Consider the following 115343-nt stretch of genomic DNA (forward strand, 5'->3'; position numbering starts at 1 on the left):
GAAGGCGGAGGCCGAGAAGGAGAAGGCCGAAGCGAAGGCGGAAGCCGAGAAGGAGAAGGCGGAGGCCAAGGCCGAGCGGGACGCGGAGAAGGCGGAGGCCGAGAAGGAGAAGGCCGAAGCGAAGGCCGAGGCCGAGAAGGAGAAGGCGGAGGCCAAGGCCGAGCGGGACGCGGAGAAGGCCGAAGCCAAGGCCGAGCAGGAGGCCGCCAAGGAAGAGGCCGCCAAGGAGAAGGCGGAGGCCAAGGCCGAGGCGGATCGGGAGAAGGCCGAAGCCGAGGCCGAGCAGGCCGCCGCCAAGGAAGAGGCCGAGAAGGAGAAGGCGGAGGCCAAGGCCGAGCAGGAGAAGGAGAAGGCCGAGGCCAAGCAGGCGGCCGCCGAGCAGCAGGCCTTCGTCGTCGCGCAGAACCAGAAGGCGCAGGACGAGGCGAAGAAGGAGCGGGAACGGGCCGCGGCCCAGGCCGAGGCCGACCGCGCCGAGGCGAAGGCCGAGCAGGAGGCCGCCAAGGAAGAGGCGGCCAAGGAGAAGGCGGAGGCGAAGGCCGAGCAGGACGCCGAGAAGGCTGAGGCCAAGCGCGAGCAGGAGGCCGCCAAGGCGGAGGCCGAGAAGGAGAAGGCGGAGGCCACGGCCGAGCAGGAGGCCGCGCAGGCGGAGGCCAAGCGGGAACAGGCCGCCGCCAAGGCGGAGGCCGACGCCGAGAAGGAAGCCGCCAAGCAGGAACAGGCCGACGCGCAGTCCAGGGCGGAGACCGAGCGCGAGGAGGCCCGCCGCGAGGCACTGCAGGAGAAGCAGCAGGCCCGGCTGGACGCCCAGAACGCCAAGGCCGACGCACAGGCCGACTACGAGGAGCAGAAGGCCGAGGCCCGCGCCGAGCGCGAAGCCGCCCTCCAGGACGCCGACCGCCAGGAGGCCGCGGCGCGGCAGGAGTACGAGCAGGAGAAGGCCGAGGCCCAGGAGCAGCGGGACCAGGCCCGCGAGGACGCCGAACAGGAACGGGCCGAGGCCCGCCGGGAGTACGAGCGGGAGATCGCCTCCGGGACGGACCGGGACGAGGCCCGTCAGGAGTACGACCGGCGGATCGAGGAGATCGACGCCGCCGAACGGGAGGCCGTCGAACGGGCGGACGCCGCCGAGGCCGACGCCAGGAGCGAGTACGACCGGGCGAAGGCCGACGCCCAGGCCGAACGCCAGGAGGCGCGCACCGAGGCCGAGCAGGCGCGCAAGGACGCCAAGGCCGACTACGACCGCCGGATGGCCGACATCCAGGCCGAGTACGACCGGATCGGCGCCGGCGGGAAGGACATCGACGAGCTGATCCGCGAGCGGATCGCCGACCTCCCCGAGCCCCCCGACCTCTCCGCCTACAACCCGGGTGGCTCCTCCGGCTCCGCGTACTCCTCCGCGTTCAGCGACAACCTCTACAACCAGGACGACCTCGCCTCGGCGCTGGGACGCCCGCAGGGCGGCGACGCCATGGCGGGCGCCTCCGCCGACAGCACCGGCACGGGAGCGGGCTCGCCGGGGATGTACCCGCCGATGATGCGGGGCGCCGGCGGCGAGGCCGGTGGCGGCTCCGGCGAACGCACCAGGAACGTCATCGAACCCGGCGTCGGCAGGCCCGGCCGGACGGCCGCCACCACGGCGGCCGTCGACGACGAGGAGCACCGCGTGGTCCCCAGGACCACGCAGACCAGCAGCAGCACCCCCTTCATGCCCCCGATGGGACCCATGGGCGGGGCGGGGGAGGGCAGGCCGCAGACGGAGAGCGGGGACAGGGAACGCACCACGTGGCTGGCCGAGGACGAGGACGTCTGGGGCACCGACGAGGGCGGCGCGCCGCAGGCCCTGGGGCGCTGAGGGAATGGGGACCGGGATGAATCAGCCGATGGAGGACCGGGTGGCGCAGGCCATGGCCCATCTCAAGGCGGCGGAGGAGGCCGCGGCCTCGGCACGCGCCGAGCTGGACGCCGCCTCGGTCACCGCGCGGTCCGCGGACCGGTCGGTGCGGGTCTCCGTCGGCGCCAAGGGGGAACTGACCGGGCTGGAGTTCCTCGACGGCAAGTACCGGACCATGGCCGCCGCCCAGCTGTCCGCGGCGGTGCTGGAGGCCGCGAACAGGGCGCGGGCCGAGATGGCCCGCCGGGTCGTGGAGACGCTCGACCCGCTCACCCGGATGACCGCGCGGGGCGCCGCACCGGACCGGATGGGCGTCGACTGGGAGTCGATCTTCGGAACGCTGCTCAGCGAGACCTCCGTGGCGCGGGGACAGACGGCCATGAGCCGGCTCCGGGACGAGATCGTCGAGGACGACGAGGAGCCCGCGGCCCCGCCGAGGGCGGCCCGCGGCACGGACGACGGACGAACGGAACGGCACGAGCGGCGGGAGGGCGCGTAACCATGGCCGGCAACTACTCCGCCGATATCCAGGCGATCCTGCAGGGTTCCCGGCACCTCGCCGACGCCGTCCGTTACGGCGACGAGATGCTGCCCCGGTTCGAGACCGGCAACGCCGCGTACGCGGGCTGGTGGGGCGAGGAGGGCGGCGACGACGACTTCGCCAACTCGGTCGGCCCCCAGGTCCGCCAGGAACAGGAGCAGGTGGCGGCCACCGTCACGGCCATCACCAGCGGGTTCATGGCGCTGGTCGACGCGGTCGCCGCGGAGGCCGACCATGTGCAGCGGCCGCAGAACCAGGCGCTGGAGGACATCGAGGCGCACGGCTCGGAGAGCGGGACCAGGCGCTGAATGGCCATCATGTTCCCGCCGGGCCTGCGGGAGTTCATCGAGGTCTGGGTGGGCGCGAACGTCGCCACCGGCAACGAGGACCTGGGCTTCGCCAGCCGTAACCCCTACAAGCGGCTGGCGGACGACGTCAGGGACCTGTCCGACGCGATGAAGGGCGCGATCTCCACGGCCGGGAACTCGCTCCCGCCGCGGATCGCGAACGAGTTCGTCGCCGCGATGAAGCTCTTCGTCGACGACAACGGCCAGAACCATCTGCAGAAGTTCTCCGACGAACTGCGGGACATCGGCGCCCAGCAGGTGGACCGCTCGATGAAGCTGTCCGAGGCGAAGTACCAGATCCTCCTCGAGTTCATCCTGATGAACATCGAACTGGCCCTGATCGCCGCGCTGGCAGTCTTCACCGGCGGTACGTCGCTCACCGAGATCGCCATCCAGAAGGCGCGCACCGCGCTCACCATCCTGCTCCTCCTCCAGCGGCTGGGACGGGCCATCCCCACACCGCTGTCGGTGCTGCTGGAGGCGATCCAGGAGGCGTTCGTCTCGTTCGCCGCCCAGCTGATCTCCATGACCGCGCCGGACGACCCGGACCGCCGGCGCAAGCAGTTCGACTGGAAGGACATCGGCCAGTCCGCGGTCGCCGGTGCGTTCGCGGGGCTCTTCGGGGGCATCTTCGGCGAGTTCGGCGGGAAGTTCATCAACAAGTACTTCAAGAACAACACGTTCTGGAAGGAAGCCTCCGAGCTCCCGTTCAGCTTCCTCAACGAGGGGCAGGCGGAGACCTTCGCCGAGGCCTTCACCGGCCTCATCTTCCTGGGCACCTTCACCCTCAACCCCGGCACGTTCCTCAGCGCGGGCCTCAGCGGCCTGGTCTTCGAAGCGGCCTCCACCGGGGCGGAGTTCGGCGGAAAGTTCCTCTACAAGAACTACTTCCAGAACATCGACTTCGGCTCCGACGGCGTCAACGACCCGCCGGGCGGCGGCAACCGGTACGGGAACGGAAGCACCGGCCGGTACGAGCACGAGAACCGGCACGACACCACGTACGACGCCGGAAGCACGTACCAGGACCTCTACGACGACACCCACAGCGACCCGTACACGAACAGCAGCACGTACCGGAACACCTACCACGACACGTACGGTGACGACTCCCGCTCCTACGCTGGTGACACCAGCGACAGCGCGTCGGTCTTCAGCGACGTCAGCGACGTCTCGTCCGACACCGACACCGACACCGACACCGACACCGACACCGACACCGACACCGACACCGTCTTCTCCACCCTCAACCCGTCGGTGACCAGGACGCCGGGGACCGACTGGACCGCCGACACGGACCACACCCTGCCGGTCAACAGGCCCGCCACCGTCGGCTCCTCCGTCCCGGAACCGCTCCCGACCCGGACCGGCGGCAGCGACCTCACACCGGACCGGACCGGACGACAGCGGTCGACGGACGACGACGACACGACCCGGTCCACCTCCGACGGGCAACAGCAACAGCACCAGCCGCAGCCGAACACACAGGCGCCCCTCGCGACCCCCACCACGCCCACCCCGTCGACCACCACGCCCCCTGGCCACGCCTCGCCGAACGCCACCCCGCAGCCACGGTCCCAGACCGCCGCACCCGGCGACCCGACGGTCACCGCCGAGCCGTCGACCTCGGACACGGTCGTCCCGGACGACGTCCGCACCCCCTCGCCCGAGGCGTCCGAGCAGGCCGGCCCGTCCTCCACGGTGCCGAAGGCCGAGACCCGGACCTCGTCCGACGCCCCGGAGCCCTACCGGCCCGTACGGACCGAGTCCGAGGAGCTGCCGACCGCCACCGGCTCCACGGCGGAGCCCACCCGGACCCAGCCCGTCACCGTCGACGAGACACCGCTCAGCTCCCGGGCGCCGGACGGGATCCCCACCGGGGAGTCCTCCGCGCCCGGTTCCCCGGACTCGATCGACATGATCATGGACTGGGAGGAGGAGCAGGACGCGTCCGAGTACGAGTCGGAGCCGGACCCGGACCCGGCCACCGAGGAGCTGTACGACCGGCTGCTGACGGACGTGTTCGGCCCCGGCATCGCGGCGCACCCCGTCCACCCCGCCCTCCGCGACGCCCTGACGCACCTCGACCAGCTCCGGCAGGCCGATCCCGCACTGCGGAACGCCCCGCTCGACCTGGACGGCCTGACCCGCAAGGTGCTGCTCCTGGACACCGCCCATCCGGTGACCGACGCGCAGCGCAGCGAGCTGTTCCGGGTCGCTATGGACCCGGCGGTGGAGTCGGCGGACAGCCTGGCCGCCCTGGCCGCCTTCCACCTGGAACTCCGCGGCGTACTGTCCCCCAGCCACAGCCTGACCGACGCCGGCGGCGTGTGGGGCCGCAACTGGACGAACGCCACGATCCCCGACCTCGACCTCACCGAGGTGGGGAAGGTGGTCCGGCAGCCCGACGGCACCCTGGGCCGCGGAGCTGTGGAGCCCGCGCCCTGGCACCGGCCCGGTGAGCCGAAGCCGTACGTCGTCATGGCGGAGGGCGACCACCGGCGGATCGTCGTACGCGGCTACGACGGCGCCCCGCGCCAGGTGCCCCTCGACGTGTTCGCCGAACTGCTGGCCCGCGACCCCCGGCTCGCCGGGCTGTCCCCGGACACCCCCGTGGTGCTGCTCGTCCCCGGCGCCGGTGCCCGCGGCCTGGAGCTGCCGCGCCAGGCGGCGGACCGGACCGGCCGGGACGTCTGGTCGGCCAACGGCACCGTGAGGGTCTCCCCGCAGCGCGACCCGTCGCAGCCGCACGTCGTCTCCCTGCTGTTCGGGGACGGGCTGCCGCGCGCCGACTGGATCCGCAGCACCCCCGGCCAGGTGCTCGACCCGGCTGAGCGCGAGAACGCGCCGGAGTGGGAGCGCGAGATGCTGTCGCACAGCGTCGTCGGCGACGGGGGCACGACCATCGGCAGAGGCGTGTTCGAGGACTCCGAGGCCCCGCGCCGGATCGCGGTGCTGAAGCTCGCGACGGAGTCGTCGGAGCTGTGGCACTACGACCCGGTCACCAAGGACGCGGTCAAGGACGACGAGCCGGTCCCGTTCGCCGGCAAGCCGGTGTACGTCTTCAGCGCCCACGCCCGCCCGGGCGCGACCCGGGTGCCGACCACGGCGGACCCGAGGCGCCACACCCACCAGCGGGAGACCGGCCGGATGCTCAGGCGGCGTCCGAGCCTGGCGCAGCTCCCCAAGGACCACGCCGTGCTGATGGAGGCGTGCTCGAGCGCCAGGCCCCCGGGTGTGGTCCGCACCCGCAGGGGCGTCGACGACACCTTCGTCCCCGACCCGCTGGCGGTCGTCAGCGAGAGCCAGCACGTCGCCAACGAGACCGGCCGCACGGCGTACGGCGGCACCCACATGGTCAGCTTCGCGACGCTGCCGGACGGGAAGTTCGTCCACCGCCTCTACACGGACTCGCGGGGGCGGCGCGGCAAGTGGGTGGAGCACCGGCCGGAACCCACCGGTGACCTGCTCGACGACCGCGCCCGCGCGGCGGGCCTGCACACGGACCCAGGGCGGCCGGTCACGGACGCCACCCGCGAGCGGACGCTGCGGCTGGTCCGCGCGCTGCGGCTGGCCTTCGGCGCGGCGATCGAGGACGACAGCCGGTACGGCGATCTCCTCGCCGGGATCGGCGCGCTGGAGACCATGCGGGCGGCCGACCCCGCGCTGGGTGATTCCGGCCCGTTCAGCATGGACCTGTTCGAGCGCGCGGCCCACGCCCGCCGGCCGGGCGGCACCGGCCCCGACGCCTACCGGGACCTGCTCACCGACGCCGCCGACGCCGTACGCCGCGGGCCGGACACCGTGCTGTCCGACTTCGTCGCCCTGCCCCACGTCACCGCCGTCGCACAGCGGCTGGGCGGCCTGACGGACCAGGACCTGGACACCGAGGCCGCCCGCGTCCTGCGACTGGACGACGGCCCGGCGGCCGTCGGGGAGCCCGAGCGGGCCCGGCTGTTCTGGGCGACGGTCAAGGCCCTGGAGTGGGAGAGCCGGACCCCCGATCCGGACGCCCTCACCGGCAGGGTCCTGCACCTGGAACAGCCGGACCCCTCCCGGCGGCCCGACCTGCTCCACCTGGTCGCCCGGGCTGCGGCCGTCGGCGTCGACATCGACAACCCGACCGAACTGGGCGCGTTCCACCTGGAGACGCTCGGCGCCCTCGCGTCCGCCACCCAGCTCCGCGACGCCGACGGCGCACCGGTCGGCCGCCACTGGGCGCAGGCTCCGCCGCACGCGACCATGGTGACCGACCGTGTCGTCGTCGCCGCTCCGAAGCCGGGCGGCGGCTACCGGCCCGTCGGCCAGGAACGACCGCCGTGGAGCGCGCAGGGCGGCCCCTCGGCCTACACGGTGTGGGCCGGAGGAGGCGGGGACCACCTGCTCATGCACCTTCCCGGGGGCTTCCGCGGCCGGGTGCCGTACGAGGAGGTCGCCGAGCTGCTGGCACGGGATCCGGTACTGAACACCCGCCCGGCGGACGGTACGGACATCGTCCTGGCGGTCTCGAAGGCGGCCCCGCCCACCGGACCGGGCACCGCCCCGGAAACCGACCCGCGCGCCGTCGTCAGCGCCGGGACCGGCCGCGCCGTATGGGCCTCGCGGGGCAGTGTGGGTCTGGCCGCCACCGGGCCGTCCCGGCCGTACGTTCCCACCCTGCTCCCCGGGGCACCGGGCCGCCCGGCCGCCGCCGACTGGGCGGCCGTCCGGCCCGGCGACCTCACCGCGCCCGGCACCGGCGTCACCGGAGTGGACGACGTCACCTTCGCGGACCGCCACGGGATCGATGCCCCGTCCGAGCCGCCCGCCGCCCTCGCCGGCCTTCTCGATCCCGGACCGGTCGGGGGACTCGACACGCCGTTGCCGAGCCTGGACGGCCTGCCGGCCGGCTTCGACACCCCGTTGCCGGGCCGCCAGGACGACGACCTGGACGGGGACCGGGCGCAGGAGCCGGCCCCGGAGGAAGCCGGGTACCGGGAACTGCTGGCGGACATCTACGGCCCCGACGTCATGTCGAGCCCCCTGTACCCGGACATCCGCGACGGGCTCGCACGCCTCGACCGGCTCCGCCGGAACGACACCCTGCCGGCCTTCGGCCCGCTCGACCTGGACGCCGTGGTCCGCCGGGTGCTGCTCCTGGACCCCACCGATCCGGTGAGCAACGCGCAGCGCAGCCGGCTGCTGGGGCTGGCCACGGCACAGGAGGCGGAGCCGGCGGGCAGTCTGGCCGCCCTCGCCGCGCTCCACCTCCGGCGCCAGGGCGTGCTGTCGCCCACCCACGCCCTGACCACCGGACCCGACGGACGCCCCCGTGGCCGCGACTGGACCCGGGGCAGGGACGGGCTCGACGACCTGGACCTCACCCGTACGGGAAGGACCGGGCCCCGGGCCGACGGCATCCTGTCCCGCGACGGGGTGGGGCCCGCGCCCTGGCACCGGCCCGGCGGCCCGGACCCCTACGTCGTGCGGGCGGACGGCGACCGCGACCAGGTCGTCGTCCGCGGCCACGACGGCGCCCCGCGCGCGGTTCCCCTCGACGTGTTCGCCGAACTCCTCGCGCTAGACGACGAGTTGAACGGACTCCCGGCGGACGTGCCGGTGCTGCTGCTCGTCTCCGACGCCGGCGGGGGCGGCCTGGAGCTGCCGCGACGTGCGGCGGACCGGACCGGCAGGGACGTCTGGGCGGCCAACGGGGTCGTGGACGTCGCCGAAAATCCGGACGGAAGCGCCTCCCACCCGTACGTCGTACCCCTGCGGAGTGCCCGGGGCAGCGACCGCACCGACTGGATCCGCAGCTCACCCGGCCTGCTGCCCGACCCCGCGGAGGCCGCCCGCGCCCCCTTCTGGGAGCAGGACCTGCGGTCCCACACCATCGTCACCGACCAGGGACCGATCGGCAGGGCCGTGTTCGAGGACGGTGACCGCGCGCGACTGCTGCCGGGGATCCGGCACTCGGCGACGGCGACCGAGCTCCACCACGTCAACCGGCAGGACGGGACCTGGGTCAAGGACGACGAGCCGGTCCCGTTCGCCGGCAAGCCGGTGTACGTCTTCGCCGGGCACGGCTCGCCCGGCGAGACGGCGCTGCCGACCCGGTCGAACCCCCGCCACCGGAAACGGGACCGGGCGGTGGGCGGAATGCTCAGGCGCCGTCCGAGCCTGGCGCGGCTCCCCAAGGACCACGCCGTCGTGATGCAGGAGTGCTTCGCCGCGACACCGCCGGGCGTCACCCGCAGGCGCAAGCTGGTCACGGACACCTTCGTCCCCGACCCGCTGGCCGACGTCAGCCAGAGCCAGCACGTGGCCAACGAGACCGGCCGCACCGTCTACGGCGCCACCCAGGAGGTCGGCTTCAAGTTCGGGGCCGACGGCCGGGTCTCCCACTACATGACCACGGATTCGCGGGGGCGGCACGGGAAGTGGGTGGAGCACCGGCCGGAACCCGACGACGCCGAGCTCGACGACCGCGCCCGCGCGGCCGGTCTGCACACCGACCCGACGGGACCTGCGTCGGAGGAGGTCCGCGAGCGGACGCTGCGGCTGGTGCGCGCACTGCGGCAGACGTTCGGGGTGGCGATCGAGGACGACGGCCGCTACGGCGAACTCCTCGCCGGGATCGGCGCGCTGGAGTCCCTGCGTGCCGCCGACCCGGTGCTGCGCGGCACCGTGCCGTTCAGTCTGGACCTGTTCGCGCGCGCCGCCAGTGAGATCCGCGCGACGGAACACGGCGACCCGGACGGCGCGTTGGGACCCGACGCCTACCGGGACCTGCTGGCCAGGGCCGCCGACGCCGTGCGCCGGGACCCCGGCGCCGTGCTCACCGACCTCGTGACCCTGCCGCACGTGATCACCGTGGCGGAAGGGCTGGACGGTCTCACGGACGAGGAAGTGAACGAAGAGGCAGCCGCGCTCCTGGGGCTGGACCCGGACCGGGTGGTCATCGGAGCGCCCGAGCGGGCCCGGTTCTTCTGGGCGACCGTGAAGACCCTGGAGTGGGAGAGCAGGACCCCCGACCCGGGCGCCCTCACCGGCAGGGTGCTGCACCTGGACCGGCCCGACCCCTCCCGGCTGCCCGACCTCCTGGATTTGGTGGCGCGCGCGGCGGCCGTCGGCGTCGACGTGGACGACCCGGTCGCGCTGGGCGCGTTCCACCTGGAGTCCCTGGGCGCCCTCGCGCCGGACACCCTGCTGTTCGACGACTCGGGCGCCCCGGCCGGCCGGAGCTGGGCGCCGGGCCCGCCGGGTGCGACGGTGGACGTCAACACCGCCCTCGTCATGGCGGCGACACCGGACGGCGGCCACCGCCCGCTGCGCCGGGCGAGGACGCCGTGGACCACCGACACCACCGGGCCCGCCCCGTTCCTGGTGCGGGGCGGGGCGGGGCCGGACCACCTCACCATGGAGCTGCCAGGCGGATTCCGCGCCGAGGTCCCCTACGAGGAGATCGCCGAACTGCTCGCGGTGGACCCGGCGCTGAACGACTTCCCGCGCACGGCCGACATCGTCCTCGCCTCCACGACCGCGACGGACCCGCGGGCCACCGACCGGCGAGCCCTCGTCGGCGCCGGCACCGCCCGCGCCGTGTGGACCTCACCGGGATCCGTGGGTCTGCTCGCCCAGAGCGACCCGTCGAAGCCGCACGTCCTCTCCCTGCTGCCCATGGCGGACGGCCGGCGTCAGCAGGCCGACGACTGGTCGGCCGCCCGGCCGGCCTCCGCGTCCCCGGCCGACAACCACCTGTCACCCACCACGGCCACGGCCGGGAACGAAGCAGTCACTCCTTCCGGCCCGCCTCCGGGGCCGGACCCGACGACGGCCCTCGTCACGCCGACCACCGAGCCGGCCCCGACGTCTCCGAACGCCCCGCGCCTCGACCCGGCCATGGCGCCCCCGCCGAGGCGCCGCACCCCGGCCCGGTTCGAGGACGGCCGGCGGATGCCCGCGTACGTCGACGACCTCCCGTCGCTGCTGCCGTCCACCCTGACCGCCGCCGAGATCGAACAACTCCTGGCTAATCCGGGCACGTTCGGCCAGAGCACGGTCGTCCTGCGCGGCCTGGAAGAGGCCCTGGACACCGTCGGCCGCGAACTGGGGCGCAGGCCGGACGCCCGGCCCGCGGACGGCGCACAGCTGCTGGACGACGTCCGGCGGACGCTCCGGGACAAGCCGAAGACGCTGGCGGACGGCGAGGGACGCCCGTTCCCCTACGTCACCGCGGACGGGAAGGCGCGCGTCCTGTGGGTCAGGGCGCGTCACCACGGCAACTGGACCCCGTTCGACGACGGCATCGGCGACTCGACGAAGATCGACAGCATGCACCGGGCGGCCGCGACCTTCGGGCTGACCAAGAACATGCAGGCCAACTCCCAGTACGGCCTCGGCGGCCCGATCGGCCCGGCGGGCACCGCGGCGTTCGGCGGCTTCGGCCGTCTCGCCCTGCGGTTCGGCTTCATCAACAAGGTCGGCTACACGCTGACCGACCAGCGCATGAACCAGATGGAGACCCGGACGCTGGACAAGTCGCGGGCGTTCCTGGACGACATCCACTACGAGTTCCGCGTCACCGATCCCGCCGGACGGGTCGTCACCGGCATCGACCCCGAGCCCGGCACCGCCCCCGATCCGGAGACCGGCCCGGCCGTGCCCGCCCGGTTCAGCTTCGGCGTCCGCAAGGGCCTCCTGGTCCGCCTGCCCGACAGCGTGACGAAGATCCCCAAGCCGGGCCGGATCCCCCGGTCGATCACCCTGGACCGCAACTCCCAGTACCGCTTCGTCCGTATCGAGGGGTTCGGCCCCGTCGCGGCTATCCGCGACTGGGCGGCCCGGCAGATCGGAGCCCTCCCCGGCAGCTCCGCCTACACCGAGCTGGACGTCTTCTTCTCCGGCGACAGCTTCCAGCGGCACGGCGGCACGATGGCGCGCGGCCGCATCACCACCCCGCCGCTGTTCGCCGACGACAAGAAGAAGTCACCGCTGGGCGTCTTCGTCGTGGAGGAGATGATCCCGCGGACGGCGATCCTCGTAGGCGAGACCGACCAGGCCGAGATGCGGGACGTCAACACCTCGACGGTCCGCAGCGAACGGAGCCGGGCCGACGGCAGGAGCCTGCTGCTGCAGGCCGTCGCCGGACCCGCCTTCAACTTCTTCGACCCCGGCACGGCCCCCTTCGACCTGCGGCTCCAGTTCGGGCCGACCGCCCAGTACTCGTACGCGAAGACATGGTCGGTCGGACTCGGCGCGGCCGGCACCCTCAAGTCGGCCGGACAGGTGAAGGGCCCCAGGACCGCGCTCTACCTGGTCGTGAAGTCGGTGCGGGTGCGGCGGGCCGGCGACAACGCGCCGCCGACGCGCTTCCTCACCTGGAGCCTGGACCGGATGACCAGCTCCGAGGCGCGGCGGCTGGCCGGATGGGACGACGGGACCGGACTCGCCCTGCGCAACGGCGCCGCACCGCCGTTCGTGCCGGCCTATCTGACCGTGGACCGTCCGCGCACCCTGGGCATGCACCGGGTGAAGGAGTTCACCTTCGACGACGGCCTGCGCACCCGGGTCACCCCGGACGCGGCGGACGGCGTCGGCCGCACCCTGCTGGACGCGTTCGCCGACGGCGTGGTCGACGCCGTCTCGAACCTGAACCAGGACCTGGTGGTGCCCCTCGACCAGCTGCTGCCGCCGAACCTGCCGAAGGGCTGGCGCACCCGCTTCAACGACCTGCTCAAGCGCGAACCCGACCAGGTGCTCAGGGCGGCCCGGAGCCTGCCCGTGCCGCCCCGGTGGACCGATCCCGTCAAGTACCGGATCGCGCTCCAGAACACCCTGCAGATCCTCGGTGTGCTGTCCCAGCAGAGCGTCACCGCGAACCTGGAGGCGCTCACCACGGTCGGCCTGCCGGTCAGGCTCAGGAACCCCGACTCCGTCGGGACGACCTACTACACCCTCCTCGTGCACGGGACGCTGACCGGGCGCCGCTACGAGGGCAAGGACGTCGACGAGGGCATGCGCTTCAGTGCCCAGGGCATCGACCGGATCGACGGCCAGACGAGCGTGAAACGAGGCGTGGACCTGGGCTTCGAGGGCACGTTCTCGGGCCGCGACAACGACCGCGACGAGGCGGGCCTGCCCCGGAACACGCTCGGGCTGACCCTGGGCGCACGCCAGGGCTGGCAGTGGGAGTCGGAGACCGGCTTCGGCTCGACGGTCACCAACGAGCCGATGTCGGTGACCAACAAGCCCACCCACCTGTACCGCTACGACCTCGCCCTCACCGCGAGCCTGAGCGGCTACTGGCGGCCCCGCGGTCTGATCCGCGGTCTCGGCCTCGGGCTGCCGGGACTGCTGGTGCTGGACGAACCGGTCAACGTGCTCTTCGGCCGGACACCGCGGGGCCACCTGCGGGGCGGCGGCCCGATGACCGGACAGGTGCTCATCGGTGTCCCCGTACAGCACACGCCCGACGCGGACCCGCACGCGGACGGGGCGCTCAACCCGTACCTGTCCGACGAGCCCGCACCCACGTCCATGACCACCGGGCGGGCCCTCGCCCTGGCGAAGGGCGACCTCGTCCTGCCCGCGGGCACCGGCGCGCAGCAGCCCGCCGGACGGCTCGCCGACCGCGGGACACCGCAGTTCAAGGAGTTCCGGCAGCACCCGTTCGTCATCGTGAACGTGGTGCTGTCACCCACGCTGACCGCGGAGGTGGACCGGGTCCTGCGGACGGCGTCGGGCAGCGCCTGGCAGCTGGTGAAGGAGGGCGCCCCCACCCGGGACGCCATCGTCCGCACCTTCACCCCCCAGCACCTGACGTCGAGCTTCGACCAGAGTTCGGGACCGCTGGGCCTGGTGGGCAGCGGCCTGCTGGGCAAGGGGCCGTACGGCGAGCTGTGGGGAACCTTCCGGTACACCACGACGGTCGGGAACCTGCGCGCCCTCACCCCGTCGATGTCCATGGACACCGAGATGACGCTCGGCGGCACCCGCCAGGCGGCCGGCAAGACCAGCAACAGCACCAGCTTCGTCTTCGGCGGCCAGCTGGTCTACTCCGTCGCCCGGAATCCGGGGACCGGACTCATGGGCGCGTACGGAATCGTCGCCAACCCCGTTTCGAGGACCGGCACGTACAGTCTCAGCGTCGTACGCACCGTCGTCGCGGACATGAACCGCAAGGGCTTCACCCACCAGGTGCTCGTGGCCGGCGACGTGCAGCACTGGTTCGCGCTGTTCGCCGGCCGGCTGGGCACCGGCCGTATCGGAACGGCCGCGGCGGGCAGCGCCCTCGTGCCGGCTTCCCTCGCCGGAGCCGCGGGGACCGCACTGAACAGCCCGGGCGGTCTGCTGGGGCACCTGCCGGAGAAGAGCGCCCACCGGATGGGGCTGATCGACGACGGCCTGGGCGACGTCCCCCGCTACACGAGCCAGGTCTGGACGCCGCAGCCCTGGATGCGCGGCACCGCCTTCGGCACGTACGCCGTGAACGCGCTGGACCCCACGGACGTGCTGCTCGCGTTCGACAAGCGGATCGGGAAGCTGGGACTCGACGACGAGAGCCGGGAGCGGATCCGGCAGCTGGTGACGGCCCGTGCCACCCGGGCGCTCAAGGGGGAGATGACGACCACCGGCCCGTCGACCCTGGTCAAAGCCGGCGGCTGGGGCTGGGACAGCATCCGGATCGGCAGCCGGCGGGTGCGGGCACGCGTCGAACTGATCCCCGGGACGCCCGTGTTCGACGGACTCGACCACAGCGCCGAACTGGAGGAGAACCGGCGGGCGATCGAGACCGCCCAGCAGAACTCCGAGTTCTCGGCCGGCGCGGACCTGGGCTTCCTGACCAGCCAGATGGTGTACACCGGCAACACCCAGGTCCCGGCCGCCGGACCCACGTACACCGAGGGCGGCTCCAACCGGAAGACGGTCGCGTCGAGCCACACGGTCACCACCGTCACCATCTACCGGGCGGCGTCCACCGAACCGCACGCGGAGGTCGTCACCCCGTACCGGATGCGCATCACCCTGGAGGCCGACGACACCCCCCACACCGGCGCACCGGCCGACCCGGACCTGGAGGAGGCGGGGTCCACGGCCCTCGACCGCTTCCGGGGCCGGCTGAGCATCGTCGAGGAGGACGACGTCGGCGAACTGCGCGAACACGTGCCGCTCAGTCTGATGGAGCCGGCGCCGTCACCGGCGGGGGCGGACGGGACCGGCGCCTCCGGGGCCGGCCGGCGGCTGCCCGCGCCCGACCCGGCGGCCGACCCCGCCCTCGCCGGTCCGCCCCGCCCGGTGCCGCTCTCCGGGGTGGAGGAGAAACTGACGGTCCGGGACGGGGACGGCGTCACGCGGTCGTTCACCTTCCCCGAGAACGGCATGCACCCGCGCGGGATCATCGGCATCGAGAACATCCGCATGGCCGGCGACCTCCTCCTCACGAAGGCGTACGACGCCGGCTTCTCCCTCCGGGCCCTGGAGAGCGAGGAGGGCCCCGACGACGACGCCCTCACCGACCTCCTGCGCAGGACCAGGAACACCGGGCTGACCCGCCTGGGCACCGGCTCGGCGCAGGCACTGGAGGACGGCACCAGTTCCACGGCGGTCACGGCGTTCTTCCCGCGTACCACCGAACCCGCCGGCTACCAGGTGGCGGGGCTGACCGAGCAGTCCCTCGTGGGCACCGACACCGGACAGCTGTCACTGCGCTCGGCCCCCGACTTCAGCCGCGCGCTGCTGCTGACGGTCGCCGACGGCAAGAAACTGGAGGTGCTCAGACGGTACGGGGACAACGCCGGCACGTCGTCGTCCGTCGAGCACAGCCAGTCCTCGAGCGTCGGCGGCGGCTTCCTGTACGACTCTCCCGACAAGGCGGGCCTCAACCAGATCGGCGCCTCCGGTCCCGGCCCCAACGACCTCGACGGTGACGTCATGCCGGTCGGGGACGACCACCTCACCTCCCGCAACCTCAAGCCCAAGACGGGCCGGTCCTTCTTGTTCGCCGTCCCGGCCACCTGGATCGGCGTCGGCGACGTGCACCGCAGCATCGTGGACTCCAGGCTCGCCAACCGGATCCGGGGCGGGACCTTCGCCAAGGCCCGGTCGGGTCCGCAGGCGATGGAGTCCGAGGCGTACGTCGTCACCTGGATCCGCGAGGACGTCGCCCGCGAACTGCGGATCATCACCGACACCAACTTCCCCGAGCGCGTCTCGAAGGCGTGGGACGCGGTCGAGAAGGCGAGCAAGGCGTGGGTCGACGCGGACAAGGCCTACTGGAAGAAGCGGCGCGCCTCCGGCGGGCTGCGCGCGGACCTCGACGCCGCACAGGCCTCCCTCGACAAGGCCGCCGGGATCGCCCGCGCGGCAGCCCGCCCGGTCGACCTCGCCCGGACGGGCGCCGAGGACGCGGACAGGGCCCTGACCCAGGCCGAGGCCGACGCACGCCGGGACCACGGCATCGCGGACGCGAACGTGGCCGCCGCGCGGTCCGAGGCCGACGCCTTCACCGCCGACGAGTACGCCCAGCCCGAGCACGACGGCTGGGCGGAGTTCCTGCGGGACGAGCAGGACGCCGCTCTGGCCCGCCTGGCCGACGCGGAGGAGGCCGCCGGAAAACTGCGGAAGGCGGCCGACCTGCGGCTGGAGACCGCGCGCACCGAGAAGGCGCTGGCCGACGGGCGGCTCGAGGCGGCCCTGCTGTCCGCGAAGGCGCCCGGCCGCGCCCTCGACGAGGCCACCGCCCGCCGGGACACGGCACGCGACGCCTTCGACACCCGGCGCGCCGAGCTGGACGCGCTCAAGGACACGGCGGAGAAGGCCGCGGCGGAGTACCACCGGGTGCGGGCCGGGACGGACCAGCTCACCCGCTGGCACCGGCTCGCTGCCACCGAGGAGGGCCGGAAGGAACTGGACGGACTCGCCGAGCCGCCCGCGGTGACCTACCAGGCCCCGCCCAAGAAGCCCGTGGCCAAGGCCCCGGCCCCGCCCCGCTACACCAGGACCGGCGAGACACCGGACACCGTCCTCACATCACCCACGGGCGAGACGTACACGCTCCACGACGTGCCGGAGGACGGCGACGCCTTCTTCCGCGCGCTCGCCGAGGGCCTCGAACGCGCCGCTCCGGGGCTGCCGACCGCGCAGGGCATCGACCTCACCGACCCGCGGGCGATGTCCGGGATGCGCCGGAGGATGGCCTCCTGGCTCACCGACCACGCCGACGAGGACCTGCTGGCCGTCGTAGCCCCCGACCACACCGACACCTTCAGCGCGGAGGAGATCGCCGCGGCGGGCCTGGACCTCGGAACGGACACTCCCGCACGCCGTGAGTTCGACGGCCTCGGCGGTCTGATTCCGCACGTCGCCGATCTGTCCCCCGAGGTACGGGCCGAACTGGCGATCACCCAGCTCCTCCGCCGGGGCGACGCCCCGTCCGAGGCCGGCTGGAACCACGCCGCGTCCGACCTGCTCCCGCTGCTCGCCGCACGCACCTTCGGCGTGACCGTCACGGTGGTCCGGAGCGACGGCGGCTTCCAGGACTTCCCTCCCGGCGCCCCGGCGGCGACCGGCGCCCTCACCGGCACCCCGGCACCGCCCGGCGCCCACGTGGTGCTGAGCCTCGACGACCGCCACTACCAACTGGCCCTGCCGGTCAACCCGGTCCCGAAGCCCTTGGCGCCGAAGCCGGACCCGAAGCCCCCGGTCCCGAAGCCAAAGTCAGACCCGAAACCGGAATCGGACCCGTCTCAAAAGGACGGCAAGAAGGGCTCCGAGTCGGAGAGCCACAGCGGTCGGGCGAGGGGCCGCCGGGTCCCCGTGCCCGGCACGGGCGAGTGCCTCCTGTACTCCTTCATGGCCGGCGACCCCGTGCACATCCGCAGCCGTCTGGGCGGCCTCGCCGCCACCGACCGCGCCGCGTACGACCTGCTCGGGGACCCAGACGCCGTACGCACCGAACTGCGTCACCAGACCGCGGCCCGCGCCAGGACCGGCAAGGCCCCGACCGGCCCCTCACAGGCCGCGCTCCGGGCCATGCGGTCCTACCTGGAGGACTACGTGACCCGCAGCGCGGGGCGGCTGCATCCGCAGATCACCGGCCAGTACCGGCAGACGGTCGCCGACGCGTTCGCCGCCCGCGTCCGGGGGATGAACCGTGCCGGGATGCTCGCCCTCCTGGACCACCACGGCGTCCGGCGCGTCCCGGTCGCCGAGGCCCTCGACCCCGCCGACCTGCTGCGCCGGTACGTCGACGCGATGATGGCGTCGACGCCCGCAGACCCGGCCGTCTCCCCGGGGGACGCCCGCGCCGTCCTGGAGGCGGACGCCGAGAACCTGAGCCCGCGCCAGATGTTCGAGCACCTCCGGCGGCACGACCTGCTGCCGGGCCCCGACGACCTCGACGACACCGCGCTGGCCCGTCTGCTCGGCACCGCCTACATGCAGAGCGCCGCCCCGCTGGACGAAGCGGAACTGCTCGGGCTGATGGACGCCGTCGTCAACTGGGAGCACCGCTGGGGCACTCCGGAGGGAGAGGTCTTCCTGCCCCTCCTCGCCCACGCGTTCGACCTGCGGGTCGACGTGGTGCGGTCGTTCCCGGACGGCGTCCGGCGGGTCAGCGGCGCGGGACCCGACAACGCGACGCGGCAGACGGAGGTCTACTACAACGGCACCAACCACTACGACGGCAGCGACGCCGCGGCCCGCGACCGGTTCGGCGACCCGGTCCTCCCGAAGCGGGTCAAGGACGAGGAACGCGACCAGGACGGCGACGTACGGCTGAACCCGCTGTGGGTGCCGCTGGACGAGGTCGACCCGGACCTGCTGATCACCGGCAACCGGGACGCCGTATGGCTGTACACGGTCACCGATGACGGGCGGGTGATCCTGGGGACGGAGGACCTGAGCGGGATCGTCGCACCGGAGCAGTTCGACGCGCTGCTCGCGGGGATGCGGGAGAAGGACCCCGGTCTGACGGCGGAGGCGCTGCGGAAGTCCCTCGACGGGCTGGGCCACACCGGCATCGCCGCCGGTTTCGTCGACGGCGGCGGGGAGACGGCCGGACGGACGCTGCCGGGCCGCAGCCGGGTGTCCGGCGAGTTCCGCTGGAGCGCGAAGCTGCGTTCCTGGGTGGTGAACGACAAGTCGGGCCGCTACATGAGCGAGTCGGTCCGGCCGGGTCTGGACGCCGCGGAGGCCGCCGACTGGCTGGCCAACGTGGCCGCCCTGTTCAGCGACCGGCTGGGCGTCGTCGTACGCACCGACCAGGTGAAGACCGCCGCGGCCGTCCCCGCACCGCCCCCGCCGAAGGACCCGGCGGAGCCCGCACCCCCGCCTCCGCCGTCCGCGCCCACCGCCCCTCCGGCCGCCCGCGCCGTCCCGGCACCCTCGGCCGCACCGGCCGCGCCGTCCGGCGACGACACCGCCACACTGGACGTCGCGCGCCGGGTCGGTGCCGTACTGCACGGCCTCGGCCACCCCGTGGTGCTGGCCGGAGCCGCCCGCGGCCGGGTGCAGCTCGGGACGCCCCGGCCTCTTGGCGCCGTGGAGTTCCAGCTGCCCGCGGCCACCCTGCCCGCCGCCGACGGCCTGCGCGCGGCGCTGGAGCGGGAGCTGCCCGGAGCGCCGGTGCGGATCCGGCCCGGCACGGGCGACGGCCGGGTGCTCGACCTGTCGGTGAACGGCGTCGACATCACGCTCACGGCGGTGGACCGGCCGGCCCCCGGCACGGTCACGGTCGACGGTCTCACCGTGCCGGCCCCCGCGGAGTCCCTGGCCGACGCCGCCCTCGCCCTGGCCACCGGAACCGACCCGGAGCTGCGCGGACGCGACCTCCTCGACCTGCTGTGGGCGCTGCACCGCACCCCCGCCGACGGCCCCCGCACGGTCACGCCGGTCCTCGCGCGCGGCGACGCCTACCGCGCCGCGCGGCCTGCCGGAGCCGCCCCCTCCCTCGCCGTACGGCTCAGCGAACTGCTCGACTCCGCCGCCCTGGACCCCGACGCCCTCGCCCGCCACGAACAGACCTGGCGCTCCCTCGGCGTCACCGACGCCGACCTGCCCGCGCTGCGCGCCGAACTGACCGCGCTCGCCGACGGGCTGCGGGTCCGTCCGGAGGTGACAGCGGACCCGGTCCGGGCGCTCGCCGCGAGGTTGCCCGGCCTGTCCACCGCCGACCGTGACGCGGCGCTGGCGTCGCTGTCGCCCGCGGACCGCGAACGGCTGGCCGCCGATCCCGCGCTCGTGGACGCCCTGAGCGCCGGGCTCATCCCGTCCGGGTCCACCCCGGCCGGATCCACCCCGTCCGGGTCCACCCCGGCCAGGCTCACCCCGGCCGAGTTCGCCTCTGTCGCGGCGCGCCTCATGACGCAGGTGCCCGACGGGGTCGAGCAGCCCGTCTCCGCCGGCGACCGGGCCCGTGCCCAGGTCGCCCGGATGCTGCAGGACCCCGCCGTCGCCGCGCGGCTGCTCAAGGGCGGCTCACGGGTCCTGGTGGTGCCCAGGGGCGAGGCACTGACCTCCCTGGACGCCTTCCGCTTCCTGCGGGGCGCCGTCACCGGCGACGGCCGCCCCTGGGACGACGTCCGCGGCGTCGGCACGCGCACCGCGGCCGTCACCGAGGAGAACCTGCTCGGTGAGCGCACCACCGTCGGCACCGGCAAGTCCGCCTATCCCGACGGCTACTCGACCACCCTGCACGAATTCGCCCACACCATCCACCTGCACGCGCTGGACCCCGTCGACCGGCAACGCATCACCAACGCCTTCCGCACCACCACCCGGGCCGGCGAGGCGGGCAACTGGCCCGACGGCCCCCTCTACGGCTACGACGCCGACGGCCGCCGCAGCGCCCCCAACTACAGCAGCAGCAACGAGCTCGAGTTCTTCGCTCAGCTCAGCAACGTCTACCTCATGGCCAACGGCGGTAACGACCCCTACACCGGGCTGCCCCGCAACAACGCCGGCCCGGAGTGGGTGCGCACCCGTCAGCCCGCCCTGTACCCCCTGCTGCGCCGTCTGTACGGCGAGGGTCCCCGGCCCCGGCCCCGCCATCCGCGCAGCGTCGAACCGGCCCGTCCCCGCGGGTCGCGTCCCGCGGACGTCAACCCCGTCGAGGCCACCGACACCGAGAACGAGGCGCTGGCCCGCGCCCGCGCGCTGTGGGACGTCGCCGAGGGGAACCCGGGTGACGGCAGTGACTCCTCCGTGGCCGTCCGCGCCCTGTGGGACGGCACCACCGGCACGCACACGCCGCAGCCGCACACCCCCGCGCCGCTGCCGCTCCCGTTGCCGTTGCCGCTGCCCTCCCCGGAGCCGGCGGCGCGGTCCGCCGCCGCACCGCCGCCCACCGACAGCGCGGCCCGGCAACGCCTCCAGGAACTGTGGGCACTCGTCGACGCCACCTTCGGCTCCCAGCCGCTCTCGCAGGAACTGCGCAACGGACTGTTCAACTCGCTGCGCGTGATCGAAGCGGCGCGCACCCGGCACCCGCGCCTCGGCCGCGGCCCGCTGGACCTGGCCGGCATCACCCGGACGCTGTTGCACCTGGCGCCGGACGCGCCGGTGGACGCGGCCCTGCACTACGACGCCCTCACCCTCGCGAGCAGCGCCCACCGCCGGGGCCGTGCCGGCAGCCTGGACGCCATCGCCGCCTACGGGCTGACCCGGCAGGGCTACCCGCAGCAGACCGCGCTCGGCGGGGACGACGGCGCACCGTACGGCAGGAACTGGGCCGGACGTCCCGGCATCCGCCTGCACATGGACGTGGTCGCCGACCCCCAGGGCGTTAGCCCCTCGCCCTGGGGGCCCGACGCCTACGCGGTGGTGGCCGAACGGGACGCCGGGGGGAGGGTGCTGGCGGACGGGAAACCGGTGTCGGACGAGGAGTTCGCCGAACTGGTGCTGCACGACCCGGGGCGGCGGCCGGACGTGCCCGTGGTGGTCCTGATCGCGGAGGAGGACGGCCGCAACGAGGTCCTCGCACGGGCGATCGCCGACCGCACCCGCGCCCGCGCCTGGTTCACCTACGGCGACCTGCGCCTCGAAACGGCCCCGACCGGCCGCCGGGTGCCCTTCCTGACCGCGCCGACCCCCGGGAGCGATCCGGCCGGCACCTGGGTCCCCGCCGACCCGGACCTGGTCCCGGACGACCCGGAGGCCACCGTCAGGGCCTCGAACGGCACCCTCTTCCCCGACTCCGACATCCACTCGTACCCGCTGGTCACGGTCGACGGGCAGGCACTGACCGGGCGGGCGTTCCTCGACGCGCACGACATGGCGCTGCGGGAGGAGGCCCTGCGGGTGGTGTCCGCCATCCAGCACTACGTCAACGTCATGGAAGGGCTGCCCGGTGTGTACGCCGGCCGGCAGAGCGGCCTGCTGCCCCTGCCGCGGGGCCTGGCCGGCTCCTACATCGCCGTCGGCCACGGCGACAGCGGACGCACCACCCTGCCCCGCCGCAGCACCCGCGCCAACCAGGCGGTCCACCCGCGGCAGTTGGGCCGTGTACTGGCGCGGCGCAGGAGCATGCGGACACTGCCTCCCGAGGCACCGGTGTGGCTGCTGCTCTGCGAGCTGTCCATGACGCGCGCCGACCAGGACCTGCTCGCCCACCCCTCCTCCGCCCAGTACGTCGCCAACGAGACCCGCCGCACCGTCTTCACCGTGGACCGGCAGATCTCGCCGAGCGAGGCCGAGGGCGGCCTGCCGCCGCACCTGGTCGTGTACGACGACCCCGACAACCCCGTGGGCCACGTCGAGGAGTTCCGTCCCGAGCCCGGGACCGCCGCCCTCGACGCGCTCGCCGACCTGGGCGGACTCCCCGGCGATCTGCCGGGGCGCACCGACCGCGCCCTGCACTGGGTGCGGGCCCTGCGCCAGACCCACGGTGTGCACATCGACTCCGACCCGGACCGCGAGGCGGAGTTCCACGAGCTGATCGAGGGCTTCGGCGCCCTCGAAAGGCTGCGGATCGAGGCGGCGGGCAACACCGACCCCGGCCTGCTCACCTGGGGCGGGCTCCGGCACATGGTCGGCCAGTACGCCGCCGGGCAGGGCTGGGACCGGTCGTTGACCGCCGGCTCCCTGGCACACCTGCTGCACGCCGCACGCACCGGCCGGCTGCGGCCCTCCGACGCCGCAGGCCCCACCGCCGCCGCCGCGCCACCGGTCTCCACCGTCATCCTGGCCCCGGCGGACGGGGTGGCGCGGCAGACGGGCCCGGGAGCGCTGCCGGACACCGGCCCCGGCCCCGACGACGAGGCCGGGGGCGTGGCGGTGCGGGACGACGACGGACCCGCCCCGGCGTCTCCTGCGTTCCCGTCCCGGGCCCGGGTCGCCTTCGAGTACCGCCACCGGGACGTCACCGACCCGGACCAGCGCCGGCAACTCGCCGACCTGGCCCAGCAGGTCGTACTGTCCGGCCTGCGGGACCTCAGGGCAGGTCTCCGGCTCCCCACGATCACGGTCACCGGCTACAGCAACGGCCCGCGCTTCGTCCTGTCCGGTGACGCCGTCGAGCATGCCACGACGGTCGGCCGGCAGCGGGCGGAGGCCGTGCGCGACCTCCTCCTCGACGAGATCCGGCGTCAGCTGGAGCTCAATGAGCAGGCCGTGCGCGACGTCGCGGAGATACGCGGCGGCACGGTCCGGGCCGAGGACTTCACGGTCACCGCGGAGAGCGGCGGCCGGGACATCGGCACCGTCGGACCGGTCGACGGCGCCACCGGGCGGGCGGCACGACGGCAGGCGGTCGTCACGGTCGACCGCTCCCCCCTGTCGGAGGCCGTCGCCCGGCTGGCGGAACTGAGCCCGGACGACTTCGGCCGACCGGACTACTTCACCGGCCCGGACCGGCTGGCCAGGAACCTCCTGCACCTCGACGACAACCCCGGGGACGACCCCGACTCCGACGACTCGGACAGCGACTCGGACAGTGACACGGACGGCGAGTCCCCGGACCCCGCTCCCGCCCCGGTGCGCTTCGACGCCGACGACCTGTCGCACCGCGTACGCAGGCTGTACGAGCTGACGGCCCAGGCGGTGGCCGCCGGCCGGGCGACCAGCCCGGCGTCGCTGACCGCGTACCACCTCGGACGGCAGGGCCTGCTGTCCGACGCCACCCGCCTGACCGCACCCGACGGCACCCCACTGGGCCGGAACTGGACGGGCCGGCACGCCCGGGACCTGGACGTCTCCTCGTACGACTTGGTGGACGGCGACGACCGGAGCCCCCGGCCGTCGCCGTGGGCACGCCGGCCCGGTGCCCCCCTCCCGTACGTGATCGGGACGAAGGACGGCGACCACACCAAGGTCGGGCTGGCCCTGCCGGACGGCAGCAAGCGGTGGCGGCTGTCGCCGGAGGAGTTCGCCGAACTTCTGGCGCAGGACGAGCAACTGGCGGCCCGTGAGGACACCTCCGAAGCGGTGCTCGTCTCGCCGAACGCCGGCGCCATGGGACTGGACCTGCCGCGCAGGGCCGCCGCCCGCACCCGCAGGACGCTGTGGTCGCACAGCGGCGAGGTCGCCCTGAAGCCGCACCCCGACATCGGCCGGCACCGCGTCGAGGTGACCGACGACCGGTTCCTCGGCGACGAGTCGGTGGATGAGCCGATGGGCGAGCCGCTGGGCGAATGGATCGCCAGTGCCCCCGACGACCTGGGGCCGGAGGAGGGACGGCCGGAACCCGGGGAAGGCGTCCTGCGCACGATCGACGGGAAGACCCTCCGGGACGCGGACGTCAAGTCGGTCACCCTCGTCGACGAGGGCCGGCCCGTCGGCCGCGCGGTGGTGAACGGCTCGGACCTGATCCGGCGCGAGCCGTGGCTCCAGCAGTTGACCCGGTCGACGGAGTGGTTCGTCTACGACCCGGTCACCGGGCAGCCGACCGGGAATCCCCGGCCGGTGCCGTGGAAGGGGCGCAAGCCCTACTTCTTCCTCGTCCACGGCCTGCCGGGGCAGACCCTCATGGTCGAGAAGATGTTCCAGAACGACGTTGCGGTCCGGGGCACGGAAACCGGCGGCTACCTCCGGCGGCGCCCCAGCGTGTCCCGGCTGGACCGGGACACCCCCCTCGTACTCCTGTCCTGCTGGGGGAGCGGGCCGGAGGGGCACACCGCCGCCGCGCTTAAGCGGAGCCGCCCGTTCGTCCCTGATCCGCTCGCCGTCTCGTCGGCGGCCCAGGACGTCTCCAACGTGACGCGGCGCGACGTCTACGCCCCGGACCGGGAGCATCTGAGCCGTTACGCGAAGGGAAAGCTGTACGACCAGGGCATCGGCACCACCCCGGCGAACGACCCGGTGGACATGGTGAAGCTGCGCCCCGAACCGACCTCCGGCGAACTCGACGTCCTGGCCGCGCAGGCCGGCCTGGAGACGTCCCCGGACCTCACCCCGGTCATGGCCCGGGACACGGCACTGCGACTGGTCCGCGCCCTGCGGATGACGTTCGGCGTCGACGTGGAGGAGGACAAGGACGACCCGGCCGGCACCTACCGCCGGCTGCTGCGCGGCATCGGCGCCCTGGAGGTCATGCGCCGAGGGGACGGGGACCTGCGGGAGTACGGGGAGCTGACGCTCGACCTGCTCGACCGGGTCACCCGCGCGCACCACGGCCTGAAGACCGCCCCCGGCAGCCGGCCCGCGCCGCCGAACCCCGACGACGTACGGACGATGCTGGAGGCGGCGTCGGCGCGCCTGTCCACCGACCCGGATTCCGCGCTGCACGACTTCGTGGCCCTGCCCTCCGTGGACCGGGCCCGCGAACTCGTCGGCCGTCACGATCCGGACCGGTGGACCCGCCAGGTGCTGGGACTGCGCACACCGGCGCCCGTCACCGCGACCGACCGGCAGAACGCGCTGTGGGCCACGGTCCAGGCCGTGGAGAGCGTGGAGAACCACCCCGACCCCGACGCCCTGACGGCCAAGGCGCTCCACCTGCCCACCGGCGAGGACCCGCGGGACGAGTCCCTGCGCACGGACCTCCTCCGGACGGCCGCCACGGCGGCGGCCCTCGGCCGCGACGCCTACGACCCCACGGCGCTCGCCGCGTACGACCTCGAACGCCATGGCGCGCTGGACGAACGCACCCTCGTCACCTCCGTGAACGGCACCGTTGCCGGCCGCAGTTGGACGGGGAAACCCGCCCCGAGCCGCGTGTGGGCGGACCGCTACGTGATCTCACCCGACGGCGGCCTGAACAACAGCCGCGGCGCTCTGGCCCCCTGGCACCGCAGGGGCGCCGGAAAGAACGACCACCCCGGTGCGTACGTACTGGACATGACCGGCACCACCCCGGGACAGGTCGACATGCCCTGGCCGGACGGCACCACCCGCCCGGTGCCGTACGACGAGATCGCCGAACTGCTCTCCCACGACCCCGTCCTGGCGCGACTGGACCGGGACGTCACGGTCGTCCCCGTCGGGACGGAGCCGGGCGACACCGCCCTGGCCGAGGCGATCGCCGCCCGGACGGGGGCCGCCCGGACGGTGTGGCTGCCGACGCGGCCCCTCCGGCTCCTCGACCGGCGGCCGGCGGTGAACGAGAGCCTCCTCGTGCTGACCTCCCCCCAGGACGCCCCGCCAACCCACTGGTCACAGACCCACCCACCCGCACCCGAGCCCGCGGCCCAGCCCCCCGACACCGCCGTCCCCGACGTCATCACGGCCGGTGACGACACCCCGCTCCCGTCGCCGCCGTCCGAAGAGGCCCTGCGCCGGTGGATCGCCGGCCAGGCGGGCGCGGACGACCTGCCCGACGACCCGCCGGGATTCACCGGCGCCGAGACCGTCACCCTGGACGCACTGAGGGACGCGGGCGTCGAGGTGACCCCCGGCCTGGAAGTCGAGGCACAGCTCGGCGGAGGCGTACGCGGCAGCGGCCTGCCCCCGCTCGACCAGGTGCGGCTGCTGCTGGCCCGCCCCGGCCCGTGGCCGGACGCCCTCGACGCCGTCGCGGCCACGGCCGCGCGCCGGATCTGGCGCTCGGCGTTCACGGCCTTCGAGACCGCGAGCCCGGACCCGAACGCCGTCCGTGCGTGGGACACGGCCCTCGGGCTGCTCCTGCCGGGCGATGCGGACTCCGTGCTCGCGGACTGGCGGTACGCGGCGGAGGCGTACCGCGACGCGGTGCGCCGGCTCGCCGACCTGCTGTCGGCCGAAGGGACGGCCCCCCGGACGGCCGAGCGCCTCGCCGCCCGGTTCCGGGAGATCCTGGGACTGCCGCCCCTCGGGACAGGTGATCCGGATGCCCAGTAGGCGAAGCAGGAGGACGGATGACAGCCGACGAGCCGAGTGACTGGAGCGGGACAGCGATGATGCCCACGCCCCCCGACGACATCGTCGAGGCCGCACGGCTCGCGCCGACCACTGGATCAGCGTGATCGACCCCGGCTGGGACGGCGAGGGCGTGCCGCTCCACAGGGTCGTGGTCGGCCACTGGTGCACGGGGGCGACCGGCGAGATCGAGAGTGGGAGGACAACGAGGCGTACCCTCCCTCCCCGGAATCGCTCGGCTGGCCCGAGCCCACCGACGACTTCGACGCCGCTCTCCAGCTCGCCGTCACCGGTTACGGACCGCCCGAGGACGGCCTGCGCGCCCTGGCCACCGCCGAGGTGGCGGTGCTGGCCCTGCCGGCCCCCGGCCACGCGCTCTACGTCAACCCGGCCCGCCCCGCGGGCAGCGTGCTGGAGCCCGATCAGCTCGGGGAGACGATCGCGGGCGGAACACGACCGGACGCCCCCCCGGACCCCCTAGCATCACCGGGTGACGGCCCGCAGGGCTCGGGGACTTCCGCGAAGGAGCGTGTTCGTGCAGCGCACCGGCCTGTACTACCCGTACGTCCACTTCCGTGATCCGGCGTGGATCAAAGCCGCCGCGCTGTACTTACCGGGGGTGGCCCGCGTGGTGCCCGAAGGCTTCCACGTATCGGACCCGGACCACGTCCGTGTCCTGCGGGACGACCTCGACTTCATCCAGAACATCGACCCCGCCGACGCCGTCGAGGCGGCGTCACGGCACCTGCTGCGACTCGTGGACGAGCGCGGTGAGGAGGTGCGGAGCCGCTTCGGTGTCCACGGCACCGGCGGACCGGACGCCATGGACGTGGTGAATGCCGAGCCCTCGCCGCCCGGCACACCGGCACCCGTGGGCAACAGAGAGCGCTTCTTCTCGCCCAGGGGGAGGCCGTTGGCGGGCCTGTACCCGGGGGAGATGTCGCCGGAACTTAGGGACACCCTGTTCGGTACCGGACTGGCGGTGCGGCGGGTGCGCAACGCGGTCAGCCATGACGCGCACCACGCGTGGGTGGGGATGGACCCGGCACTTGCCTGGGTCTACAAGTGCGCGCTGACCGCCGAACTCGCGGGCCGCACCGCCTTCCTCCCCGTCACCGACCAGGAGGCCGCCCACACGGCCATCGACCCCTGGGACGCCGAGCGGATGGCGGCGGTCCTCCTGGGCGGTGCCCCGGCCCCGGTCGGAACCGGCGACCTGGCAGGGCGGGTCGGGGTGCTGTCGGTGCGGTGCGTGCTCCCCGCACGACTTGCCGGGGTGCCCGCCGAGAAGATCGTGGAACTCCGCAAGAAGTACGAGCCGGAGTTCTTCGCCTACATGGACGCCATCGCCCGGACGACGGCGGACCTGCGCGAGGAACTGGCCGGCATCCGCAGCCGGCAGGCACTGGACCTTTACGTGCGGCAGGCGGTGCACAAGGACTTCGAAGTCGAGTTGGTGAAGCTGCGCGAGGCCATGAAGGGCGTCGGCCTCCAGACGATCACCACCTCCGTCAGCACCACGTTCGACACACCCACTTCGGCGGCCCTGGCGAGCGGGCTGTTCGGCACGGTCGGCGGCACGGTGGCGGGTAGCGCGGCGGGCATCGTGGCCGGCGTCGGCGCGACAGCCGTGGGCATCCTGGGCGGAGCCCGGAGGCAGCGCGACGCAGCACTCGCAGCCTCTCCGGTCAGCTTCCTCCTGCGCATCGAACGCGGACTGAAACCCACCACCGCGGTCAGCCGGATCGGACGAGCCCTGCGACGGAGCGCCGGCGCGAGCGTGTGACCCCTTAACTCTGCCGAGAAGGGTGAGCATTCGGCGGGCTAATGTAACTCACGCACTCAGATGAGCGGAGTGTGAATAGGGACCGGGATGCAGTAGCGGCAGATGCGGTCGATTACTGTGCTCGCGGCAACGAGCTGAGCGGCGCAGCCGGTTCGGTATCGCGCTGCGTCAGACCTTGACCACGCGGACGCCAGGGCCGCATGCTCTGCGGTTCCGACCCTCTGAGACCCGGTCGGTTGGCCAGGCCTGGTTCATGACCATGTGAGAGTCGCCGCATTCCATGCGCGTGTGGCGGCGTCGCCGTTGAGGACCGGATCCGCGAATACGGTGACCTGTCGGACGACGTCGGTGAAGCGTTCGGGGTAGCTGGTTGCGGCGGGGCCTTGTCGGCGGCGCCAGGCGGTGTAGGAGGTCTGGCGGCGTTCGCCGAGGTCGGTGATGGTGGTGCTGAGGGCTTTCAGGGTGATGCCGCGGTGTGTGGCGGTGGCGGTCAGTGCTGCGGTGAGTTCCTGGCCGTCCAGATCGTTCAGGGTCATCAAGCGGTAGAGATCGCCGTAGTCGCGGTCGCGGGTGTTGAGGTCGCCGAGTGAGACGGCGGTGGAGAGTTTCTCGGCGATGACAGTGGTCAGTGGATAGCCGAAGATCTGAAAGCTTGCCTCCTCGAGCTGTTGTGGGTAGTCGATGAGCCGGGGGCCGGGCGTGACGGGGTCGCCGAAGCTGACGTCCAATTGGAGCTTGAGCAGGGCCCGGGCGATGGAGGCAGCCATCGACAGGCGTAGACCGTGGTACTCGTCCTCCTCACGAATAGGGACGGTCTTGAGTGTCGTGGGATCGAACACGACGCCGTCGTCGCTCTCGGTGGCGGCGATGGCCGCGATTCTGTGGATGATCTCTGTTTCTGTGCCTGGGAAAGATCGACCGAGGATGTCGATGTCCCGGGTCATTCGACGTGCGCCGAACTGGGCGAGCAGCAGGCCACCTTTGAGGACGAAGTGCTCCCGGCCCAGGGGTGATGAGGCCAGGCGGTAGAGGAACCGTTCGAGGACGTACTCGACCATGACCTCGTCCGTGGACCGGCTGTTGCGGCGCGCCAGGTTGCGCAGGTCGTTGTAGACGCGGCCGGCGGTGGTGTCGCGGGTGGGGTTGGCCATCAGGCGAGCACCGCCTCCACGGCGGGGCGGACGACGGAGAGGGCGTCCAGCTCGCGTGCGATGTGCTGGAGTTCGCCAACCCCACCGCGTCCGCTTCGGCGCAGGTAGCGGCCGAGCGCGGACAGGGCGAGGGTCTCGCCGAGGCGGCTGCGGTGGCGCATCGCGTCGACGACGCTGCGGGCCGCGTTGTACATGGGGATGGTCTCTCCCGGAGCTGCTTCGAACCGTTCGATACCGAGCTCGAAGGTCCTAGCGGCGTACTGCGCCACCACGGTCGGCGGGTAAGAAATCGTCGGGCGGCGTGAACCGCGCGGCACGGCGATGTGTACTGCTGCGGGGATGTCGTCGATCAGTTCATGCAGGGCCAGGGCGGATTCACCGCACACGACGGCGCGAGGGGCCCGTGCGCACACGGCCAGCAAATCCGCGTGCGCCGTTTCCGGGGCGTCTGCCCGCCGGTACACCCCGCGGGACAGTTCGTCTATATCCCCCTCCGTGACCAAGTGCGCCAGATCGCGAGGGGAGAGCAGGGCTCGTCGCGCCTGCGCCGTCGTGAATGTGGGGGAGAGGCCGGCCAGCCGCTGCTCCAAGCGCGGGTTTCCCGCATCGTTCATGTATCGAATGATACCCCTTGGGCGAGGATGGGGGATCGATTTAATGCATCAGCTGGTGGGTGAGCGGCGCATTCGGCGTTGATCACGTGCCGCGGACCCGCAGTTCAACAGCCTCTTCCAGGGGGATACCCCTGGGACTTTCACGTCTGTCCCGGGGAGGTTCCAGAGACTTCCCGCCGCGTAGGCAGGGAGGGCCCTGACAGCGCTGAAAGATACGAACGCGCTGGTCAGGGCGCATCCGCCTAGCACTCGATGATGTTCACCGCGAGCCCGCCCCGCGCCGTCTCCTTGTACTTGACCGACATGTCCGCGCCGGTCTCCTTCATCGTCTTGATGACCTTGTCCAGGGACACCTTGTGGGAGCCGTCGCCGCGCATCGCCATCCGGGCCGCCGTGACCGCCTTCACCGCGGCCATGCCGTTGCGCTCGATGCACGGGATCTGGACCAGGCCGCCGACCGGGTCGCAGGTCAGGCCGAGGTTGTGCTCCATGCCGATCTCGGCCGCGTTCTCCACCTGCTCCGGGCTGCCGCCCAGCACCTCCGCGAGGGCGCCCGCCGCCATCGAGCAGGCGGAGCCGACCTCGCCCTGGCAGCCGACCTCGGCGCCGGAGATGGAGGCGTTCTCCTTGAACAGCATGCCGATCGCGCCGGCCGCCAGCAGGAAGCGGACCACGCCCTCCTCGTCGGCGCCGGGCACGAAGTTCACGTAGTAGTGCAGGACCGCCGGGATGATGCCCGCGGCGCCGTTCGTGGGGGCCGTGACGACCCGGCCGCCGGCCGCGTTCTCCTCGTTCACGGCCATCGCGTAGAGGGTGATCCACTCCATGGCCAGGGCCCCCGGGTCGCCCTCGGAGCGCAGCTTGCGCGCGGTGTTCGCGGCGCGGCGGCGCACCTTCAGACCGCCCGGCAGGATGCCCTCGCGGGACATGCCCCGGTCGACGCAGGCCCGCATCACGCGCCAGATCTCCAGCAGGCCCTCGCGGATCTCCTCCTCGGTCCGCCAGGCCCGCTCGTTCTCCAGCATCAGGGCGGAGATGGACAGGCCGGTCTCCCGGGTGAGGCGCAGCAGCTCGTCGCCGGTGCGGAAGGGGTACTTCAGGACCGTGTCGTCCAGCACGATGCGGTCCGCGCCCACCGCGTCCTCGTCGACGACGAAGCCGCCGCCCACCGAGTAGTACGTCTTGGTCAGCAGCTCCGCGCCGGAGGCGTCGAACGCCCAGAGGGTCATGCCGTTGGCGTGGTAGGGGAGGGCCTTGCGGCGGTGCAGCACCATGTCGTCGTCGAAGGAGAACGCGATCTCGTGCTCGCCGAGGAGGCGGATCAGGCCGCCCTCCTTGATCTTCTCCACCCGCTCGTCGGCCGACTCCACGTCCACCGTCCGTGGCGAGTCCCCCTCCAGGCCGAGCAGCACCGCCTTGGGCGTGCCGTGGCCGTGGCCGGTGGCGCCGAGCGAGCCGTACAGCTCCGCCCGGACCGAGGCGACCGAGTCCAGCAGGTCCTCGTTGCGCAGCCGCCGGGCGAACATGCGGGCGGCCCGCATCGGGCCGACCGTGTGCGAGCTGGACGGGCCGATGCCGATCGAGAAGAGATCGAAGACCGAGATGGCCACGGGAGGACTCCTAAGGGTTCGGCGGACGGCGCTGTCCACCGGGGAAGAGGTGGTACGAAGACGGCGGAACGTTTATGCGGGGTGCATGGTGCGGGGCACCGCGCCCACTGACCCAGTGTGCGCGATGCCCCTGATGTCCGTACGCGTGAAAGCGTACGGAACGACTACAGACCGGGATAGAGCGGGTGCTTCTCGGCGAGCGCCGTCACCCGGGCCCGGAGCGCCTCGGCGTCGTAGGACGGCTTCAGCGTCTCGGCGATCACGTCCGCGACCTCGGTGAAGTCCTCGGCGGTGAAGCCGCGGGTGGCCAGGGCGGGCGTGCCGATGCGCAGACCCGAGGTGACCATCGGCGGGCGGGGGTCGTTCGGGATCGCGTTGCGGTTGACCGTGATGCCGACCTCGTGCAGCCGGTCCTCGGCCTGCTGGCCGTCCAGCTCGGAGTTCCGCAGGTCCACCAGGACGAGGTGCACGTCCGTGCCGCCGGACAGCACGTCCACGCCCACGGCCCTGACGTCGTCCCGCACCAGGCGCTCGGCCAGGATGCGCGCGCCCTCCAGGGTGCGGCGCTGACGCTCCTTGAACTCCTCGGAGGCGCAGACCTTGAACGCGACCGCCTTGGCGGCGACCACGTGCTCCAGCGGACCGCCCTGCTGACCGGGGAAGACCGCGGAGTTGATCTTCTTGGCCAGCTCGGCCGTGGAGAGGATCACACCGCCGCGCGGGCCGCCGAGGGTCTTGTGGGTGGTCGTCGTCACCACGTGGGCGTGCGGGACCGGGTTCGGGTGCAGGCCCGCGGCGACCAGACCGGCGAAGTGCGCCATGTCGACCATGAGGTACGCGCCGACCTCGTCCGCGATCCGGCGGAACGCGGCGAAGTCCAGCTGACGCGGGTACGCCGACCAGCCGGCCACGATCAGCTTCGGCTTGTTCTCCTTGGCGAGCCGCTCGACCTCGGCCATGTCGACCTGGCCGTCGTCGCCGACGTGGTACGCGACCACGTTGTAGAGCTTGCCGGAGAAGTTGATCTTCATGCCGTGGGTCAGGTGCCCGCCGTGCGCGAGGTTCAGGCCCATGATCGTGTCACCGGGCTTGAGCAGGGCGAACATCGCGGCCGCGTTGGCCTGCGCGCCCGAGTGCGGCTGGACGTTGGCGTGCTCGGCGCCGAAGAGTTCCTTGACCCGGTCGATGGCGATCTGCTCGATCACGTCGACGTGCTCGCAGCCGCCGTAGTAGCGGCGGCCGGGGTAGCCCTCGGCGTACTTGTTGGTGAGGACCGAGCCCTGGGCCTCCATGACCGCGACCGGGGCGAAGTTCTCCGAGGCGATCATCTCGAGGGTGGACTGCTGGCGGTGCAGTTCGGCGTCGACCGCGGCGGCCACCGCCGGGTCAAGCTCGTGCAGGGGAGTGTTCAGAAGCGACATGCGGCTACGGCTCCTCAGCCCGCGATGTGGGCGTCGTACTCGGCGGCGGTCAGCAGGTCGGCCGGCTCGTCGGTGATCCGCACCTTGAACAGCCAGCCGCCCTCGAAGGGGGCCGAGTTCACCAGCGACGGGTCGTTCACGACGTCCTCGTTGATCTCGGTGACCTCGCCGGTGACCGGGCAGTACAGGTCGCTGACCGACTTGGTGGACTCCAGCTCGCCGCAGGTCTCGCCCGCGGTCACGCCGTCACCGACCTCGGGAAGCTGGACGAAGACCACGTCGCCGAGCGCGTTGGCGGCGTGCTCCGTGATGCCGACCGTCGACACGCCGTCCTCGGCGGCCGACAGCCACTCGTGCTCCTTGCTGTAACGCAGCTGCGTGGGGTTGCTCATGGCCTGAATTCTCCTGTACGGGGGGATGGCGGATGACTGAGGGGACTGCGTGCGGCGTCCGTGAGCAGGCACGACGTGCTCACCTCACGAGCGCGGGAAGCCGTCTTCCGACGGTGTCACTTCTGCCGCTTGTAGAACGGCAGCGCCACGACCTCGTACGGTTCGTGGCTGCCGCGGATGTCCACGCCGACGCCCTCGGTGCCCGGCGCCGCGTGCGCCGCGTCGACGTACGCCATCGCGATCGGCTTGCCCAGGGTGGGGGAGGGGGCGCCGGAGGTGACCTCGCCGATCACCTCGCCGCCGGCCACGACCGCGTACCCGGAGCGCGGGATCCGGCGGCCCTCGGCGACCAGGCCGACCAGGACCCGCGGGGGCTCGGAGGCGGCGCGCTCGGCGGCCTCGGCGAGCGCCGCACGGCCCACGAAGTCGCCCTCCTTCTCGAACTTCACCACCCGGCCGAGACCGGCGTCGAAGGGCGTGAGCGAGGTGCTCAGCTCGTTGCCGTACAGCGGCATGCCCGCCTCCAGGCGGAGGGTGTCCCGGCAGGACAGCCCGCAGGGGACCAGCCCGGCGCCCTCGCCCGCCTTGGTCAGCGCCTGCCACAGCTCCACCGCGTGCTCCGGCTTCACGAACAGCTCGAAGCCGTCCTCGCCGGTGTATCCCGTACGGGCGATCAGCGCGGGGACGCCGGCGACGGTGCCGGGCAGGCCGGCGTAGTACTTCAGGCCGTCCAGGTCGGCGTCGGTGAGGCTCTTCAGGATCGCCGGGGACTCGGGGCCCTGCACGGCGAGCAGCGCGTAGGCGTCGCGGTCGTCGCGGACCTCGGCGTCGAAGCCGGCCGCGCGCTCCCGCAGGGCGTCCAGCACCACCTGGGCGTTGGAGGCGTTGGCGACCACCAGGTACTCGGTGTCGCCCAGCCGGTAGACGATCAGGTCGTCCAGGATGCCGCCGTCCTCGCGGCAGATCATGGTGTAGCGGGCGCGGCCCGGCTTGACGCTGCCGATGTTGCCGACCAGGGCGTGGTCGAGGAGCGAGGCGGCCTGAGGGCCGGTGACGGCGATCTCGCCCATGTGCGAGAGGTCGAACAGGCCGGCCCTGGTGCGCACGGCGTTGTGCTCGTCGCGCTCGGAGCCGTAGCGCAGGGGCATGTCCCAGCCGGCGAAGTCGGTCATCGTCGCGCCGAGCGCGCGATGCAGTGCATCGAGCGCGGTCCGACGGGGTTCGGTGCTGCTCATCGGTCGGTCTCCCAGAGGCGATGGGGGTCCCTCCCGCGCGAGTTCACTCGGGTTCACTCGGGCGTGGGGGATGGCGAGGACAATTCCTCCCCATCTGTCATCGGAACCTGAGAGGTTCGCCATGACTGCCCACGCAGGGGACGGTCCTGGCTTGCACCTTGGGTGGAGCCGCCGGAGCACTGCCCGTGCCTTCGGCGGCCCGCTTTTCAGATGTGCCTCGCCCGCGCGGTAACGGGGCCTGAGAGATTCAAGGGAGGGACTTGCTCCTTCGGCGCCCCGGCGGCAACAGGTGCCGGGGACTCTCCCGCGCGGATTCAAACGGCCGGTATGCAGTTGGCGCGCACATCATTGCACGCATTGTCCGGGTGCGGCAGGGGGACCCTTCTCAGGGGGTGCACGGGAGGTACGGGCACGGTCACAGGGGGCTGTGACAGGCCTGTTTCAGGAAACGGACGGAATCGCGAGACCCCGGCATTACCTTCTCTTTACACTCGGCGGGGATCGGTATCCGTACCTGGCCCCAGGGGAGGACGATCACGGTGAACAGGACCACGGCGTGCGCCACCACCACGGGCGTCGCGCTGCCTCAGCAACCGGCCGCTCAGGCCAGGGAGGCCCGCGGCGCGCTGCCGGCGCCCGTCGTCCGCGATCTGCGCGCGCGGGACGGCCGCAGCCCGCGCGCCCTGCTCTTCGGGCCCCGCGACCTCGTCGTGGTCACCGGCCTGCCCGGCAGCGGCAAGTCCACGCTGATGCGGCGCGCGGTGCGCGGCGCCCGCGTCGACTCCCAGGACACCCGCGACCGCTGGGACGGCCGGATGCCGCGCCTGCTGCCGTACGCGGTCTACCGCCCGCTGGTCCGCCTCGCCCACTACGCCGGGCTGCGCCGCACCCTGCGCTCCGGCGGACCGGTCGTGGTGCACGACTGCGGCACGCAGGCCTGGGTGCGCCGCTGGCTGGCCCGCGAGGCGCGCCGCCGGGACGCGAGCCTGCATCTGCTGCTGCTGGACGTCACCCCGCAACAGGCCCTGGCCGGCCAGCGGGCACGCGGACGCGGGGTCTCCCGGTACGCGTTCCTGCGCCACCGCGCGGCGAGCGACCGGCTGCTGCACGCGGTGGAGCGCGGCGGACTGCCGGCGGGCTGCGGATCGGCGGTCCTCATCGACCGGGAGGCGGCGGACGCCCTGCGCCGGATCGGCTTCACGGGCTGACCGGATAGCCTTTCCAGCCACAGCAGTGGTTAGTGGTGAGTGGTCAGTGGTCACAGGCAGCAGGCGGTAGGCAGATGGACTTCCCGGCGGACTTCCCCGCGCAGGCACACCCCCATCCGCACGGTGGATGGCCCGGCAACGAACTGGAGGAGGTGCTCTCCGCCTCCCTCGGCGTCCCCTCGGCGGGCGGCCGGATCGTCGAGGTGCTGGGCCGCAGCTTCGTCTGGGTCCCGCTGCCCAACGGCGGAGGTCCGCACAGCGGTCCGCTGGACCTGCCCACGATGGAGCTCGACGGCCAGGCCTTCGTCCCCGTCTTCACCTCCGAGGAGCAGTTCCGCCAGGTCGTCGGCGCCCACATGTCGTACACGATCGCGCCCGCCGTGGAGTTCGCCCGCGGTCTGCCGCCGCAGGCCGGCATCGTGGTGAACCCCGGCGGAGTGGTCGGCATCCCGCTGCCGCCGGCGGCCGTGGCCGAACTGTGCCGGGCCGGCCGCACCATGCTGGACGGCCCGGCGGGCGGCGGCCGGGTCCGGCTGTTCGAACCCGACTGGCAGCAGGACCCGGTGGACTTCCTCGCGGCGGCCTCGGCGGAGTTCGCGGACATCGGCGTGGTGACCACCGCCCGGCGCTGCCTCGCCGCGATCGAGACGGCCGAGCCGGTCCTCTTCGTCGGCGTGGAACTCTCCGAATGGGAGGGCGACGCCCGCACCCTCCCCCTGGACGCCCTCTCCCGTGCCCTCGGCCGCACCCCCGCCCCCTGGCCGGTCAACCTCATCGTCCTGGACATAGCCCAGGACCCCGTCGGCGACTGGCTCCGCACCAAGGTCCCCCCCTTCTACCAACGCCAGCCGTAACCCCCCCCGGAGGGGCGCGGGGCCACACCGATACACGGCTCCACTCGGAGACCCCCCTAGGGGCGCGGGGAACTGCGCGACAAGCCCCGACGCACCCGCACCCGCTTCCCCACTCGCGCCCCCGGTGGGGGCCTCCGCGGCGGTCACGACACGACACGAGCGCGACAGAAACCCCCTCAGGGGCGCGGGGCCGTACCGATATGCGGCTCCGCCGCGCGGGCGCGACAAGCCACAACCGACCCGCACCCGCCGGACCTCTCGCGCCCCCCGGCGGGGGCAACGGCGGCCGGTCGCCGCAAGGCAGACCGCCGCACCGCGTCGGCTTAAGCTAGGTTCATCCGCTGGCGAGGTACGGAGGGGCGATACAAGTGAGCGCTGGCACCGCGGCGGCCGGACAGGTCGAGCACATGCTGCGCCAGGTGACGCCCGGGCGTTACGACGCGTACGAGGCGTTGCTGCGCGCGCTCGCGACCCCCTCGTCCGGCCAGATCTGGATGCTGCTCTGGAACGGCCAGGCCGGCTCCCCGGACGCCCAGTACGGGAACATGGAGGTCGACGGCCTCGGTTACGCCCCCTGCGTGACCTCCGCCCAGGAGCTCTCCGCCAGCGGCTGGAACCGGTCGTACGAGGTGGTCGACGGCCTCGAGGTGGCCCGCGCCCTCTACCCCGACCACTACGGTCTCTGGCTGAACCCGCACGCGCCCGGCGGCGGCGTCGGCATCCCCTGGCTGGACCTGCGCCGCATCGCCGGCGGCCTGGACCGCCGGCCCGCCGGACCGCTGCGGCTGTCCGAACCGGCCATCGAGATCCCTCAGTTCTACGCCCTCCTCGCGCAGAACGCGCACCGCACCCCGGCCGTCCGCGCGCTGCGCCGCGCCTGGGTGCAGCCCGCCCTGGGCGCCCCCTACCTCGCCATCGGCCTGGACGTGTACGACACCTCCCCGCCGGCCGTGGACGCCGTACGGGCGATGATGCAGCAGTCCCTCGGTGCGGTCCCGGACGGGCTGCCGGTGTCGACCGTCGCCATGTCCGACGAGCACGACCCGGTCGCGATGTGGCTGCGCGCCAACGGCCGCCCCTTCTACGACCGCGAGGCGCACGGCGCCGTGCCGCCTCCCGCGTCCGCCTACGGCTACCCGCCCGCGCAGCGGGGCTGACCGGGCCCTTCCGTCCCGTCTGACGAGGCGTCACTGTCCACCAGGTGGACAGCGGACGCCGACCCGCGGCGCCCGCCCGCCGTCCGCGCCCCTCGCCGACCGACGCTGATTTCACGTCAGATTTTCGGCCATGCGCGCTCAGCGATCACCCGTTGACCGCCTGTCACCTGCGGTTTCACCCGTTCTTCACGTCATCCGACGTCACCCGGCGGGTCGTTGGGAGGGTGCCGATTGTGTCCGGAGGGTTAAATCCCGGCGGGAGGATGCCTGAACCGTCCCTTATGTCAACTGTTCAGATCTCAGGTAGGTATCACCGCTATCCGGACTGTTCCTGACCGACTGAGAACGTCTGTAGTGTTCGGCCGGTCAAGATGCATCCACATAGCGGACCCGGAGTGGCCCCAGTATGCGCATATTCAAGTCCCGAGGCGCTCGGGCGATCACGGCCGCGGTGGCGGTCGGTCTGATCGCTACGGGCTGCTCCAGTGAACGGGACGCTGACAACGAAGGCAGCGGCGGCAAGAAGGACACCTTCGTCTTCGCCGGTGCAGGTGACCCGGGTTCTCTGGACCCTGCCCTCGCGAGCGACGGTGAAACCTTCCGTGTGACGCGCCAGGCGTTCGAGGCCCTGCTCGAGCACGAGTCGGGCGGCACCAAGCTGGTCGGCGGTCTCGCCGAGACCTGGTCGAGCAACGACGAGGGTACCGTCTGGACCTTCAACCTCCGCAAGGGCGTGAAGTTCCACGACGGCGAGGCGTTCAACGCCGCGGCGGTCTGTGCCAACTACGACCACTGGTTCAACTGGAAGGGCACCTACCAGTCCAGCGCGGTCTCGTACTACTGGCAGACCATCATGGGCGGCTTCGCGAAGAACGAGGACAAGGAGACGCCCGAGGCGAACTACAAGTCCTGCACCGCGAAGGACGACAACACCGCCGTCATCGAGGTCAAGAAGCCCTCCGCGAACCTCCCCGGCGGCTTCTCCCTGCAGGCCCTTGCGATCCACTCGCCGAAGGCCCTCAAGGCGTACGAGAAGGAAGAGGCGACCGCCAAGGGCGACGCCATCACGTACCCCAAGTACAGCCAGGAGGCCGGCACGGTCGCCGGTACCGGCCCGTACAAGATCACGAAGTGGAACAAGGGCAACAAGGAAGTCAGCCTGACCCGCTTCGACGACTACTGGGGCGACAAGGCCAAGATCAAGAACCTGGTCTTCCGCACCATCGACACCGAAGAGGGCCGCCGCCAGGCGCTCCAGGCCGGTGACATCGACGGCTACGACCTCGTCGCTCCGGCCGACGTCAAGACCCTCGAGGACCAGGGCTACGTCGTCCCGACCCGTGGCGTCTTCAACCTCTTCTACGTGGGCATGAGCCAGGGCGCCAACAAGGCGCTCAAGAAGAAGGACGTCCGCCAGGCGATCGCGCAGGCGATCGACAAGGAGAACCTGGTCAAGACCCAGCTGCCCGAGGGCGGCAAGGTCGCCGACCAGTTCATGCCGGACACCATCGCGGGCTACTCCAAGAACGTCGAGAAGTACCCGTACGACACCGCCGCCTCGAAGGACCTCCTCAAGAAGGCCGGTGAGGAGAAGCTCGAGATCGAGTTCTGCTACCCGACCGAGGTCACCCGCCCGTACATGCCTGCCCCGCAGGACCTGTTCGAGCTGATGAAGGCCGACCTGGAGAAGGCCGGCATCAAGGTCAAGCCGAAGGCCATGAAGTGGGCCCCGGACTACATCGACGCCACCGAGGCGGGCTCCTGCGCCCTGCACATGCTCGGCTGGACCGGTGACTTCAACGACGGCTACAACTTCATCGGCACCTGGTTCGCCGGGTACGACAAGCAGTGGGGCTTCAAGGACAAGAAGGTCTTCGACGCCGTGAACGCCGGCTCGGAGATGGGCAAGGCCGAGGAGCGCACCGCCGCGTACGAGAAGGCCAACGAGGTCATCATGGACTACCTCCCGGGTGTCCCGATCTCGTCCTCCCCGCCGGCCATCGCCTTCGCCAAGAACGTGAACCCGCCGAACGTCTCCCCGCTGACGCAGGAAGTCTTCTCCGAGACGTCCTTCAAGTAGGCGAACAGCGGTAGAACACCAAAACGGGGGGTCCGCCCGGTCGTCGCAACTCGGCGACCGGGCGGGTCCATTCATGTAAGAAACCACGCAAGAAAGGGGCATGCGGGGTGCTGCGTCTCGTCGTACGAAGACTGCTCCAGCTCATACCCACGCTGCTCGGCCTGTCGGTTCTGCTCTTCCTGTGGCTCGACCGTCTGCCCGGTGGACCCGCCTCAGCGATCCTGGGGGAGAAGGCCACCGAGGCCGAAGTGGTGCGGATCAACCGCGCGCTCGGGCTGGACCAGCCCGTCTACGTCCAGTACTGGCGTTTCCTGAAGCGCATCGCCGAACTCGACCTGGGCACCTCCACCCAGACCGGGCAGCCGGTGTGGGACGAGTTCGTCCTGCGCTTCCCCGCGACCGTGGAACTGTCCCTGCTCGCGATCCTCATCGCCGTGGTCGTCGGCGTCCCGCTCGGCTACTTCGCGGCCCGCAACCGCGGTGGCTGGCTCGACGTCACGTCGGTCTCCGGCTCGCTCGTCGGCATCTGCATTCCGGTCTTCTTCCTGGCTCTGCTCCTGAAGCAGATCTTCGCCGTCAACCTCGGCATCTTCCCCGCCTTCGGGCGCCAGGACACCGGCATCAACGCCACCGACGTGACCGGCTTCGCCGTCCTGGACGGCGTCCTCACCGGGGAACTCGACGCCTCCTGGGACGCGATCATGCATCTGATCCTGCCCTCGGTCGCCCTGGCCTCCATCCCGCTCGCCGTCATCGTGCGCATGACCCGCGCCAGCGTTCTCGAAGTGCAGGACGAGGACTACGTCCGCACCGCCGAGGCCAAGGGCCTCAAGCGGAGCGTCATCCGGGGCCGGCACGTGCTGCGCAACGCGATGCTCCCCGTGGTGACCGCGGTCGGCCTGCTCACCGGCTCCCTGCTGTCCGGCGCGGTCCTGACCGAGTCCGTGTTCTCCTTCGGCGGCATCGGCTCCTTCATCCGGACAGCGATCGACGGCCGCGACTACCCCGTGCTCGTCGGGTTCATCATGTTCATCGCGCTGATATACGTCCTGATCAACTTGTTGGTGGACCTGGCGTACAGCCTCATCGACCCGAGAGTGCGGGTGCACTGACATGAGTGTCGCCACCAAGACCGACAAGATCCAGCGTCTCGCGGAACTGGCCGCCACCAAGGAGACCAGCACCGGCGCCAGCCTCTGGCGGGAGGCGTTCCGGCGCCTCAAGCGCAGCAAGATGGCGATCATCGGCGCGATCGTCATCGCCCTGTTCGTCGTCCTCGCGATCGTCGGGCCCTACATCGCCCCGTTCTCGCCGACCGCCCAGACCTGGCGCAACGAGGTCTTCCCCAACCGCGGCGAGTTCATCGGGATGCGCGGCGAGAACTGGTTCGGCCTCGACCACCTCGGCCGGGACATGTTCTCCCGCATGCTGGTCGGCGCCCGCCAGACGCTGCTCGTCGGCGTCGTCGCCACGCTGATCGGTCTGATCATCGGCTTCGTGATCGGCGGTCTCGCCGGCGCCTTCGCCACCCTCGGCGGCGACACCGGCAAGCGGATCGACTCCGTCATCATGCGCTTCATCGACATCATGCTGGCGATGCCCTCGCTGCTGCTGGCGGTGTCCATCGCCGCGGTCATGGGGCAGTCGCTGACCACCGTGATGATCGCCGTGGGTGTCGTCCAGATCCCGGTGTTCGCCCGGCTGCTGCGCGGCTCCATGCTGGCCCAGGGCAGCGCGGAGTACGTGCTCGCCGCCCGGTCCCTCGGTGTGCGCAAGCGGCGCATCGTCCTCTCGCAGATCATCCCCAACTCGCTCAGCCCGGTGATCGTGCAGGCCACGCTCTCCCTGGCCACCGCGATCATCGAGGCGGCCGCGCTGTCCTACCTGGGCCTCGGCAACCCCGACCCGGCCATCCCGGAGTGGGGCGTCATGCTCACCCAGGCGCAGCGGTTCTTCGACAACGCGCCGATGATGGCGGTCTACCCCGCCGTCGGCATCATCATCACCGCCCTCGGCTTCACCCTCCTCGGCGAGGCCATGCGGGAAGCCCTCGACCCGAAGCTGAGGGGCTGAACCACCATGTCTCTGCTCACTGTCGACGAACTGACCATCACCTTCGGCGGCCGCGGCCGCAAGGAGTCCCGGGCGGTCGACGGCGTCTCCTTCGAGGTCGACCAGGGCCAGGTCGTGGGCCTGGTCGGCGAGTCCGGCTGCGGAAAGTCCGTCACCTCCCTGGCCCTGATGGGCCTGCTCCCGAGCAAGGGCGTCACCATCGGCGGCCGTGCCGAGTTCGACGGCACGGACCTGTTCACGATGAACGCCTCCGCCCGCCGCGACCTGCGCGGCAGCGAGATGGCGATGATCTTCCAGGACCCGCTGTCCTCGCTCAACCCGGTCGTGCCGATCGGCGTGCAGGTCATCGAGATCCTGGAGCGCCACCGCGGACTGAAGGGCGAGGCCGCCCGCAAGGAGGCCGCCCACCTGCTGGACCGGGTCGGCATCCCCGACCCGACCCGGCGGCTCAAGGAGTACCCGCACCAGCTCTCCGGCGGTATGCGCCAGCGCGCGCTGATCGCCATGGCGGTGGCCTGCGCCCCGCGCATGCTCATCGCCGACGAGCCGACCACGGCCCTCGACGTGACCATCCAGGCCCAGATCCTTGAACTGCTCAAGGAGCTCGTGGACCAGGAGGGCACCGCCCTGCTGATGATCACCCACGACCTCGGCGTGGTCGCCGGCCTCTGCGACCAGGTCAACGTGCTCTACGCGGGCAAGACCGTGGAGTCCGCCGGGCGCCGCGAGCTGTTCGGGCACCCGACCCACCCCTACGCGCACGGACTGCTGGGCTCCATCCCGCGTCTGGACGCTCCCCGGGGCGAACCCCTCACCCCCATCCGGGGCTCCATCAACGACCGCATCGCCTGGGCCGACGGCTGCGCCTTCGCGCCCCGCTGCGACCGGTACGAGATGGGCTGCCTGACCGGCACCCCGCAGCTCACCGAGCCGCGTGCGGCCGGCCACCAGGTGCGGTGCGTCAACCCCGTACTCGACGACGCGAAGGCCGAGGAGGTCACCGCATGAGCCTGCTCGAACTGGACGGCGTCAAGGTCCACTTCCCCATCAAGAAGGGCATCTTCGTCGACCGCACGGTCGGTCACGTCTACGCCGTGGACGGGGTGTCGCTGAAGGTCGAGGCCGGCGAGACCTACGGCCTGGTCGGCGAGTCCGGCTGCGGCAAGACCACCCTCGGGCGGTCCGTGCTGCGGCTGGTGGACATCACCGAGGGTTCCGTCGTCCTCGACGGCACCGACCTGGCGAAGCTGCCGGGCGAGGAGATGCGCCGCTTCCGGCGCCGGCTCCAGATGGTCTTCCAGGACCCGCTGGGCTCGCTCAACCCCCGGCAGAACATCGAGTCCATCCTGTCCGAGGGCATGGTCGCCCACGGCATCGGCAAGGACCAGGAGGAGCGCCGGGAGAAGATCAAGTCGATCCTGGAGAAGGTCGGCCTGCCCTCCAACGCGCTCGCCCGCTACCCGCACGAGTTCTCCGGCGGCCAGCGCCAGCGCATCGGCATCGCCCGCGCGCTGGTCCTCGAACCGGACGTGATCATCTGCGACGAGCCGGTCTCCGCGCTCGACGTGTCGGTCCAGGCCCAGGTCATCAACCTGCTGGACGAGCTCCAGGAGGAGCTCGGCCTGACCTACGTGGTGATCGCCCACGACCTCGCGGTGGTCCGGCACATCTCCGACACGATCGGCGTGATGTACCTGGGCTCGCTGGTCGAGGAGGCGCAGAGCGACGCGCTCTACGCCGAGCCGAAGCACCCGTACACCAAGGCCCTGATGTCGGCGGTGCCGGTGCCGGACCCGGAGGTGGAGGACAAGCGCGAGCGCATCCTGCTCACCGGCGACCTGCCCTCCCCGGCCAACCCGCCCGCCGGCTGCCGCTTCCACACGCGCTGCCCCTGGGCCCAGGCCGAGCGGTGCGCGACCGAGCGGCCGGAACTGCGGGACGTCGGCGGCGGCCACCGGGTGGCCTGCCACTTCGCCGACGAGATCGCGGCCGGGACGCTGAAGCGGACCGCGGGCGAGGTCGTCTCGGCGACCCGCGACGGCGTGGACGACAACCCGACGCCCGACGACTCCGCGACCCCGGCGGTCCCGCAGCAGGCGGCCTCCCCGGAACGGGAGACCACGCCGGAGCCGGCCGAGGCCGCGGCGGAGGGCTCCGAGCCCGCCGCCGAGCCCGCCGAGAAGTCCGACAGCGACGGCAAGGCGGAGAAGACGGACAAGGCGGACGGCGCGGAGGCGGACGGCGCGGAGAAGTCCGACGACGCCGAGCCCGCCCCGAAGGCCGACGACGCGAAGCCCGCCGAGGCGGCCGAGAAGGCCGACAAGGCCGGCTAGCCGACAGCGGCCGGCGGGTCCTCCCCGGAGTCCCTGACCCCGCCCCGCGGGATCAGGGACAGCAAGCTCACACCACCCCTCGCCTTGGTTTGCAAGGCGAGGGGTTCTTGCTGAGTCAGAATGTAAGGGTGCTTCAGCAACTGTTCAGTCCGTCCGTCCTGCACACGCTCGACCTGATCGGCATCTTCGTCTTCGCGATCTCCGGCGCCCTGCTGGCGGTCCGCAAGAACTTCGACGTCTTCGGGATGGCCGTGCTCGCCGAGGTCACCGCCCTCGGCGGAGGGCTCTTCCGCGACCTGGTCATCGGCGCCGTACCGCCCGCCGCCTTCACCGACCTGGGGTACTTCGTCACCCCCCTGCTCGCCACCGTCCTGGTGTTCTTCCTCCACCCGCACGTGGAGCGCATCCAGACCGGCGTCAACGTCTTCGACGCGGCCGGCCTCGGCCTCTTCTGCGTCGTCGGCACGACCAAGGCGTACGACTACGGACTCGGCCTGACCGCCTCCGCCTGTCTGGGCCTGGCCACCGCGGTCGGCGGCGGTGTGCTGCGTGACGTGCTCGCCAACGAGGTGCCCTCGCTGCTGCGCTGGGACCGCGACCTCTACGCCGTCCCCGCCATCGTCGGCGCCGCGATGACCGCGCTGTGCATCCGCTACGACCTGCTGAACCCGGCGACCAGCGGCGTCGCCGTGGTCACGGCCTTCGCGCTGCGGCTGCTCGCGATGCGCTACCACTGGCGGGCTCCCCGCGCCTGGCACCGCCGTTCGACGGTCCGGGAGGAGTAGTTCAGCGGGCCGTAACAACAAAGCTACCGCTTAGTATTATCGTCTTGTACTGTTCAGCCATGCCAGAAGCAGCCTCCGCCCCGTCCACCCGGGCCACCATCGGCGCCGCCGAGTTCGACCGCGACACCGCGGTCACCCCGCGCGAGCCCGGCGTCTACGACATCGACCTCTCCGCCGGCTGGACGATCATCAACGCCGTCAACGGCGGGTATCTCCTGGCCGTCCTGGGCCGCGCGCTCGCGGACGCACTGCCGCACTCCGACCCGTTCACCATCTCCGCGCACTATCTGACCGCCTCGCAGCCGGGCCCGGCGGTCGTGCGCACCGAGACCGTGCGCACCGGACGGACCCTGTCGACCGGCCAGGCGTCGCTGTTCCAGCCCGACGAGGACGGCCAGGAGGTGGAGCGCATCCGCGTCCTCGCCTCCTACGGCGACCTGGACTCCCTTCCCGACGACGTCCGTACGACCGCCAAGCCGCCCGCGATACCGCCGATGGAGCAGTGCTTCGGCCCGGAGGACGGTCCCGCCCCGGTCGACGGCAGCTCCGCGATCACCGAGCGCCTGATGCTCAAGCTCGACCCGTCGACCCTCGGGTGGGCGCTCGGGCAGCCGTCCGGCAAGGGGGAGATGCGGGCCTGGTTCGGCCTCGCCGACGGACGGGACCCCGACCCGTTCGCGCTGCTGCTCGCGGTGGATGCGCTGCCCCCGACCGCCTTCGAGCTGGGCCTGTCCGGCTGGGTTCCCACGGTGGAGCTGACCGCCCACGTCCGCTGCCGCCCGGCCCCCGGCCCGCTGCGCGTCTCGGTCACCACACGCAACCTGGCCGGCGGCTTCCTGGAGGAGGACGCCGAGGTCTGGGACAGCGCCGACCGCCTGGTCGCCCAGTCCCGCCAACTGGCCCGAGCCCGCCTCTGACCGCCTCTGGCCCCCAGCCCGAAGTCAGCCCCTCCGGCGTTTGAGGAGCGGGGGCCCGGGGGCAGCGCCCCCGGTACGGGACGGGTAGGGGCGGCGGGGGCGAGAAAACCCCTCAGACGCCCCCACCCACCCCCTCCAGCCAGTGCTCCCGCCCGATGCCGATCAACCGCAGGCGCCGAGCCGCCACCCGGAACACCCGCTCCCGCGTCCCCGCCTCCGCCGCCCCCTCCGGCACCTCCAGGAACAGCGAAGCGGTCACCAGCATCTGATCCACGTACAGCTGCGCCAGCATCAGCAGATCCTCCTCGCTCCACCCCGCCGACACCGGATCCTCCGCCAGCGCCTCTGCCACCTCCTCGGCGAACAGCGCCAGCTGCTCCCGTATCGCCTCGCGCACCGACCGCACGCCACCGTGCCGCTCCCGGGCGATGAACCGCACATGCGCGGGATGCGCGTCGACATGCCCCGCGATCAGCTCGATCGCGCGCGTGATCCGTTCCTCGCCGTCACCCGTGGCGGACACGATCGTCCGGATCATCGGGTGCAGGCTCCCCAGCGCCTCCTCGACCAGCGCCACCCCCAGGTCCTCCACGGAACGGAAGTGCCGGTAGAAGGCGGTCGGCGCGACCCCGACGGCGCGGGTGACCTCACGCAGGCCCAGGCTGCTCAGGCTCTGCCCTTCGAGCAGCTCCAGCGCCGCGTCCAGCAGCGCCCGCCGGGTCTTCTGCTTCTGGGCCTGCCGGACATTGAGGGTGTGACTCATGCCATGCAGTTAACAACTGTTCTCTGTCATTGGGAAGTCATGGTGCGCGCTAGGCTGGGAACTCAGTGAACAACTGTACCTACAATCGTTCACCGAACCTGGGGGATCCACTCATGCTGTTCCTCGTCGCCACGCTTCTGCTGCTGGGCGTCGCGCTGGGCACCGTCGTCCACGCCCCGCTCTCCTTCACCGTCGTCGCCGGCGCCGTCATCGCCGTATGGCTCGGCGTCTTCGCCCTGCGCGAGCGGCACGGCCGCCGGCACGGCACCTCGGCCCACTGACCGACACCCACCACCCCTTCCCTCTTCTCTCCGATCCCTCCGACCGTGGGAGCCCGATCACCATGCAGCTCACCGCACCCGCCGCCCGGCGCACCGGATTCCACGACGCCGACGGCATGGCCGTCGCGTCCTTCGTCCTGGGCCTGCTGGGCCTGCTCGTCCTCAACGTCTTCCTCGGCCCGACCGCCATCGTGCTGGCGGCCGTGGCGCTGTGGCGCGGCACCACCCGACGCGGCCGCGCCTGCCTGGGGCTCGGACTCGGCGTCGCCGACCTGCTCGTTCTCGCCGCGTTCGTCCAGGCGGACCAGACGATCTCGTGGAGCCTGTGAGCGGGCTCCGCGTCCCGGCCGACCGCGACCCGTGGCCGGTGCACGGAGCCCCGTAGAATCGGCCCCACCATGGCTTACCTCGACCACGCCGCGACCACCCCGATGCTGCCCGAGGCAGTCGAGGCGCTCACCGCGCACCTGGGCGTCACCGGCAACGCCTCCTCCCTCCACGCGGCCGGCCGCCGCGCCCGGCGCACCGTCGAGGAGGCCCGCGAAAGCCTCGCCGAGGCACTCGGCGCCCGCCCCAGCGAGATCGTCCTCACATCCGGCGGCACGGAGGCCGACAACCTCGCGGTGAAGGGCCTGTACTGGTCCCGCCGCGACGCGGACCCGGCCCGCACCCGGGTCCTCGCCAGCCCCGTCGAGCACCACGCCGTCCTCGACGCCGTCCACTGGCTCGGCGAGCACGAGGGCGCCACCGTCGAGTACCTGCCGGTCGACCGGCACGGCCGGGTCCACCCCGAGGCCCTGCGCGAGGCCATCGCCCGCAACCCCGACGACGTCGCCCTCGCCACCGTCATGTGGGCCAACAACGAGATCGGGACCATCCTGCCGATCCGCGAACTGGCCGAGACCGCGGCCGAGTTCGGCATCCCCCTGCACTCCGACGCGGTGCAGGCCTTCGGCCAGGTCCCGGTGGACTTCGCCGCGTCGGGACTCGCCGCCATGACCGTGTCCGGCCACAAGATCGGCGGCCCCTACGGCATCGGCGCACTCCTCCTGGGCCGCGAGCACACCCCCGTCCCCGTACTGCACGGCGGCGGCCAGGAACGCCACGTCCGCTCCGGCACCCTCGACGTCCCCGCCGTCGCCTCCTTCGCGGCCGCCGGACGGCTCGCCGCCGAGCAGCAGGAGTGGTTCGCCCGCGAGATCGGCAGGCTGCGCGACGACCTGGTCGCCGCGGTCCGCGAGGCCGTCCCCGACGCCATCCTCGGCGGCGACCCCGCCCCCGGGGGCCGGCTCCCGGCCAACGCGCACTTCACCTTCCCCGGCTGCGAGGGCGACTCACTGCTGCTCCTCCTGGACGCCCAGGGCATCGAGTGCTCCACCGGCTCCGCCTGCACCGCCGGAGTCGCCCAGCCCAGCCACGTCCTCCTGGCCACCGGCACCGACCCGGACCTGGCCCGCGGCACCCTCCGCTTCTCCCTCGGCCACACCTCCACGGAGGCCGACGTCACAGCCCTCGCCAAGGCCATCGGCCCCGCGGTCCAAAGGGCCCGCGCGGCAGGCCTGACGTAGCCCACCGGCAGGAGCCCGCGCCGGAACGAGCCCGCGAGCACCGGCCGACCACGCATGAGAGCCCCAGGGAAGGAACCCGTGCAGCGCCACACCTACACCCTCGACCGCTGGGAGGACCGTTCCGGCGATCGGCTTGCCTGGACGTTCGGCTATCGGGGCACGGCAGGGGAGTTCGGGCGCATCGAGGTGGTGTACCCGGTGAAGCGACATGGCGACCGTCATGTCACCGAGGTCAGTGGGGACGCCCTGCCCGCCACGTCCTTCGGCGGCTGGGCCTACGGACGGAAGCCCTCGCTCCACATGGGTCAGCTAAGTGTCGGCGGAGCCGGAATCCGCCTCAAGCGCAACCGCTGGGCCCAGACCAGGGCCGGACGGGCCCTGCGGATGCAGGTCGCCGGACGGGAGTACCGCTATCTCGCCACCAGCCGCCGGCACCGTGACCGTGCCCTGATCCGCGACGGCGTGGAGATCCGGACCCGCCGGTACGGCAGTGGTGCGCGGAAGAAGGCCACCTTTACCGTCCTCGGCCCGGCCGACGCCACCGACCTCGCCTTGGCGGCTGTGATGTGCGGCGTCAACACCCGCAATCTCACCCGGGGCGGCGCGGTGCGGGCCTTTCTCAACAGGTCGCTGAACTGGCTCGAGATCTTCCAGTGACGCTCCGGCCCGTCTAGCCGGCCGTGGACGACGGGGAGGTGGAGGGGGTGGGGGTGGGGGCCGTGCGGGCTCGGCGGACCAGTTCCAGGTAGCGGTCCCAGTCCCAGTGGGGGCCCGGGTCGGTGTGGTCCGTGCCCGGGACCTCGACGTGGCCGAGGATGTGCTTCCGGTCGACCGGGAGGTCGTAGCGGGCGCATATGCGGGCCGTGAGACGGGCCGAGGCCTCGTACATCTCGTCCGTGAAGTCCTCGGGCCGGTCCACGAAGCCCGCGTGCTCGATGCCGATGCTGCGCTCGTTGTAGTCGCGGTTGCCCGCGTGGTACGCCACGTCCAGCTCGCGGATCATCTGCGTGACGCGGCCGTCCTGACCGACGATGTAGTGCGCCGCCGCCTTGTGGCCGGGGTCCTGGAACGCCTGCACCGCGCTGTCGAAGCTGCCCTGGGTGACATGCACGATCACCATGTCGACGTGGTAGTCGTCCGGCCGGTCCGCGCGACGCCAGTTGGCGTCCGAAGCGGCCACCCAGCGCGCCCCCGCGTAGTCGACCACGCCCTGCTCACGCGGCTTCTCCACGCCCGGCATGCGCCACCACAGCCGGGCCAGCTCGTCCCGCGCCAGCACCGCCGTGCCCGTCGCGGCGGCGATCCCGCCCACGATCAGGGCACGCCGGCCGATGCGCCGGTCGCCGTCCGCGGATGCTCTGTTCTCCCCCATGTGATCGTGAACGCGTACCCGGCGGCCGTGGTTCCCGCGCCCCCTTACCCTGGAGGGGTTATGACTGAGACCTCGCAGCGCCCCCGCCCCCTCCGCGTCCTGGCCGCCATGTCCGGCGGAGTCGACTCCGCCGTCGCCGCCGCGCGCGCGGCCGAAGCGGGCCACGACGTGACCGGCGTCCACCTCGCGCTCTCCGCGAACCCGCAGTCGTTCCGTACCGGCGCGCGGGGCTGCTGCACCATCGAGGACTCCCGCGACGCCCGCCGCGCCGCCGACGTCATCGGCATCCCCTTCTACGTGTGGGACCTCGCCGACCGCTTCCGGGAGGACGTCGTCGAGGACTTCGTCGCCGAGTACGAGGCCGGCCGCACCCCCAACCCCTGCCTGCGCTGCAACGAGAAGATCAAGTTCGCCGCGCTGCTGGACAAGGCGCTCGCGCTCGGCTTCGACGCGGTCTGCACCGGCCACTACGCCCAGGTGATCCTGCGCGAGGACGGCACCCGCGAACTGCACCGCGCCTCCGACATGGCCAAGGACCAGAGCTACGTCCTCGGCGTCCTCGACGACCGCCAGCTCGCCCACGCGATGTTCCCCCTCGGTGACACCGTCACCACCAAGGAGGAGATCCGCGCGGAGGCCGAGCGGCGCGGACTCGCCGTGGCCAAGAAGCCCGACTCGCACGACATCTGCTTCATCGCCGACGGCGACACCCAGGGCTTCCTCGCCGGCCGTCTCGGCAGGGCCGAGGGCGACATCGTCGACGAGTCCGGCAGCAAGGTCGGCACCCACGAGGGCGCGTACGGCTTCACCATCGGCCAGCGCAAGGGCCTGCGGATCGGCACCCCGGCCCCCGACGGCAAGCCCCGTTACGTCCTGGACATCTCCCCGGTGACCAACACGGTCACGGTCGGTCCCGCGGCCGCCCTCGACGTCACCGCCCTGTCCGCGATCAAGCCCCGCTGGTGCGGCGCCGCACCCAGCGGCCCCGGCACCTATACCGCCCAGCTGCGCGCCCACGGCGGCGAGACCGAGGTGACGGCGGAACTCGTCGACGGCACCCTCGAGGTGTCCTTCACCGAGCCCGTCCGGGGCGTCGCCCCCGGCCAGGCGATCGTGCTGTACGACGGCACCCGCGTGGTCGGCTCGGCGACGATCGCCTCGACGGTGCGGGCGGCGGCGGCCACCGCGAGCTGACGGCCGCCGGCCCCGGCCCGGCTGGAGAACCGCTGCCCCTGGCCGCGGGCGGTCCGGATGACCGAGGACGGCACCGGTCCGTCCGACCACGGCTCCGTCGCCGCGGCGCTCGCCCGGCACGGCGACCTCACTTCACCGGGCAGGGCGACTTCACCGCCCACTTCGCCGGCCGGCGGGCCGTCCTCACCCGCTGAGGAACTCCGCCAGCACCGGGGCCAGCACGTCCGGCTCCACCATGTGGGTCTGGCCCTCCAGGGCGCGGTACGTACCCCGGGGGACGGACTCCGCGATCGCCCGCGCCGCCTCACGCATCCACGCCGGGCTCACGGCCCCCGCGATCGACAGCACCGGCACCGGGATCGACGCCAGCAGCCCGCGCGGGACGCTCCCGTCGCCCATCACGGCGTCGTCGTGGGCGAGGCTCGGCGCCATCGACTCCATGCCGGCCCACATCGGCGACTGCCGAGCGCCCTGGATGACGTCCTCGGCCAGTCCGGTCAGGCGCAGGAAGAGCTCGACCGCGTCCCCGCGCCGGCCCTCGGCGAGCGCCGCCGTCAGCCGCTCGGTGTACCGCGCCCGCTCCCCGAGATCGTCCTCGGACATCGCGTACGGCGTCTCGTACACGGCGACCCGGCGCACCGGCAGACCGCTCGCCGCCGCCCTCAGCGCCAGCGCGCCGCCCGAGGAGACGCCGTACAGCGCGGCCTCGCCGCCCACCGCCTCGATCAGCGCCGCCAGGTCCTCGACCTCGCGCTCCACGGCGTACGGGGCCGTGTCCCCGCTGCCGCCCCGGCCCCGGCGGTCGTAGACGACCACCCGGAACCGCTCCGCGAGGGGCGCGGCCAGCGGTGCCACCGTGGCACCCGTCGACATCGCGCCACTGACGAGAACGACCGGGGAGCCCCGCCCGGCGCTCTCGTAGGCCAGGGACGTGCCGTCGCGCGAAGAGATGTTCTTGTCCATGTCACCCCAGACTGCCGCACCGCGCGGTGTTCGTCGGTGAGGCGGGCGGCGCGTCACCGCTCCACTTCGACCTCGTAGAAGCAGAGGTGGTCCTTGATCCCCGCGACGTCCGGCTTGGGCTCCGGGTACGCCCAGACCAGGTCCGCCGCGTCCGGCAGCGACCAGTACGACGCCGTGCCCTTGAACGGGCAGTACGTGTGGGTCTCCGACGGCGTCAGCAGATCCAGCCGTACGTCCCGCGGCGGGATGTAGTACCGCGGGGGACAGCCGGTCTCGCGCAGCACCAGCGCCCGGTCGCTCTCCGCCAGCACCTGCCCGCCGTGCACCACGCGTACCCGCGCGTCACTGGCCTCGATGGTGATGCGGTGCCCTGTGGTCACGATCGCCCCTCTCCTCGGGTGGCCGACTCGGCGATTACAGCGCACTCTGAAGCGGACTTCTTCCCGAGTGGCAGCCGGAAGGAGAGCCATGGGAGCCGAGGACACCAGCAGGAACCGCCGCGCCCTCACCCATCGGGCCGGCTACGCGCTGCGTCACCCGCGGCGCGTCCCCGCCCACGCCCGCCGTGCGCTGCGCGACGGCTGGCTGCGGCTGCGGCATCCCGGCCACATCGCCTACTACCGCGCGGTGATGGCCTCCGACGCGGCACGCAGCACCGAGGCGGCCGTCGGCCACAGCCCCTCCCGCGAGCAGTGGGCGCGCATCGGCCGGCTGCAGTTCGACTACCTGCTGCGGCACGGGCTGCGGCCCCACCACCGGCTGCTGGAGATCGGCTGCGGCAACCTCCGGGCGGGACGCCACTTCATCGGCCACCTGGAACCCGGCCACTACTACGGCATCGACATCTCCCCGCACATCCTGCTCGCCGCGCAGGAGACCCTCGTACGCGACGGACTGCAGACGAAGATGCCGTACCTGGCGCTCGCCGACGACCTCACCCTCGGCTTCCTGCCGGACGGCCACTTCGACGTCGTCCACGCGCACAGCGTCTTCTCGCACTCGCCCCGGCACGTCATCGAGGAGTGCTTCGCGCACGTCGGCAGGGTGCTGGCGCCCGGCGGGTTCTTCGACTTCACCTTCGACCGCACCGAGGGCGAGGAGCACCAGGTACTGCACGAGGACTTCTACTACCGCACCGAGACCCTGGTGGAACTGGCCGCCGGGCACGGACTCACCGCCCGGTTCATGGTGAACGTTCCGCTGAGGAACACCTCGTTCGTCGGCCGCCAGGCGCTGCTGGGTGCCGTGGAGGCGCAGCTCGAAGCCCAGGACACGGCGGCCGTGCTGCCGCACGCGCTGCACGGTCTCGGCGGCGTGGGCAAGTCCCAGCTGGCCCTGGAGTACATCTACACCCACCAGCGCCGCTACAAGGTGATCTGCTGGATCCCCGCCGAGCGGGAGAGCCTCATCCTGGCCGCGCTCGCCGGTCTCGCGACCCGGCTCGGCGTCGCCCAGCCGGGGCAGGAGGGCACCGCCAACACCTCGGTCCAGGCGGTCCTGGACGCGCTGCGCGCCGGAGAGCCCTACGACGACTGGCTGCTGGTCTTCGACAACGCCGAGGACATCGACGTCGTACGCCAGTACTTCCCGACCAGCGGCCCCGGCAAGGTCATCGTCACCTCCCGGAACCGGTCCTGGGAGCGGGTGGCGACCCCGCTGCCGGTGAGCGTGTTCGAGCGCGAGGAGTCCGTCGAGCTGCTCCAGAAGCGCTCCGCCGACCTCTCCGCCGAAGACGCCGACCGCCTCGCCGAGGCCCTCGGCGACCTGCCGCTCGCGGTGGAGCAGGCGGGTGCCTGGCGCGCCGTCACCGGCATGCTCGTCGACGATTACCTCGCCCTGCTCGCCGAGCGCAGCCCCGAGATCCTCGACCTCGACCCGGCTCCCGACTACCCGGTCTCCGTGGCCGCCGCCTGGGACATCTCGCTGGAGCGGATCAAGGAGAACAATCCCGGCGCCCGCCAGCTCCTCGACATCTGCGCCAGCATGGCCCCCGAGCCCATCCCGCGCTCGATGCTGCGCGGCGGCCGGGGCATCAGCATCACGCCCGAGGTGGACCCGCTGCTGCGGGAGTCGATCAAGCTCAACCGGGCCGTCCGCGACCTCAACCAGTTCTCCCTGGTCAAGACGGACCCCCGGACCGACACCCTGCAGATGCACCGCCTGCTGCAGACGGTGCTCCTCGCCAAGCTCGACCCCGACGAGCGCAAGCGCATGAGGGACGCCGCCCACCAGCTGCTCTCCGGCGCCAAGCCGGGCCACTACGCCTCGTCCCGCGAATGGCCCGCCTACCAGGCGCTGCTGCCGCACATCCTCACCTCCCGGGCGGTCACCAGCTCCGACACCTATGTGCGGGAACTCGTGTCCGACACGGTGCTCTTCCTCTACTACTGGGGCAACCACGAAGGGGCTGCGGACCTCGCGCGGCAGGCATGGAGCTCCTGGCTCGCGGAGTCCGGTGAGGAGGACATCCACGTCATCCGCATCACGAAGACCTTCGCCTTCGTCCTGCGCCAGATCGGTCAGATCGGCGAGGCCATCCCGCTGACCGAGAAGGCCCTGGAAGTGTCAAGGCGAATCAACGCCGACCCCGAGGACCTCATCGACTCCCTCTGCGAGATGTCCGACGCCCGTCGTTACCAGGGCCGGTTCGCGGAGGCCCGGGACCTCGGCCGGGAGGCCACCGAGCTGGCGCGCGGCATGTTCGGCGGGGAGGACCCGATCACCCTGCGGGCCACCCACAGCTGGGGGGTCGACCTACGGCTGTGCGGGCAGTTCGCCGAGGCGTTGCCCATGGACCGGGAGAACGCCCGACAGCGCGAGCACATGTTCGGTCCCAACAACTCCCTCACGCTCAACACCCTCAATGGCCTCTCCATCGACATGCGGGAGAGCGGCGACTACCCGGGCGCCCGGGAATACCAGAGGGATGTCTACTCCAGGGCCCGTGACGCCATGGGCGAACAGCACCCGCTCACCCTGCGCGTGGCTCGCAACCTCGCGGTCTGCCTGCGCCGGGACGGCGCGCTCGACGAGGCACTGAAGCTCTCCGAGGAGACCCTCGCCCGCTTCGTCGCCCGCTACGGGCCCGTTCACCCCGACTCACTCTCCACGGCGATCAACCTCGCCGTCGACCGGCGCCTCGCCGGAGGGTCCCAAAACCTCGACAAGTCCCGCGAGCTGGGCGAGGAGACCGCGCGGCGCTACGCGTCCTTGTTCGGCGAAGACCACGCCTACACCTTGCTCACCAAGGCGAATCTCGCAGCCACTCTGCGGATGCTGGGCGCTCTGGACCACGCCGCGGAAGTGGAGGACGACGCGTCTCGCAGACTGGTGGCCACACTGGGCCCCGAGCACGTGACGACGCTGACCGTCGACATCGGCAGGGCCAACACCGCCTACGCACGACTGGACTTCGACCGTGCATACGAGGTCGACGAGGCCACCCTGACGGCGCTCACCGTGACCGCCGGCGCGGAGCACCCGCTGACCCTGTCCTGCACCGCGAACCTCGCCCTGGACCTGCGCGGTCTCGGCCGGGGGGCTGAGGCGGACCAGATGCGGCGAAAGGCTGTGGAGGGCTTCGCCCGCGTGGTCCGTGCCGACCACCCCTGGCTGGAGGCGGCCCGGCTGGGCCGCCGTATCGAGTGCGACATCGCTCCCCTGCCGCTGTAGCAGTCGACGCGAACGGCCGGGGCGGCACAGTTGCCGCCCCGGCCGGATGTTCAGCCCAGATCCGTCACCGGAGCGCCGCGCGAGTCGTCCCGCCCGGTGGGTGGAAGAGGCAGGTCGGCCCGGTCTTGTGTCCCTCCGGGTGGACGGCGTTGGGCCATGCGACGGACCAGGATCAGGAGCGGCTGGGTGAATAGAGTCGTGGCCAGGGCCATGAAGACCAGGACGCTGTAGAGCCGGTCGCTCAGCAGGCCCGCCTGCAGGCCGGCGTTGAGTGCGATCAGCTCGGTGAGCCCCCGGGCGCTCATCAGGATGCCGACGGTGTGGGCGTCGTAGCGGCCCAGGCCGCCCAGCCGGGCCGCCACCGTGCCGCTGCCGATCTTCGTCACCGTGGCCAGCGCGGTCACCACCAGTACGGCGATCCATCCCGTGACGCCCATGCCGTTCAGCACGACGGCCTGGCCCGAGACCACGAAGAAGAACGGCAGCAGCAGCGAGCTGACGTCGTGCAGGGGACGGAGCAGATCGGGGTCGAGCCGGTCGTCCGGCTCGCGGGGTGTCACCACGCCCGCCAGCAGCGCGCCGAAGATCACGTGCAGACCGAGGGAGTGCGTGACCCAGGCGGACCCGAGGGCGAAGCCGATCAGCAGCGCCATCCGCAGCGAGGGCTCCAGGTGCGTGCGCCACAGCAGCCGGCGCAGCAGCGGCCGGGCCGCGAGGAGCATCACGGCGACGAAACCGGCCGCGAGCGCCACCCGCCACCCCCAGCCGAGCGCCTGGTCGCCGCCGTTCTCCAGCAGCGCCCCGGCCAGCACGGTCCAGCAGACCACGTCGAGCAGGCCGGCGGCCGAGACCGCCACCACGCCGGGCACCGTGCGGGCCAGTCCGTTCTCCCGCACTATGGCCGTCAGTACGGGGACGGCGGTGACGGACAGGGCGATCCCGGCGAACAGCACCATCGACGGGGAGGGGGCGCGCGGCATGCCGAGGCCGTGCAGCTGGTCCCAGAACAGCAGCGCGCCGCCGCTGCCGACCGCCATCGGCACCACGAACGAGGCCGCCGCCACCCCCACCGCCGTGCGCGCCCGGTCGCCCAGCAGCTTGAGGTCCAGCTCGTAGCCCACCGCGAAGAGGAACACCACCAGGGAGAACTGCGCGAAGCCGGTCAGGGCCGTGCCGATCTCCTGGGGGAACAGCATGTCGTACGCGTCGGGCGCCATGCTGCCGAGGAGGGAGGGACCCAGCGCTATCCCCGCCGTCAGCTGGCCGACGATGTACGGCTGCCGAAGCTTGCGAGCCGCCCAGCCCGCCGCGTGCGCGGCCACCAGGATCAGGGCCGAGGCCCCCACGAAGTGCGCGATCAGAGCGTCAGGGCTCATGAGTCCCCCTGTGGTCCTGTTGTTCGGCCGACCGAATGTCCGCCGAGGGTCATCGCACGCTTTGGCGAAGTCAACTCAGCCAGAATAGAGGCTATCTGACGGTGTATCGGATCATGTGCACGTGCTCGCCCCGAGTCACAGGATGCACGCGGGTAGCGGTCGAGCACGGCCGTGTACAGGGGTGCGTCGGGCTGCACCTCCGTGCTGCCGTGCGCCGTCGACGCGCTCTCAGGGTGCCGCGAAGGTACGCCGCCTCGCGGGCCGTCATTCCGGAGGGATTGTTTCCGGCCGTGCGGGGCGCCGCACGGCCCTCGAGGCAGTGCGGCGCGTTCTGCGGTGCCGATGGTTCGGCAGCACGGCCGTGTGCGCACCGGGACGTTGCTGACCGGGAGCCGGTGGCCGGGTGCATGCTGCGGAACTCCGTCTCGTCGCAGCGTGATGTGCGTGAACGGTCTTCTCCGCTCTCACCGTTCCAGGGCGGCACAGGGCGGTGCGGCCGGTCGACGTGCTCCTCGGCGGCGCTGCTTCCGCATGCACTTCTCAAGTAGGAGGAGAATCGGATGAGTTGATCGGTTCTGTCAGGTGTTCACGCAATCGATGATGATCGGATGGCGTGATCGTACGGTTTTCGATGCGGGAATCAATGGCCATGATGGATGCAAAGGACACGGGGCATTGCGTGCCACCGTGCGAGAAGGGGGACGCACCTTGCATCAGCCGCCCGCTCAGCGCAACGCCGAAGCCGCCGCCCGGAAGCCGGCCCTCGCGGCGGGGGCTCCTGTCCGGGAGTCGGACCTGGCCGATCTTGCGGCGCTGCCCCTGTCCGCTGTGGACGGCCTCGCCCCCCTCGGTCCCGGCACCCGTCTTCTCACAGAGGTCCTCCGCTCCCGCGGCGGCATCCGGGGCGGCGGCGATCCGCCCCGGGCCGAATAGCAGTCCTGCCGCGCAAAGTGCCCCCACCGGGCCCCCGCATGCCCGCCCACCGACCGGAGGTCCCGGTGACGAACAGCGAGCGCCCCCGCCCGTTCCGCATGCCCGAACCCCTCTTCGCGGAACTGGCCGCCGGCGGCGGCTCCGCACGGGCCCTGGCCTTCCTCGATCAGGGCGAACGGGCGCGCCGGCTGCTGCTGCTCCGCACCGTGCTGCAGGAGATCCGGGACCTGCCCACCCCGCTGAGCCCCGCCCCCGAGGCCTGGCGGGTGTTCAAGGAGGCGGCGGAGCGGGCGCCGGAACCGGTGGAAGGGCTGCTGCTCGCCCCGACGACCGGCGCGTGGATCGCGCACACCCTGCGCCGGATCCACGGCACCGCGACCGGGCCGCACCTGTGGGCGGAGGCGGCCAGGCTGAACACCCTGGCGGTGGCCGCCTCGCTGCGCGCCGGCACGGAGGCGTCCCTGCGCGTTCCGCTGGAGGACGGCGCGCTGTCCCTGCCGGGGCTGGGACTGGCCAGGCTGCCGGACGGGGCGGCGGGCCTGTCGGCGGCGACGGCGAGCACCCGCGCCGGTGAGCTGACCCTGACCGGCCAGGGGCGCGACGGCCGGCGCTCGGTCCTGACCTGCCGCCCCGCCTCCGTCCCGGTGGACGGGGCGCCGCCGGCGGACGACCCCCGCTGGCTTCCCCTCCGTACCCTCACGGTCGGCTCCGCCGCCGTGCCGCTGGAGGACCTGGACCCCTACCGCGACCTCGACGGCCCGGTGCCGCCCGCCCGGCTGGACGCCGACGAGGCCGTGGCCTGGCAGCGGCTGTTCGACGAGGCCGTGGCCGTCCTCGCGACCGCGCAGGGGCCGGGGCCCGGACGGCTCGACCCCGCGGTGATCCGCGCCGTGGTCCCGTGGGCCCGCACCGGCCTGCTGCCGCCTCCGCCACCCGACGTCCGCGTGTCGGCGTCCAGCGGCGACTCCTTCGGCGCGATGGTCATCGCCCGCCCCTCCTCACCGCTGGCCCTGGCCGAGGCGCTGGTCCACGAGTTCCAGCACAGCAAGCTCGCCGCGCTGATCCACCTCTTCCCGCTGCTGCGCGACGACCGCGCCGAGCGCTACTACGCCCCCTGGCGCCCGGATCCGCGCCACCTCACCGGTCTGCTGCACGGCGCCTACGCCTTCACCGGCGTCGCCGGCTTCTGGCGGGACCGGCTGTCCGACCCGGAGCACGGCGAGACGGCCGCCTACCACTTCGCGCTGCGCCGCACCCAGAGCCGTCTCGTGGTGCGCACCCTCCTCACCAGCGGCCGCCTCACGGAGGCCGGGCAGGCCCTGGTCGGCGGTCTCGCCCGGACCCTCGACGCCTGGCTGCGCGAGCCCGTGCCCCCGGCCGCCCTTTCCCGCGCCCGCACCGCAGCCGCCCTGCACCGCACCGAATGGCGGCTGCGCAACGTCGCCCCCGCCCCCGAGGGGCACTCGGTGCCATCCGACGGCGACACACCGCCGGACGTCCTCCGCTTCCGGCCCGACCGCGCCCCCTGGCCGGACGTCCGCACCCACGCCTTCTCGGTCCCGCCCGCCGGCCCCCGCACCCCGGACGAACAGCTCGCCGCCGGCAACGCCGCCGCCGCGCTCACCGGGTACGACGACGGCCTTTCCCGGGAGCCAGGCGACCCGCACCTCCTGGCCGGGTGGATCGTCGCCCGCGCGGCGCTTGCCCGGGACCCCGGGGCGCGCCGGCTGCTGGCCCGGCCCGAGCTGATCCGGCCGGCGCCCGGCCGCTGACGGAAGCCGGACCGCGGATGTGCCGGACCGGGGGTGAACCCGCCCCCGGGTGGTCAGGATGGAGGCATGACCTACCACGTCGACTCCGAGGCCGGCCGGCTCCGCCGCGTCATCCTGCACCGGCCCGATCTCGAGCTCAAAAGGCTCACCCCCAGCAACAAGGACGCCCTGCTCTTCGACGACGTGCTCTGGGTGCGCCGGGCGCGCGCCGAGCACGACGGATTCGCCGACGTCCTGCGCGACCGCGGGGTCACCGTCCACCTCTTCGGTGACCTGCTCTCCGAGACGCTGGACATCCCGGCGGCCCGCGCTCTCGTCCTGGACCGGGTCTTCGACGAGAAGGAGTACGGCCCGCTCGCCACCGACCATCTGCGGGCCGCCTTCGAGACCCTTGCGGCGCCCGGGCTCGCCGAGGTGCTGATCGGCGGGATGACCAAGCGGGAGTTCCTGGACGCCCACCCGGAGCCCACCTCCGTGCGCTTCCACGCCATGGAGCTCGACGACTTCCTGCTCGGGCCGCTGCCCAACCACCTCTTCACCCGCGACACCTCCGCCTGGATCTACGACGGTGTCGCCATCAACGCGATGCGGTGGCCGGCCCGGCAGCGCGAGACCGTGCACTTCGAGGCGATCTACCGGCACCACCCGCTGTTCCGCGAGGAGTCCTTCCACGTCTGGTCCGAGGGGCAGGCCGACTACCCGTCCACCATCGAGGGCGGGGACGTGCTGGTCATCGGCAACGGGGCGGTGCTGATCGGGATGAGCGAGCGGACCACCCCGCAGGCGGTGGAGATGCTCGCGCACAAGCTGTTCGCGGCCGGCTCCGCCGAGACCATCGTCGCCCTCGACATGCCGAAGCGGCGCGCCGTCATGCACCTCGACACGGTGATGACGATGGTCGACGGCGACACCTTCACCCAGTACGCCGGCCTGGGCATGCTCCGCTCGTACACCATCGAGCCGGGCGCGGGGGACAAGGAGCTGAAGGTCACCGACCATCCGCCGGAGCACATGCACCGCGCGATCGCGGCCGCGCTGGGGCTCAGTGAGATCCGGGTGCTGACCGCCACCCAGGACGTGCACGCCGCCGAGCGTGAGCAGTGGGACGACGGCTGCAACGTCCTCGCCGTCGAACCGGGCGTGGTCGTCGCTTACGAGCGGAACTCCACCACCAACACGCACCTGCGCAAGCAGGGCATCGAGGTGATAGAGATCCCCGGCAGCGAACTGGGCCGGGGGAGGGGCGGGCCGCGCTGCATGAGCTGTCCCGTCCAGCGGGACGCGGTGCGGTAGGCCGTATAGAAATACAAAACGTCGTATAGACTTCCAAGGGTTCATGTCCCCCATTACTGGAGCGCCCCATGGCGACTGTCCCGACCGCCCTCGCCGGCCGCCACTTCCTCAAGGAGCTGGACTTCACCGCGCAGGAGTTCCTCGGACTGCTGGAGCTGGCCGCCGAACTGAAGGCCGCCAAGCGGGCCGGGACCGAGCAGCGGTACCTGCGGGGCAGGAACGTCGCGCTGATCTTCGAGAAGACCTCGACGCGCACCCGCTGCGCGTTCGAGGTCGCGGCCGCCGACCAGGGCGCCTCGACGACGTACCTCGATCCGTCCGGCTCGCAGATGGGCCACAAGGAGTCGGTGCGGGACACCGCCCGGGTGCTGGGCCGGATGTACGACGGCATCGAGTACCGCGGCGACAGCCAGGACAAGGTGGAGGAGCTCGCGGCGTACGCGGGGGTGCCCGTCTACAACGGGCTCACCGACGACTGGCACCCCACCCAGATGCTCGCCGACGTGCTCACCATGACCGAGCACTGCGCCAAGCCGCTCACCGGGATCGCCTTCGCCTACCTGGGCGACGCCCGCTTCAACATGGGCAACTCCTACCTGGTGACGGCCGCCCTGCTGGGCATGGACGTCCGTGTCGTCGCCCCCAAGGCGTACTGGCCCGCCCAGGAGATCGTCGACCGGGCTTATGAGCTCGCCGCGTCCAGCGGGGCCCGCATCACGCTCACCGAGGAGATCGGCGAGGGCGTCGCGGGCGCGGACTTCGTGGTCACGGACGTCTGGGTCTCCATGGGGGAGCCCAAGGAGGTGTGGGACGAGCGGATCGCCGCCCTCGCCCCGTACGCGGTGACCATGGACGTCCTGCGCGCCACCGGCAACCCGGACGTCAAGTTCCTGCACTGTCTGCCGGCCTTCCACGACCTGGGCACGAAGGTCGGCCGGGAGATCCACGAGACCCACGGCCTGACCTCCCTGGAGGTGACCGACGAGGTGTTCGAGTCGGCGCACTCGGTGGTCTTCGACGAGGCGGAGAACCGTATGCACACGATCAAGGCGGTCCTGGTCGCGACCCTCGCCTGAGGTCCCGCGCCGCGTTCAGACCGGGCGCCGCTGTCCCGGCAGCCGGAACCACACCGCCTTGCCCGACTCGGTGGGGCGGTGGCCGCAGGACGAGCTCAGGGTGCGGATCAGCAGCAGCCCCCGCCCGTTCTCCTGCCAGGGGTCGGGCATCCCGAGGGACGGGCGGGTGAGCTCACCGGGGGGCTCCGGGTCGGCGTCGTGCACCTCGACCTGGCAGCCGGCCGGCAGCAGCCGCACCACCAGCTCGATCGGCGTGCTCCCCGAGGTGTGCTCCACCGCGTTCGCCACCAGCTCCGCCGTCAGCAGCTCCGCCGTGTCGCAGTCGGCGGCGTGCTCCCGCTCGGCCAGTGCCGTACGGACCAGTGCACGGGCCACCGGCACCGCCGCGGCGGTGTGCGGCAGCGCTACGCGCCAGGAGGTGGAAGCGGCGGGGGGTTCGTGCACGACGGGTCCGTTCATGGAGCGGGTGCTCCTCGCGTTCAGCAGCCCATGGTACGGCGCAGCCGGTACGGCCCCCCGAGGGGGGCGGGGCACCGGCCCCCGTGCCCGGGGGCGCCGTGCCGGGGCCCTCTGCCCCGGCAACGGGCGGCTTACCCAGCTCCACGCCCCGCCTCGCACGCGGGCTCCCGCCGTTACCGGTATGTCGACGAGTCGTGACGGACGGGACGGCGCCCGAACGGCGTATCGCGCACCCGTGACGGAAGTCACGGACAGGTGATAAATTCATCGGACAGAACTCACTGAGCCGCGCAGTGCCCGTCCGAGGAGGCCGCCCTCATGAGTCCCTTCACCGGCTCCGCCGCCCGCACCTCCCGCTGGGAGCATCTGCGCGTCGATCTGGCCGACGGGGTCGCCACCGTCACCCTCGCCCGCCCCGACAAGCTCAACGCGCTCACCTTCGGCGCCTACGCCGATCTGCGCGACCTGCTCGCCGAGCTGGCCCGGGAGCGGGCCGTACGGGCCCTGGTGCTGGCCGGCGAGGGCCGCGGCTTCTGCTCCGGCGGCGACGTCGACGAGATCATCGGCGCCACCCTCGCCATGGACACCGCCGAGCTGCTCGACTTCAACCGGATGACCGGTCAGGTCGTGCGGGCGATCCGGGAGTGCCCGTTCCCGGTGGTCGCCGCGGTCCACGGGGTGGCGGCGGGCGCCGGGGCGGTCCTCGCCCTGGCCGCCGACTTCCGCGTCGCCGACGCGGGCGCCCGCTTCGCCTTCCTCTTCACCCGGGTCGGCCTGTCGGGCGGCGACATGGGCGCGGCCTATCTGCTGCCCCGGGTGGTCGGCCTGGGCCACGCCACCCGGCTGCTCATGCTGGGAGACCCGGTACGGGCACCGGAGGCCGAGCGCATCGGCCTGATCAGCGTGCTGACGGACGAGGGCGACGCCGACGAGGCCGCGCGGGCCCTGGCCCGCCGCCTGGCCGACGGCCCCGCCCTGGCCCACGCCCAGACCAAGGCCCTGCTCACCGCCGAACTGGACATGCCGCTCGCGGCGGCGGTGGAGCTGGACGCCTCCACCCAGGCCCTCCTCATGAACGGCGAGGACTACGCGGAGTTCCACGCGGCCTTCACCGAGAAGCGCACCCCGAAGTGGCGGGGGAGGTGAGCGGATGCCTTCCGCCAGGAGCCAGGGAAACCGCCCCGCGCGCGTGGCGGTCATCGGCGGCGGCCCCGGCGGCCTCTACACCGCCGCGCTGCTGAAACGCCTCGACCCCGACCGGCATATCACCCTCTGGGAACGCAATCCCCCCGACGAGACCTTCGGCTTCGGAGTCGTCCTCTCGGACGAGACCCTCGGCGGCATCGAGCACGCCGACCCCGTCGTCTACGCGGCCCTGCAGCGGGACTTCACCCGCTGGGACGACATCGACATCGTCCACCGGGGCGTCCCGCACACCTCGGGGGGACACGGCTTCGCCGCGCTGGGCAGGCACCGCCTGCTGGAGATCCTGCACGACCGCTGCCGCTCCCTCGGCGTGGAACTCCGCTTCCGGACCGCGGCCCCGGACCCCGCCCGGCTGGCGCGGACGTACGACCTCGTCGTCGCCGCCGACGGAGTCCACAGCACCACCCGGGAGGCCTTCGCGGACGTGTTCCGGCCCCGGATCACCGAGCACCGGTGCCGTTACGTCTGGCTGGCCGCCGACTTCGCCTTCGACGCCTTCCGCTTCGAGATCGCCGAGACCGAGCACGGCGTGATGCAGCTGCACGGCTACCCGTACTCCGCCGACGCCTCCACCGTGATCGTCGAGATGCGCGAGGAGGTGTGGCGCGCGGCCGGGTTCGACGGGACGGACGGGACGGAGTCCGTCGAGCGCTGCGCCAAGATCTTCGCCGACGCGCTCGGCGGACGCCCGCTGAAGTCCAACAACTCGGCCTGGACCACCTTCCGTACGGTGGTCAACGAACGCTGGTCGCACGGCAACGTCGTGCTCCTCGGCGACGCCGCCCACACCGCCCACTTCTCCATCGGCTCCGGCACCAAGCTCGCCGTCGAGGACGCCCTGGCCCTCGCCGCCTGCCTGCGCGAACAGCCCACCGTCGAGACCGCGCTGGCCGCGTACGAGGAGGAACGCCGGCCCGTGGTCGCCTCCACCCAGCGCGCGGCACGGGCCAGCCTGGAGTGGTTCGAGGACCTGTCCCGCCATCTCGCGCAGCCGCCCCGCCAGTTCGCGTTCAACCTGCTCACCCGCAGCCGCCGGGTCACCCACGGCAATCTGCGGCTGCGCGACGCCCGGTTCACCGGGTCCGTGGAGCGGGAGTTCGGCTGCCCGCCCGGTACGCCCCCGATGTTCACCCCGTTCCGGATGCGCGGTCTCACCCTGCGGAACCGGGTCGTCGTCTCGCCCATGGACATGTACTCCGCGCTCGACGGGGTCCCCGGCGACTTCCACCTCGTCCACCTCGGCGCCCGCGCGCTGGGCGGCGCCGGGCTGGTGATGACCGAGATGGTGTGCGTCGGCCCGGAGGGCCGCATCACGCCCGGCTGCGCCGGCCTCTGGACCGGCAGACAGGCCGAGGCGTGGCGGCGGATCACCGACTTCGTGCACGCACAGGCCCCCGGCGCCGCGATCGGCGTGCAGCTCGGGCACAGCGGTCGCAAGGGCTCGACCAAGCGGATGTGGGAAGGCATGGACGAGCCGCTCGACGAGGGCAACTGGCCCCTCGTAGCCGCCTCGCCCCTGCCGTACCGGCCGGGCGGCCAGGTGCCGCGCGCACTGTCCCGGGCGCAGCTCACCGATCTGAGGGAGCAGTTCGCCGCCACCGCCGTGCGGGCCGCGCGGGCCGGTTTCGACCTGCTGGAGCTGCACTGCGCCCACGGCTATCTGCTCTCCGGCTTCCTCTCCCCGCTGACCAACCACCGCACCGACGCCTACGGCGGCTCACCCGAGAAGCGGCTCCGTTTCCCGCTGGAGGTGTTCGACGCGGTGCGCGCGGCGTGGCCCGGTGACCGGCCGATGACCGTCCGCATCTCCGCGACCGACTGGGCGCGGGGCGGCGTCACGGCGGAGGACGCGGTCGCGATCGCCCGTGCCTTCGCCGCGCACGGCGCCGACGCGATCGACGTGTCGACCGGGCAGGTCGTGGCGGAGGAGGAACCGGAGTTCGGGCGCTCGTACCAGACCCCGTTCGCCGACCGGGTGCGGCACGAGGCGGGCGTCCCGGTGATCGCGGTGGGCGCCATCTCCTCCTGGGACGACGTCAACTCCCTGATCCTCGCCGGGCGTACGGACCTGTGCGCACTCGCCCGCCCGCACCTCTACGACCCGCACTGGACGCTGCACGCGGCGGCCGAGCAGGGGTACGAGGGCCCGGGCGTGGTCTGGCCGGCGCCGTACCGGGCGGGCAGCAGGCCTCCGCGCACCGGCCGTACGGACGCGCCCAAGCCCCGGCTCACCCTGGGAGGCTGAGCCCGGTCGCGGCCGGCACCGCCCGCTCCGGGCGAGGTGTGCGGGGAACGTGAGTGAAGCGCGCCGTAACCGTGCATGCTGCATGAATATCGCCACACGCTTCCCGCCGTTCGCCGGAGCGTCACTGCAAAGTGCCGCCCCTCCAAATCCCGACATACGCCCCCATCGTGCGCTCTTCCGGTGGTCCGTCCGGCGTTGACCGGTGCTCGTCAAGGCTCTGGGACCAGCGCCTTTGCCCTCCCGGCGGCTTTAGGATCGATGTCAGACCGTCCCCTCGTACTGATGTCCTGTTCTCCCGGGTCGTTGGCAGCCGCGAACGCGGCGTGGCGTACGGGCCGCGCGGAAACACACATGCGGAAAGGTGAACACCACATGGTCCTCGGACTGCTTCGACGCCTGCGCCCGCACGGCGCCTCCGGCGCCGCCTCGGGCCTCACGGTCCCCCTGCCGGACGGGGCGGGGGCGTTCGGCTGCGAGACCGTCGACGTCCTGGGGCAGCCCCTGGGTGCGGCCGAGGTCACGGTGACCGCTCTCGACAGCCACCGTGTGGTGGCCGGCGGCACCACCGACCCGTACGGCTACTTCATGGCGGCCCTGCCCCCGGGGAGGTACAGCGTGATGGTGGCCGCGGAGGGCCTGACGCCCGTCCGCGAGACCGTCGACATCACCGCCGGGGTGGCTCTCGCCCCCGTGCGCGTGACGCTGCAACCCGGACGCCAACTGGAGCTGCCGCCGCCCGGCACCTGGCTGTTCGACCCTCCGCACACCGCGATCCGGTTCATCGCCAAACACGTGGGCATGGCCCATGTGCACGGCCGCTTCACCCGGTTCGAGGGCGGCATCCGGGTCGCGGAGAACATGGCCGACTCCCAGGTCTCGGTGCGCATCGACGCCTCCAGCCTCACCACGGGCAACCGGACCCGCGACAACCACCTGCGGTCCGCCGACTTCCTCGACGTCGGCAACTACCCGTACATCGACTTCACCAGCACCCGGTTCGCCTACCGCGGCGGCTCCCGGTGGACGCTGCACGGCACCCTCACGATGCACGGCACCAGCCGCTCCGTGGGGCTCGACACCGAGTACCTCGGCACCGTAAACGGCGGCTACGAGCAGGAACTGCGCTGCGCGGCGCTCGCGAAGGCGGAGCTGCACCGCGAGGACTTCACCCTCAACTGGCGTTCCATGCTCGCCCGTGGCATCGCCGTCGTCGGGCCGACGGTCCAGCTGGAGCTGGACGTGCAGGCCATGTACCGCACCCACGACACGCCGACCCCGCCCCAGTGACGGGCGCGCGGGGCGCGGCCCCGGGCCGTCACACGCCCACGAACCGCGCCCCCGCGTCCCGCAGCCGGTCGTGCAGGCCGCGGAAGACGGCCGCCGAGCGGGTGCCCGGCCAGCCGGCGGGGAGCAGGGCGGCGGGCAGTCCGGGGTCGGCGTAGGGGAGATGACGCCAGGAGTCCAGGGCGAGGAGGTAGTCGCGGTAGGCCTCCTCGGGCGGGGTGTCCGTCCGCTCCTCCCAGGCGCGCAGCACCGGCGCGTGCCGGTCCAGGAACGCCTCGTGCTGCCCGGCGATGGCGGTCAGGTCCCACCAGCGCGCGGCCGCCTGAGCGGTTGGCGCGAAGCCGAGGTGCGCGCCGCGGAAGAAGTCGACGTAGGCGTCCAGGCGCAGCCGTTCCAGGGTGTGCCTGGTCTCCTCGTACAGCCGGGCCGGGGCGATCCACACGCCCGGGGCCGCCGTGCCGAAGCCGAGGCCGGACAGCCGTGAGCGCAGGACGTGCCGCTTCTGCCGTTGGGACTCCGGCACGGAGAACACGGCGAGCACCCAGCCCTCGTCCTCCGGCGGATCCGTGGCGTACACCCGCCGGTCGCCGTCGTCGAGCAACTGGCGTGCCTCGGGCGAGAGTTCGTAGCCGGCCGCCCCGAGGGCGGTGCGCGCGGGGACCAGCAGGCCGCGCCGTTTCAGCCGGGACACCGAGGAGCGCACGGACGGGGCGTCCACACCGACCGCGGCCAGCAGCCGGATCAGCTCGGCGACGGGCACCGGGCCCTCCACGGAGCGGCCGTACGCGCCGTAGAGCGTGACGATGAGGGATCTCGGAGCGTGCTGGGCTTGCTGGTCGGACACGTTGATCATCTTAGGTCGTGTGCGCGGGGGTGCCGTCCGGGGGCGTCACGTCCGGCCCTCGCCGGTCCCGGCGGGAGCGCGCAGACGGAACCGCTGGAGCTTGCCGGTGGCCGTGCGCGGCAGCGCCTCCAGGAACACGATCTCCTTCGGGCACTTGTACGGCGCGAGTTCGGACTTCACGAAGGAACGCAGCGCCTCCGCGTCGCGCGGCGCGCCCTCCACGAGGACCGCGTACGCCACCACGACCTGGCCGCGTGTCTCGTCGGGCCGCCCGACCACCGCCGCCTCCACGACGTCCGGGTGGCGCAGCAGGGCGTCCTCGACCTCGGGGCCGGCGATGTTGTACCCGGCCGAGATGATCATGTCGTCGGCGCGGGCGACGTACCGGAACCGGCCGTCGGGGTCGCGGACATAGGTGTCGCCGGTGATGTTCCAGCCGTCGCGCACGTACTCCCGCTGGCGCGGGTCGGCGAGGTAGCGGCAGCCGACCGGGCCGCGCACCGCGAGCAGTCCCGGCTCCCCGTCGGGCACCGGGACGCCGTCGGCGTCCTGCACCCGGGCCTGCCAGCCGGGGACCGGAAATCCCGTCGTCCCGGGGCGGATCCGTTCGTCGGCGGCGGAGACGAAGATGTGCAGCAGTTCGGTGGCGCCGATGCCGTTGATGATCCGCAGCCCGGTGCGTTCGTGCCAGGCCCGCCAGGTGGCGGCGGGGAGGTTCTCGCCGGCCGAGACGCAGCGGCGCAGCGAGGAGACGTCGTGGGAGTCCAGTTCGCCGAGCATCGCCCGGTAGGCGGTGGGCGCGGTGAACAGCACCGACACCCCGTGCTCGGCGATCGCGGGCAACAGCTGCCGCGGGTGCGCCTGTTCGAGGAGCAGCGCGCTGGCGCCGGCCCGCAGCGGGAACACCACCAGGCCGCCGAGGCCGAAGGTGAAGCCGAGCGGGGGACTGCCGGCGAACACGTCGTCCGCGACCGGCCGCAGCACGTGCCGGGAGAAGGTGTCCGCGATCGCCAGCACGTCCCGGTGGAAGTGCATGCAGCCCTTGGGACGCCCGGTCGTGCCGGAGGTGAAGGCGATCAGCGCCACGTCGTCGGCCGCGGTCGGCACGGCCTCGTACGGTGTGCCGGGCGCGGGGCGGCGCAGCAGGTCGCCGGGGGAGTCGCCGCCGTAGGTGAGCACGGCGAGGTCCGGGACCTCGGCCTTGGCGAGGTCGTCGACGGCCCGCGCGTCGCACAGCGCGTGGCGGACCTCGGCGATCTCGCAGACGGTGCGCAGCTCGTGGGGGCGCTGCTGGGCCAGTACGGTGACGGCGATCCCGCCCGCCTTCAGCACCGCCAGCCAGCAGGCGGCCAGCCAGGGCGTGGTGGGGCCGCGCAGCAGCACCCGGTTGCCGGGGACGATCCCGAGGTCACCGGTGAGGAGGTGGGCGAGCCGGTCCACGTGGGCGCGCAGCTCGCCGTACGTCCAGGCCGTGCCGTCTGGGGCGCGGAACGCGGGGCGGCCGTCGGGCTGGCCGTGCAGCAGTTCGGCGGCGCAGTTCAGCCGCTCGGGGTAGCGCAGCTCCGGCAGGTCGAAGCGGAGCTCGGGCCACTGCCCGGGTGGTGGGAGATGGTCGCGGGCGAAGGTGTCGACGTGCGCGGTGGCCCGTGGATTCATGACGGTTCGCCCCCTTGGCGTGGTGGGCTCGCCTCAGGAGCGTATCGCGTTGGTGACGGCAGTCAACGGTCCGCGATAACCTCGGGAGTGGCCCAGTGGCGAGGGAAGGGACCGGCGATGACCGCATTCTCGCTCGAACCGGCACAACTCGCCTGGTGTGCGGAGCTGCGCGTACTGGCCGCGGAGCGCCTGCGGCCGCTCGCCGGGAAGGGTGAGCCCGGCCGGGTGAACCGCGCGCTGCTGGCCGAACTCGGCGCGCTCGGCCTGCTGCCCCGCCTGTTCACCTCGGGGGCGCTCGAGCTGTGCCTGATGCGCGAGTCCCTCGCCCACGCCTGCACCGAGGCGGAGACCGCCCTCGCCCTCCAGGGCCTGGGCGCCCACCCGGTCCACGCCCACGGCACGGACGCCCAGCGCGCCCACTGGCTCCCCCGGGTGGCCGCCGGCACGGCGGTCGCGGCCTTCGCCCTGACCGAACCGGCCGCCGGCTCGGACGCGGCCGCACTGTCCCTCACCGCGACCCCGGCGGCGGACGGGTGGCGGCTCAGCGGGGAGAAGTGCTGGATCTCGCACGCGCCCGAGGCCGACTTCTACACGGCGTTCGCCCGCACCACCCCCGGCGCCGGCGCGCGCGGCGTGACCGCGTTCCTGGTCCCCGCCGACCGGCCCGGCCTCACCGGGACCGCGCTCGACATGCTCTCGCCGCACCCCATCGGCGCCCTCGCCTTCGACGCCGTGCCGGTGACCGCCGACGACGTGCTCGGCGAGGTGGACCGGGGCTTCCGCGTCGCGATGGACACCCTCAACCTGTTCCGCCCCAGCGTCGGCGCCTTCGCCGTCGGCATGGCCCAGGCCGCCCTGGACGCGACCCTCGGCCACACCGCCCGGCGGGACGCCTTCGGCGGCAAGCTGAAGGACCTCCAGTCCGTCGCCCACCAGGTCGCCGAGATGGCCCTGCGCACGGAGTCGGCCCGGCTGATGGTCTACGCGGCGGCGACGGCGTACGACGAGGGCGCCCCCGATGTGCCCCGGCGCTCCGCGATGGCGAAGCTGCTGGCCACCGAGACCGCGCAGTACGTCGTCGACAGGGCCGTCCAGCTCCACGGAGCACGCGCCCTGCAGCGCGGGCACCTGCTCGAACACCTCTACCGCGAGGTCCGCGCCCCCCGCATCTACGAGGGGGCGAGTGAGGTGCAACGGAGCATCATCGCCAAGGAGTTGTACAAGAACCTGGAGGACAGGTGACCGCCGAGCGCGTCAACCCGCCCGAGCTCTCCCCGCCGGCCGGCTTCTCCCACGCCGTCGTCGCCACCGGCTCCCGGCTGGTGTTCCTGGCCGGCCAGACCGCCCTCGACGCCGACGGCAAGGTGGTCGGCGACACCCTGCCCGAGCAGTTCACCCGGGCCCTCGCCAATCTGCTCACCGCCCTGCGCGCCGCCGGCGGCGCCCCCGCCGACCTGGCCCGCGTCACCGTGTACGCCACCGACGTGGCCGCCTACCGCACGCACGCCCGCGAACTGGGCCGGGTCTGGCGCGAGCTGGCCGGCCGGGACTACCCGGCGATGGCGGTGGTGGAGGTGGTCCGGCTGTGGGACGAACGGGCGATGGTGGAACTCGACGGCTTCGCCCTGCTGCCCTGAGTGGCGCGGCCGCAGCCGACTCGCCACCGAACAGGTGACGGTGACCGGCCGCGGACACCGCGCCGGGTACTGGTGGATTGCCAGATTCCGCTCATTTCGGGAGGTTCCCCATGCCCGTACGTCCCCTTCTCGGCGTTGCGGCCGGGGCCGGGCTGCTGCTGTTCGGCTTCGCCGCGGCCGCCCCCTCGGCGGCGTCGGCCGTCTCCGCCGCTCCCGAGGAGTCCGTGACCGTGGACTCCAAGGGCCGGATGGCCGACGGTTCCGTCACCCTCTCGGGTACCTACCGCTGCCACGGCGGCAGCGGGCCGGTCTTCGTCAGCTCCGCGGTGAGCCGGCCCTCGTCCACGCTCCACTACTCCGTCGGCGGCACCAAGGCCGTCTGCGACGGAAAGAAGCACCGCTGGGAGAACACCGGCACCGTGCCCGCCGGAGCCCTGAAGAAGGGTCCCGCCCGCGTCGAGGCCACCCTCATGGAACTGCGCCCCAGCGGCCTCATGCTGCTGCCCGTCGTCCACGCGGTCCAGCACCGGGACATCACGCTGGCCGAGGACTGACCGGCGGCCTCACCCCGTCGCGAACCCGTCGCCCGGCCAGTCCAGCAGTCGCGCGCCGATCACCGCGGTCTGCAGCATGTAGCGGTGGGCCGGATCCGACGGGTTCGCGCCGGTCAGCTTGTGGATCCGCTCCAGGCGGTACGTCAGCGCACGCACGCTCAGTGACAGCCGCCGGGCCGCCTCCGCCGCCACACAGCCGGTGTCGAAGTAGGCGGTCAGCGTGTCCAGGAGCGGCTGGGCGCCGCCCCGGGCCGCGGTCAGCGGCCCCAGCGTGTTGTGCACCAGATCGGCCATGGCCTGGCGGTCGCGGGCCAGTACGGGATAGACGAGCAGGTCGGCGGCGCGCAGCACCGGATCGTCGAGTCCCAGCCGCTCGGCTATCTCCAGCGAGCTCAGCGCCTCCTCGTACGACTGGACGACACCGCCCGGCCCGAACTGCGGGCGGCCGATGGCCACCTGGCCTCCGTCGGTGGCGGCGTGCGCCTGCTTGGCGAAGTAGGTGAGCACCTCACTCTGGTGTCCGGGCGCGATGCACAGCAGCCGTCCGTCCTTGGTGGTGAGCAGGATGCTGCGGTCACCGAAACGGGATATCAGGGCGCGCTCCACCTGCCGCGGCACCGGGTCGCCCTCGTCGTAGACCACCGCGCCGCCGGCCACCGCGACCGCGTGCTCGTGCGACAGCCGCAGTCCGAAGCGCTCGGCGCGCTCCGCGAGCCGCCCCAGATCGCTCCGCCCGTAGAGCAGGTCGTCGATGAACTCCCGCCGCGCCGCCTCCTCCTGACGCACGGCCAGCCGCTGCGCCCGCTCGTACCCCTCGGCGAACGCGTCCACGACCTGCTGCACGGCGGCGAGCGCGCCGTCCGCCGAGTCCGTGCCGCGCGGCCACGCCCCGCGGGCTGCGGACAGATGGGCGCTGACGAGGGAGCGCAGTCCGAATCCCGACTCCGCCGCTCGTTCCCCCAGGGTCCGCCGGGAGGCGATCTCGTCCCGGGTGAGGCGCCGGCCCGTGGCCGCGACCTCTTTCAGGATGGAGGCATACCCGTCCAGATACTGCTCTGGAATGTCCCGCTCCGTCACGTCGCCCCCCTGTTCTTGACGCGACCCTAACGCATGGGCTGCGTCACACCGGCACCAAGACCTACAAGAACATTGCCGGTTTCCGGCAATGCGTGATCGTACCCCCTGAGGGCAGCATGGTCCGCGGGGAGCACCGCGGATGGTTCCGGTGCCGGACACCGGCAGGTGCCCGGCACCGGAGCCCGGAGGGGAGCGGTGCCGCCCCGGCATGAGCGGTGAGCGGTGAGCGGAAGAGGGGGGCGCAGATGCGGACGGACGTGAGGACCGCGACGGAGCTGCCCGCCCGCCCGCTCCCGGGGCCGCCGCGCTGTCCCTTCCCGGATGAACCCGGGTCCTCGCGGTTGCCGCGTCCGCGGCGAAACCGCCGCGCCGGCTGAGCCGTCTCCTCCTGCACCGAGATGCAGCCGCCTCGTCAACGAGGCACCTCTTCACCAGACTTCTGCCCGTTCTCAGCCCAGAAGGACGTGTCCCATGGATGCCGCCACCGTGGGCATCGCCGTACTCGTCGGCGTCGCCCTGCTGTTCCTGCTCGTCGGCCTGCTACTGGTCACCAAACTGTTCCGCAAGGTCGAACAGGGCAAGGCACTGATCGTCTCCAAGACCCGCAAGGTCGACGTGACGTTCACCGGGTCGGTCGTGCTTCCCGTGCTGCACAAGGCCGAGGTGATGGACATCTCGGTGAAGACCATCGAGATCACCCGGGCGGGCAAGGAAGGCCTGATCTGCCGGGACAACATCCGCGCCGACATCCGCATCACGTTCTTCGTCAAGGTCAGCAAGACGGTGGACGACGTCATCAAGGTCGCCCAGGCCGTCGGCACCGCACGGGCCAGCGACCGGAACACGCTGCAGGAGCTGTTCCACGCCAAGTTCTCCGAGGCGCTGAAGACCGTCGGCAAGCAGATGGACTTCACCGACCTCTACACCAAGCGCGAGGAGCTGCGGTACCGGATCATCGAGGTCATCGGGGTCGACCTGAACGGCTACCACCTCGAGGACGCCGCGATCGACTACCTGGAGCAGACGCCGCTCACCCAGCTCGACCCGGGCAACGTGCTCGACGCGCAGGGCATCCGCAAGATCACCGAGCTGACGGCCATCGAGCACGTCCGCACCAACGAGGCCCAGCGCGGCGAGGAGAAGGAGATCACCCGGCAGAACGTCGACGCGCGGGAGGCCATCCTGGAGCTGGAGCGCCGCCAGGCCGACGCCGAGATCAAGCAGCGCCGGGAGATAGAGACCGTGCGCGCCCGCGAGGAGGCCGAGACCGCGCGGGTGGTGGAGGAGGAGCGGCTGCGCGCGCAGAGCGCGTTCCTGCGCACCGAGGAGCAGCTCGGCGTGCAGCGCGAGAACCAGGCCCGCGAGGTCGCCGTCGCCGCCAAGAACCGCGAGCGGGTCATCGCCGTCGAGAGCGAGCGCATCGAGAAGGACCGGATGCTGGAGGTCATCGCCCGCGAGCGGGAGACCGTACTCACCCGGATCGCCGCCGACAAGGAGGTCGAGGCGGAGAAGCGGGAGATCGCCGAGGTCGTCCGGGAACGGGTCGCGGTGGACCGCACGGTCGCCGAGCAGGAGGAGTCGATTCTGAAGCTGCGGGCGGTCGAGGAGGCGGAGCGGCAGCGGCAGGCCGTGATCATCGCCGCGGAGGCCGAGGCGCAGGAGAAGCTGGTCAAGGACATCAAGGCCGCCGAGGCCGCCGAGCAGGCCGCCACCCACCGCGCCGCCGAGGAACTCACCCTCGCCGAGGCCCGTTTGAAGACGGCCGACCTCGACGCGCGGGCCAAGCTGCGGCTGGCCGAGGGCGTCCAGGCGGAGGCCGCGGCCGAGGGCCTCGCCGCCGTGCAGGTCCGCGACAAGGAGGCCGAGGTCATCGAGAAGGCGGGCCGCGCCGAGGCCGAGGCGGCCGGGGCGCGGATGCGCGCGGAGGCCGAGGGAGCCCGGGCCAGGGCTCTCGCCGACGCGGAGGCGATCAGCGGGAAGCTGCGGGCGGAGGCGGCCGGCCTCACCGAGAAGGCGGCGGCGATGGCCGCGCTCGACGAGGCGTCCCGCGGCCACGAGGAGTACCGGCTGCGGCTGGAGGCCGAGAAGGACGTCCGGCTCGCCGGCCTCGAGGTCCAGCGGCAGGTCGCCGAGGCGCAGGCCACGGTCCTCGCGACCGGTCTGGAGAACGCGGACATCAACATCGTCGGCGGCGAGTCGGTCTTCCTCGACCGGCTGGTGTCGTCCATCGCGCTCGGCAAGGGCGTGGACGGCTTCGTCCAGAACTCCGAGACCGCGCAGGCCCTCGCCGGCCCCTGGCTGGACGGCTCCGCGAGCTTCCCCGACGACCTGAGCCGGATCCTGGGCTCCGTCTCCACGGCCGACGTGCAGAACCTCACCGTGTCCGCGCTGCTGATGCGGCTGATGCAGCAGGGCGGCGAGAACACCGGCCGCTTCCAGCAACTGATCGAGAAGGCAGGTGAGCTGGGGCTCTCGGACACACCGGTGGCCGCGCTGAACGGCCACCCCAGGGCCTGACCACCCTTCGGCCGGGAGCCGCCGCACAGGGGACGGCGGCTCCCGCTCGCTCTTCGAGAGGCAGCCATGACCACCGGCACCCACGAGCCCACGCACACGGCCCCGCGCGAGACGCCGGACCCGGGCCCCTCCGCAACCGCCGTCGCGCCCGGCACCGGGACGACGGCCGACGACGGCGCCTACCAGCTGCTGCGTGACCGCCTCTCCGCACAGGCCGCCGAACTCGCCCGCCGCGCGGAGACGCTGAACCACCGCCGCGCCGAGGAGTTCGGCGCCCCCGAACTGCGCCTCACCGGCACCGAGCGGCTGCGCACCGACCGCACCGCCGTGCCCCGTGACATCGTCGCCCTGGGCGAGGTGCTGCTCTTCGGCTACGACACCCGGCCCCGGCCCGAGGCCGACGTCACGGTCGGCGACGTCCTCGCCCCGCACGACCGCGACCTGAACCGGCTCCCCGACGATGCCGTGCCAGGACTCCTCGACGACCCGGACTTCGTCCGCGAGTTCGCCGCCCTGCACCGCTACTACCGCCAGGCACGCCTGCTGCGGCTCCGCCGTGTCGACGGCAAGCTGCTCGCCGTCTTCCAGACCGGCGAGAAGGCCGGCGACATCCGCGTCCTGCGCTGGACGGTCTCCGAGGACGGCCGGGCCGCCTTTCTCGACGCGCGCGGCGACCGCGACCACGCCCTCGCCCCGGCCGCCGACATCGACTGGACGCCCACCACCCGCGAGGACCACGTCCTCGGCCGCCACCCGCACGTCTCCGTCCAGGGCGAGGTCTTCGTCGACACCCTCGGCGGCACCCTCACCGTCAAGACCGAGAACGACACCGGCACCCCCGACGGCATCCACGACGAACCCGTCGACGAGCCACTGCAGTCCCTCGCGGACGCCGAGATCGCCCACGCCCGCGTCGGCCCCCTGATCCTGCTGCGGATCCTGCCGTACAAGGAGACCGCGCACCGCTACCTGGTGTTCCACACCCTCACCCGGTCCGTCGTCCGCCTCGACGGCATCGGGCAGGGCTGCCGCCGGCTCCCCGAGGACCAGGGCATCGTGTTCCCCGGCGGCTACTGCCTGGCCGCCGGCCCGCACAAGACGTACGAACTCGACACCACCGGCATGGAGTTCGAGCGCGAGGTGCGCTCACCGCACGGGGAGGACGTGCTGTACGTCTTCCACGCGCCCGACCGCGGACGCGGGCTGCTGCTGTCGTACAACCTCATCCACGAGGCGGTCGCCACCCCGATGGCCGGCCACGGTTGGGCGCTGTTCGACGACGGACTGCTCGCCCTGCTGCGCCCCGACGGCGACGAACCCGCCCGTGTCCACCCCGTCCAGCTGTGGCGGTCGCCCTACGACTCCGACACCCACGCCGCCGGCCGGCCCGCCGGCGAGGGCCCGCTGGCCCGGATCGGCAACGCCGACCTCGTGCGCGGCATCTCCGACTGTCTGTCCCTGGCCCGCTCCGTGGCCGAGACCACCCCCACCACCGAGGTGTACACGGCCCTGGCGGCGGCCTGCGTCCGCGTCCTGGACACCCACCACTGGCTCGGTGACACCGAACTCGGCGACCTCAGAGACCCGTTGGCCCGGATGCGGGCCACCGCCGAGCAGGTGCTCGCCGAGTTCGAGACCGTACGCGACCTCACGCACCGGGCCGCCGCCGCGCTGGACGAGGCGGCCGACCGGATCGCCTCGGTGGTGCGCAGACTGCGCGGGGAGCAGCCCCGCGAGGCCGCCGCCTGGGTCTCCGGACTGACCGAACTCCGCCATGCCCAGGGCCACCTGCTGACCCTGAAGGACATGCGGTACGCGGACCGCGCCCGCATCGACGAACTCGCCGCCGGGGCCGAGGGCGACCTCGCCTCCTTCGGACAGCGCGCGATCGCCTTCCTGGCCCGCGAGGACGCCTTCGCCGCCCATCACGCGGACGTCGAACGGCTCGTCGCCGACGCCGAGTCCATCGGCACCACCGCCGAGGCGGCCCCGCTCACCGCCCGCCTGGACGAACTCGCCGACGGACTGCGCACGGTGACCGAGGTGGTCGGCGGTCTCGACATCGCCGACGCCACCGTCCGCACGGCCGTGCTGGAACGGGTCGCCGAGGCGATGGGCGGCGTCAACCGCGCCCGCGCCACCCTCGACGCCCGCCGCCGGGCCCTCCTCGACCACGAGGCACGCGCCGGCTTCGCCGCCGAACTCTCGCTCCTCGGCCAGACGGTCACCGGCGCCCTCGCGGCGGCGGACACCCCGGACGCCTGCGACGAGCAACTGACCCGCGTGCTCACCCAGCTCGAATCGCTGGAGTCCCGGTTCGCCGAGTTCGACGACGTCCTCGGCGAACTCGCCGACCGGCGCACCGAGATCTACGAGGCGTTCTCCGCGCGCAAGCAGAGCCTCTCCGACGCCCGCGCCCGCCGCGCCGAACAGCTCGCGTCCGCCGCAGGCCGGGTCCTGGAGACGATCGCCCGCCGCTGTGCCGCGCTCACCGACACCGACGCGGTGAGCACCTACTTCGCCTCCGACCCGCTCGTCACCAAGGTCCGCCGCACCGCCGGCGAACTGCGCGAACTCGGCGACCGCGTCCGCGCGGAGGAACTCGACGGCCGGCTGCGCTCCGCCCGGCAGGAGGCCGCCCGCGCCCTGCGCGACCGCACCGACCTCTACGCCGACGGCGGCCGCGCCATCCGCCTCGGCGACCACCGGTTCGCCGTCAGCACCCAGCCCCTGGACCTCACCGTCGTCCCGCACGGCGACGGCCTCGCGCTCGCCCTCACCGGCACCGACTTCCGCACCCCCGTCACCGACCCCGCGCTCCTCGCCGACCGCCCCCTGTGGAACCGGCACCTGCCGTCCGAGTCGCCCGGGGTCTACCGCGCCGAACACCTCGCCGCCCGTCTGCTGCACCAGCCCGGCCCGGCCGCCCTGACCGCCGCCGGCGACCTCGCCGGCCTGGTCCGGCGGGCCGCCGAGGAGGCGTACGACGAAGGGTACGAACGAGGCGTCCACGACCACGACGCCACCGCGATCCTCACCGCCCTGCTGCCCCTGTACGACGGTGCCGGACTGCTGCGCCACGCACCCGGCGCCCGCGCCCACGCCCTGCTGTACTGGGCGCACGGCACCACGGCGGAGGAGCGCGCCGACCTCACCCGCCGAGCCCGCTCCCTCGCACGGGTCCGCGACGCCTTCGGACCGCCGCCCGCCCTCGACGCGCTGCGCTCCGAGCTCTCCCGCGCGGTACGGGACTGGGACGAGGACACAGCCGTCAGCCCGGAGTCCTGCGCCGCCTACCTCCTCGACGAACTGACCGGCGAAGCCGAGGGCTTCGTCATCAGCGCCCGCACCCGCACCCTGCTCGACACCTTCCGCCGTACGGTCGCCGGCGAGGCCTACGACGACGACCTCCCCGCCCTCGCCGGCCTCGGCGCCCGCCGCCAGTTGGTCGAGGCCTGGCTGACCGCGTACGCCGCCGCCACCGGCGACCGGGTGACCGCCGGCGACCTCGCGGAGGCCGTGGCCGCCGAACTCTGCCCGGACGTGCCCCGCCACACCTGTGACGCCCCGCTGACCGTCACGGTGGGGGATCTGCTCGGCACCCACCCCCGGATCACCGACCGCTCCCTCACCCTGCGCCTGGACGAGTTCCTGGCCCGCACCGAGGAGTTCCGGGAGCGGGACGTGCCCGCCTTCCGCGCCTTCCAGCGCCGCCGCACCACCCTCGTGTCCGCGGAGCGCGCCCGGCTACGGCTGGACGACCACCGGCCGCGCGTGATGTCGTCGTTCGTCCGCAACCGGCTGGTCGACGAGGTCTATCTGCCGCTGGTCGGCGACAGCCTCGCCAAACAACTCGGCACCACCGGTGAGTCCGGCCGCACCGGCACCGGCGGCCTGCTGCTGCTCGTCTCCCCGCCCGGCTACGGCAAGACGACCCTCATGGAGTACGTCGCCGACCGTCTCGGACTGGTCCTGGTGAAGGTCAGCGGTCCCGCCCTGGGCCACACGGTCACCTCGCTCGACCCGGCCGAGGCGCCGAACGCCACCGCCCGCCAGGAGATCGACAAGATCAACTTCGCGCTGGCGGCCGGCAACAACGTCCTCCTCCACCTCGACGACATCCAGCACACCTCGCCCGAACTGCTGCAGAAGTTCATCCCCTTGTGCGACGCCACGCGCCGGGTGGAGGGCGTGTGGGAGGGCGAGCCGCGCACCTACGACCTGCGCGGCAAGCGGTTCGCGGTCTGCATGGCCGGCAACCCGTACACCGAGTCCGGCGAGGTCTTCCAGGTGCCCGACATGCTCGCCAACCGCGCGGACGTGTGGAACCTCGGCGACGTCCTCACCGGCAAGGAGGACGTGTTCGCGCTCAGCTTCCTGGAGAACGCGCTCACCGCCAACCCGGTGCTCGCCCCGCTCGCCGGACGCGACCGCGCCGACCTGGACCTCCTGATCCGCCTGGCCGGCGACGACCCCACCGCCCGCGCGGACCGGCTCGTCCACCCCTACGCCCCCACCGAACTCGACCGTGTCCTGGCCGTGCTGCGCCATCTGCTCACCGCCCGCCGCACGGTACTCGCCGTCAACGCGGCCTACATCGCCTCCGCCGCCCAGTCCGAGGACACCCGTACCGAGCCGCCGTTCCGGCTCCAGGGCTCCTACCGCAACATGAACAAGATCGCCCAGCGGATCCAGCCCGTGATGAACGCCGCCGAGCTGACCGCCGTCGTCGACGACCACTACACGGCGGAGGCCCAGACCCTCACCACGGGCGCCGAGGCGAACCTGCTGAAACTCGCCGAACTGCGCGGCACCCTCACCCCCGCCCGGGCGGCCCGCTGGGCGGAGGTGAAGTCCGCCCACGTCCGCACCGCCCAGGACGACCCACTGCCCCGCGCGGTGGCGGCCCTGACCCTCCTGGCCGACCGCATCGCGGCGGTGGAGGCGGCCCTCACCCGCGCCACCGGTCCCCGCCGCCTCCCGGCCGGCCCCGAGGACCGGTGAACGAGCACCCCGCGTCCTGACGCGGGGGTGCCACAGCCCGGAAATTGCCTGTTCCGGCGGTGGCCGGAGGTTTATTGACGCGCGTAGCGGATGCGCCCGAATCAGTATTCAGGTCATTACGGAAGACTTCCCGCGCGGGTGTTACTGAGCGGTATCGAGGCCTGCTACAACCCTTCTTGCATCCTCAACCACCGCTGCGACTCTCGCGTGCGAAGGGCGGACACACGTGTCAGCACGTTCCCTCAGGGCATCCCTCGTCACCCTCATCCTGGGTGCCGCGACCGTTCTCGGCCTGGCGCAACCCGCCTCGGCCGCGGGCGACAACTACGTGGCCCTCGGCGACTCCTACTCCTCCGGAGTGGGCGCCGGGAGCTACACCTCCGAAAGCGGCGCCTGCCAGCGCAGCACCAAGGCGTATCCGCAACTCTGGGCGAGCGCCAACGCCCCGTCGTCGTTCAAGTTCGTCGCCTGCTCCGGCGCGACGACGTCGAGCGTGTCGTCGGGTCAGCTGGGCTCCCTGAGCTCGGCGACCACCCTGGTCAGCGTCACCGCGGGCGGCAACGACGTCGGCTTCGCGGACGTCATGCAGACCTGTGTGCTGCAGAGCGAGGCCACCTGCGTCTCCCGGGTCAACACCGCGGTCTCGCAGATCCAGAACTCCCTGCCGGGCAAGCTCGACTCGCTGTACTCCGGCATCCGCTCGCGGTCGCCGCAGGCGCACGTGGTGGTGCTGGGCTACCCGCGCTTCTACAAGCTGTCGGGCACGTGCATCGCGGGCCTCACCGAGACCGAGCGCGGCGCGATCAACGACGCCTCGAACGTGCTCAACGGGGTGCTCGCCAAGCGGGCGGCCAACGCCGGGTTCACCTTCTCGTCGGTGGTGGACGAGTTCACCGGGCACGAACTCTGCTCGGGCGACGCCTGGCTGCACAGCGTGACGATCCCGGTCAGCAACTCCTACCACCCGAAGGCCGTCGGCCAGTCGAGCGGCTATCTGCCGGCCTTCCGCTCCGTGGCCTAGCGCACCGCACCGGTCGCGGGGACACTCTCCCGGGGTGTTCCCGCGACCGGCGCACGCGTGAAGGGACTTCAGCCGTCCGCCAGGGCGGCCGCCAGCTCCTCCGGGGTGCGCGGACCGGGGTCGCCGTCCGCGAGCAGCCCGTGGGAACGCAGCAGCCGGGCGACCGTGAGGCCCCACGGCAGCCGCAGCCCCGCCGCCGCGAGCAGCTCCGTGCGGGCGAGCATCCCGGCGACGGGACCGGTACTCACCCCCGAAGGGGTGAGCAGCGCCGCGTCGTCGGCCCAGCGCAGGGCGAGGTCCACGTCGTGGGTGGCCATGACGACCGTGGTGCCGTTCCGGCGCAGCCCGTCGAGCGTGGCGAGCAGGCGTTCCTGGCCGTCGGGGTCGAGGCCGGCCGTCGGCTCGTCCAGGATCAGGACCCGGGGCCGCATGGCGACCGCGCCGGCGATCGCCGTCCGCTTGCGCTGCCCGTAGGAGAGCAGGTGCGTGGGACGGTCGGCGAGCGCGGTGATGTCCAGCGCGGCGAGCGACTCCGCGACCCGGGCGCGTACCTCCGGGTCGGGCAGGCCGAGGTTCAGCGGGCCGAACGACACGTCCTGGCCCACCGACGCGGCGAACAACTGGTCGTCGGGATCCTGCACCACCAGCTGCACGGTGGTGCGCAACGCCGTCAGCCCCTTGCGGTCGTACCGCACCGCCCGGCCCTCGACCGTCAACTCCCCTTTCCTCGGGCGCAGTCCGCCACTGAGCAGCCGCATCAGCGTCGTCTTGCCGCTGCCGTTGCGCCCCAGCAGCGCCAGCGCGCGTCCCTCGCGCACCTCGAAGTCGAGCCCGCTGAACACGGGCGGACCGTCTGCGTACGCGAACGACGCGCCCCGCAGGGCGACCAGTACGGACCCGCTCACCACAGTGGCCTTTCCAGTACGAGGGTGAGGGCGGCCAGCGCCGCCAGGAGCAGCACGCTCGCGGCCGTGAACGGAACCGAGACGCGGGCCTCGGGCACCAGGACGCGCAGGGTGCCGTCGTAGCCGCGTCCGGCGAGCCCGGTCTGCAGCCGCGCCGCCCGGTCGAAGGACCGGACGAACGCGGTCGCGCCGAGCCCGCCGAGGGACCGCCAGGCCGCCGCCCGGGTGGTGTGCCCGAGCCGGGCCGCCTGCGCCTCGCGGACCCGGCGGACCGAGTCCAGCAGCAGGAAGCTCATCCGGTACGTCACCAGCGCCACGTCCACCAGCGGCGCGGGCACCCCGGCGCGCACCAGACGCGGCAGCAGGTCCGACATCGGGGTGGTGAAGGCGAACAGCAGCACGCCCAGCGAGGCCGCCGACGTGCGCAGCAGCAACTCCCCGGCGCGCAGCGGCCCGCCCTCGGCCGGTGACACGAACCCGTCCGGTCCGCCCACCTGAACCAGCAGCGTCAGCGCCCCGGTGACGCAGAAGCCCAGCGGCACCCGGTAGGCCCGCCACAGCCGCAGGGCCGGCACGCCCGCCGGGCCGAGCAGCACCGCGAGCGCCGTCACCAGGACCAATGCCGCGCCCGGCCAGGGCGGCAGCGAGATCGCGAGCACGGTGAGGCCCAGCCCCAGAACGGCCTTGTCCACGGGATGACGGCGGCGCCAGCGACTGCTGTGCGCCGCCGCGTCGATCGGCAGCACGGGCCGTCAGATCCGTGGCCGCGGGGAGCCGGCCCCGTCACCGCGGTCCGCCTCGGCCCGCAGCCGCTCCAAGGCCCGCGTCTCGCCCTGCCGCCGTCCGCGCCGCAGCCCGAAGTAGTAGGCGATCACGCCCGCGCCGAGCGCCGCCTGCAGGGCGAACAGCGCCGACTCGATCTCACCGGACGGTGGTTCGTACAGGGGCGAGAACCAGGGCTCGTAGTCCGGGTCGATCTCGGTGATCGCCGTCTCCGCCTCGGCGTCCGCGCCCGCGAACGGCTCCTCCTTGTGGTCGCCGAGCCCGAACACCAGCGGGATCACCGCGAGCGCGGCCACCAGCGCCAGCAGCAGCGTGTTGATCTTCGCGTTGCGGCTCATCGCGTCACCGCCTCCGCCGGGTCGGCCGTCTTCCGCCCGGCCACCGAGGTCACCAGCACCCCGAGCCGCGTCAGCTCACCCCTGCTCGACTGCACCAGCATGCGCATCACCAGCACGGTCAGCAGCCCCTCGCTCACCGCCAGCGGGATCTGCGTCACGGCGAAGATGGAGCCGAACTTGCCCAGCGCGCCCAGGAATCCGCCGGCCGGGTCGGGGAACGCGAGCGCGAGCTGCACGCTCGTCACGCAGTACGTCGACAGGTCGGCGGCGAACGCGCCGGAGAACACCGCGACCATCAGCGGCACTCCGTACCGGCGCAGCAGCCGGTAGACGCCGTAGCCGGCCCACGGCCCGACGACCGCCATCGAGAAGACGTTGGCGCCCAGCGTGGTCAGCCCGCCGTGGGCGAGCAGCAGCGCCTGGAACAGCAGTGTGATGGTGCCCAGCACCGCCATCACCGGCGGCCGGAACAGGATCGCGCCCAGCCCCGTGCCGGTGGGGTGGGAGCAACTCCCCGTCACCGACGGGAGTTTCAGCGCGGACAGGACGAAGGTGAACGCTCCCGAAGCGCCGAGCAGCAGCGTGCTCTCGGGATGTTCCCTGACTTCACGGATGAGCGACCGGGCTCCGTGGACGACGAACGGCGCCGACGCGACGCCCCAGGCGACCGCGTGCACCGGTGGCAGAAAACCCTCGGCTATGTGCATGGCTCAGCAGACCCTCTCCAGCACCTCGTGGATGGTTGACGCGCCTTGGCCGGTCTCCTGGCTGACGGGTACCACCGCCCGTGCTCCGCCTTCCCGGGTCCTAGAACCCAGTGGCTGCCCGTGAGGGCTGGAGCCGGACTTCCCGATCACAGTGGCGAGGGCCGCACCGGTATCGCACCGATTTCCCGTCACCAAGGCGTGGCGACAGTAGTGCCCGTTCCGGTCCGGTGACAAGCGGCCACGGGGGGCGCGCGGACGGCGCTCGCGGGCTCGGGTCCCGGCGCACACCTGCGCACTTGACACGAGGGGCGCCGACGGCAGGGGCGGGGAGTGAGGGGCCGGTGTCCTGGGCAGTGTCTTGCTGCAATTAATATGCAACAACTGTTTTCAGGCAACAGGTCATTCTCAGGCAACAGGGGTGTGAGGTCCGATGACGACCCGACGAATACGGGGTGCCGCCGCCGCGGTCGCGATGGCCGGCGCGGTGGCCGCCTGCTCGGCGCCGGGCAGCGGCGGCGCGGACGGCGCGGCGTCCGCCGACTCCGTGGTGATCGGCGTCCCGACCGAACCGGACACCCTCAGCCCGCTCCTCGGCTACGGCAAGGACGGCAACTCCAAGATCTTCGACGGACTCCTCGCCCGCGACGCCGGCATGGAACTGAAGCCCGCCCTGGCCAAGGCGCTCCCCGAGATCACCGACGGCGGCCGCACCTACACGTACACCCTGCGCGACGGCGTGAGGTTCAGCGACGGCGAGCCGCTGACCGCCGACGACGTGGTCTTCACGTACCGCACGGTGCTGGACGACAAGACCAACAACACCGCCAAGAGCGAACTGGCCGCCGTCGAGGAGGTGCGGGCGGACGGCGACGACAAGGTCGTCTTCACCCTCGCCCACCCCTACGCGGCCTTCGCCGCCCGCACCGTGCTGCCCGTCGTCCCCGAGCACGTCGCCGGCGGACAGGACCCCAACACCGGCTCCTTCAACACCAGACCGGTCGGCACCGGACCGTACGTCCTCACCGGCTGGAGCAAGGGCGAGAAGCTCACCTTCAAGGCCAATCCGGACTACTGGGGCGGCGAGCCCAAGGTGAAAAAGCTCACCATGGCGATCATCGCCGACGACGACGTCCGCGCCACCCGGCTGCGCTCCGGCGACCTCGACGGCGCGACCCTCCCGCCGAACCTCGCCGCCACCTTCAAGGGCGACGACGACAAGAAGACGTACCGGGCGACCTCGTACGACTTCCGCGCCGTCACCCTGCCCACCGGCAACCCGGTCGCCGGCGACACCGCGATCCGCCGCGCCCTCGACCTCGCCGTGGACCGCCGGGCCATGGTCGACAAGATCCTCGACGGCGCGGGCCGCCCCGCCTACGGCCCCCTGCCGGTCGACGACCCCTGGTTCGCCAAGGACGTCGAGCGGCCCCGTGACCTCACCGAAGCCGGCCGCATCCTGGACGAGGCCGGCTGGAAGTCCGGCAAGGACGGCATCCGCGCCAAGGACGGACGCCCCGCCCGGTTCACCCTCTACTACCCCTCCGGCGACAAGGTCCGCCAGGACCACGCCCTCGCCTACGCCTCCGACGCCAAGAAGGCCGGCATCGACGTCCGGGTGGAGAGCGCCACCTGGGAGGTCATCGAGCCCCGGATGAACCACGACGCCGTGCTCGCCGGCTTCGGCAGCACCGGCGACCCCGACTTCGGCCTCTACACCCTGCTGCACTCCTCCCTCGCCGGGGACGGCTTCAACAACATGGCCCGCTACGACAACCCGGCCGTCGACGAGGCCCTCGACACCGGCCGCCGTAGCCAGGACACCCAGGCACGCGAGGCCGCCTACGACGACATCCAGCGCGAACTCGTCAAGAACCCCGGCTACACCTTCCTCACCCACATCGACCACATGTACGTCCTCGCCGACCGCTGGAAGGACCTCACCACCCAGACCGAACCGCACGAGCACGGCTTCGCCAGCGGCCCCTGGTGGAACGTCGAGGACTGGCGGCCCCGCACGTGACCGCCCTTCCCTATGGCGAGATGGCCAGGCTCACGGCACGGCGGGCCCTGTTCGCCGTGCCCGTGCTGCTCGTCGTCACCTTCGGCGTCTTCGCCGTCGCCGCCGCCTCCCCCTTCGACCCCGTCAAGGCGTACGCGGGTACCGCGGCGCTCGGCGCCGACCAGGAGACCCTGGACCGGCTGCGGGAGAACCTCGGCGTGGACCGCCCGTTCACCGCCCGCTGGTGGGACTGGCTGACCTCCGCGCTCGGCGGCGACCTCGGCCAGTCCGCCGTCATGCGGCAGCCCGTCGCCGAGGTGATCGGCGAACGACTGTTCTGGTCGGCCCTGCTGTGCGCCGCCGCGTTCGCCGCGGCCGTACTGCTCGGCACCGTGCTCGGCGTCCTCGCGGCCCGCCGCCCCGGCTCCCTCCTCGACCGCGCGGTCACCTCCCTCGCGTACACCCTGGAGGCGGCGCCGGTCTTCTGGACCGCCCTGCTCGCCGTCTGGCTGTTCGCCCTCCAGCTGGACGTCCTCCCGGCCGGCGGACTCACCGACACCGGCAGCGACCAGGTCACCTTCGGCCAGGTCACGAGCCACCTGATCCTGCCCGCGGGCGTCCTCGCCGTCTCCCAGCTGCCCTGGTTCACCCTCTACGTCCGCCAGGGCGTCGGCGACGCACTCGCGGAGGACCCGGTGCGCGGGGCCAGGGCCCGCGGCCTGAGCGAACGCACCGTGCTGCTCGGCCATGCCCTGCGCTCCGGACTGCTGCCCGTGCTCACCCTGATCGGCTCCCGCGTCCCCGAACTCATCACCGGGGCCCTGCTGGTGGAGACCGTTTTCAGCTGGCCGGGCATCGCGGCCGCCACCGTCGAGGCGGCCACCTCCGTCGACTTCCCGCTGCTGGCCGCGCTGGCCACCCTCGCCACTGCCGCCGTCCTCGCCGGAAACCTCCTCGCCGACCTGCTCTACGGACTGGCCGACCCGAGGGTGAAGCTGAATGAGATGTGACCCCATGGCTGACCCCACCGCGGTGACGAAGACGGTGTGGCGCACGCACGGCACCGCCCGCCGCTCCACCCACACCCTCCGGCTGCGCGTCTCGGCCGCCCTGGTCGCCGTGACCGTCCTCGCGGTGCTCCTCGTGCCGCCGCTGGTCCGGCTCGACCAGCAGGCCGTGGACCTGGCCGCCAAACTCCTGCCGCCGAGCTGGCCGCACCCCTTCGGCACCGACGACGTGGGCCGGGACCTGCTGCTGCGCTGCGTCTACGGGCTCCGGGTGTCGCTGCTGGTGGGCGTCGTGGCCGCCTTCACCGCCACGGTGATCGGCACCGCCGTCGGCGCCACCGCCGGCGCGCTCGGCGGCTGGGTGGACCGCGCGGTGATGCGCCTCGTCGACACCTTCTCCTCCGTCCCGCACCTGCTGCTGGGCATCTTCGTCGTCGCCATGTTCCGGCCGGGCGTCTGGCCGGTGGTGATCTCCGTCGGCGTCACCCACTGGCTCTCCACCGCCCGCATCGTGCGCGCCGAGGTCCTCTCGCTGCGCTCCCGCCCGTACATCGACGCGGCCGTCTCCGGCGGCGCCTCCCGGTGGCGGGTGGCGGTGCGCCACCTGCTGCCCGGCGTGCTGCCCCAGGCCGGCCTCGCCGCCGTCCTGATGGTCCCGCACGCCATGTGGCACGAGTCGGCGCTGTCCTTCCTCGGCCTCGGTCTGCCCACCCACACCGCCAGCCTCGGCACCCTCATCCAGGGAGCCCGCGGCTCCCTCCTCGCCGGACAGTGGTGGCCGACCCTCTTCCCCGGCCTGTTCCTCATCGTCCCCACCCTCGCCGTCGCCGGCCTCGCCGGTGTCTGGCGGGAGCGGATCAACCCGCGCCGCCGATCGGAGCTGACGCTGTGACCGAGCGAACCCCCGTGCTGTCGGTGCGCGGCCTGTCCGTACGGTTCCTGCTGCCGGGCGGGCGGCGCGTCGCCGCCGTCACCGACGCCCACTTCGACGTGGCGCCCGGCGAGTGCCTGGCGCTGATCGGGGAGAGCGGCTGCGGCAAGTCCGTCCTCGCCTCCGCCCTCCTCGGCCTGCTCCCCGCCAACGCGCAGACCGCCGGCGGAGCGCTGCTCGGCGAGCTGGATCTGCTCACCGCCGGGGAGCACACCCTCGCCCGCACCGTGCGGGGCCGGCGGATCGGCCTCATCCCGCAGAGCCCGGCCGCGCACCTCACCCCCGTACGCACCATCCGCTCCCAGACGGAGGAGACGGTCGCCCGGCTCACCGGCGTCCGGGGCCGTTCCGCCCTGCGCGCCGCGGCCGAACGGGCCGCGGGACGCGCCGAGTTCCCGGCCGACCACCTGGACCGCTACCCGCACGAACTCTCCGGCGGCCTCGCCCAGCGCGCCGCCACCGCCCTCGCCCTGATCGGCGACGCGCCCCTCCTCCTCGCCGACGAACCGACCACCGGCCTGGACCGCGACCTGGTCGACCGCACCGTCGACGAACTGCGCCGCCACGTCGACGCCGACGGCGGCCGCGCCCTGCTGATGATCACGCACGACCTGGCGGCGGCGGAACGCGTCGCCGACCGCGTGGCGGTCATGTACGCGGGCCGCATCGTCGAACTCACCGACGCCAAGGCCTTCTTCGGCACCCCCGGCCCCCGCCACCCCTACAGCCGGGGCCTCCTCGACGCCCTTCCCGACCGTGCCTTCACGCCGATCCCCGGAATGCCCCCCGAACTGGGCGCCCTGCCCGCGGGCTGCGCCTTCGCCGCCCGCTGCGACCGGGCCACCGGCGACTGCGCGGTCCTCCCGCCCCTCACCGACTCGGTCGCCTGCCACCACCCGGTCCCCGTGGCCGCCCCGGAGGACATCCGTGCTTGAACTGCGCGCCATCACCGCCGGATACGACCGCCGCGCCCCCGCCGTACGGGATGCGACGCTCACCGTTTCCCCCGGTGAGGCCGTCGGCCTGCTCGGCCCCAGCGGCTGCGGCAAGTCCACCCTGGCGAGGGTCGCCGCCCTGCTCCACCGCCCGGACTCCGGGGAGGTCGTCGTCGACGGCACCCCCGTGCGCCGCTGGCGCCACCGCGCGCCCCGCGAGCTGCGCACCGCGTTCGGCGTCGTCTTCCAGCAGCCCCGCCTCTCCGCCGACCCCCGTCTGCGCCTCACCGACCTGATCGCCGAACCGCTGCGCGCCACCGGCCGCCGTGCGTCCGTCCCCGGCCGGGTGACCGACCTCGCCGGAACCGTCGGCCTCACCCCCGACCTGCTCACCCGCCGCCCCCACGAGGTCAGCGACGGCCAGCTCCAGCGCGCCTGTCTGGCCCGCGCCCTGGTGCTGCGCCCCCGCTGGCTGATCTGCGACGAGATGACCGCGATGCTGGACGCGTCGACCACGGCGGCGCTGGTCGGGGTGGTCGAGGACTACCGCGCGTCGACGGGCGCGGGCCTGCTGGCCGTGGGACACGACCGGACCCTCCTGGACCGCTGGTGCGACCGCACGGCCGGCTGGCACACGGTGACGCCCCCGGCCCTCGTGTGCGGCGCCTGATTACGGGTATCTGCCAGAAAAGGCCGATTTGCGAGGTGAGAGCAATGCTTTTGTTGCCGCTCCTGCTGGTGCTGGCCACCGCCGCCTTCACGGCCATCGTCGTCGTGGAGAACTTCTCCGGGGGACCCGAGTACAAGGTGGAGATCTTCGGTAATCAGATCGCCACTCTCAGTGCTCCGGGCCTCTTCCTCTCCGGTGTGGCCCTGGCGCTGATCTTCTGTCTGGGCCTCGCCGCGCTCGCCGGCGGAATGAAGCGGCGGCGGCGGCACCACAAGCACCGGGTCGGGATGTCCGAGCCGGAGCCCATGGCGGCCACGAGGGAGGAGCAGGAGAGCCGGCGTTCCCAGCCCACCCACGGCCACCGGCGCATCTTCGGGCACTGACGGACGGCGAGGCGCCCCGGCAGCCGCTCCCGGCGGGGAGCGGCCGTCGGTCGTGCCCACGGCGTTCCCGCGTCAGCCCTGGGCGTCCTCCATGAACGCCTCGTCGTCGAGCTCCGCCTCGGCGAAGCCGCCGAAGAAGCCCTCCATGATCTCGTCCATCCGCACCTCGGTGGCGCCCGCGGGAGCCGTGGGCCGCTCGCCCTTGCTCACGCGCATCACCAGCGCGAACTTCTTGACCTTCGCCTTCTCCGCCAGCTTGGCCAGGTCCACCGACACCTCGGTCAGCTCGCCGTTCTTCAGCGTGAAGTCGGCCGTGACCTTCTCGTTCGGCGCGTCCTTGAAGTCCTTGGCCGTCGGCAGCTCACCGCCCGGCGGCAGTTCCTTCGCCAGCGGGCCGAGCGCGTCGAACAGCTCGGTCATCAGCGTGCGGAAGGGTGCGGTGGCCTTGATGTGCTCGGTGCCGTCCGAATCGCCGGAGGTCTTGAACTCGACCTCCTTGGCGATCACCTTCCGCAGCGCCCCGGTCAGCTTCTTCTGCGTCTTGGCGTCGAGCGTGGGCTCCGCGGAGGGCTCCCGGCCCTCGGCCCCCGACAGCGGCCCGCCGGCCTCCTCCAGCTCCTTCGTCGAGACCTTGAGCCACTCACCGGCGAGCAGCTTCTTGAACGCGCCCGCGCTGTCCGGCAGTTCGTCGGCCGGCGGCATGGGGCTGCCGGACATCCTCCCGAGCGCCTCCGCGTCGACGCGCGCGTAGGTGTAGTCGCCGACCAGCCGGTACTCGAACAGGTCCCCGTCCGGGCCGCTGAACTTCAGCGCCATGCCGGTGAAGTCCTTCTCGCCGGACTTCTCCAGCGGCTTCTTCGACTGCACGGAGACGGAGATACGCGCGTCGCTGAGCAGTTCGGCCATCTCGTCCGGCATCTCCTCGCCGGGCTGCGTGTCGTCGTCGAGCGCCTTCAGCGTCGCGGCGTCGGTGTCCAGGTCCAGCTCGAAGGAGAGCGAACGCTGCTCGCCGAGCTTGTCGAAGGCCTTGTCCAGCTTCTGGCCGGCGGACAGGTTCTCCACGGTGCCACAGGCGGCGGATCCGGCCAGGACCACGGTGGCGACGGCGGTGGCGGTCAGGGTCTTGCGTATGGCGGGAATGACAATCTCCTCGTGAATGCGGCCAGGGCGGCCGCTGAAGAGAGAGACCGTTCAACACCCCGAACGGTTGTACGCATCCGGGACTTTCGTCCTTCCGCCGGACCCCGGACGGTCACCGCGTACTGCACACCGTGCGGGGAGCCGCTCTGCTGCCCGCGCCCCGGGCGGACTGCGCGTCCTGCACCTTCTGCACATCCCCGAGAATGCCGGCGATGCCGGGGCTCCGGCCGGCGGCGGTCCGCGCCATGGTCAGCAGCACGGCCTCGTAGAAGGCGTCCCGCACGGCGGGCGCCATGACGTCCGAGGCGTCCAGACAGCGGGGCCCCGCACCGAGCCGCCGGGCGATCCCGGCCTCCACCGCGTCGCCCTCCCGCGTCACCTGACGGTTCGCCGAGAAGACGTCCGCCCCGTCGGCCCACTTCTGCTGGCCCTTCTTCGAAGCGAGCCGTTCGATCAGCTCACGGGCCTCCGGCCGGTCGCTGAACAGCGCCGCGAAGTCACCGGTCACCTCGTGCCCCCGGACCCGGCCGTCCCCTCCGGGCAGCAGCGGCGCGGAGTCCGTCAGCCGCGCGTGCTCCGCGTCGTCCCGGTAGAAGGAGCGCGCGAAGGAGCCCTGGTGCTCCAGGGCACACCCCTCCGGGCCGTCGAACAGCAGCCCGTTGCCGTCCGGCTCGCCGCGGTGGTCGGTGAGCAGAGCCCGCTCGGCCGCGCGCTCGTCCTGCCCGAGCAGATCGGCCCAGGCCTTCCAGGCGTCGCGCACCGGCGCGTTGCGCCACCACTTCTCCCCGCCCTTGCCCAGCGCCCACTTCTCGTAGAGTTCCGGGCCCTCCCGCTGCAGTACGAGGTCCTCGATCCAGTCTGTGCCGGGCCACCCGGAGGCGCCGTCGTCCCCCATGCCGATGCACCAGCTCCTCAGCGGGGCCGGTGACGTGCCGGGGGCCTCACCCTCGCGGTACCAGACGAGGCTCTTCAGATCCGCCTTGACCGGCACCCAGTACGCGTGTCCGGAGGGCGATCCGGCCGACATCCAGGGGGCGCCGTACTGCCGCGGGTCGTAGAGGCCGTCCAGTGGTTCCAGGAGGTCCCGGTCGGCGTACTCGGCGAGTTCGCCGAGACCCGGCATGATCACGATGTCCGGGGGCTCACCCGACTGCACCTTTGAGAGCAGCACCTCCCGCTGGGCCGCGGTGCCCTGGTAGCGGAAGGGGATGCCGAAGTCCCGCAGCACCGCCTCGAACTGCTCCGCCTGCTTGGCCGTCCACGTCCCGAGGATGGTCACCGGCTCCTCGTCGTCGTGCTGCGCCCAGACCACCACCAGGCCGCCGGCGGCGATCAGCAGCATGACCACGCCGAACACCAGCATCCTGAACCGCCGGGTCACCGTCGCCTCCAGTAGTCGTGGTCGAGCCGGAGACCGAGCCCCAGCGCGGGCAGGACGACGGCCAGCAGGCTGCCCACGAGGGCGCCCCGGTACACCGGCTCGGTCCAGGTGCCGCCGGCCAGCTCCCGCCGGACCTCCTCCGACAGCTTCGTGACGTCCTGCTGGGCCTTCTCCGTCCCCGCGGCGCTCTGCCAGGACGTCTCGGTGAGGTGCCGCAGATCGGCGAGCGCCCCGTCGAGACCGTCCTGGACGGAGTACGCCGTCATCAGCGGGACCACCGCGAGCAGCGCGATGAGGAGCAGGGCCGCCAGCAGATACGGGTTCCAGTCGCGGCCGCAGCGGTCGCGCAGCACGAACAGCGCCGAGAGCAGGGTCAATGCCGCCGCGAGCAGCACGAGTTCGGTGACCCACCACCCGGCGCGCTGCCACGGTCCCATGGCGGTCGTGGTCTCGGCGTGCTCCAGCTGCGCCCGCTGCAGATCCTGCAGACGGGGCGCGATGCCCACCTTCTCGCGCGTGAGCAGCGAATGGGCCTCCCCGAGCTTCTGCTCGCCCATCAGGGGCTGGTCGCGGTGGAGGGAGGTGCCGAGGGCGAGCGAGTCGCTGTAGGTGGCGAGCAGACCCTTGACCGTGCCGAGGTCCTGGTCCGTGCGGTCGGCGATCCGGGACAGGCCCTGGTCGGCGGCCGACAGCTGGGACCGGTAGGCCTCACCCGAGCCCGCGACGCCGACCAGCTTCCGCTCCACCAGTTCGTCGACCTCCTCGTGGGCGCGCAGCGCCGCGAGCCGGCTGGCGGCGAGCCCCTGCACGGCCGGCGCCTCGCGGGAGGCCAGGGCCTCGGCGCCGCTCTGGACCTGCCTGCTGGAGAGGAACAGGGCGGCCGACGCCACGGCGGTGAGCAGGAGCAGCACCAGCAGATGCGCCTCGAGGAGCCGGCGGGTCCGCCAGGAGCTCAGCCGCCGGCGCCACAGGGCGGCGGGGGAGTACCGGCGCCAGGAGGCGGCGGGGGAGGCCGTCACAGCATCTTCTCCCCGCAGGTGATGCAGTACCGGGCCTCGCTCCCGGCCGGTGTGCCGCAGCCGCCGCAGCGCGGCCCCGGACGCGCGCCCGCGGCGTCGATCAGGGGCCCGCCGGGGCGGGATCCGGCGCGCAGGATCATCGGGCCGAGGGTGCCGGGGTCGACGGCGCGCAGCCGGACTCGCCCCGCGGCGGCGTCCTCGATGTGGGCGACCGCGCGGATCTCGTCCAGCACCCAGTCCGTGCCGAGCTGCACCGCCAGCCGCGCGGCCTGCCCCAGGCGGTCCTCAGCGGTGTCGCGCCCGTGTTCGCGCAGCGCGACGAGACCCTGGCGCAGCGCACCGCGCATCCGGGCGGCGGCGTTGAGGGTGCGCACGCTGTCGGCGCCGGCCGGCGCCTGCGCCGGGGACTGCCCGGGGAGGTGCCAGCGGGCGGTGACGGGCGCGTGGACGTCACCGATGGAGACCATGGCGAACTGCAGCTCGGTCTCCAGCGGGTCACCGTCGGAGTCGGCGACCAGGGTGAGCAGATAGTCGCGGCTGCCCTGCTCCCACTGGTAGGTGGGGAAGCTCCAGCAGCGCGGCCGGCCGGGGGCGCGCAGGCCGCCGAGGCGGTGCGGCCGGGGCGCCTTCTCGCTGAGCGAGACCTGGCGCACGGAAGGCCGTACGGTCACCTCGACCGGCAGCTGGGGAGTGTGCACCCGGCGCAGCCGCTGGAGGGCGGCGGTGATCGCGCGGCCGAGCCCGTCGTCCACGAACTCGGCGGTGCCGTGCAGCCGTTCGGCGAGGACGAGCAGCGGGTCGGGGGTCCAGTCCGCGCCGACGGCGAACACGTCGCAGGTGAACTGTCCCGCGCAGAGCTCCAGTTCCTCCTCCAGCCGGTCCTCGGCGGTGGCGCTGCTGCCGTCGGTGATCAGCACGAGGTGGCGTACGGACACCGGCCGGCCGGTGAGCAGGGCGCGCGCCGAGGCCACCCAGGCGGCGTACCCGGCGGGGCGCGGTCCCTCCCGGTGCAGCGGGAGCGAGCCCGAGACGAACGCGGCCCGGCGCCGCTCGTCCCGGTCGGCGACGGCCCACTCGTCCCGGTCGGCGACGGCCCGCGGATAGCACCGGACCGGTTCGGGGCCGCTGCCGAGCACGGCGAAGGAGATGCGGTCGGGCAGGGCGCGCAGCGCCGCCGGCAGGGCGTGCCGGACGGCCGCCCGGTGGGATTCGGCGACGTCCACCGCGATGATCACCGCGAGCTGGACCGCGGGCAGGTCGGTGGGGGCGCCGTCGGCGGCCACGTCGACCCGCAGATGCGCCTCGATCTTCGCGCTGCGGTGCGGGCGGAGATCGCCGCCGAGGTCGACGTGCAGTCGGATTCCCGGCTGCGGGGGCCGGGTGGGGCTGCTCATGTCCTGCGTCACCGCTCCTTCACCTTCCTCGCCGGACGCCGTGCCGTTGGGTCGTGTCGTGCGGTCAGAACACCGTCTGCGGCCGTACCGCGTGCATGAGGTCCACGAGGTGCTCGTGGGCGGCCGCCGGCTCCTGGTGATGGGCCGCCAGCCGCCGGTAGTGCGACTCCAGCTCCTCGCGCGACGCGCGCTCCGGCGCGCTCAGCCGGCGCAGGGCGCGGGCGGTGAGCCGTCCGGCGCCGCTTCCCGGGGAGCCGGGGCGGTCGCTGAGGCTGTGCACCGCGTCGAGTTTCCACTCGTGGAGTTCGGTGCTGAGGCGCAGCGCCTCGTCCTCGGACAGCCGAGGCTCGCCGTCGCCCGGACGCCTGCCCACCAGGCCCCGCAGCTCGGCCAGCGCCGCGTCCACCTCGGTGGGCACGGGCAGCGGAGCGCCTTCCCCGGGCAGCCGTGCCGCGCGGATGCGCAGGGCCGCGACACGGGCGACGGTGTGGTCCAGGGTGCCCTGCCGCACCCGGCCCAGCACGTCGATGGCCCCCCGGCGGTCACGCGCGCGGAGCGCGATCCTGGCCAGGCCGAGCGCGGCGCCGCCGTGTGCGGGGTTGCGCGCGAACACCGCCTCGTACAGTTCGCCGGCCGTGTCGTCGCCGAGCCACTCCGCGCAGTACGCGAGGGCCAGCTTGGGCGCGTACTCGCCGGGCAGTTCGAGGTGGACCCGGGTGAAGTGGTTCCGGGCCCCGGCGACCTGGCGCCGGTCGTCGTCGAGTCCGGCGCCGCGCAGCGCGAGCAGGGCGCGGTGCCACTCCAGCCGCCAGCGCCGCACGGCGGACGGCCCGGGGATGGAGTCGGCGGTGTCGAGTTCCTCCTGCGCGCGCTCCAGGTCGTCGCGGGTGTTGCGGGACAGCAGGACGCGCACGTTGTGCAGGCTGATCTCCACCGAGCGCGGCTTCTCGTCCTCCTGCTCCAGCAGCCGGTCCGGGTCGTAGCCGCTGCTCACCTCGAACCGCGCGGCCTGCGGATCGCCCGGATAGGGCCTGGGCACCGGCAGACAGCGGGCGATCTCGGCGGGCGTGGGCGCGCCGAGGTCGAGGGTCGGCGCCACGGGCGGCTCGTAGCGGTCGCGGCGCGGCCGGTCCAGCCAGTGCCGGATGTGCGGGACCGTGCCGAGCCGGGCGCCGAGCAGCCGGGCGGACGGCCGGAAGTGGTCGGAGGGCTCCGGCGGGTCGCTCTTGCCGCGCAGCGCGCGGATCTCCCGCAGCGCGCCCCGGAGCTGGCCGACCATCTCGCGGGCGTCGGCGAACCGGCGGCCGGGGTCGGTCCGTACGGCGCGGTCGATGACCCGCTCGAAGGAGGCGGTGCCCAGGCCGGGCACCTCGGTGACGGCCCAGCGGGCGAGTTCCCGCAGGGTGACGCCGACGGTGTGCAGGTCGTGGGCGACGGTGGGCACGGCCGACGTCCCGGTCTCGGGCGCCATGTAGTCGGGCGTGACATGGGCGGGCGGCAGGCTCTGGCCCCGCTCGCGCATGCCGCCGAGGTCGATGACCTTGACGCCGTCCCGGTGGTGCACCACGTTCGAGGGCTTCATGTCCCCGTACACGAAGACCCGTTCCCCGTCGGCGTGCAGATGGACGAAGGCTTCGAGGATCTGGCAGCCGTACGCGGCGACGTGCTCGATGTCGAGGACGGACTCCCCGCGCCGGACCTCCTCGGCGACCTTCGCGAGGGTGCCGTCGCCGACGTCGTCCATGACGATGTAGCCGCCGGTGACCTGCCCGCCGTCGTCCCTGCGGGCGACGAAGTCACGGATCTGGACGATGCGGGGGTGGCGGATGGCGACGAGGTTGCGGCGTTCGACGTCGGCGAGGCGGGCGCCGTCGTGCTCGTACCGGTTGAGCAGTCCCTTGACGGCGACGACGTCACCGAGATGGGTGTCCTCGGCGAGGTAGACCCAGCCCTGGCCGCCGTGCGCGATGGGCCCCATGACCCGGTACTGATCGCGCAGCAGATCGCCCTCGGCGAGTTCGGGCCGGTACGAGTAGCGCTCCCCGCACGCCGGGCAGAACCCCTCGACCGGCACCGGGCCCTCGGTGTAGGGCGGCGCGAAGGTGATGCCGCAGCCGGTGGACGAGCAGCTCATGCGGATGCGCAGCGGACCCTCGGGGCGGATGAGGCGCTCCCCGGCGGGGCGCGGCTCGCGCTCGGGCAGCGCGAGGAGCTCGCGGGGGCCGAGTTCCCGGGGGTCGTCGGGCAGGGCGGGCAGCCCGGGGGAGTCCTTCGCGCGGCCGCACGCGGAGCAGTAGCCGGTGGGCAGTACGGTGCCGCCGCAGGGCGCCCCGGTGAAACGCCGGTGCGGGCAGGCCGCCGTCACCGGTCCCCGCAGCGGCTCAGGTCGGCGCGCACCGTCCTGATCAGGGTGCGCAGCCGGTTGAGTTGCTGTTGCGGGTCGCGTACGTCGTCGAGCAGGCGGCGCGTCGCCCGGTGCCGGTCGGCGGTCTCGGTCACGGAGCCGAGGGAGGCGCTGTCGACGATGTCGCGGCGTATCGCCCGGCTGAACTCCGCCCGCTGCAGGCGGTCGAGCAGGGTGTCCGCGTGACGCAGGAGTGCCGGACGCAGGAGGAGGTCGCGGGACGCGGCCCAGCCGGGCCCGCCCTCGTGCCGGAAGACGAGCAGCAGCCGGAAGCCGAACACCCGTAACCTGCCGAGGATTTCGATGAGCGGACCCGGCTGGGGCTCTTGGTCGAGACCGTCGACGAGGACCGTGACCGGCCGCAGGGGCGCACGGTCGGCCGCCCGCGCCGGCATGCCCTTGGCGCCGCGCAGCCAGTCCCAGTACGCCAGGTACTCACCGGGCGGGAAGGTGACCTGCTCCAGGGCGTGGTCGATGAGCTCCGGCCTGCTGGCGCCGCCGCGATGGACGATCCGGGCGCGGTGCGCGAGCTGGCGCAGCGACCGCTCCTTGCCGCTCCCCGGTTCCACCACGGTGATCTTCACCGGGTCCTCGTCCGGATCGTCGAACCACCGCTCCAGCCGCTCCTCGAACCCGTGATCCCACGCCCCCGGTCCGGTCAACTCGGCGATGACCGGCGACAGTTCGGCTATGCGTCCGACGGGAATCAGATACGAGAAGGAGAGCCGGTTGTCCTCGGGCAGACTCGCGCCCAGGTCCCCGCGCCAGCTGACGACGAGCCCCACCACCCGGGCGGGCCTGCCCTCCTCGGGCCGGGTGCACACGCCGGCGCCGCTGAAGCCGGCCCGCACCACCTCCGACCTGGTGACGGCGTCCAGCTGCACCCGTTCACCGCTGGCCCCGCCGATCCGCCCCCACAGGCTCATGCCGTCGTCGAAGCCCGCCGCGTAACCGGTCGCGTACACCTCCATCCCGCCCCGGATCCCGGTCTCCAGCGGGGCGCGGCGCGCCCGCGGACGGGGGCTGTCCAGCCGCAGCACGGCGACGTCCTCGCCGTCGGCGCCCTCCGGCAGCCAGCCGCCGGGCATCACCCGCGCGGAGACCGGTTCGAGCCCGCCGTTCTCCGCGAACTCCAGCCACATCACGGCGTCCGGACGGCGCACCACGTGCGCGCAGGTCAGCGCCGTGTACTGGTCGACGAGCACGCCGGCACCGCAGACGGGTCCGTGCGCGTCCTCGCGTCGCAGCCTGAGCCTCCAGTCCGCACGCAGTTCCCCCATGCCGTCTCACACTACGTGCAAAGCCTGGGACGTCCCTAGACTTGTGAGCAGGGTGGATCGGTCAATCAGCCGAAAGAGGCGGTGTGTTGATATGGCGAATGCGGAACCGATCGGTCTGGCGGAGGCCATCGGCACGGTGCGCGCGGAACTGGCCAGGGCCCAGGCCGAGGGCGCGGAGAGCGACTGGCGGTTCCAGGTGGAGCAGGTCAGCCTGGAGTTCTCGGTCCAGTTCCACCGCGCGGGCGAGGGCGGGGCGGGCCTGCGCCTCGGCGTCGTCGAGGCCCGCCTCGGCGGCTCGGTGAGCCACGACTCCACACACCGCATCGAGGTCGCCCTCAAGCCCCTTCCCCGCCCCGACGGCCGCCACCACGAGGTCAGCCGCGAGGACCCCGCCGCCCCGCCCCTGTCGGCCCCCCACGACGGCTCCCTCCTGCGGGACGGCTGACGCTCCCTCTCTTCGCGGCAGGGCAGCGACTTACCGGTCGACGTGGGCGCGTCCCGCAGGGGGCCGCGACGCGCGGCAGACTCAGCCGGCATCCGGCAGAAACGGGCTCGGAGGCCCGCTCCACGTCACACTCAACGCCTCGCGAGCCCGGGTGCAGGCGACGAAGAGGAGACAGCGTTCCCGGAGCAGGTCCGCGTCATGCTGCAGGGGGTCGGCCTCGCGCGGGGTGATCTCCCGGGCGAACGGGACGACGCCCTCGCCGGCGCCGAGGACGGACACCGCCCTGAACTCCAACCCCTTCATCGCGTGCATCGTCGCCAGCCGCACCCCCTCGGCGCCCGGCGCGGTCTGCCCCTTGACCCGGAGTGTGCGAGAAGCCGGCCTGGCTCCGGGACGGTCCGATGTGGATCGAGTGACACCTGGGTGCTGTGATTCGGATATACGGTTCTGCTGGGACGTCAGTCGTGGGCTGACGTGGGGATGAGTCAGGGGGGACGATGATCGACTATCGCAAGGCAACACCCGTTCCGGTGTGGACGCTGGCGACGGGTGACGTCCAGGTGCCGGCGGTGGCCGGGGACGGGCCTATGACGGCTGAGCGTCTGGTCGAACTGCGCGGCGTGCTGGCCGCGTTGGCCGACCGGCCGATTGCCACACTCGAGCTGCATCCGCTGCCGGACAAGCTCGACCGCGGCCGGGGCATCTCGCTCGACGCCGCGAGTCCGCTGGCGCAGCACCTGTCGCAGCTGATCTCGCAGTCGGCGCGTGGTTCCGCCACGGCGGCCAAGGCGACGGCTTCTGGCGAAGGGCTGTACCGCATCGTGGTTCCGGCGAAGGTCGCCAAGCAGCTGGGGCAGGGCACCCTCCGCCTGATGCGGTCGAAGGCCGTGGCCGGTGGTGCCCGTGCCTCCGTCGTGAACCCGGTGACGGGCAAGATCGTCGCCGGGGTGACGTACGTGCCGGTCGGTACAGCGGCAACGGCGGGCGCAGCCGGTGGCGCCGGTGCGACAGCCGGCGTCGCGGCCGCCGGCGGTGCGGCGCTCACCGTGGCCGCACCGCTCGTGCTCATGGCCGTGGCCGTGGGGGTGAGCGCGCACGCCGACGCCAAGCGACAGGAGGCCATCGCGCACATCACGGAACTGCTGGAGCAGCTTCAGGCGGACAAGCTCGACGACGAGCACAGCGCGCTCAACGGCTGCCGTCCCGCCATCGACAAGGCCACGGCCATCCTGCTCGACCAGGGCAGGCTCGGTGTCTCGCTGGGACTCGACTCGGCGGTGCACGCCATCGACACCGCGCTGAGCAAGGCCGACATCCGCCTTGCCCGGTGGACGAGTGCGCTCGACAAGCTTTCCGACGGCGAGCCCGTCGAGGTCGCCACGCTGACCGAGTCGTTCCCCGGCGTGGACGAACAGGGTGGCACGTTCCGCACCCACCTCGAACTGGCCGCCCTGGCCATCGCGTTGAAGCGGCGCGTCAACGTCCTCCAGGCGGTCGAGCAGGCCCAGAGCGAGCCCGACAACCTGTTCGAGAACTTCACCCGCGCGCTGCGGGGCGACGAACAGCGCCTCGACGAGCTGGAGAAGGGACTTGCCGGTGTCCTGCTGCGCCTGTCGGCGTTGGAGCTGGCCCGCCCGAAGAGTGTGCGTCCCGTCCTGACGAACGGTGAGGTCGACCGGCTGATGCGTACGGCGTACCAGATCCGTGGGTTGGGCGACGGTGTCGCGGTGGGCGGCCGTCCGACGGATGTGGCGATCGAGATCGCCCGCGACAAGGACGGCTCGGTGGTCGTGTTCCCCGCGCTGGCCGCGGCGGCGTAGGCGCGAGGGCTCGACTCTCCTCGAACGACGCGGTCACGCGCCGGCCGGTGTCGTCAGCACCGCCCGGACGGTCTTGCCGCTGGGTGGGTAGGGGACGCAGTCCCAGTGGTCGGCGAGGGCGGTGACGAGGGTCAGGCCGCGTCCGCCGGTGGGGAGGGGGTCGGGTGCGGTGTCCGTGGGGCGGGGGAGTGGGGGGAAGTCCCCGCGGGCGTCGCTGACTTCGATGCGGAGGCGGCCGGCCGTCGGGTCGTGGACGAGGGTCAGCCGGAAGCAGCGGCCGGGCACGTGGCCGTGCAGGACGGCGTTGGCGGCGAGTTCCGCGACGACGAGTTCGGCGCGCTCCGTGAGCTCCTGCGAAGCGCCCCGGGAGCGCAGTTCCGTCACCGCGAGGAGCCGGGCGAGACGGGCGCCGCGCCGCGTGGACGACAGCAGCTGGGTGAAGGTGCCGACAGGGGCGCCGACTTGGGGTGTTGCGTGGTTCATGCCGTCAGAGTGGCGGTCGGGCGCGCGCGGAGGCGAGTGCCGCGCCCCGTACGGAGAGCGGGAGTACGGACGGGGCAGGCGGGCGGTACGCCGGATTCCCGCGAGGCGACTGTCGGTGGCCGGTGGCAGGATCACCGGCATGGTCTTCGTACGTACGACTCCGCCGCGGCCTGTCGAGGTGACCGCGGTCTTCCCCGAACTGGCTCCACTGGCGCGTCCTGCGGTACGGCTGCACCCCCGTCCCGGGGCGCCTTCGGTCCGGGACAGCTCGGTCGGGGGGCCGTTGCTCTGGCCGGCCGACGAGCCGTGGCCGCACTGCGAGAGCGAGCACCCGGACAGTGGGTTCCGCCAGTCGCCGGCGGACGTACGGCTGTCGAGGCGCAGGCTGGCACGGCTGCACCGTGATCCCCATGGTCCCTCGTTCACACCCGAGGAGGAGGAGATCAGGGATCAGGACGCCGCGAGGCTCGCGGAGCGGTTCGACTCCGGCTCTCCCCCGCCCGCCGAGTGTCCGGTTCCCCTGTTGCCCGTGGCTCAGCTGTACCTGCGCGACGTACCCCTGTTGCGGCCGCCCGGAGAGGCCGATCTGCTCCAGGTCCTCTGGTGTCCCTACGACCACGAGCCGGACTGGAAGCCCGCGACCGCGGTGTTCTGGCGGTCCGCCGCCTCGGTCGTCGATGTCCTCGCCACGCCACCGGAACCGTATGAGGTCAATTACTCGGGTTACGTGCCGGAGCCGTGTCTCCTGGCACCGGAGGCGATCACCGAGTATCCCAACAGCCTCGATCTCAGCCCGGAGTTGAGGAAGGTGGTGGGGGACTGGAGCAGATGGCAGGCAGCCGGCGTGGACGTGGACGGCTCGTACGCGGACTATCCGGCGGAGTTCTACGACGGCAATCTGGCGGACGCTCCCGGCTGGAAGGCCGGTGGCTGGCCGCCGTGGGGCCGCACCGACCCGTATCGACGGTACTGCGCCGACTGCGAAGCCCAGATGGTCCCGCTGCTGACCATCGCCTCCTTCGAATGGGACGGTGGTACGCGCGGCTGGGCGCCGCACGAGGACCGGGCCGCCGCCTACGCCCCCAGCCACCGCGCCGGTCAGTCCCCCGCCCAGCCGACGAAGGTCGAAGTGGGCAGCACGGACAACATGCAGCTCTACGTCTGCCCGACCTCTCCCGAGCATCCGCACACCGACCTGATCCAGTGAACTGTCGGCTCCGGGGCGGACGGTCACGGGGATGTTCAGGTGCGCGGCAGTATGCCCTGAACCGAGCGGGCCGCACCCCGGAGTGGGGTGCGGCAGGGTGTGCGACCTTGGTGTCAGTTGGCCGAGGGCCTGGGGTCCGTCAGCCCTTGGCCGGGGGCTGCGGTGCGCTCCGGGCTTTGGGCGGGGGCGGGGACGCGGTCCGTGGTGGAGGGCGCGGCGAAGATCTCGTCGAGGGTGGTGGCATCGATGGCGCGGTCGAACCAGAGATCCAGGAGGGGCATGTCCGTGCAGGTGGTGACGCGCCGTCGGGTCTCTTCCGTCGGCGAGAAGCCGCGGCGCTCCATCAGGCGTAGCAGCTGCTCGGCCTTTCCGGCCACGCGGCCTTCCTCGCGTCCTTCCTGCCGTCCTTCTTCCTGTCCTGCGAGGCGGGCGTCGCCCACGATGGTGCCTTGCCGGGGGGTGAAGAGGGTTTCCATCAGGTTCCTCCAGATCTTACGGGCGTGTTCGCTGCCCAAGCCGTCCTCGATCAGTCCCGCCAGGTGGTCCCGCGCTTCGCGGTCCGTGTCCTGGGCCAGTACCTCGCCCACTACCGTCAGTATGCCCTCGATATCCGGGTCGTTGCTGTGGATCCACAGGCAGAACGCGGCGAAGTCGAGGTCGGCCGAGGCGTCCTGGATCCGGCTCATCCGGGGAACGTTGGACGGGCCCAGTACGTGAGGCACTGTGACCTGGGTGGGGCGTCCCAGGCCGGTGCGCAGAGGTCTGGCCGCCCATGCCGCCGTCGCCGTGTCCACGCACAGGACCAGCAGGACGACTTCGAGCTTGTACCGGTCACGCAAGTACGCGACGTAGTACGGCCATGAAGTCTCCTTCTTCGATTCGATTCGGGTCTGCGCCTCGACCAACAGGATGAACGGATCGCGCCCGTCGGGGCGGACCACCCGCAGTACGGAGTCCATCTGCCGGGCGAACATTTTCGGGGCACCGGAGGCGTCCGTCGGGAGAGTCTCGGTGGTGACACCGGTTGGGATTCCGAGGTCCAGGAGGTCCAGCGCACGGTTCAGTGCCTTGGGGCGCCCCGGCAGGAAGCCGTGCAGGGTGTCGTGACTGACGTTGGGCATGGCGTGAAACTACGTGCGACGCGGGAACAACCGTCGGTTTCCGGGATGTGATCACCCGATATAGGGAGTCCTCGGAGGTCGGCTGACGCCGAGGCCTGCGGCCCGCCTACGGCGTCGTGGCCTCGGACACGGCTCCGACGATGCTCGACGCCATGGCGTCGAAGTTCTCCCGGAAGAAGCCGGTCCTGTTGTAGAACGCTTCCTCCGAAAATGCCCTGTTCGACAGGAACATCGGGGCGACGGCCGTGATCGCCGCATGGATGACGTGCAGTTCGCGGGCGGTCAGGGTGAACTCCCGGGGGGTCTTGTGGTCGCCCTGGAGCCTGTCGTACAACCGGCGCACCTCTTCGCGGCCCGCGCCGAGCTGCACGGTCAGGGTCTCGTCCGTGGAGGCCCAGCCCTCGAGTGCGCTCAGCGCCTCGCACATCAGATCCGTCTGCGTCGCCGTGAGCCGTCCCCGGAACGCCTCACCGGCCCTGGTCAGCTTGATCCGTGTCCTCATCGTGGTCAGTCTCTCCCAACCCCGGCCCGCCGACTACGAGATTGGGCAGACCAACGCGGCCAGGTACGGCCGCCTGGTTTCTCCGCAGTTGAGCGGTGTACGCGGACGGCTTCTCCTGGCTCTTCGTGACTCAGAGTGGCGGTCGGACGGGGGTGAGGACGAGTGTGGCACCCCGTACGGTGAGTCAGCGTACGGACACGAAGAGTGGACGGTACGTCTGATGATCCGTCAGGCTGGAGGTGGGCGTCGGCGGCGTGAGGAGCCGTCGTGGTGCGGTCCGGAGGAGAGGAAAGGGGCGGCGGATGGACGTGGTCGGAGTCGAGGGGGAGGCGGCCGGGGGCGCCGGTGCGCGGACGGTTCCGGAGTGGGAGCGGGAGCCGCATCCGTCGGACAGCCTGCGGACGTTCGGGGCCGTCGTCCAGGCGTTGCGTGAGCACGCGGGGCTCAGCCGGGTCGACCTGGGCGCCCGTGTCCAGTACTCCAAACACACGGTCGAGTCCGTGGAGTTGGGGCGCCGGATGCCGGACGAGGCGTTCGTGGAGCGGGCGGAGGAGGCACTGGGCAACACGGGGGCGCTGCGGAAGGCCGCGCGACATCTGACGCGGGGGGAGGCGGGACTGGCGGCGTGGTTCCGGCGGTGGGCCCGGCTGGAGCGGGAGGCGGTGAGCCTGTGCACGTACGAGTGCCGGTTGGTGCCGGGGTTGTTGCAGTCGGAGGCGTACGCGCGGGCGGTGTTCGAGGGCACGATCCCGCTGCGGACGGATGGCGAGCTGGAAGTGCAGCTCGACGCGCGGATGGAACGGCAGGTGATGATGCGGGAGCGGCCGACGGTGCCGTTCAGCTTCATCGTCGAGGAGCACGTGTTCCGGCGGGAGTTCGGGGATGCGGAGGCGATGCGCGGGCTGGTGGAGCATGTCCTCGAACTCACCGCCCCACGTAACGTGACGCTTCAGGTGGTGCCGGTGGAGGCTCGGCTGCACGCGTGCCTGGACGGTCCCCTGCAGATCCTGGAGACCTCGGAGGGGCGACGGCTCGGGTACTCCGAGGGGCAGAAGAACGGGCGCCTGATTTCCGACGCGAAAGAGGTGACTGTGCTCTGCCAGCGCTATGAAACACTGCGCTCGCAGGCCTTGAATCCCACAGAATCCCGGGACCTGCTGGAGCGACTGCGAGGAGAGCTATGAGCAGCGGTACGTCGGAACTCGCCTGGTTCAAGTCCAGCTACAGCGGCAGCGAGGGCGACAGCTGCGTGGAGATCGCGATCGCCGAACAGGCCGTCCACGTACGCGACTCCAAGGATGTCACCCGCCCGGCCTTCGCCGTCGGCCGCGACGGCTGGAGGCAGTTCGTACGGTTCGCGTCGGAGCGCTGAACGACTTGAGGGCGTGCCGTCCGCCGGAGCGGCGGACGGCACGCCCTCACCATGCGGCAACGTCACCGTCCCAAGCGGACCGTGACGTACGCGTAGGACTCGCCCTCCCGCGGCGCGCGGTTCCAGGACCGGGTGGTCAGGTGCGGCAGGATGCCCTCGGACAGGGCGTGCCGGGGCAGGGACAGTCCGAACTCGTCCTGTACGGCCGCCAGCAGGCGCCGCTCGCGGTCCGCGTCGTCGACGTCGTGCAGGACCTGTTCCGGGTCGAGGGCCGCGGGCACCGGGCCCGTGCGTTCGACGTCCGTGCCGCGCAGTGTGTACGCGTACGGCTCCTCGCCCCGCTCGGCGACCGAGAGATGGAACACCGCCGGGACGCCCTCGCGACCGCGGCGTACCCACAGCACCACCGCGCGTCCGTCGCGTGAGGCGACGGCGGCCGGGGAGACGAAGAAGTTCCCGGGCTCCGACGGCCGCGGGGCCGTGTCGAAGCCGAACGCCCACCCGGAGGCCGTCCGGCCCACCGCCACCACGGCCCGGTCCTCCCACGGCGCCGACTCGTCCCGCTGCCTGACGTCGTAGGGGAACCACCCGGCAGGACGGCTGGGCGCAGCGGTCAGGCCCGCGCACCCGTCCTCCCCGACCAGGCCGGGCAGCGCCTCCGGCTCCGCGCCCTCCACCCACAGGCACCGGTAGGAGCCGTGCGGGGCGTTCCACCGCTGGGTCTCCGCCAGCCAGCACAGTCCCGGCGGGTCCAGGTCCGGCACCGGATCGGGCACCGCGCCGTCTTGGCCGGCCCGGGGCGTGGCCAGCAGCTCCAGGCCGCGCTCCCGCGTCACCACCGGCCCCAGGACGGGGTCCCCCAGCAGGCCGACCGGTGCGAGCAGGTCCGGCCCCGGCGGTGACCAGGACGGCAGCGCGGCACGGATCAGCCGCCACGCCGCGTCCGTGTCACCCCGCCTCGCCGACTTCCACGCCTCGGCCACCGCCTCTCCGAAGACGCCGTCCGGCGCGTAGCGATAGGAGCCGTCGCGCACCGCGGCGAGGATCGCGTCAGCGGCCTCCGTGACGCCGTCGTCGGTCGCGGCGCCCAGCAGGGACCGTCGGGGGGAGGCGCCGGGGCGTTCGTCCCGCAGGTGCGCGGCGGCCATCACGGGCACCAGCTCGCCCGTGCAGCGGGGATCGGCGACGAGTTCACCGAAGCCGTGGTGCCCGTATCCGACGCCGTGCGACAGCGCGTCGAGCTGCTGCCGCATGCCCCGGGCGCGGGGCCGACCGTAGCGCTCCGCCTCGGCGAGCAGTTCCCGGGCGGTCTCCCACCTCCCGCTCAGGGCCTCCTCCCGCGCCCGCTCCACGTCGGCGTCCAGGGCGCGGGTGGTGTCGTTCACGAAGCCGGGAAGCCCGGCCCGGGCGGAGTGGAAGTCCTGGTACATCCGCTGCATATAGGCCTGGAACGACGGATACCGGTCCGGGAACTCGCCGCTCCACCCCTTGTAGACGTACAGCGCCCACTCGCCGTCCTCGTCGGTGTCACCCGGGTCCAGCAGGGCGTAGGACATGTCCGAGTCGGTCTCCAGCTGCAGCGCCCGCCGCCACATTCCGGCCAGCAGCACCTCCTGCTCGGTCGAGCGCTCGGTCAGCCCCTGCTGGTAGGCCGGGGTCATGTCGAACGGATCCCCGAACCACCCGATCTCGTGGGCCGCGCCCAGCCGGTATATGGACCCCTCGTCGAGCCGCCAGCCGTTGCTGGCCCCGAGGAACGCCCGGTAGGACGGAGGGAGCCGCGTGCCCAGACGTTCCTCGGCGGCGGCTATCTCGGCCTCGGTCGCGGGCGGGGCGGCCAGCGCCAGGTCGGCGAGGGTCGTGCCGCCCTCCGCCAGCTCCTCCGCGTCGTCCTCGTCCGGGACCCATTCCTCCTGCCAACGCCGGAGGAACCGCTGCCAGTCGAAGTGGTGCTCGCTCTTCTCGGTCACGGGCCGAGTGTGACAGCCGCCACCGACAACGAGGTGGGCACTGAGGACGACCCCGGTAACCGGTGAGCCACACCCGTGCCGCTCACTCCCCGAGCGCGGCGGCGGCCTCCTCGTAACCGCCGGTCGGCGGCGCGGTGTCGGGCCCGTACACGAGGTTCAGCACGCCCGTCGTGAAGGTCTCCGACTTCAGCAGCTTCAGCGGGATCGACGGCTCGCCCTCGTCGAACAGGCGCATGCCCTTGCGCACCGCGATCGGGTGAACGAGCAGGTGCAGTTCGTCGAGCAGGCCCGCGGCCAGCAGTTGCCGGACGACGGAGACCGAGCCGCTCAGGGCGATATCACCGCCCGGCTCGCCCTTCAGTGCGGCGGCGACCTCGGCGACATCGCCCCGCGCCTGCTCGGAGTTCCGCCATGACAGGTCGGGCCGGCCGTGCGAGAACACGATCTTCCGCATGTCGCCGAGCTGCTTGGCGAAGCCCGCCTCCTCCCCGCCCGCCGCCTCCCGCCCAGGCCAGGCGCCGGCGAAGCTGTCGTACGTCCTGCGGCCGAAGAGCAGGACCTCGGCGGTGTTCAGGCTCGCGCCGACGGCGGCCCCCATCTCGTCGTTGAAGTAGGGGAAGTGCCACTGGTCGGGCGCCTCGACGACGCCGTCGAGCGAGATGAACATACTGGCGATGATCTTCCTCGGCATGATGTCCTCCGTGTCCGGTGCGTGTACCGGATACGACCGTGCCACCCACCGGAACTCATCGGTGGGCGGCACGCGGACGATTCACACGGTGTCCAGCGCCCTGCGACGCCCCGCCCCCGGTACGCCGCCCGCCGCCCGGCGCGGATCCGTGACGCTGCCCAGCCAGCCCAGCAGGAATCCGGCCGGTACCGTCACCAGGCCCGGGATCGTCACGTCCCAGATCCTGAAGTCGTGCCCCGGGAAGAGCGACTCGGGTGTGCCGGACGTGTACGGCGACAGCGCGAGCGCCGCGACGCTCAGCGCCGTGGCCCCCCACAGGCACCACAGGGCGCCGCGGGCGGTGAACCCGGGCCAGTACAGGGCGTACAGCAGGACGGGTGCCAGGGCCGCGCCGCACAGGGCGAGCCAGAGCGTCGAGATCACCACCAGGTTCCAGTCGGCGGCGACGGCCGCCACGACCGAGGAGACCACCCCCGTCAGCGCCGCCGACCACCGCGACGCGGCGCCGTCCGCCTTGCCGGACGCCCCCAGCACGTCCCGTCCCAGGGCGATGCCCGCGGCCAGGGTCACATCCACCACGGCCGCGAGCGCGGTGAGGAAGAGGACGCAGGCCAGCGCCGCGACCAGGATGCCCCCGCTGTCGAGCGCCCGCCCGAGCATCAGCGGCGTGAACACCTGCGCCGCCGGACCGGCCTCCCGCAGCGCCCCGCCGACGAGGGCCGCCGCCCCGACGCCGACGACGGCGAGCGCGCCGTACAGCAGGGTGAGTTCGCCGAGCATCCAGCGGCCGCCGGACCGGGCGCCGCGCGGGCTCTTCGTCGAGATGGCCCGCATCAGCACGGCGGGCATCGCCAGCGTGGCCATCGACATGCCGACGGTCTGCCCGATCCGGTTCACGGCCCCCACCCACCCCTCACCGGTGTAGCCGCCCGGACGCAGGAACGCCCCGCCCGTCCCCGAACCGTGCGCGGCGGCGTCCAGCAGCCGGCCGGGATCCCAGCCGAAGCGGTGGAGCACGAGCACGGCGGCGACCAGCAGCACGGGCAGCGCGATCGCCGACTTCGCGAGCATCACCACGCCCGTGCCCCGGATCCCGCCGCTGACCGCCAGCGCCGTCATCACGCAGCCGATCACCACGATGCAGCCGGTGCGCACACCGGGCTGCCCGATCAGCGCGGCGGCGACATTGCCGACCACCACCAACTGCACGACCAGCAGCGGGAAGCAGACGAGCAGGGTCACCACGCCCCACGAGACGCGCACCCGGGGCCCGCCGCTGCCGCGCGCGTCCAGCATGTCCGCGGCCGTCCGCGAGGCGTGCCCGCGCAGTGGCTCGACGACCAGCACCAGGAGCAGCAGCACCCCGACCAGGCTGCCCAGCATGACGCCGAGGCCGTCGAAGCCGGACGTGGCGACCATGCCCACCAGCACGGTGACCGTCGCGACGGTGGTGGTGTCTCCGCCCATCGCGACGCCCTGCTGCCAGGAGCGCAGCCGGCGGCTGTCGGACCGGACGAGGGCCCGGTCGTCCTCGTCGGCGCCGGTGACGATGCACAGCATCAGGCAGATCACGACGAACACCGAGAACACGGCGAAGACGAGGGAACGGGACGAGGGATCGAGCAGCGTGGTCACGGCCGCCTCCGGTCGTCCTGCCGCGGCTCGACCCGGTCGACCCGGTCGACCCGTCGCCCGTACACCACCAGCGCGTGCACCCCGACGGCCAGGGGCACCACGGCCAGGATCACGCCGAGGCCCACCGGTCCGGCGACCGGCGTGCCGTACGCGTCCGGTGCGAGGGCGGCGGCCAGCACGTAGAGCAGCCAGACGACGGCGATCCGGACGCCGAGGCGCAGCCCGACGGCGAGCCGCGCGGCCTCCCCGTCGTCGTGCCGCCCGTGCTCCGCCGGGGGCCGTGCCCCGGCTGCGGGTTCGTCAGGGTGCGGCGGCAGCCCGTGCCAGGGCTGCGGTCCGAAGGACATGGGGGCGGCTCCGCTCACGTGGGTCCGGCACCCGTGATAGGGGTGCGCGTACGGGTGTGGGGGGTGAGGCGCGGAGTCAATCAGACCCACCCGCACCCCCGTACGCCCCCGACGCAGAACTGTTCCCACGCCCAATCCGAAGCCGCGCGGACGGTGCGCGGGCACTGCGTGAGCGACCGGCCGTCCGGCACTCGTCCGGCAGCGGAACCTCAGATGTCCCGGAAGATCTCGATCTGCGCGCCGATCGAGTTCAGCCGCTCCGCCAGGTCCTCGTAGCCCCGGTTGATGACGTACACGTTGCGCAGGACCGACGTGCCCTCCGCGGCCATCATCGCCAGCAGGACGACCACCGCCGGGCGCAGCGCCGGCGGGCACATCATCTCGGCGGCGCGCCAGCGGGTCGGGCCCTCGACCAGGACGCGGTGCGGGTCGAGGAGCTGGAGGCGGCCGCCGAGGCGGTTGAGGTCGGTCAGGTAGATCGCGCGGTTGTCGTAGACCCAGTCGTGGATGAGGGTCTGGCCCTGGGCCACCGCCGCGATCGCCGCGAAGAACGGGACGTTGTCGATGTTCAGGCCGGGGAACGGCATCGGGTGGATCTTGTCGATCGGCGCCTCCAGCTTGGAGGGCCGGACGGTGAGGTCCACCAGGCGGGTGCGGCCGTTGTCGGCGAAGTACTCCGGCGTGCGGTCGTGGTCGAGGCCCATCTCCTCCAGGACCGCCAGCTCGATCTCCAGGAACTCGATGGGCACGCGGCGGACGGTCAGCTCCGACTCCGTCACCACGGCCGCGGCCACCAGGCTCATCGCCTCGACCGGGTCCTCGGAGGGGGAGTAGTCCACGTCGACGTCGATGGTCGGCACGCCGTGCACGGTGAGCGTGGTGGTGCCGATGCCGTCCACCTTGACGCCCAGCGCCTCCAGGAAGAAGCACAGGTCCTGGACCATGTAGTTGGAGGAGGCGTTGCGGATGACGGTCGTGCCGTCGTGGCGCGCGGCGGCCAGCAGCGCGTTCTCCGTGACGGTGTCCCCGCGCTCGGTCAGCACGATCGGGCGGTCCGGGGCGACGGAGCGGTCCACCACCGCGTGGTACTGGCCCTCGGTGGCGGCGATGTCCAAGCCGAACCGGCGCAGCGCGATCATGTGCGGCTCGACGGTGCGCGTGCCGAGGTCGCAGCCGCCGGCGTACGGCAGCATGAAGCGGTCCGTGCGGTGCAGCAGCGGGCCGAGGAACATGATGATGGAGCGGGTGCGGCGGGCCGCGTCCGCGTCGATGGCCGGCAGGTTCAGCTCGGCGGGCGGCACGATCTCCAGGTCGACGCCGTCGTTGATCCAGCGGGTGCGCACGCCGATGGAGTTCAGCACCTCCAGGAGGCGGTAGACCTCCTCGATGCGGGCGACGCGACGCAGCACGGTGCGCCCCTTGTTGAGCAGCGACGCGCACAGCAGGGCCACGCAGGCGTTCTTGCTCGTCTTGACGTCGATGGCGCCGGAGAGCCGGCGGCCGCCCACCACGCGCAGATGCATCGGACCGGCGTAGCCCAGCGACACGATCTCGCTGTCGAGGGCCTCGCCGATCCGGGCGATCATCTCAAGGCTGATGTTCTGGTTGCCGCGCTCGATCCGATTGACGGCGCTCTGACTGGTGTTGAGCGCCTCGGCAAGCTGCGTCTGCGTCCAGCCGCGGTGCTGCCGGGCGTCACGGATGAGCTTGCCGATGCGTACGAGGTAGTCGTCTGACATGAGGATGAGGTTATCTCAGATATGAGATGGCGCCTCTTGGGGGGTCCGTTCGGGTGACGTGATGTCAGTGTCCCCCGGTGCGACGGGTTCCGCGAGTCCGGCGCCACCCGAAAGGTCCGGGCAAATCCATCGATGTCGTACGACGTCCTGTACTGCTGCGGGTGTAGCGGGGGCCGTTGCTGCTGCCGGTGGTGATGGACCACGACCGCTTGTTGATGTTCAGCCGCACCCCCGGAAGGATCCGAAAGCTCTTGCGAAACGTGAGCGGCATTGCTGTGTCCCTTCCCGTCCGTGACTGACTCCGTATCAGCCGCTTACCCCGCTCGGGCGCACTGATGACACCCGGCTGCGGTGCGGCCGAGGTGAACGCGGGCAGGTCGCTCCGGTCGGGGAGGCCGGGGCTCAGTGTGGTGAGAGTCGGGCGACCGTTCCGATCTCCAGGGCGGTCCAGATCGCTCCGTCGGGTCCCCGTGTGATGCCGTGCGGTTCGGAGGACGGGCTGGGGAGGTCGTGTTCGTCGATTCGGCCGTCGGGGGTGATCCGGCCGATGCGGTTGGCTCCCCATTCGGTGAACCAGCAGTTCCCGTCGGCGCCGGCGGTAATGGCGTGCGGGCGTGACGCGGGGTCGGGCAGGGCGAACTCGTCGATCTTTCCGTCCGGGGTGATCCGTCCGATCCGGCCGGCGCCGATCTCGACGAACCACATGGCGCCGTCGGCGCCGGCGGTGATGCCGACGGGGGCGCTGTCGGGGGCGGGCAGCGGGTGGACGGTGACGTGGCCGTCGAGGTCGATGGCGCCGATCGCGTTCGCCTGGTTCATCGTGAACCACAGCCGGCCGTCGGGGCCGGCGGCGATGGCTGACGGGAAGGCCCCCGGGAGCGGAAGGGGGAACTCGGTGACGTGGCCGGCGGGTGTGATGCGGCCGATGCGGTCGGCGCCCGCCTCGGTGAACCAGAGGGCGTCGTCGGGGCCGGTGGTGATGCCGAACGGCCCGGCGTCCGGAGTCGGCAGCGGGAACGAGGTGATGGTTCCGGTGGTGGTGATGCGGCCGATCCGGTGGCTGCGGAATTCGGTGAACCACAGGGCGTCGTCGGGCCCCGTCGTGATGATCGACGGTCCACCGGAAGCGGGTTCGAGTTGGTAGGAGGTGACGTCACCGGCGGTGGTGATCCGGCCGATCCGCCCCTGGTGGACCATGGTGAACCACAGCGCGCTGTCGGGGCCGCAGGTGATTCCGTAGGGACCGGCGTCCCTGCCGGACACGGGAAACTCTGCGATCGGGGCAGTCGGACGGCTCGGCATGGGCGGGTCCTTCATCGGCGGGCGGTGAGGAGTTCGGCGACTGTGGATGGTATTCGGAGCGCTTGGGTGACCGCCTCTGATTAATCCTGCTATGGGGTGCGGCCGGGGCACCCGTCGATCGCTTCTCCGGCGGGCCCGGGAAGCGGGCGGCTCGACGTACGGCTCCGCGAGATCCACCCCGACCGGTACGGCCACCCCCGGCACGTCTCCTCGTACGACCGGGTTCGCCGGCAACGGAACCGGGACGGCTGGGTGTGCTGTCGGACGCCTCGATTGGATGACGGCGGACATGGGTGGTGCGATGGGTCCGGGCATGACCATTCGGCCCTCGTGTACTAGAGTTATCTCGACATCGAGATATCTGCCGAAGGCGCACCGCAGCCGCCACCCTGGTAAGGGCTACCTAACTTAGCCTCACCTTAGCGGGTCGGTCAGGGCGGCATGGCGGCAGGATGCGGTGGTACGCGCACATCAATGAAGGAGACTGTCGTGTCGGCGAACAGCTTCGACGCCCGCAGCACGCTGCAGGTGGGCGACGAGTCGTACGAGATCTTCCGGCTGGACAAGGTCGAGGGCTCCGCGCGCCTTCCCTACAGCCTGAAGGTGCTGCTGGAGAACCTGCTCCGCACCGAGGACGGCGCCAACATCACCGCCGACCACATCCGCGCCCTGGGCGGCTGGGACTCCCAGGCCCAGCCGTCGCAGGAGATCCAGTTCACGCCGGCCCGCGTGATCATGCAGGACTTCACCGGCGTCCCCTGTGTCGTGGACCTCGCCACCATGCGTGAGGCCGTCAAGGAGCTGGGCGGCGACCCGAACAAGATCAACCCGCTCTCCCCGGCCGAGATGGTCATCGACCACTCCGTCATCGCCGACAAGTTCGGCACCAACGACGCCTTCAAGCAGAACGTCGACCTGGAGTACGGCCGCAACAAGGAGCGCTACCAGTTCCTGCGCTGGGGCCAGACCGCCTTCGACGACTTCAAGGTCGTCCCGCCCGGCACCGGCATCGTCCACCA

General features: G+C 72.5%; 80 protein-coding genes, 1 pseudogene and 3 riboswitches (2 of these 84 running past the window's edge). Of the genes and pseudogenes, 45 read left to right on the plus strand and 36 right to left on the minus strand.

All coding sequences use genetic code 11. The features are described 5' to 3' along the window. The 5 genes from CNQ36_RS25080 to CNQ36_RS25100 all read left to right on the plus strand — a co-directional run. Nucleotides 1-1855 carry the 3' portion of an AAWKG family protein gene (locus tag CNQ36_RS25080; protein ID WP_121547621.1) on the plus strand. It extends 1427 nt beyond the left edge of the window, so 1855 of the gene's 3282 nt are visible here — the last part of the coding sequence; its start codon lies off the left edge, out of view; the stop codon is at nt 1853-1855. Nucleotides 1856-1871: 16 nt separating this feature from the next. After that, on the plus strand, nt 1872-2393 hold the full coding sequence (locus CNQ36_RS25085; RefSeq protein WP_121547622.1) for a YbaB/EbfC family nucleoid-associated protein: 522 nt from the start codon (nt 1872-1874) through the stop codon (nt 2391-2393). Between the two features lie 2 nt (nt 2394-2395). After that, entirely contained in the window at nt 2396-2743 is a 348-nt protein-coding gene (locus CNQ36_RS25090; RefSeq protein WP_004925207.1) for a hypothetical protein, read from the plus strand. Next, on the plus strand, nt 2744-27013 hold the full coding sequence (locus CNQ36_RS25095; RefSeq protein WP_121547623.1) for a lonely Cys domain-containing protein: 24270 nt from the start codon (nt 2744-2746) through the stop codon (nt 27011-27013). It abuts the gene before it with no gap. 553 nt (nt 27014-27566) lie between these two features. After that, on the plus strand, nt 27567-28817 hold the full coding sequence (locus tag CNQ36_RS25100; RefSeq protein ID WP_228313070.1) for a DUF6236 family protein: 1251 nt from the start codon (nt 27567-27569) through the stop codon (nt 28815-28817). Between the two features lie 251 nt (nt 28818-29068). On the opposite strand, the gene CNQ36_RS25105 is transcribed toward CNQ36_RS25100, so the two are convergent. The 6 genes from CNQ36_RS25105 to gcvT all read right to left on the minus strand — a co-directional run bounded on the left by CNQ36_RS25105 (nt 29069) and on the right by gcvT (nt 35240). Further along, nucleotides 29069-29968 carry a nucleotidyl transferase AbiEii/AbiGii toxin family protein gene (locus CNQ36_RS25105; RefSeq protein ID WP_121547625.1) on the minus strand — a complete coding sequence of 300 codons (900 nt, stop codon included), beginning with the start codon at nt 29966-29968 and terminating at the stop codon, nt 29069-29071. After that, complete coding sequence (locus CNQ36_RS25110; RefSeq protein ID WP_121547626.1) at nt 29968-30582, minus strand: type IV toxin-antitoxin system AbiEi family antitoxin domain-containing protein; 615 nt, start codon at nt 30580-30582, stop codon at nt 29968-29970. Before CNQ36_RS25110 ends, CNQ36_RS25105 begins: the two co-directional genes overlap by 1 nt. A gap of 242 nt (nt 30583-30824) precedes the next feature. Further along, nucleotides 30825-32192 carry an L-serine ammonia-lyase gene (locus CNQ36_RS25115; protein ID WP_121547627.1) on the minus strand — a complete coding sequence of 456 codons (1368 nt, stop codon included), beginning with the start codon at nt 32190-32192 and terminating at the stop codon, nt 30825-30827. A 164-nt stretch (nt 32193-32356) separates the two neighbouring features. Next, nucleotides 32357-33613 carry a serine hydroxymethyltransferase gene (gene glyA / locus CNQ36_RS25120; RefSeq protein ID WP_004925190.1) on the minus strand — a complete coding sequence of 419 codons (1257 nt, stop codon included), beginning with the start codon at nt 33611-33613 and terminating at the stop codon, nt 32357-32359. Between the two features lie 14 nt (nt 33614-33627). Continuing rightward, the gene (gene gcvH, locus CNQ36_RS25125) at nt 33628-34005 is read right to left on the minus strand and encodes a glycine cleavage system protein GcvH (protein ID WP_004925188.1); all 378 of its coding nucleotides are present in this window, start codon (nt 34003-34005) and stop codon (nt 33628-33630) included. A gap of 116 nt (nt 34006-34121) precedes the next feature. Further along, entirely contained in the window at nt 34122-35240 is a 1119-nt protein-coding gene (gene gcvT / locus CNQ36_RS25130) for a glycine cleavage system aminomethyltransferase GcvT (protein WP_121547628.1), read from the minus strand. Nucleotides 35241-35324: 84 nt separating this feature from the next. After that, a riboswitch (glycine riboswitch) is annotated at nt 35325-35456 on the minus strand. Then, nucleotides 35457-35557: riboswitch (glycine riboswitch) on the minus strand. Nucleotides 35558-35779: 222 nt separating this feature from the next. Between gcvT and CNQ36_RS25135 the strand changes: the two genes are divergently transcribed. From CNQ36_RS25135 to CNQ36_RS25180, 10 genes are all read left to right on the plus strand, one after another. Continuing rightward, complete coding sequence (locus tag CNQ36_RS25135; RefSeq protein WP_004925184.1) at nt 35780-36448, plus strand: AAA family ATPase; 669 nt, start codon at nt 35780-35782, stop codon at nt 36446-36448. Nucleotides 36449-36522: 74 nt separating this feature from the next. Continuing rightward, nucleotides 36523-37302: an enhanced serine sensitivity protein SseB gene (locus CNQ36_RS25140; RefSeq protein ID WP_004925181.1), complete on the plus strand. Its 780-nt coding sequence runs from the start codon at nt 36523-36525 to the stop codon at nt 37300-37302. Between the two features lie 368 nt (nt 37303-37670). Then, a complete protein-coding gene (locus CNQ36_RS25145) occupies nt 37671-38459 on the plus strand; it encodes an enhanced serine sensitivity protein SseB C-terminal domain-containing protein (RefSeq protein ID WP_228313071.1) in 789 nt (262 codons plus the stop codon). Nucleotides 38460-38865: 406 nt separating this feature from the next. Continuing rightward, entirely contained in the window at nt 38866-40539 is a 1674-nt protein-coding gene (locus CNQ36_RS25150) for an ABC transporter substrate-binding protein (protein ID WP_121547629.1), read from the plus strand. 107 nt (nt 40540-40646) lie between these two features. Then, nucleotides 40647-41651, plus strand: coding sequence for an ABC transporter permease (locus CNQ36_RS25155; protein ID WP_004925172.1), 1005 nt, complete (start codon nt 40647-40649; stop codon nt 41649-41651). Nucleotide 41652: 1 nt separating this feature from the next. Next, nucleotides 41653-42612, plus strand: a complete 960-nt coding sequence (locus CNQ36_RS25160) for an ABC transporter permease (protein ID WP_004925170.1) — start codon at nt 41653-41655, stop codon at nt 42610-42612. A 6-nt stretch (nt 42613-42618) separates the two neighbouring features. Then, nucleotides 42619-43620: an ABC transporter ATP-binding protein gene (locus tag CNQ36_RS25165; RefSeq protein WP_004925168.1), complete on the plus strand. Its 1002-nt coding sequence runs from the start codon at nt 42619-42621 to the stop codon at nt 43618-43620. Continuing rightward, nucleotides 43617-44945, plus strand: a complete 1329-nt coding sequence (locus CNQ36_RS25170) for an oligopeptide/dipeptide ABC transporter ATP-binding protein (protein WP_121547630.1) — start codon at nt 43617-43619, stop codon at nt 44943-44945. Before CNQ36_RS25165 ends, CNQ36_RS25170 begins: the two co-directional genes overlap by 4 nt. Nucleotides 44946-45073: 128 nt before the next feature. Next, the gene (locus CNQ36_RS25175; RefSeq protein ID WP_121547631.1) at nt 45074-45730 is read left to right on the plus strand and encodes a trimeric intracellular cation channel family protein; all 657 of its coding nucleotides are present in this window, start codon (nt 45074-45076) and stop codon (nt 45728-45730) included. 59 nt (nt 45731-45789) lie between these two features. Then, entirely contained in the window at nt 45790-46647 is an 858-nt protein-coding gene (locus CNQ36_RS25180) for a thioesterase family protein (RefSeq protein ID WP_121547632.1), read from the plus strand. 112 nt (nt 46648-46759) lie between these two features. On the opposite strand, the gene CNQ36_RS25185 is transcribed toward CNQ36_RS25180, so the two are convergent. Further along, entirely contained in the window at nt 46760-47410 is a 651-nt protein-coding gene (locus CNQ36_RS25185) for a TetR family transcriptional regulator (protein ID WP_121547633.1), read from the minus strand. Between the two features lie 113 nt (nt 47411-47523). Here CNQ36_RS25185 and CNQ36_RS25190 point away from each other — a divergent pair, with 113 nt between their 5' ends. The 4 genes from CNQ36_RS25190 (at nt 47524) to CNQ36_RS25205 (ending at nt 49916) form a co-directional block, all read left to right on the plus strand. After that, nucleotides 47524-47691, plus strand: coding sequence for a hypothetical protein (locus tag CNQ36_RS25190; protein ID WP_040906084.1), 168 nt, complete (start codon nt 47524-47526; stop codon nt 47689-47691). Between the two features lie 62 nt (nt 47692-47753). Beyond that, nucleotides 47754-48020 carry a DUF4190 domain-containing protein gene (locus tag CNQ36_RS25195; protein ID WP_121547634.1) on the plus strand — a complete coding sequence of 89 codons (267 nt, stop codon included), beginning with the start codon at nt 47754-47756 and terminating at the stop codon, nt 48018-48020. A gap of 69 nt (nt 48021-48089) precedes the next feature. Further along, a complete protein-coding gene (locus tag CNQ36_RS25200; RefSeq protein WP_004925152.1) occupies nt 48090-49259 on the plus strand; it encodes a cysteine desulfurase family protein in 1170 nt (389 codons plus the stop codon). A 78-nt stretch (nt 49260-49337) separates the two neighbouring features. Then, nucleotides 49338-49916, plus strand: a complete 579-nt coding sequence (locus tag CNQ36_RS25205) for a hypothetical protein (protein WP_121547635.1) — start codon at nt 49338-49340, stop codon at nt 49914-49916. Nucleotides 49917-49929: 13 nt separating this feature from the next. Here the strand turns inward: CNQ36_RS25205 and CNQ36_RS25210 are convergent, their stop codons facing one another. After that, nucleotides 49930-50631, minus strand: a complete 702-nt coding sequence (locus CNQ36_RS25210; protein WP_121547636.1) for an N-acetylmuramoyl-L-alanine amidase — start codon at nt 50629-50631, stop codon at nt 49930-49932. 60 nt (nt 50632-50691) lie between these two features. Between CNQ36_RS25210 and mnmA the strand changes: the two genes are divergently transcribed. Next, nucleotides 50692-51825: a tRNA 2-thiouridine(34) synthase MnmA gene (gene mnmA, locus CNQ36_RS25215; protein ID WP_004925136.1), complete on the plus strand. Its 1134-nt coding sequence runs from the start codon at nt 50692-50694 to the stop codon at nt 51823-51825. A 183-nt stretch (nt 51826-52008) separates the two neighbouring features. On the opposite strand, the gene CNQ36_RS25220 is transcribed toward mnmA, so the two are convergent. Continuing rightward, nucleotides 52009-52788 (minus strand): alpha/beta fold hydrolase, encoded by a 780-nt coding sequence (locus tag CNQ36_RS25220; RefSeq protein ID WP_121547637.1) that lies wholly within the window; start codon nt 52786-52788, stop codon nt 52009-52011. 53 nt (nt 52789-52841) lie between these two features. After that, on the minus strand, nt 52842-53168 hold the full coding sequence (locus CNQ36_RS25225; protein WP_121547638.1) for a DUF427 domain-containing protein: 327 nt from the start codon (nt 53166-53168) through the stop codon (nt 52842-52844). Nucleotides 53169-53256: 88 nt separating this feature from the next. On the opposite strand from CNQ36_RS25225, the gene fxsT reads away from it, so the two are divergent. Then, nucleotides 53257-56460 (plus strand): FxSxx-COOH system tetratricopeptide repeat protein, encoded by a 3204-nt coding sequence (gene fxsT / locus CNQ36_RS25230; protein WP_121547639.1) that lies wholly within the window; start codon nt 53257-53259, stop codon nt 56458-56460. 50 nt (nt 56461-56510) lie between these two features. On the opposite strand, the gene CNQ36_RS25235 is transcribed toward fxsT, so the two are convergent. Beyond that, nucleotides 56511-57836 carry a cation:proton antiporter gene (locus CNQ36_RS25235; protein ID WP_121547640.1) on the minus strand — a complete coding sequence of 442 codons (1326 nt, stop codon included), beginning with the start codon at nt 57834-57836 and terminating at the stop codon, nt 56511-56513. Between the two features lie 998 nt (nt 57837-58834). On the opposite strand from CNQ36_RS25235, the gene CNQ36_RS25245 reads away from it, so the two are divergent. The 3 genes from CNQ36_RS25245 to argF all read left to right on the plus strand — a co-directional run bounded on the left by CNQ36_RS25245 (nt 58835) and on the right by argF (nt 62910). Then, a complete protein-coding gene (locus CNQ36_RS25245) occupies nt 58835-60541 on the plus strand; it encodes an HEXXH motif domain-containing protein (protein ID WP_228313072.1) in 1707 nt (568 codons plus the stop codon). Nucleotides 60542-60607: 66 nt separating this feature from the next. Then, nucleotides 60608-61834, plus strand: coding sequence for an arginine deiminase (locus CNQ36_RS25250; RefSeq protein WP_121547643.1), 1227 nt, complete (start codon nt 60608-60610; stop codon nt 61832-61834). A 68-nt stretch (nt 61835-61902) separates the two neighbouring features. Next, entirely contained in the window at nt 61903-62910 is a 1008-nt protein-coding gene (gene argF, locus CNQ36_RS25255) for an ornithine carbamoyltransferase (protein ID WP_121547644.1), read from the plus strand. A gap of 15 nt (nt 62911-62925) precedes the next feature. On the opposite strand, the gene CNQ36_RS25260 is transcribed toward argF, so the two are convergent. Next, nucleotides 62926-63369, minus strand: coding sequence for an ATP-binding protein (locus tag CNQ36_RS25260; protein ID WP_040905960.1), 444 nt, complete (start codon nt 63367-63369; stop codon nt 62926-62928). A gap of 318 nt (nt 63370-63687) precedes the next feature. Here CNQ36_RS25260 and CNQ36_RS25265 point away from each other — a divergent pair, with 318 nt between their 5' ends. The 3 genes from CNQ36_RS25265 to CNQ36_RS25275 all read left to right on the plus strand — a co-directional run bounded on the left by CNQ36_RS25265 (nt 63688) and on the right by CNQ36_RS25275 (nt 68107). After that, the gene (locus tag CNQ36_RS25265; protein ID WP_121547645.1) at nt 63688-64515 is read left to right on the plus strand and encodes an enoyl-CoA hydratase family protein; all 828 of its coding nucleotides are present in this window, start codon (nt 63688-63690) and stop codon (nt 64513-64515) included. 4 nt (nt 64516-64519) lie between these two features. Further along, nucleotides 64520-66820 carry a bifunctional salicylyl-CoA 5-hydroxylase/oxidoreductase gene (locus CNQ36_RS25270; RefSeq protein ID WP_121547646.1) on the plus strand — a complete coding sequence of 767 codons (2301 nt, stop codon included), beginning with the start codon at nt 64520-64522 and terminating at the stop codon, nt 66818-66820. A 372-nt stretch (nt 66821-67192) separates the two neighbouring features. Beyond that, nucleotides 67193-68107, plus strand: coding sequence for a YceI family protein (locus CNQ36_RS25275; protein ID WP_121547647.1), 915 nt, complete (start codon nt 67193-67195; stop codon nt 68105-68107). Between the two features lie 28 nt (nt 68108-68135). On the opposite strand, the gene CNQ36_RS25280 is transcribed toward CNQ36_RS25275, so the two are convergent. Both CNQ36_RS25280 and CNQ36_RS25285 read right to left on the minus strand, forming a co-directional pair. Further along, nucleotides 68136-68957, minus strand: coding sequence for a PaaX family transcriptional regulator (locus tag CNQ36_RS25280; protein ID WP_121547648.1), 822 nt, complete (start codon nt 68955-68957; stop codon nt 68136-68138). A gap of 36 nt (nt 68958-68993) precedes the next feature. Beyond that, nucleotides 68994-70604 (minus strand): AMP-binding protein, encoded by a 1611-nt coding sequence (locus tag CNQ36_RS25285; RefSeq protein WP_121547649.1) that lies wholly within the window; start codon nt 70602-70604, stop codon nt 68994-68996. Nucleotides 70605-70721: 117 nt separating this feature from the next. Between CNQ36_RS25285 and CNQ36_RS25290 the strand changes: the two genes are divergently transcribed. The 3 genes from CNQ36_RS25290 (at nt 70722) to CNQ36_RS25300 (ending at nt 72795) form a co-directional block, all read left to right on the plus strand. Next, nucleotides 70722-71846, plus strand: a complete 1125-nt coding sequence (locus CNQ36_RS25290; protein ID WP_121547650.1) for an acyl-CoA dehydrogenase family protein — start codon at nt 70722-70724, stop codon at nt 71844-71846. Continuing rightward, the gene (locus CNQ36_RS25295) at nt 71843-72241 is read left to right on the plus strand and encodes a RidA family protein (RefSeq protein ID WP_121547651.1); all 399 of its coding nucleotides are present in this window, start codon (nt 71843-71845) and stop codon (nt 72239-72241) included. Before CNQ36_RS25290 ends, CNQ36_RS25295 begins: the two co-directional genes overlap by 4 nt. Nucleotides 72242-72351: 110 nt before the next feature. Beyond that, nucleotides 72352-72795, plus strand: a complete 444-nt coding sequence (locus tag CNQ36_RS25300; protein WP_004923868.1) for a DUF6299 family protein — start codon at nt 72352-72354, stop codon at nt 72793-72795. Between the two features lie 9 nt (nt 72796-72804). On the opposite strand, the gene CNQ36_RS25305 is transcribed toward CNQ36_RS25300, so the two are convergent. After that, nucleotides 72805-73872 carry a PucR family transcriptional regulator gene (locus CNQ36_RS25305; RefSeq protein WP_004923867.1) on the minus strand — a complete coding sequence of 356 codons (1068 nt, stop codon included), beginning with the start codon at nt 73870-73872 and terminating at the stop codon, nt 72805-72807. A 471-nt stretch (nt 73873-74343) separates the two neighbouring features. On the opposite strand from CNQ36_RS25305, the gene CNQ36_RS25310 reads away from it, so the two are divergent. From CNQ36_RS25310 to CNQ36_RS25320, 3 genes are all read left to right on the plus strand, one after another. Then, the gene (locus CNQ36_RS25310) at nt 74344-76389 is read left to right on the plus strand and encodes a flotillin family protein (protein WP_121547652.1); all 2046 of its coding nucleotides are present in this window, start codon (nt 74344-74346) and stop codon (nt 76387-76389) included. Nucleotides 76390-76455: 66 nt separating this feature from the next. Beyond that, nucleotides 76456-81393, plus strand: a complete 4938-nt coding sequence (locus CNQ36_RS25315) for a DNA repair ATPase (RefSeq protein WP_228313073.1) — start codon at nt 76456-76458, stop codon at nt 81391-81393. A gap of 226 nt (nt 81394-81619) precedes the next feature. Then, nucleotides 81620-82414, plus strand: a complete 795-nt coding sequence (locus tag CNQ36_RS25320; RefSeq protein WP_121547653.1) for an SGNH/GDSL hydrolase family protein — start codon at nt 81620-81622, stop codon at nt 82412-82414. A gap of 68 nt (nt 82415-82482) precedes the next feature. On the opposite strand, the gene CNQ36_RS25325 is transcribed toward CNQ36_RS25320, so the two are convergent. From CNQ36_RS25325 to CNQ36_RS25340, 4 genes are read right to left on the minus strand one after another with little or no spacing between them, the layout of a single operon-like run. Continuing rightward, nucleotides 82483-83319 (minus strand): energy-coupling factor ABC transporter ATP-binding protein, encoded by an 837-nt coding sequence (locus CNQ36_RS25325; protein ID WP_121548583.1) that lies wholly within the window; start codon nt 83317-83319, stop codon nt 82483-82485. Then, nucleotides 83316-84065 carry a cobalt ECF transporter T component CbiQ gene (gene cbiQ, locus CNQ36_RS25330; RefSeq protein ID WP_121547654.1) on the minus strand — a complete coding sequence of 250 codons (750 nt, stop codon included), beginning with the start codon at nt 84063-84065 and terminating at the stop codon, nt 83316-83318. Before cbiQ ends, CNQ36_RS25325 begins: the two co-directional genes overlap by 4 nt. Before the next feature lie 6 nt (nt 84066-84071). After that, nucleotides 84072-84440, minus strand: coding sequence for an energy-coupling factor ABC transporter substrate-binding protein (locus tag CNQ36_RS25335; RefSeq protein ID WP_004923850.1), 369 nt, complete (start codon nt 84438-84440; stop codon nt 84072-84074). Continuing rightward, nucleotides 84437-85147 (minus strand): energy-coupling factor ABC transporter permease, encoded by a 711-nt coding sequence (locus CNQ36_RS25340; protein ID WP_121547655.1) that lies wholly within the window; start codon nt 85145-85147, stop codon nt 84437-84439. Before CNQ36_RS25340 ends, CNQ36_RS25335 begins: the two co-directional genes overlap by 4 nt. 30 nt (nt 85148-85177) lie before the next feature. Beyond that, nucleotides 85178-85358, minus strand: a riboswitch (cobalamin riboswitch). Nucleotides 85359-85577: 219 nt separating this feature from the next. Here CNQ36_RS25340 and CNQ36_RS25345 point away from each other — a divergent pair. The 6 genes from CNQ36_RS25345 to CNQ36_RS35040 are packed head-to-tail and all read left to right on the plus strand — an operon-like array spanning nt 85578 to nt 91072. Then, a complete protein-coding gene (locus CNQ36_RS25345) occupies nt 85578-87167 on the plus strand; it encodes an ABC transporter substrate-binding protein (RefSeq protein ID WP_121547656.1) in 1590 nt (529 codons plus the stop codon). A gap of 20 nt (nt 87168-87187) precedes the next feature. After that, a complete protein-coding gene (locus tag CNQ36_RS25350; RefSeq protein WP_121548584.1) occupies nt 87188-88156 on the plus strand; it encodes an ABC transporter permease in 969 nt (322 codons plus the stop codon). 4 nt (nt 88157-88160) lie between these two features. Then, nucleotides 88161-89045 carry an ABC transporter permease gene (locus CNQ36_RS25355; protein WP_121547657.1) on the plus strand — a complete coding sequence of 295 codons (885 nt, stop codon included), beginning with the start codon at nt 88161-88163 and terminating at the stop codon, nt 89043-89045. Further along, complete coding sequence (locus tag CNQ36_RS25360) at nt 89042-90019, plus strand: ABC transporter ATP-binding protein (RefSeq protein ID WP_121547658.1); 978 nt, start codon at nt 89042-89044, stop codon at nt 90017-90019. Before CNQ36_RS25355 ends, CNQ36_RS25360 begins: the two co-directional genes overlap by 4 nt. Beyond that, the gene (locus CNQ36_RS25365) at nt 90012-90689 is read left to right on the plus strand and encodes an ABC transporter ATP-binding protein (protein ID WP_121547659.1); all 678 of its coding nucleotides are present in this window, start codon (nt 90012-90014) and stop codon (nt 90687-90689) included. The genes CNQ36_RS25360 and CNQ36_RS25365 overlap by 8 nt, the downstream gene beginning before the upstream one ends. A gap of 44 nt (nt 90690-90733) precedes the next feature. Further along, nucleotides 90734-91072, plus strand: a complete 339-nt coding sequence (locus CNQ36_RS35040; protein WP_206278505.1) for a hypothetical protein — start codon at nt 90734-90736, stop codon at nt 91070-91072. 72 nt (nt 91073-91144) lie between these two features. On the opposite strand, the gene CNQ36_RS25375 is transcribed toward CNQ36_RS35040, so the two are convergent. The 6 genes from CNQ36_RS25375 to CNQ36_RS25400 all read right to left on the minus strand — a co-directional run bounded on the left by CNQ36_RS25375 (nt 91145) and on the right by CNQ36_RS25400 (nt 99690). Next, on the minus strand, nt 91145-92134 hold the full coding sequence (locus CNQ36_RS25375; RefSeq protein WP_228313074.1) for a hypothetical protein: 990 nt from the start codon (nt 92132-92134) through the stop codon (nt 91145-91147). Between the two features lie 190 nt (nt 92135-92324). After that, complete coding sequence (locus tag CNQ36_RS25380) at nt 92325-93593, minus strand: ABC transporter substrate-binding protein (protein WP_121547661.1); 1269 nt, start codon at nt 93591-93593, stop codon at nt 92325-92327. Next, nucleotides 93590-94612: a hypothetical protein gene (locus tag CNQ36_RS25385; RefSeq protein WP_228313075.1), complete on the minus strand. Its 1023-nt coding sequence runs from the start codon at nt 94610-94612 to the stop codon at nt 93590-93592. The genes CNQ36_RS25380 and CNQ36_RS25385 overlap by 4 nt, the downstream gene beginning before the upstream one ends. After that, a complete protein-coding gene (locus CNQ36_RS25390; protein WP_121548586.1) occupies nt 94609-96006 on the minus strand; it encodes a vWA domain-containing protein in 1398 nt (465 codons plus the stop codon). The genes CNQ36_RS25385 and CNQ36_RS25390 overlap by 4 nt, the downstream gene beginning before the upstream one ends. A gap of 64 nt (nt 96007-96070) precedes the next feature. Beyond that, nucleotides 96071-98371 (minus strand): tetratricopeptide repeat protein, encoded by a 2301-nt coding sequence (locus CNQ36_RS25395; RefSeq protein WP_121547662.1) that lies wholly within the window; start codon nt 98369-98371, stop codon nt 96071-96073. Next, entirely contained in the window at nt 98368-99690 is a 1323-nt protein-coding gene (locus CNQ36_RS25400; RefSeq protein ID WP_121547663.1) for a S1 family peptidase, read from the minus strand. Before CNQ36_RS25400 ends, CNQ36_RS25395 begins: the two co-directional genes overlap by 4 nt. 91 nt (nt 99691-99781) lie before the next feature. Here CNQ36_RS25400 and CNQ36_RS25405 point away from each other — a divergent pair, with 91 nt between their 5' ends. Further along, on the plus strand, nt 99782-100135 hold the full coding sequence (locus tag CNQ36_RS25405; RefSeq protein ID WP_121547664.1) for a trypco2 family protein: 354 nt from the start codon (nt 99782-99784) through the stop codon (nt 100133-100135). Nucleotides 100136-100216: 81 nt separating this feature from the next. Here the strand turns inward: CNQ36_RS25405 and CNQ36_RS35865 are convergent. Next, nucleotides 100217-100501, minus strand: a pseudogene (locus tag CNQ36_RS35865) (3'-5' exonuclease); the annotation flags it as partial. A 131-nt stretch (nt 100502-100632) separates the two neighbouring features. Between CNQ36_RS35865 and CNQ36_RS25415 the strand changes: the two are divergent. Further along, entirely contained in the window at nt 100633-101955 is a 1323-nt protein-coding gene (locus CNQ36_RS25415) for a hypothetical protein (protein WP_121547665.1), read from the plus strand. Nucleotides 101956-101988: 33 nt separating this feature from the next. Here CNQ36_RS25415 and CNQ36_RS25420 read toward each other — a convergent pair whose 3' ends face one another. Next, nucleotides 101989-102438, minus strand: a complete 450-nt coding sequence (locus CNQ36_RS25420; RefSeq protein WP_121547666.1) for an ATP-binding protein — start codon at nt 102436-102438, stop codon at nt 101989-101991. Between the two features lie 139 nt (nt 102439-102577). On the opposite strand from CNQ36_RS25420, the gene CNQ36_RS25425 reads away from it, so the two are divergent. Further along, complete coding sequence (locus CNQ36_RS25425) at nt 102578-103645, plus strand: hypothetical protein (protein WP_121547667.1); 1068 nt, start codon at nt 102578-102580, stop codon at nt 103643-103645. A 113-nt stretch (nt 103646-103758) separates the two neighbouring features. Here the strand turns inward: CNQ36_RS25425 and CNQ36_RS25430 are convergent, their stop codons facing one another. Continuing rightward, nucleotides 103759-104766, minus strand: coding sequence for a hypothetical protein (locus CNQ36_RS25430; RefSeq protein ID WP_121547668.1), 1008 nt, complete (start codon nt 104764-104766; stop codon nt 103759-103761). 106 nt (nt 104767-104872) lie between these two features. Then, nucleotides 104873-105268 carry a hypothetical protein gene (locus CNQ36_RS25435; RefSeq protein WP_121547669.1) on the minus strand — a complete coding sequence of 132 codons (396 nt, stop codon included), beginning with the start codon at nt 105266-105268 and terminating at the stop codon, nt 104873-104875. Between the two features lie 302 nt (nt 105269-105570). On the opposite strand from CNQ36_RS25435, the gene CNQ36_RS25440 reads away from it, so the two are divergent. Both CNQ36_RS25440 and CNQ36_RS25445 read left to right on the plus strand, forming a co-directional pair. Beyond that, the gene (locus CNQ36_RS25440) at nt 105571-106452 is read left to right on the plus strand and encodes a helix-turn-helix domain-containing protein (RefSeq protein WP_121547670.1); all 882 of its coding nucleotides are present in this window, start codon (nt 105571-105573) and stop codon (nt 106450-106452) included. Then, nucleotides 106449-106640, plus strand: coding sequence for a DUF397 domain-containing protein (locus tag CNQ36_RS25445; RefSeq protein ID WP_121547671.1), 192 nt, complete (start codon nt 106449-106451; stop codon nt 106638-106640). The genes CNQ36_RS25440 and CNQ36_RS25445 overlap by 4 nt, the downstream gene beginning before the upstream one ends. Nucleotides 106641-106702: 62 nt before the next feature. Here the strand turns inward: CNQ36_RS25445 and CNQ36_RS25450 are convergent, their stop codons facing one another. The 7 genes from CNQ36_RS25450 to CNQ36_RS25480 form a co-directional block, all read right to left on the minus strand. Continuing rightward, nucleotides 106703-108610, minus strand: coding sequence for an SMI1/KNR4 family protein (locus tag CNQ36_RS25450; RefSeq protein ID WP_121547672.1), 1908 nt, complete (start codon nt 108608-108610; stop codon nt 106703-106705). An 82-nt stretch (nt 108611-108692) separates the two neighbouring features. Continuing rightward, nucleotides 108693-109301 carry a dihydrofolate reductase family protein gene (locus CNQ36_RS25455; protein ID WP_121548587.1) on the minus strand — a complete coding sequence of 203 codons (609 nt, stop codon included), beginning with the start codon at nt 109299-109301 and terminating at the stop codon, nt 108693-108695. A gap of 81 nt (nt 109302-109382) precedes the next feature. Continuing rightward, nucleotides 109383-110936, minus strand: a complete 1554-nt coding sequence (locus CNQ36_RS25460; RefSeq protein WP_121547673.1) for a sodium:solute symporter family transporter — start codon at nt 110934-110936, stop codon at nt 109383-109385. Then, the gene (locus tag CNQ36_RS25465; protein WP_121547674.1) at nt 110933-111283 is read right to left on the minus strand and encodes a DUF485 domain-containing protein; all 351 of its coding nucleotides are present in this window, start codon (nt 111281-111283) and stop codon (nt 110933-110935) included. Before CNQ36_RS25465 ends, CNQ36_RS25460 begins: the two co-directional genes overlap by 4 nt. A 209-nt stretch (nt 111284-111492) precedes the next feature. Next, the gene (locus CNQ36_RS25470; protein WP_121547675.1) at nt 111493-113022 is read right to left on the minus strand and encodes a UDP-N-acetylglucosamine 1-carboxyvinyltransferase; all 1530 of its coding nucleotides are present in this window, start codon (nt 113020-113022) and stop codon (nt 111493-111495) included. 64 nt (nt 113023-113086) lie between these two features. Next, on the minus strand, nt 113087-113293 hold the full coding sequence (locus CNQ36_RS25475; protein ID WP_121547676.1) for a DUF4236 domain-containing protein: 207 nt from the start codon (nt 113291-113293) through the stop codon (nt 113087-113089). Between the two features lie 131 nt (nt 113294-113424). Beyond that, complete coding sequence (locus tag CNQ36_RS25480; protein WP_121547677.1) at nt 113425-114339, minus strand: Vgb family protein; 915 nt, start codon at nt 114337-114339, stop codon at nt 113425-113427. 474 nt (nt 114340-114813) lie between these two features. On the opposite strand from CNQ36_RS25480, the gene acnA reads away from it, so the two are divergent. After that, nucleotides 114814-115343, plus strand: partial view of an aconitate hydratase AcnA gene (gene acnA, locus CNQ36_RS25485; RefSeq protein ID WP_004923743.1) — the 5' portion only. Its footprint extends 2194 nt past the window's final position; the window shows 530 of its 2724 coding nt (coding positions 1-530); its start codon is at nt 114814-114816; its stop codon lies off the right edge, out of view.

Source organism: Streptomyces fungicidicus, assembly GCF_003665435.1.
GTDB lineage: Bacteria > Actinomycetota > Actinomycetes > Streptomycetales > Streptomycetaceae > Streptomyces > Streptomyces fungicidicus.

Excerpts from the sequence above, each read along its gene's own strand:
- CNQ36_RS25425 (WP_121547667.1), top strand. The coding sequence starts at position 102,578 with ATGGTCTTCGTACGTACGACTCCGCCGCGGCCTGTCGAGGTGACCGCG.
- CNQ36_RS25340 (WP_121547655.1), bottom strand. The coding sequence starts at position 85,147 with ATGCACATAGCCGAGGGTTTTCTGCCACCGGTGCACGCGGTCGCCTGG.
- CNQ36_RS25350 (WP_121548584.1), top strand. The coding sequence starts at position 87,188 with ATGGCCAGGCTCACGGCACGGCGGGCCCTGTTCGCCGTGCCCGTGCTG.
- CNQ36_RS25300 (WP_004923868.1), top strand. The coding sequence starts at position 72,352 with ATGCCCGTACGTCCCCTTCTCGGCGTTGCGGCCGGGGCCGGGCTGCTG.
- CNQ36_RS25335 (WP_004923850.1), bottom strand. The coding sequence starts at position 84,440 with ATGAGCCGCAACGCGAAGATCAACACGCTGCTGCTGGCGCTGGTGGCC.
- CNQ36_RS25465 (WP_121547674.1), bottom strand. The coding sequence starts at position 111,283 with ATGTCCTTCGGACCGCAGCCCTGGCACGGGCTGCCGCCGCACCCTGAC.
- CNQ36_RS25290 (WP_121547650.1), top strand. The coding sequence starts at position 70,722 with ATGACCGCATTCTCGCTCGAACCGGCACAACTCGCCTGGTGTGCGGAG.
- CNQ36_RS25260 (WP_040905960.1), bottom strand. The coding sequence starts at position 63,369 with ATGAACGGACCCGTCGTGCACGAACCCCCCGCCGCTTCCACCTCCTGG.
- CNQ36_RS25420 (WP_121547666.1), bottom strand. The coding sequence starts at position 102,438 with ATGAACCACGCAACACCCCAAGTCGGCGCCCCTGTCGGCACCTTCACC.
- CNQ36_RS25250 (WP_121547643.1), top strand. The coding sequence starts at position 60,608 with ATGACCTACCACGTCGACTCCGAGGCCGGCCGGCTCCGCCGCGTCATC.
- CNQ36_RS25170 (WP_121547630.1), top strand. The coding sequence starts at position 43,617 with ATGAGCCTGCTCGAACTGGACGGCGTCAAGGTCCACTTCCCCATCAAG.
- CNQ36_RS25315 (WP_228313073.1), top strand. The coding sequence starts at position 76,456 with ATGACCACCGGCACCCACGAGCCCACGCACACGGCCCCGCGCGAGACG.
- argF (WP_121547644.1), top strand. The coding sequence starts at position 61,903 with ATGGCGACTGTCCCGACCGCCCTCGCCGGCCGCCACTTCCTCAAGGAG.
- CNQ36_RS35040 (WP_206278505.1), top strand. The coding sequence starts at position 90,734 with ATGCTTTTGTTGCCGCTCCTGCTGGTGCTGGCCACCGCCGCCTTCACG.
- CNQ36_RS25195 (WP_121547634.1), top strand. The coding sequence starts at position 47,754 with ATGCAGCTCACCGCACCCGCCGCCCGGCGCACCGGATTCCACGACGCC.
- CNQ36_RS25190 (WP_040906084.1), top strand. The coding sequence starts at position 47,524 with ATGCTGTTCCTCGTCGCCACGCTTCTGCTGCTGGGCGTCGCGCTGGGC.
- CNQ36_RS25345 (WP_121547656.1), top strand. The coding sequence starts at position 85,578 with ATGACGACCCGACGAATACGGGGTGCCGCCGCCGCGGTCGCGATGGCC.
- CNQ36_RS25280 (WP_121547648.1), bottom strand. The coding sequence starts at position 68,957 with ATGATCAACGTGTCCGACCAGCAAGCCCAGCACGCTCCGAGATCCCTC.
- CNQ36_RS25285 (WP_121547649.1), bottom strand. The coding sequence starts at position 70,604 with ATGAATCCACGGGCCACCGCGCACGTCGACACCTTCGCCCGCGACCAT.
- gcvH (WP_004925188.1), bottom strand. The coding sequence starts at position 34,005 with ATGAGCAACCCCACGCAGCTGCGTTACAGCAAGGAGCACGAGTGGCTG.
- CNQ36_RS25165 (WP_004925168.1), top strand. The coding sequence starts at position 42,619 with ATGTCTCTGCTCACTGTCGACGAACTGACCATCACCTTCGGCGGCCGC.
- CNQ36_RS25310 (WP_121547652.1), top strand. The coding sequence starts at position 74,344 with ATGGATGCCGCCACCGTGGGCATCGCCGTACTCGTCGGCGTCGCCCTG.
- fxsT (WP_121547639.1), top strand. The coding sequence starts at position 53,257 with ATGGGAGCCGAGGACACCAGCAGGAACCGCCGCGCCCTCACCCATCGG.
- gcvT (WP_121547628.1), bottom strand. The coding sequence starts at position 35,240 with ATGAGCAGCACCGAACCCCGTCGGACCGCGCTCGATGCACTGCATCGC.
- CNQ36_RS25400 (WP_121547663.1), bottom strand. The coding sequence starts at position 99,690 with ATGGGGGAACTGCGTGCGGACTGGAGGCTCAGGCTGCGACGCGAGGAC.
- CNQ36_RS25480 (WP_121547677.1), bottom strand. The coding sequence starts at position 114,339 with ATGAAGGACCCGCCCATGCCGAGCCGTCCGACTGCCCCGATCGCAGAG.
- CNQ36_RS25110 (WP_121547626.1), bottom strand. The coding sequence starts at position 30,582 with ATGAACGATGCGGGAAACCCGCGCTTGGAGCAGCGGCTGGCCGGCCTC.
- CNQ36_RS25355 (WP_121547657.1), top strand. The coding sequence starts at position 88,161 with ATGGCTGACCCCACCGCGGTGACGAAGACGGTGTGGCGCACGCACGGC.
- CNQ36_RS25435 (WP_121547669.1), bottom strand. The coding sequence starts at position 105,268 with ATGAGGACACGGATCAAGCTGACCAGGGCCGGTGAGGCGTTCCGGGGA.
- CNQ36_RS25210 (WP_121547636.1), bottom strand. The coding sequence starts at position 50,631 with ATGGGGGAGAACAGAGCATCCGCGGACGGCGACCGGCGCATCGGCCGG.
- CNQ36_RS25475 (WP_121547676.1), bottom strand. The coding sequence starts at position 113,293 with ATGCCGCTCACGTTTCGCAAGAGCTTTCGGATCCTTCCGGGGGTGCGG.
- CNQ36_RS25140 (WP_004925181.1), top strand. The coding sequence starts at position 36,523 with ATGGACTTCCCGGCGGACTTCCCCGCGCAGGCACACCCCCATCCGCAC.
- CNQ36_RS25430 (WP_121547668.1), bottom strand. The coding sequence starts at position 104,766 with ATGCCCAACGTCAGTCACGACACCCTGCACGGCTTCCTGCCGGGGCGC.
- CNQ36_RS25150 (WP_121547629.1), top strand. The coding sequence starts at position 38,866 with ATGCGCATATTCAAGTCCCGAGGCGCTCGGGCGATCACGGCCGCGGTG.
- CNQ36_RS25180 (WP_121547632.1), top strand. The coding sequence starts at position 45,790 with ATGCCAGAAGCAGCCTCCGCCCCGTCCACCCGGGCCACCATCGGCGCC.
- CNQ36_RS25090 (WP_004925207.1), top strand. The coding sequence starts at position 2,396 with ATGGCCGGCAACTACTCCGCCGATATCCAGGCGATCCTGCAGGGTTCC.
- CNQ36_RS25275 (WP_121547647.1), top strand. The coding sequence starts at position 67,193 with ATGGTCCTCGGACTGCTTCGACGCCTGCGCCCGCACGGCGCCTCCGGC.
- CNQ36_RS25265 (WP_121547645.1), top strand. The coding sequence starts at position 63,688 with ATGAGTCCCTTCACCGGCTCCGCCGCCCGCACCTCCCGCTGGGAGCAT.
- CNQ36_RS25085 (WP_121547622.1), top strand. The coding sequence starts at position 1,872 with ATGAATCAGCCGATGGAGGACCGGGTGGCGCAGGCCATGGCCCATCTC.
- CNQ36_RS25105 (WP_121547625.1), bottom strand. The coding sequence starts at position 29,968 with ATGGCCAACCCCACCCGCGACACCACCGCCGGCCGCGTCTACAACGAC.
- CNQ36_RS25390 (WP_121548586.1), bottom strand. The coding sequence starts at position 96,006 with ATGAGCAGCCCCACCCGGCCCCCGCAGCCGGGAATCCGACTGCACGTC.
- CNQ36_RS25235 (WP_121547640.1), bottom strand. The coding sequence starts at position 57,836 with ATGAGCCCTGACGCTCTGATCGCGCACTTCGTGGGGGCCTCGGCCCTG.
- CNQ36_RS25440 (WP_121547670.1), top strand. The coding sequence starts at position 105,571 with ATGGACGTGGTCGGAGTCGAGGGGGAGGCGGCCGGGGGCGCCGGTGCG.
- CNQ36_RS25405 (WP_121547664.1), top strand. The coding sequence starts at position 99,782 with ATGGCGAATGCGGAACCGATCGGTCTGGCGGAGGCCATCGGCACGGTG.
- CNQ36_RS25160 (WP_004925170.1), top strand. The coding sequence starts at position 41,653 with ATGAGTGTCGCCACCAAGACCGACAAGATCCAGCGTCTCGCGGAACTG.
- CNQ36_RS25185 (WP_121547633.1), bottom strand. The coding sequence starts at position 47,410 with ATGAGTCACACCCTCAATGTCCGGCAGGCCCAGAAGCAGAAGACCCGG.
- CNQ36_RS25470 (WP_121547675.1), bottom strand. The coding sequence starts at position 113,022 with ATGTCAGACGACTACCTCGTACGCATCGGCAAGCTCATCCGTGACGCC.
- CNQ36_RS25445 (WP_121547671.1), top strand. The coding sequence starts at position 106,449 with ATGAGCAGCGGTACGTCGGAACTCGCCTGGTTCAAGTCCAGCTACAGC.
- CNQ36_RS25455 (WP_121548587.1), bottom strand. The coding sequence starts at position 109,301 with ATGCCGAGGAAGATCATCGCCAGTATGTTCATCTCGCTCGACGGCGTC.
- glyA (WP_004925190.1), bottom strand. The coding sequence starts at position 33,613 with ATGTCGCTTCTGAACACTCCCCTGCACGAGCTTGACCCGGCGGTGGCC.
- CNQ36_RS25270 (WP_121547646.1), top strand. The coding sequence starts at position 64,520 with ATGCCTTCCGCCAGGAGCCAGGGAAACCGCCCCGCGCGCGTGGCGGTC.
- CNQ36_RS25415 (WP_121547665.1), top strand. The coding sequence starts at position 100,633 with ATGATCGACTATCGCAAGGCAACACCCGTTCCGGTGTGGACGCTGGCG.
- CNQ36_RS25095 (WP_121547623.1), top strand. The coding sequence starts at position 2,744 with ATGGCCATCATGTTCCCGCCGGGCCTGCGGGAGTTCATCGAGGTCTGG.
- CNQ36_RS25200 (WP_004925152.1), top strand. The coding sequence starts at position 48,090 with ATGGCTTACCTCGACCACGCCGCGACCACCCCGATGCTGCCCGAGGCA.
- CNQ36_RS25220 (WP_121547637.1), bottom strand. The coding sequence starts at position 52,788 with ATGGACAAGAACATCTCTTCGCGCGACGGCACGTCCCTGGCCTACGAG.
- mnmA (WP_004925136.1), top strand. The coding sequence starts at position 50,692 with ATGACTGAGACCTCGCAGCGCCCCCGCCCCCTCCGCGTCCTGGCCGCC.